This window comes from Pseudomonas medicaginis (assembly GCF_965119365.1).
GTDB lineage: Bacteria > Pseudomonadota > Gammaproteobacteria > Pseudomonadales > Pseudomonadaceae > Aquipseudomonas.
Genome location: NZ_OZ221631.1, coordinates 687,303 through 801,490, shown reverse-complemented (window position 1 = coordinate 801,490; position 114,188 = coordinate 687,303). Strand labels below are relative to the sequence as shown.

Here is a 114,188-nt window from a genome sequence, read left to right as displayed (position 1 = left end):
AAATGAAAGTTTCCACCGATACGCCGAAACGCTCCGCCAACCAGCGAACCTGCCTCAAATTGAGCTGACGCTTGCCGCTCAATACCTCCGATACCACCGACTGGGCGCCTATACCCGGCAGATCGCTCTGGCTCAAACCGTGTTCGCGCATCAGATAACGAAGCGCCTCCACGCCACTTGCCTTGGGCATCGGTCGATGCTGATGATCCCAGGCCTCGATCCATTCACCGATGATGTCCACCAGACTCATCAGCGGATGGGCTTCTTCTTCGCCAACCAATTCCAACAATTCATCGAGCGCAGCGACCAACCGGTCGTAATCCTCTTCACTCCTGGGCTTACGCAGCAGGGGTGACACAAACTCCCAATGGGCGGCGACTTGTTCAATCAGCGCACTCATCCTTTTTCCTCCTTCCACTTGCCTCTGTCGTATTCCTGATGGGCAAGCACGCATTTGATATACAAACGCTGAGCCCGGTATCGAATCACCGCAATCAGCCGCAATTTGTTTCCACCGATGTCAAACACATGCAGCGAACCGACCTTGTCGGTTGCCGGAAATATGGATTTCATCGCCGCGAAATCAGTCGGGCTATTGCGCTTGATCAGCCAATACCATTGATCCAACGCATTCGCTGAATGTGGCCATTTCTCCTTGGCCTCCCAAATGCGTTTCTCAGTGATCACATGCATGCAACGTCCTTATCGCATTTTGCTATGGGAGAGGCTAAACACAAATCTGGCGCATCGCAAATTGCGATAGCGCCAGTTAGACAAACGGTTAGCTATTGCTGGTTTCCAGCCTAGTCGCCAAAAGCTTCAGGTTTCGGTAAGAAACGTGAGCAGATGTGAACCCTAGTCATCCAACCTTATCGTTCCCCTGCTCAGGCGTCTCGATCCCCGGCTCCGCCTCTTCAACCCCCTTCTCCTTGGGGTTGGTCGCTGGTTTTTCCTCGGGATAGCCGGGCATGCCGCGGGCGTCTTCGGGAGTCAGTTCGTCCCGGTCGTGGCGACGGTCGGTGGCGTAGGATGGCGCGGCGTTGGGGTCTTCGTCGCGGCCGGCGGTGCCGAGTACGAAGCCGTCGTCGTTGGGGTTGTCCACTGCTTGGGGAGTGGCTGGGTCTTGAGGATGGCTCATGGGACCTCCTGAGTCTGCAAACAGATACGTGGTGTCTTTTTGAGGCCCTGACAGCTTTTCAGTGCAGCGCACCTGATGAATGGCAGCCCTGATAAACGTCCTTGGAAAAGCCTGGAGTGTGAGTCCCTGTGGGAGCGGGCTTGCTCGCGAATGCGGCGTATCAGAAACATAGATGTTGACTGGCACACCGTCTTCGCGAGCAAGCCCGCTCCCACAAGGAGAATCCGCTGGCATGGCTGCCTCCACGCTACGCCATATCACTCTGGCTGAATTCCTCGGCCAGAAAGTCAATCAGCGTACGCACCGACGGCAGCAACCCGCGTCGTGAGGCAAAGATTGCGTGGACGATCCCGCACTTGGGCGTCCAGCCCGGCACCAGTTCCACCAACCGGCCGGCCGCGATGTCTTCGCGTACCACCACCGTGGGCAGGTGAGCGATACCGATGCCAGCCAGCACGGCGTGACGCAGGGCGAGCAGGTCGTCGGTGACCATGCGCGGCTCATGGCGGATCAGCGCACGGGTGCCGTCCGGGCCGAACAGCTCCCACTGGTATTCGCGCTGCGCCCCACCCCAGTGCACGCTCGGCAAACCATTGAGGTCCGCCGGGGAAGCCGGGGAAGACAAGCGCTCAAGGTAATCCGGGCTGCCTACCAGGCACTGGGTGCTGTTGCTCAGCACTTTCATGACCATGTCGGTGTTTTCCAGCGGCGGAAAGCGCACCCGCAAGGCGATATCGAACCCTTCATGGATCAGGTCGACCCGGCGGTTGGTACTTTCGATGAACAATTCCACACGCGGGTACTTGAGCATGTAGCGGGTCAGCATCGGCCCGACCCAGCTGTTGAGCAGGGCCGTCGGGCAACTGATGCGCACCAGCCCCTGGGGCTCGGATCGGTTGCGCTCGATCACCTCCGCCGCGCTCTCGGCCTCCACCCGCATCGCCAGGCAGCGCTGGTAGTAGGCCTGGCCGATCTCGGTCAACGTGCAGTGGCGACTGGTGCGATGGAGCAAGCGTACCCCGAGTCGCTCCTCCAACTGGGCGATGCGCCGGCTGAGCTTGGACTTTGGCATGTCCAGTGCCCGCCCCGCAGCGGCGAACCCCCGGTGCTCGACCACCTGGGTGAAATAGTAAAGCGTGTTCAGGTCTTCGATGATCGTTCTCCAAATAGAACGCTAAGGCGGATTTTTGCAGTCTAGCGCATCAAAGGTGCCAGTTTTAATCTACACCCATCGAAACGCAACACGGATTGAAGCCGGGCGCTTCGAACGGATGAGTCACTGATCAATCGCTGCACCGACATTAAAAACCTTAACCACGCCGACACCTTCGGCAACCAAAACTTAATGAGGGCTACGCCATGACCACTTCCTACAACCGTCTCGACAAAGATAACGCCGCCGTTCTGCTGGTCGACCACCAAGCCGGCCTGCTGTCCCTGGTACGCGACATCGACCCGGATCGCTTCAAGAACAACGTGCTGGCCCTGGCCGACCTGGCGAAATACTTCCAACTGCCAACCATCCTCACCACCAGCTTCGAAACCGGCCCCAACGGCCCGTTGATGCCCGAGCTCAAGACGCTGTTCCCGGACGCGCCGTACATCGCCCGTCCTGGCCAGATCAACGCCTGGGACAACGAAGATTTCGTCAAGGCGATCAAGGCCACCGGCAAGAAGCAATTGATCATCGCCGGCGTCGTCACCGAAGTCTGCGTGGCCTTCCCGGCACTGTCGGCCCTGGCCGAAGGCTTCGAAGTGTTCGTGGTCACCGATGCCTCCGGCACATTCAACGAACTGACCCGTCAATCGGCCTGGGACCGCATGTCGTCCTCGGGCGCCCAACTGATGACCTGGTTCGGCCTGGCCTGTGAGCTGCACCGCGACTGGCGCAACGACGTGGAAGGTCTGGCGACGCTGTTCTCCAACCACATCCCGGACTACCGCAACCTGATGACCAGCTACAACACGCTGACCAACGCAAAATAACCCGCAACGCTGAACCACCCCTGTGGGAGCGAGCTTGCTCGCGATAGCGGTCTGACAGTCGATGCACTATTGACTGATACACCGCCATCGCGAGCAAGCTCGCTCCCACAGGGGTTTTTGTGGTGGTTTCTATATAGTGTTCAATCTGTGCCCATGATTTTCTGGAGACTGACCTGATGCTGATCCCCTGCCCCCACTGCAACGGGCTCAACCGCATACCCGCCGAACGCCTGGGCGACCAGCCCAAGTGCGGGCGCTGCAAGGCCCCGGTGCTGTCGAGCAAACCGTTCGAACTCAAGCAAGGCGATTACGCCAGCCAGATCAAGGGCGACTTGCCGTTGCTGGTGGATGTGTGGGCCGACTGGTGTGGGCCGTGCAAGGCCTTCGCGCCCGTGTTCGAGCAGGCTGCGGCGCAACTGGCCGGCAAATGTCGGCTGGCCAAGCTCGACAGCGAGGCCAACCAGGCGTTATCGGCGCAGTTGGGGATCCGCTCGATCCCCAGCCTGATCCTGTTCAAGGACGGCCGGGAAGTGGCGCGCCAGAGCGGAGCGCTGCCGTTGCCGCAATTGATGGCCTGGTTGCGCAGCCAGGGGATTTGAATCAAGACACTCATGTGGGAGCGAGCTTGCTCGCGATAGCGGTGTGCCAATCGATACTGCATCGCCTGTCAGACTGCTATCGCGAGCAAGCTCGCTCCCACATTGGTTTTGCACAGGTCAGATTCAGGCGCTTTCCAGCAGGCTATGCAACTCCATGAACTGCTGGGTCAACTTGTGTCGCGGGTCCAGGTGGATCAGCGGCAGGCTGGCCTGGTGGGACTCGCGCATGCGCACCGAACTGCTCAGGTACACCGGCAGCACCGGCAGGCCTTCGGCAATGAGTTCGTCCAGGATCTGCTGGGGTAGGCTGGCGCGGGCCTGGAACTGGTTGACCACGATGCCTTCGACTTCCAGGCCTTCGTTATGGTCGTCCTTGAGTTCTTCGATTTCCGCCAGCAGGCCATACAGTGCCTGACGGGAGAAGCTGTCGCAATCGAAGGGGATCAGCACGCGATCGGCAGCGATCAACGCTGAAACCGCATAGAAATTCAACGCGGGCGGGGTATCCAGGTAAATCCGATCGTAATCCTCTTCCAGTTCTTCAAGCAATTTGCGCAGCTTGTTGATCTTGTGCTTGGCCTCGAGCTTGGGCTGCAGGTCCGTCAACTCTGCCGTGGCGGTAATGACGTGCAGGTTGTCGAACGGCGTTTCGTAGATATCCACCTTGTTCTTTTTCGAGAAAGGCCCGGACGACAGGGTCTGCTTGAAGAAGTCGGCAATGCCCATGGGAATGTCATCGCCGGTCAGGCCAGTCAGGTATTGAGTGGAATTGGCCTGGGCATCCAGGTCCACCAACAGCGTGCGATAGCCCTCGCTGGCGCTCACTGCCGCCAGATTGCAGGCGATGCTGGACTTGCCCACGCCACCTTTCTGATTGAACACCACACGCCGCATGTCAAAACCTCCGTGTATCAAAGATTCCCGAGTGTAGTAGGCCGCGACACCGCTTAGCTACCTTCTGCGTAGAAGGACTACAACAACAGTGGCTTTTCCAACGATTCAGACGTCCATTCGCCCAGATAAAGATAGAAACAACCGACAGACAAACTCGTGACAATCACGACAATGGTCCAAGGCTGGCATTGAGCGGACCAAACCGTACATTTTGCTGGGCAAAATGTAACCAGTATTTGCTACAAGCCAACCGCACCGGGATAATGCGCGCCACTTGGGTCGCAAGGCCATGCAGGGTTGGACGCGGGTCAAACCACTGAACCGTGACAATAAAAGGCCCGCAGGGGTGGGATGAATTTTGTGATCAACTTCAGTATCGCCCAATGGCGCGCATGGGCCCCTGGGCTCGAAAGCGTGGACGACTGGCAGGCCTGGGGCCGACAGCCGACCGTGTTGCCGGCCAGCGATGCCGCCCCTGACGTATCGTTCCTGCCCGCCATGCAACGTCGGCGCCTCAGCCGCCTGGCGCGGATGGCATTCAGTGTCGGCTGGCCACTGGCCGAGGGCCGTCCGGACCTACCGTTGGTCTTTATTTCCCGCCACGGTGAAACCCCGCGCACGTTCGAGATTCTCAAGGACCTGGCGGCCGGACAACCCTTGTCGCCGACCCAGTTCAGCCTGTCGGTGCACAACGCCGTGATCGGCCTGTGGTCGATCATGCGCGGCGAAACCAGTGAAATGACCGCCCTGGCCGCCACCGGCGATGGATTGGAACATGGCGTGCTGGAGGCCGCCGCCTTGTTGAACGAAGGCTCGCCAGCGGTGTTGCTGGTGATCACCGAAGAGCAACCGCCGCAGGTCTACGCCCCCTGGGTAAACGATGTGCCGTTCCCCTATGCCGTGGGCCTGCTGCTGACCCCGGGCGATGATTGGCAACTGGACCTGTCCACACAGGCTGGCCCATCGACTGGTAGCGACTGGCCCCATGCCCTGGATCTGTTGCGTACCCTGCTGAACAACAAAACCACCTGCCAACATGCCTGGAAGAATCGTGTATGGACCTGGCAACGCAACCGGTGACCCATAAACACCGCGACGCCTATTACTGGCGCCTGTTCGCGACCGCCGCAAGCTTCGCCCTGTTCGGGCTGGGCGGGCTGTGCCTGCGCTTGCTGGTTTTTCCGTTGCTGGCCTGGCTACCCGGCGACGCCCAGGCCCACCGACAAAGGGCTCGCCGCACCGTCGGGCGGTTGTTCTGGTTCTTTATCCGGTTCATGGCCCGCACCGGGGTGCTCACCTACCAGATCGATGGCGCCGAACGGCTCGGGCGCCCCGGACAGATGATCATTGCCAATCACCCGTCGCTGATCGACGTGGTGTTCCTGATCGGGCTGGTGCCCGACGCCAACTGCGTGGTCAAGCAAAGCCTGTGGGACAATCCTTTTACCCGTGGCCCACTGCGTTCAACCCAATACATCAGCAATGACGGCAGCATGGACATGCTCGATGCCGCCAGCGACGCCCTGGGAGAGGGCCAGGCGCTGATCGTTTTCCCCGAAGGGACACGCACCCAGCCAGGCCAGGCGCCGGCCTTTCATCGGGGGGCCGCGGCCATTGCCCTGCGGGGTGCGAAAATTCTCACACCTGTCACGATCAAGGTCAGCCCCACGACCCTGACCAAGGCCGAACCCTGGTATCGCATCCCCCGGCGCCGCGTGCACTTCAGTTTTCACGTCGGGGCCGATATAGACCCACAGGCGTTCGCCTCGCTCGGCCCGCCGCCCCAGGCTTCGCGCAGGCTCAACGATTTCTTGCATCACTATTTCATCAAGGAGCTCGCCGAAGATGAGCGATCTGCACCGTGACATCAAACAGCTGATCATCGACGCCCTCGGCCTGGAAGACATCGGCATCGACGACATCGGCGACCACCAGACCCTGTTCGGCGAAGGCCTGGGGCTGGACTCGGTGGATGCCCTGGAGCTAGGCCTGGCGATCCAGAAGCAATACGGCATCAAGATCGACGCCGACGCCAAGGACACCCGTAACCATTTCAGCAATGTGGCAAGCCTTGCGGCCTTCGTCACTGCAAAACGCCCCTGAGACCGGACCATGCAAACTCGTGACGACATTTTCAACACCCTGCGTGATGCCCTGGTGGAGCTTTTCGAGCTGGACCCCGAGCGCGTGACGCTGGAATCGAACCTCTACCAGGACCTGGAGATCGACAGCATCGATGCGGTCGACCTGATCGACCACATCAAGCGCCAGACCGGCAAGAAAATCGCCGCCGAAGAATTCAAGTCGGTGCGCACCGTCAATGACGTGGTCGAGGCGGTCTATCGACTGGTCCAACCGGCCGCATGACCCGGCTGATTGGCCTCGGCCTGCTGCTGGCGGGCCTGCTGTACCCCTTTGCGGTGTATTTCGGCATGGAGCATTTCGCCCCGTGGCAGTTCGGGTTGCTGCTGGGGAGCCTGTGGCTGGCCCGGGCGTGGCTGGGCAAGGGCGGTGCCGGCAGCCGCTGGATGGCGGCCACGGCGATCGTGTTTTGCGTGTTGCTCGCACTGTTCGACAGCCCGCTCCTGCTGCGTTGGTACCCGGTGCTGATCAGCGCGTTCATGCTCGGGCTGTTCGCACTGAGCCTGAAATACGGCCCGCCGATGATCGAACGCCTGGCCCGCCTGCGCGAGCCGCAACTACCAGCCAAGGCGGTGGTGTATACCCGCCAGGTCACGGTGGCCTGGAGCGTGTTTTTCCTGTGTAACGGTTTGCTCGCCGCCGCCCTGACCGTCTGGGCGCCGCTGAGTTGGTGGATGTTGTACACCGGCCTGATTTCCTACGGATTGATGGGGCTGCTGTTTGCCATTGAATGGCTCATACGACAAAGGGTAAGAGGCCGCCCATGAATTGGATAACACTTGAGCAGATGCTGCTCGGGGCCCAGCCGGAACGCGCCGTCGCGGTCGATCCGGCACTGGATCATTCGCAACTGCGGGACGCGGCGTTGCGCCTGGCGGCCGGCCTGCAAGCCCGGGGCGTGCGCCACGTGGCGGTGCACCTGGAAGATGCCGCCGACCTGGCCGTCGCCCTGCTCGGCGCCTGGCGCGCCGGCATACGGGTCCTGCTGCCCGCCGACCTGCAGGCGCAGACCCGCCAGCGCTGGGCGGCAGAGGTGGACCTGTGGCTGACCGACCAGCCCGGCGATACCCATCCCGACGACTTGCAACAGACACCAATGGACGCCGCCGAACTGGACCTCGATCACTGCTGGCTGAGCCTGTGCACTTCGGGCTCCAGCGGCGAGCCCAAGCGCATCGAGAAAACCCTGCGGCAGTTGAGTCACGAGGTCCAGGCCCTGGAACACCTGTGGGGCGCCGACCTGGGCCCGGCCTGCATGATCGGCAGCGTGGCCGCCCAGCACATCTACGGGCTGCTGTTCCGGGTGCTGTGGCCGTTGTGCGCCGGACGCCCGTTCGTGCGTCGGCAATTGGCGTTTCCCGAAGACCTTCAACGTGCCAGCCGCCAGCAGCCGGTGTTCGCCTGGGTAGCCAGCCCGGCGTTGCTCAAGCGCATGGGTGACAACCTCGATTGGCCGGCCCTGAGCAGCGTGCGCCGGGTGTTTTCCTCCGGCGGCGCCTTGCCACCCGAAGCCGCGCAAAGCTTGCAGCGACGCCTGGGACAATGGCCCACGGAAATTTTCGGCAGCTCGGAAACCGGCGGCATCGCCTGGCGCCAGGGTGACGGGTTGTGGCAGCCCTTTGCCGGCGTCGAGCTGAGCCAGGACAGCGACGGCGCCTTGCTGATCGCTTCGCCCTATCTGCCAGTCGGGCATGTGGAACACACCGCCGACGCGGCGCGGATCGCCGAAGACGGCCGTTTCGAGCTGCTCGGGCGACTGGACCGTATCGTCAAGCTCGAAGAGAAACGCATCTCCCTGCCCATGCTGGAACACGCGTTGATGGCCCACGACTGGGTCAGCGAAGCGCGACTGGGCGTGGTGCAGGAGAATCGCGCCTCCCTCGGCGCGCTGCTGGTGTTGAGCGATGCCGGCCTGCGCGCCTTGCGCAACCAGGGTCGACGCGCCGTGACCGAGGGCCTGCGACGGCACCTGAGCGAACATTGCGAAACCCTCGCCCTGCCACGGCGCTGGCGCTGGCTGCGGCAATTGCCGCTCAACGCCCAGGGCAAGCTGCCCCAGGCCGAGGTCGAGGCGTTGCTGATGGCGCCACGCCCCAAAGCCCCCGACGTGTTGGCGCAAGTCGAAAACGACGGTGAATGGAGCCTGCAACTGGTCGTGCCGCCCGATCTGGCGTACTTCAGCGGCCACTTCCCCACCGCGCCGGTTTTGCCGGGCGTGGTGCAGGTCGATTGGGCCTTGAACCTGGGGCGCCAACTGCTGGACCTGCCGCCTCGGTTCGTCGGCATGGAAGTGCTGAAATTCCAGCAACTGGTGCGCCCCGGCGATGACATCCAATTGCACCTGCGCTTCGACCGCGAGCGCGGCAAGCTGTATTTTGCCTACCGCAATGACACCGCGGCGTGCTCCAGCGGGCGGATTGTGTTGGGGGATGGCGAATGATTAATGCTCACACCGCCCTCCTGTGGCGAGGGGATTTATCCCCGCTCGAGTGCCAAGCACTCGCCATCAGACGCTGTCGTTGCGCAGAATTTAGGCTTGCTTCGCAAGCCAGCGGGGATAAATCCCCTCACCACAAGGGAGCGATGCACAGTAGGCCAGTGGCAGGTGCAAACCATGCATAACCCCTGCGCCATCATCCCCGTCTACAACCACGAAACCGCCATCACCGCGGTGGTCCAGGCGTTGCTCGCCCATGGTCTGCCCTGTGTGCTGGTGGATGACGCCAGCAGCCCGGCGTGCGCCGCCGTACTGGAACGACTGGCCGAGGGCGAGCAGGTGCATCTGGTCAGGCTGGCCATCAACCAGGGCAAGGGCGGCGCGGTGATGACCGGCTTGCGGGAAGCGTCGCGCCTGGGCTTCACCCATGCCTTGCAGGTGGACGCCGACGGGCAGCACGATCTTGGCGACGTGAAGACCTTCATCGAGCAATCCCGCGCCCACCCGGACGCTGTGATCTGCGGGTATCCGCGCTACGACGCCAGCGTGCCGAAAGGTCGTCTGTACGCGCGCTACCTGACCCACGTCATGGTCTGGATCAACAGCCTGTCTCTGCAAATCCGCGACTCCATGTGCGGCTTTCGGGTCTATCCCCTGCCACCGGTGCTGGCACTGATCGACTCGGCCAATATCGGCAAACGCATGGATTTCGACTCGGACATCCTGGTACGCCTGGCCTGGCGCAATCAACCGATGCGCTGGCTGCACACCCGGGTCCACTACCCCCAGGACGGGGTTTCGCACTTTCGCCTGTTCCATGACAACGTGTTGATCTCCAGCATGCACACCCGGTTGTTCTTCGGCATGCTGGTGCGTGCGCCCCTGATTCTCTGGCGACGGTGGCGAACATGAGCCCGCAGCCAGACAAGCAACATTGGGCCGACCGCCAGGAGCGCGGCAGCTACTGGCTGATGAAGCTCACCGCGCTCGCCGCCAAGGTGCTCGGTCGGCGCTTGCTGACCCCGGTGCTGTACGGCATCGTCCTGTACTTTTTCATTTTCGGCCGCAGCGCGCGCCAGGCGGCCTGGCAATACCAGCAACGCCTGGCCGACTGGAGTGCACGCCCCGAACTGCGCCCGACCCGCTGGCGGGTGTTCGGCCAGTTCATGGCCTTTGCCGATTCCTTGCTGGACAAGCTCGACGTCTGGAACGGCAAGCTGAGCATCGACCAGATCGAAATCGTCGACCCGGCGCGGCTGCGCAATCACCTGCGCGATGCCCGCGGGCAGATGCTGGTGGGCGCGCACCTGGGCAACCTGGAGATGTGCCGGGCCCTGGCCGAGCTGGGCGAGAAAGTCACCATGAACGTGCTGGTGCACACCAAGCACGCCGAGCAGTTCAATCGCTTGCTGGGCGAAGCCGGCGCCACACACTTGCGCCTGATCCAGGTCAGCGAACTGGACCCGGTGATCATGTTGCAACTGAGCGAGCGCCTGGAACGCGGCGAGTGGCTGGCGATTGCCGGCGACCGCGTACCGCTGCACGGCGGGCGCAGCGTGACCGTGGACTTCATGGGGCATCCTGCGGCATTCCCGCAAGGTCCGTGGCTGCTGGCCGGCCTGCTGAAATGCCCGGTCAACCTGCTGATGTGCCTCAAGCACGAGGGGCGCTACCGCGTCACCCTCGAACCCTTTGCCGATGCCGTGGCGTGGAAACGCAACGAGCGCGAGCACGTGATCGCCCACTGGGCCGCCCGCTACGCCGAGCGCCTGGCGCAGTACTGCCTCCAGGAGCCCCAACAGTGGTTCAACTTTTACCCTTTCTGGAAGACCGATGACGATGCCCACTCTTGAGCCGGTAACTTTCGGCGAACGCCCCCTGCGCATCGAAGATGTGCTGGCCCTGGCCAACCATCAGGCCCCGACGCAGTTGCAGGATGACCCGGCGTTCCGCCAGCGCATCGCCAAGGGTGCGCAATTCCTCGACTCCTTGCTGGACAAGGAAGGCGTGATCTACGGCGTGACCACCGGCTACGGCGACTCCTGCGTGGTGGCCGTGCCGTTGCACCACGTCGAGGCCCTGCCGCGTCATCTGTACACGTTCCACGGCTGCGGCCTGGGCAAGCTGCTCGACGCCCAGGCCACCCGCGCGGTGCTGGCGGCGCGCTTGCAGTCGCTGTGCCACGGCGTGTCGGGGGTGCGGGTGGAACTGCTGGAACGCCTCCAGGCCTTTCTCGAACACGACATCCTGCCGCTGATTCCGGAAGAAGGCTCGGTGGGCGCCAGCGGCGACCTGACGCCGCTGTCCTACGTCGCCGCCACGCTGTCCGGCGAACGGGAAGTGCTGTTCCGTGGCGAACGGCGCCTGGCCGCTGATGTGCACCGCGAACTGGGCTGGACCCCGCTGGTGCTGCGGCCCAAGGAGGCCCTGGCGCTGATGAACGGCACCGCCGTGATGACCGGCCTGGCGTGCCTGGCCTTCGCCCGCGCCGACTACCTGCTGCAACTGGCGACCCGTATCACCGCGTTGAACGTCGTCGCCTTGCAAGGCAACCCGGAACATTTCGACGAGCGCCTGTTCGCCGCCAAGCCACACCCGGGGCAGATGCAAGTCGCCGCGTGGCTGCGCAAGGACCTGGCGATCGACGCGCCGACCGCACCGCTGCATCGCCTGCAGGATCGCTACTCCCTGCGCTGCGCGCCCCATGTACTCGGCGTGCTGGCCGACAGCCTGGGCTGGCTGCGCGCGTTCATCGAGACCGAACTCAACAGCGCCAACGACAACCCGATCATCGACGCCGAAGCCGAGCGTGTGCTGCACGGCGGGCATTTCTACGGCGGGCATATCGCCTTCGCCATGGACAGCCTGAAGAACCTGGTGGCCAACGTCGCCGACTTGCTGGATCGCCAGCTCGCGCTGCTGGTGGACGAGCGTTACAACCACGGCCTGCCGAGCAACCTGTCCGGCGCCAGCGCCGAGCGGGCGATGCTCAACCATGGTTTCAAGGCCGTGCAGATCGGCACCAGTGCCTGGACCGCCGAAGCCCTGAAAAACACCCTGCCGGCCAGCGTGTTCTCGCGCTCCACCGAGTGCCACAACCAGGACAAGGTGAGCATGGGCACCATCGCCGCCCGGGACGCGATCCGCGTGCTGGAATTGACCGAACAAGTCGCCGCCGCCACCTTGCTGGCGGCCAACCAGGGCGTGTGGCTGCGCAGCCGTGCCGAAGACGCACGAGCGCTGCCGCCGGCCCTGGCCGCCATGCACCGGCAACTGGCCGAGGATTTCCCTCCCGTGATCGAAGACCGCGCCCTGGAAGGCGAACTGCGCCTATGCCTGCAACGTATCGCCGAACAACATTGGAGGCTGCATGCGTAGCCAAGGAGTCTTGCACGTCGACACGCACATCGTGGTGCCGTTTTTCGACGTCGATTCGATGAACGTGGTCTGGCACGGTCACTACGTCAAATACCTGGAAGTGGCCCGCTGTGCGCTGCTCGACCTGATCGGCCACAACTACAACGACATGCTCGAATCCGGCCATGCGTGGCCGATCATCGACCTGCAACTGCGCTACGTGCGCAGCGCCGTGTTCGGCCAGGCCCTGACCGTGCGTGCCAGCCTGGTGGAGTGGGAAAACCGGCTGAAGATCAATTACCTGATCAGCGACGCGGCCACGGGGGATCGCTTGACCCGCGCCAGTTCGGTGCAAGTGGCGGTGGACATCGCCAGCCGCGAAATGCTGCTGGCCTCGCCCCGGGTCTTTGTCGAAGCCGTCGAAAGGAAACTGCCATGAAGCGCCTGTCTGCCCGGTTGTTGCTGCGCGGCCTGTTGCTGTGCGGCCTGTTGCTGTGCGGCCTGGCACCTGCGGCCCAGGCGTTCGACTTGCAACAGTTGAGCGACCAACTGGCCCGCCCGGAGGTGATCCACGGCCAGTTCATCCAGGAAAAACACCTGCGCGCCCTGCCTCAGCCCCTCACCAGCAAGGGGCGCTTCGTGCTGGCGAAAAACCACGGCCTGCTGTGGCTGCTGCAGACGCCACTGCAACAGGACTACCGCATCACCGCCAAGGGCATCGCCCGACGGGACGACAATGCCTGGCAGATGCTCCCGGACAAGAGCGCCGGCGCCGAGCAGAACCGCCTGTTCCTGGCGGTATTGCAGGGCGACAGCAGTGGCCTGCAACGGGACTTCGAACTGAGCCTGTCGGGCGAGCCACAGCAATGGACACTCACCCTGACCCCGCGCTCGGTGCTGCTCAAGCAAGTCTTCAACCAGATCAACATCGATGGCGGCGAACTGGTCCGGCGCATCGAACTGCTGGAAACCCAGGGCGACAGCACCGTGCTGCGCATACAGGACAGCACCAGCACGCAACCTTTGAGCGAAGCGGAGCAACATGATTTTGCCGAGTGAACGGATGCTGCCCCGGCTGTTCCTGATCCTGCTGCTGGCGGTGCTCGCCCTCGCCGGCTGGCAATGGCGCAACGGTGCGCCGCTGTCGGCCAATCTCATGGAGCTGGTGCCGGGCACCTCACCCGATGCCCTGGAGCTGATCGCTGAACAGCGCATGCAGGAACCGTTGAATCGCGAGGTGCTGGTGTTGGTCGGTCATGCCGATCGCCAGCAAGCCATCGCCCTGGCGCAAACCCTGGGCACGCAATGGCAGGCCAGCGGCCTGTTCGACAAGGTGCAGTGGACGTTGCAGGCCGACCTGCCGGCGCTGCGCACGCAATTGCTCAACGGGCGGTTGGCGATGCTGTCGGCGGCGGACCGGCAGCAATTGATCGAGCAGCCCCAGGCGTTCATCCAGCAACGGGTGCAGACCCTGTTCGACCCCTTCAGCGGCTTCAGCCTGGTGCCGAACCAGGACGATTGGCTGGGCCTGACCGGGCGCATCCAGAACAGCCAGCCTCAACGTGGCGCGATAAAATTCGACCTCGGCAGCGGTGCGTTGGTCGCCGATGCCGACGGTAAAAGCTGGGTGATGCTGCGGGCCCGCGCCCAGGGCGACGCCTTCGACATGAACCTGCCGCTGCAAGTGGCCGAGCTGCTGCAACGCAGCCGCGACCAGGCGAGCCAGGCCCAAGGGCAACTGCTGGCCGCCAGCGGCCTGCTGTACGCCGCCAGCGGCCAGCAACAGGCGTCGCGGGAAATCACCTGGGTCGGCGGTGGCGCGACCGTCGGCATCCTGCTGCTGCTGTTGCTGGCCTTCCGGCGCCTGCGCGTGTGGCTGGCGTTCGTACCGGTGCTGGTGGGCGTGCTGTTCGGCGCGGTGGCCTGCGTAGCCTTGTTCGGGCGCATGCACGTGATGACCCTGGTATTGGGTTCGAGCCTGATCGGCGTCGCGGTGGACTATCCCCTGCATTACCTGTCCAAGAGCTGGAGCCTCAAGCCGTGGCGCAGCTGGTCGGCCTTGCGCCTGACCCTGCCGGGGCTGAGCCTGAGCCTGGCGACCACCTGCATCGGCTACCTGGCCCTGGCGTGGACGCCGTTCCCGGCCCTGACCCAGATCGCGATATTTTCCACCGCAGGGCTGGTCGGCGCCTACCTGACCGCGGTCTGCCTGTTGCCGGCGCTGCTCACGGGCGCAGATCTGCGTCCGGCCCAGTGGCCGTTGCGGCTGTGCGAATGCCTGCTCCATATCCGCCAGGCCCTGTTGACGCGGGTGCCCACGCCGGTGCTGCTGGTGTTGCTGCTGGGTTTCTGTGGGGGCGGCCTCTGGCACCTGACCACGAAAAACGACATCCGCCAGTGGATCGGCACGCCCCAGCACCTCACCGACGAAGCCCGCGACATCGCACGCATCACCGGCTTCCAGCCCACCAGCCAGTTCTTCCTGATCCGCGCCGACGATCAGCCCCAACTGCTGGAGCGCCAGACCGCCCTCAACGAGCGGTTGGACCAGTTGATCGCCCTGGACAAGCTCCAGGGCTACCTGTCGCTGAACCAACTGGTGAGCCCGCCCGCCGAACAACAGACAGTGCGCGAGGCCCTGGCCCGGTTGCCGGCCTTCTGGCAACCGTTGGTGGACCTGGGCGTACCGGTCGCTGCGCTGCAAGCGGAGCTGGCGCAGTTGCAGGCCTTGCCAGTGGCAGACATCGATGCCGCGCTGGCCGGGCCCCTGGCCGAGCCGTACCGCACACTCTGGCTGGGCCCCACCCCACAAGGCGTGGCCGCCATGATCAGCCTGCAAGGCTTGAACGATGCCGCCTTGCTGCGGGTGCAGGCGGTGGATTTGCCGGGCGTGCAACTGGTGGATCGCCTGGGGGACCTGAACCGGGTCTTCGCCGCCACACAGGTCAGCGCCGCCGAGTTGAAACTGGCCTCCTGCGTGCTGATCGTGCTGGTACTGATCTGGCCGTTCGGTGTCCGCGCGGCCTTGCGCATCGTCGCCCTGCCATTGCTGGCCGCGCTGTGCAGCCTGGCGAGCCTCGGCTGGCTCGGGCAGCCATTGACCCTGTTCAGCCTGTTCGGCCTGCTGCTGGTGACAGCCATCGGCGTCGATTACGCGATCCTGATGCGCGAACAGATCGGCGGTGCCGCCGTGAGCCTGCTGGGCACCCTGCTGGCAGCTATCACCACCTGGCTGTCGTTCGGCCTGCTGGCGTTGTCCAGCACACCGGCGGTGAGTCACTTCGGCCTGGCGGTGAGCCTGGGGCTGGCCTTCAGTTTCATGCTGGCGCCGTGGGCCGGGCGTCAGGAACACCCTACACCTGCTCAAGAAGACCTACGATGACCCAGGATATTCAAGGAACCCCAATGCCTGTCACTGAAACGGAATATCGCCAGGTCGTCGTCATCGGTGCCGGTCCCTCCGGGGCCATCGCCGCCGCACTGCTCAAGCGCAAGGGCCACGACGTGCTGGTTATCGAACGCCAGCATTTCCCACGGTTCTCCATCGGTGAGAGCCTGTTGTCCCATTGCCTGGATTTCGTTGAAGAAGCGGGCATGCTCGACGCGGTGAATGCCGCCGGGTTCCAGCGCAAGAATGGCGCCGCGTTTGCCTGGGGCGAGCGTTACAGCGCCTTCGACTTCGGCGAAACCTTCAGCAACGGCAAGCCCACGACCTTCCAGGTGCAACGCGCCGACTTCGACAAGTTGCTGGCCGACCAGGCCGCCCTGCAAGGCGTGGAGATCCGCTACGGCCAAGCGATTGCCAGTGCCGATTTCACCCTCGCCAGACCCCGGCTGGGCGTGCAGCGCGAAGACGGCAGCGCGTACCGTGTCGAAGCCGACTTCGTGCTCGATGCCAGCGGCTATGGCCGCGTCCTGCCGCGCCTGCTGGACCTCGAGGCGCCGTCGAATTTCCCCCTGCGCCAGGCGGTGTTCACTCACATCGAGGATCGCATCGACGCGCCGGCATTCGACCGGGAAAAAATCCTGATCACCACCCATCCGAGCAAACGTGACGTGTGGTTCTGGACCATTCCGTTCAGCGGCGGGCGCTGCTCGGTGGGCGTGGTCGCGGCGGCGGAACATTTCGCCGGCCGCACCGACGACCTCGATGCCTGCCTGCGGGGTTTCATCGACGAAACCCCCAGCCTGGCGGGCGTGCTGCAGAACGCGGAGTGGGACACCCCGGCGCGGACCATCGGCGGCTACTCGGCCAACGTCAAGAGCCTGCACGGCCCTGGCTTTGCCCTGCTGGGCAACGCTGCGGAATTCCTCGACCCGGTGTTCTCCTCCGGCGTGACCATTGCCATGCGCTCGGCGAGCATGGCCGCCGACGTGCTCCACCGTCAGTTGCAAGGTGAAAGCGTGGATTGGCAAAGCGAGTTTGCCGAGCCGCTCAAGCGCGGCGTCGACACCTTCCGCTGCTATGTCGAGGGCTGGTACGCCGGCACCTTCCAGGACGTGATTTTCTACACCGAAGGCTCGGACGACATCCGCCGCATGATCAGCTCGATCCTGGCCGGCTACGCCTGGGATCAGCGCAACCCGTTCGTCAGTGAACCCAAGCGGCGCCTGCGCATGCTCTCGGAGATCTGCGCGAGCCCGGCGCCGAGTCAGCAGCCATGAGCTACCTGAGCGACAACTACGTCGAAGAAACCCGCTTCGGCTTCTGGTTCCTGCGCAGCCACACTTGGCAGCACCACGTGTTGCGCGTGGCGATCAACGACCTGCGCAGCCTATTCAGTACCGCGCTGCCGGCCAACCCGGTGCTGCTGGACGCCGGCTGCGGCCAGGGCAAATCGTTCCAGTACCTGCGCCAGGTGTTCGCGCCACAACGCCTGCTTGGCGTGGATGCCGACCCCCACAGCCTGGACCTGAGCCGGGAGGAAGCCACGCGCCAAGGCATGGCCGTGGAGCTGATCGGCAGCGACTGCGCAACCTTGACGGTGCCCGACGCCAGCGTCGACCTGCTGTTCTGCCACCAGACGTTCCATCACCTGGTTGAGCAGGAAAAGGCCCTCGCCGAGTTCTACCGTGTACTCAAGCCCGGCGGCTATTTGATGTTCGCCGAGTCCACCGAGGCCTACATCGATACCTGGGTGATCCGCTGGCTGTTCCGCCACCCCATGCACGTGCAGAAAAGTGCCGCGCAGTACCTGCAGATGATCCGCGACCAAGGCTTCCAGTTCGAAGACTGCAACGTGTCCTACCCGTACCTGTGGTGGAGCCGTGCCAAGGATTTCGGCCTGTTGGAGCGCTTTGGCCTGCGCCGCCCCGCTCCCTATGGCGAGCGTGAGGAAACCCTGGTCAACGTGGTGGCCCGCAAGCCTGGCGAAGGGGTTGCCGGATGATCCGTGGCCTGCTGATCGCCTGTCTGTTGCTGCTCGGCGCCTGCGCCAGCCAGGCGCCGCTGCCCGCCCGCACACCGACCCTGGCGCTGCCGATGCAACTGCACATCGAGCGGACACTGGCCGGCCAACGCCAGGACTGGTTGCTGGTGATCCAGCATGAAGACACCGGCCTGCGCTGGTCAATGATGGACCCGCTGGGCATTCCCGTGGCCCGCCAGCGCCTGGTCGACGGCCAGTGGCGAGCCGACGGCCTGCTGCCACCCAATGCCGAGGCACGGGAGTTGTTTGCCGCGCTGTTGTTCGCCCTGACCCCCGAAGCCGAACTGCCGGGCAACTATCCCGCCGCTCGCCAGCACGCATCGCAACGGACCCTCGAGAGTCGGTGGCAGGTGCGTTACACACAGCCGTTGGTTTTTGAAATGAGCCTGCCCCAAGGCCCCCGCTACCGCATCACACCGTTGACCGAGAACGCCCCATGACCGCCTACCTGAATGCCCTCGGGGTGATCTGTGCCCTGGGCCGCGACAAACACACCGTTGCGCACAACCTGTTTGCCGGCGACTGCTCGGGCGTACGCAGCGAGAAGGGCTGGGTGGCCGAACGAGCCTTGCCCGTCGCCGCGGTGCCCGGTGAGCTCGCGCCCATCCCGCCTGCCCTGGCGGCACAACGCAGCCGCAACAATCAGCTGCTGCTGGAGGCGGGGCTGCAGATTCGCGCCGAGATCGACCAGGCCATCCAGGCCTACGGTAGCGCCCGTATCGGCATCGTCCTGGGCACCAGCACGTCGGGCATTGATGAGGCCAGCCAGGGCATCGCCCACTACCTGCGCGAGCAGTGCTTCCCCGATGGCTACGACTACCAGCAACAGGAACTCAGCGCGCCAGCCAACTTTCTTTCCGACTGGCTCGGTTTGAGCGGCCCGTCCTACGTGATTTCCACGGCCTGCACCTCCAGCGCCCGCGCCTTGATGAGCGCCCGGCGCCTGTTGGACCTGGGCCTGTGCGACGCCGTACTGTGCGGTGGCGTGGACAGCCTGTGCCAATTGACCCTCAACGGTTTTTCCGCCCTGGAGGCGGTGTCGAGCGAACGCTGCAATCCGTTCTCGGTGAACCGCAGCGGCATCAACATTGGCGAAGCGGCGGTGCTGTTTCTCATGAGCAAGACGCCTGGCGAGGGCACACCGATTGCCCTGCTCGGCGACGGCGCCAGTTCCGATGCCCATCATATTTCCGCGCCCGAACCCAGCGGTCGCGGCGCGCGCCAGGCCATGGAAAAAGCCCTGCGCTGCGCCGGCCTCGACGCCAGCCAGATCGACTACCTGAACCTGCACGGCACCGCCACGCAACACAACGACGCCATGGAAAGCCAGGCCGTGGCCGGGCTGTTCCCGGCGGGAGTGCCCTGCTCATCCACCAAACCCATGACCGGCCATACCCTCGGCGCGGCCGGCGCGCTGGAAGCGGCATTCTGCTGGCTGGCCCTGAGCGCTGAAAACACCGCCCAGGCCCTGCCGCCGCATGTCTGGGACGGCCAGGCCGACCCGGCGCTGCCGACACTGGACTGGGTCACCGCCAGCACTCGCCTGGCCCCTGCCACTGCACGCCGCCTGATGAGCAATTCATTTGCCTTCGGCGGCAACAACGTCAGCCTGATTATCGGAGACGCCCCATGATTGACTGGCCGCTCGCCGAACTGCTGCCCCATGCCGGCGACATGATTCTCGTCGACCGGATCCTGTCGTTCGATGACGAACAGATCCACACCCAGGCCACCGTCAAGCCCGGCGGTTTGTTCAGCCTCGACGACGGCGCGCTGCCGGCCTGGGTCGGTATCGAGCTGATGGCCCAGAGCGTGGCGGCATTTGCCGGTTGCCACGCACGCCAACGCGGCGATGCCGTAGAGCTGGGCTTTTTGCTCGGCACCCGCAAGTTCGAGTGCAACGTCGAGCGTTTCCCCGCCGGCACCGAACTGACCATCCATGGCGTGCGCTCCCTGGAAGACGACAACGGCATGGGCGTGTTCGAATGCCACATCCACGCGCCCGGCATCCATGCCACGGCCCGGCTCAATGTATTCCGTCCGCCCCAGGCCGCCCAATACCTTCATGAACCGCCCGCAACAGGAAACCCGTCATGACTGAATCCGTACTGGTCACCGGCTCCAGCCGTGGCATCGGCCGCGCCATCGCTCTGCGCCTGGCCCAGGCCGGGCACGACATCGTGCTGCACTGCCGCAGCGGTCGCGCCGAAGCCGAAACGGTCCAGGCACACATCCAGGCCCTGGGCCGCAACGCCCGGGTGCTGCAATTCGACGTGTCCGACCGCGCCGCCTGCAAAGCCATCCTCGAAGCCGACGTCGACACCTACGGCGCCTATTACGGCGTGGTGCTCAATGCCGGCCTGACCCGTGATGGTGCCTTCCCGGCCCTGAGCGAGGACGACTGGGATATGGTGATGCGCACCAACCTCGATGGCTTCTACAACGTGCTGCACCCGGTGATGATGCCGATGATCCGTCGCCGCGCCGCCGGACGGATCGTCTGCATCACCTCGGTATCCGGGCTGATCGGCAATCGCGGCCAGGTCAACTACAGCGCTTCGAAGGCCGGTTTGATCGGCGCGGCCAAGGCGTTGGCAATCGAGCTGGGCAAGCGCAAGATCACCGTCAATTGTGTCGCGCCTGGGTTGATCGACACCGCCATGCTCGATGAAAACGTACCCGTGGAAGAACTGATGAAAATGATCCCCGCCCAGCGCATGGGCACCCCGGAAGAAGTGGCAGGGGCGGTGAACTTCCTGATGTCCGCCGAAGCCGGCTACATCACCCGGCAGGTCCTGGCCGTCAACGGAGGCTTGTGCTGATGAAGCGCGTCGTCGTCACCGGCATGGCCGGCATCACCTCCGTGGGCAGCGACTGGGAAACCATCGCCGCCAACTTCGCCGCCAACCGCAGCGGCATCCGGCGCATGGATGAGTGGGACCGTTTCACCGAACTGAACACCCGCCTGGCAGGCCCCATCGACGACTTCAAGGTCCCGGCTCACTGGACCCGCAAGCAACTGCGCAGCATGGGCCGGGTCTCGCGCCTGGCGGTGGCCGCAGCGGAACAGGCCCTGGCCGACGCCGGCCTGCTGGGCGACGAATCGATCAAGGACGGGCGCATGGGCGTGTCCTGCGGCTCATCCACCGGCAGTACCGACGAGATCAAGGCGTTCGGCAACATGCTGCTCAACAGCGTGGCCGAAGGGCTGAACGCCAACTCCTATGTGCGCATGATGCCCCACACCACGGCGGCCAACATCAGCATCTTCTTCGGACTGACCGGACGCCTGATCCCCACCTCCAGTGCCTGCACCAGCGGCAGCCACGGCATCGGCTATGCCTACGAGGCCATCAAGTTCGGGCGCCTGCCGTTGATGCTCGCTGGCGGTGCGGAAGAACTGTGCCCGACCGAAGCGATGGTCTTCGATGCGCTTTACGCCACCAGCCTGAAAAACGATGCGCCGCAAACCAGCCCGCGCCCCTATGACAAGGACCGCGATGGCCTGGTGATCGGCGAAGGCGCCGGCATGCTGGTGCTCGAAGAACTGGAACATGCCCTGGCGCGCGGTGCGCGGATCCATGCCGAAATTGTCGGCTTTGGCAGCAACGCCGACGGCCAGCATGCCACCCGCCCGGAACTGATCACCATGCGCCGGGCCATGGAGCTGTCTTTGGAAGATGCCGGCCTCGAACCCTCGGCCATCGGCTACGTCAACGGCCACGGCACCGCCACCGAACAGGGCGACATTGCCGAAACCCTGGCCACCAGCAGCCTGTTCGGCGAGCAGATGCCCATCAGCTCGCAGAAGAGTTTCCTCGGCCACACCCTGGGTGCCTGCGGGGCGCTGGAGTCCTGGTTCAGCATCGAAATGATGAACCGCGACCTCTACGTGCACACCTTCAACCTCGATGAGGTCGACCCCCAATGCGGCCAGCTCGATTACCTGCGCAACGAATTCCGGCCGATGAGCCACGAATATGTGATGAACAACAATTTCGCCTTTGGTGGGGTCAACACCTCGCTGATCTTCCGCCGCTGGCGCTGATGACCGCTACCCCCTGGTCAAGGAGACTGATGATGCCATTGAAGAAAATCGCCGTTACCGCCGCCCTGTTGCTCGGCACCCTGCCAAGCCTCAGCCAGGCCCGTGATACCGCGCTGTTCCTGCCGTTCGACAAAGTCGTCGCCGAAGCCATCCGCACCGGCAAGATCGACGGCAGCGTGAAATTCTACCTGGCCGGCAACAAACCGGCGGGCAACGTCACCGTGGTCAGCCCCGGCGCCGTGACCAACAAGAAAACCAACGCCTTCAACAAGTCCGATGAAGTGGCCTGCGAATGGGTGCTGCAATCAGCCCTGATCAGCCTGCACCAGGCCGCCAAGAACGCCGGAGCCAACGCCGTGACCAACATCGTCAGCTTCTACAAGAGCAACGAACGCAAGGACCCCACCACCTACGAATGCCACGCCGGCGCGATCATGGCCGGCGTCGCGTTGAAGGGAGACCTGGCAAAAGTCCAATAAGCCAGCCAAAGCCTCCGCTCCCACCAGGGGATTGCCAGGCGCAATACCCCATCCCCACAAGGGCGGCGCCGAGTGCCCTTGCTACCCTGCCTGTCGCCGCGGCGTGCGGTATCTATCTACCGCCCAGCCGCCACCCCGCTTCAATAGGTTGTTCTTCCGAACATTTTTATCAGGAAGAACACATGCCGGACAAAACCCCCTCGCAGGTCGATAGCCCCACAGACCCAAGCGCCCCGCTGACAGGCCTGCTGGAGGCCTCGCAGCGGCGGATGATCCGCCTGAACGATGCCTTTCCACGCACCTCCAAGGTGCTGGCCCGGCATTTGGATGACGGCTTGCGCAGCGCAATGCCTACGCTGTCCGATCACCTCTCCGCCCAGGACCTGTCCATCAGCAGGCAACAGGACGGGATCAAGACCACTGTCCGCCTCGACACGCTGTTCCAGCGGGCAATCGCCGGGCGGTTGGATGTGCGCACGTTCTTCGATGAGACCAGCGAACTCGATCTGATCATTGATCAGAACCCCACCAGGCCCACACCCAAAGTCCTGGCCGACCTCAAGCGCCTGATCAGCCTCCCCCCCGAGTCGTGCAAGCAACTGTTGACCCAGGCGCTGGACGACTTCTGGGCCAGTCTTGCCGACTTCAGCCAGGGCCTGAGCATCAGCGCCTGGCTGGCCGGTGAGCTGGCCCTGCAACTCAAGGCCCAGGCCGACCTCCACAAGCTGGACGGAGCGATGGGAGCCTTGATGCACAAGACGTTGGCGGAACGCGCCTTGTCGGCACCGGACGCGGCGTCTCGTGCACGGTTGCCGGAGCACCAGCGGCCCGGCGTCCATAGCCTGAGCGTGACCCCATCGGGGTGGGCGGTCAGCGTACCGGTCCCCATGGCCGTGGTGCTGACCCAACATGGCAATCCCAGCGAGTCGGGCAATGCGGTGCTGTACCGCCCGGGCGAGCCGCTGCACATTCACGAAGACCTGACGGCGCTCAAGGCCAGCCTGAGGGAGGACGGCGACCCCGGGGACGAGATCGAAACAACTCCCGTGGCCGAGCACTTCCTGGCCCGCCTGGTCACCGAACTGCGCACGGAGCAGAAGAACGCCGTCGCCAGCGTGTTCCTCAGCGGCCCAGCAGAAGCGGAAGAGATCGACACCTGGCTGGGCAGGCTGGACGCCGCTGCGGAACTGGGCCATCGGCTGGACCTGGCCGCAGCCATGGACGAACGCGAACTGCGGCTGGGGCTGAAAAGACTCGACGACTGGTTGCACGGCAACCCTCACGTCACCGGTAGCGACCGCCTGGCATGGTGGGAGGCGACCCAGGCCTTGCAAACCACGCTGGTGGAAACCGCTCCCGCGCCAGACCCGGTGGCACTGGCCACCCCGGATGCCCTTCGCAGTCGCACCCGCGCCCTGCTGGCAGGTTTCATCCGCGAGAAATACCCGCCGGTCGACCCTGACGAAGTGTCGCTGGGCATTCGTAAGGAAGTGATCGACCCCCACGCCCCCACCGGTGGCTCGCCGTTTGGGTCCGGGGTATCCCAAGGCAGCGTCAGGGGGATCGTCGATGACCGTCGTTCCCTGACGCAATGGGCAATGTCCAACCTGACACTGGAAGAGCGCAACGCCCCCCACACGACCGTGGACGGGCCGCTGACGTTTGCGCAGATTGTCGAGGTCATCGAAAGGGCCAATGTCGGCGCCCGCTTGCCGACCGAACTGCAAGTGGCAGCCCGGCAGACCCAAGCCCCATGGATGGCCCTGAAAACGCAGCAGATGCGGGCGCAACTGTGGGCGGCGCACATTTGCGGCGATCTGCGGGATGACCGCGACAACACCGGGCTGAAGCTGGTGCTGGCGGCGCTGGACAGCCCCACGGCGAAAGACCGCGACAAGGTCGGCGGACACGAGGTGGTGGTTCGTCAGTTGCACTGGGGCGACAGTGTCCTGAAAGAAGTGCTGGCGTTCGGGGTCAAGGCACTCGCCAGCCGCCCTTCGCTGACGCTCTACACCCCGGGCGCCCCCGACGGCAAGGTGTTCAGGGACGTGGACGCGGCGAGCAGCCGGACGCTGGAAGCGACCGTGGTGCAGACCCTCACCGCCACACCGCAGATGACCCGCTGGCTCATTTCGCAGTTGCCGTTACTGGAACAGGCCGAGCAGCTTGCCAGCCTGGTGCCGCTGTCGGAAAACCTGACGTTCGAGCAGAAGATCAAGAGCGTCACGCGCTCCGTCTTCGCCTGGACGAAGGACCGGGCACAGCATGACTTCGCCAAGAAAATCGCCGCGCCGACGGTGGAGGACGACCTGTTCAAGGTGCTGCACGAAACGCAGATCGTCCACGCGGTCAAGACCGCGCAAATGCTGACCGTGACCAATGCCGAGCGCGACAGCGCGTTTACACAGGAGGGACGCCGAAACGCCGTCATGCTGCTGACGGGCGCCATGTCGATGTTCCCGGTGGGACGGCTCGGCGGCCTGTTGGGTCGCGCGATCCTGCCAACCATGGCGGGTGGTGCGGCGGTGTCGGCCATCGATGATGAGAACGGGAGCGTTCACCAATGGACCACTGACTTTATCGGTGGGCTGGGAGAGGTCATCGCCGAAGCTGGACAAGACCTGATCATGGCCCGCGCCGGACGCCGCCGGCAGGCGCGCCCGACCTTGTCGTCCCTGCCGCGCATACCGGATCCCGAGCTGGAGCCCTACCGGCTCAACGGTTTCGACGGGCACGGGCTGATCGCCGAGGGACGCCACCGGTACCGGGGCACCGACGGCCAGGGCTACCTGATGCTGGGGGATGGCTATTACAAAACAGCGATCCAGGCCGGCGAACGGATCATCTATGCGCCGGACAACCGCTCGAATCAGCGCACGGTCGTCTGGGAAAATGACCGCTGGCGCATTGTGGAGCGCGATCGGCTCAGGGGAGGCGGCGCGCTCCTGAGCCTGTTCGGGCGCCCGCCGGAAACACCGCAGCAACGCACGTGCGGCGCCTTGGTGGAGGCCGTACTGGTGATGAATCGCTACCCCTCCCGTGAAGCCGTCAGCACCGCAAAGGCTATTTTCGACTCCATGCCCGAAGCGCTGGCCGAACGCATACTCCGCGAGAGCATGGCGGACGTCGGTACCGCCGACATCAACGCTTACCGCACCCAAATAACCGACTGGACCTGGGGCCGGGGTGATCTGTCCAAACGCAGGGCCAGCCTGCGGGAACTGCTGGACAAGATGAACACCTGGAGCATCGTCGTCCTCAGTTGCGAAAACATCGAGGCAAACGTCTCCAGCATTGCCCTGAGCGAAACCCAGAAAATGAAAATCTACGACACGATACTGGCGCACAAGAATATTTTCTTCACCGAAGACCGGATCCAGATCAACACCACGGTCATCACGGACAACATTACCGGCGCCGTCTTCATGACCTTCACCTCCAAAGGCGGAAAGAAGAAGGCGGCCATGGACAAGATCGCGAACGACACCCGGGACATGTTGCATAGCGTGGAAGCCGAACTGGAGGCCCGGACGCAGGCGCGATTGCCAGGCAATGATCCAGCAGCACGGGCGGCCCGGGACAGCTACAAGACCTCGCCGGAATACTACAACGAGCTGATCGCTGCCCTGCGCGAAGAGAAGCAGCGCAGGCACAAGCCCGGGCTGCTGACGGAGATCCGCAACAATCGAGTGCCCTACATCATCGCCAACAAAGGCCAGACGCAACGCAACGTCATGCTGCTCACCGGGGAAGACATCACCAACTTCAGCCGTACACTGGCCCACTACGAACCGTTCGACATCGAGCTCGTGACCCAGGCTCGAACCCACAAAGTGGAAGGGACGTCGCCCAACGTCGCCCCCGCGGTGTTACCCGCCCCATCGCCGGTACCGGACACATTCACCGTCATGAACAGCCCATTGGCTGAAGCCCAGATGGCGTATTCCACCTTCTCGGAAGCGGCTAAAGCCAGGGTCGACGTCATCACGGAAGATATCCGTGCGGGAAGGATCACCACCAAGAGGATCAACCGGTATTACTGGTACACCATGGCCCAACTGACCCCGGGCGGCGGCAAGGGCGCCTGGCGCGCCGCGTTTGAACGCAAGGGCGATACCTGGACACTCCAGGGGTTCTATGACTACCACGCCAACGGCCCCGCGACGGTCTGGGAAGGTTAAGCACACCTCCTTCGACCCGATAGGGACAACCCTCGCACGGGGCCGTGGGCCTTGTTCAACTACGCTCGCGGGCCTGGCTGTTTTCAGCACCGCCACACAGCAACGCCACAAACGCCCGCGCCATCGGCGAGCGCTGGTCCTTGCGTTGCACCAGCCACACCGCCGACACCGCCGCTGGATCGAGCAGCGGGCGGTAGACGACGCCGTCGATGCGCATGCGCTGGTAGGACGCGGGCAAGACTGAGACGCCCAGCCCCGCTGCCACCAGGCCGATGATGGTCATGGCTTCGCCGGCTTCCTGGGCGAAGTGCGGGCTGAAGCCGGCGTCGCGGGCCAGGCTCAGGAGCTGGGCGTAGAGGCCGCTGCCGTAGCTGCGGGGGAAAAACACGAAGGGTTCCTGGGCCAAGGCCGAGAGGAACAGGCCGTCTTCATTGCCCTGGGCCAGGGGATGCTTGGCGCTGAGGACGGCCACCAGCGGTTCGCGGCTGAGCTCGATTTCGGTCAAGGTGTCGGGCAACGGCAACGGTCGCATGATGCCCACCTCGATCACTTCGTCGAGCAGTGCGTCGGCCACTTGGGTACTGCTCATTTCCCGCAGGTTCAGGTGCACCGCCGGAAAGCGTTGCCGGAATGAAAAAATCGCCTGGGGGATGGTGGAATTGAAAGGCGCCGAGGAAGTGAAGCCGATTTTCAGCTCGCCCAGTTCTCCCAGTTGGGCACGGCGGGCCACGTCGGCAGCCTTGTCGACCTGGGCCAATACCCGTCGCGCCTCCTCAAGGAACAACCGCCCGGCCTCGCTCAATTCGACCCGACGGTTGGTACGCTCGAACAACCGGGCGCCAATCTCCTGCTCCAGCGCCTGGATCTGCTGGCTCAACGGTGGCTGGGAGATGCCCAGGGCCAGGGCCGCACGGCCAAAATGCAGCTCTTCGGCCACAGCGATGAAGTAACGCAGGTGACGCAGTTCCATGGGCCTTCCAATAGGTCGTTAAACGTCTTAAACAGGTCGAACAATATATTGGATAGAAACATTGACCGGCGATATGCTTTTTTCATTGCCTGCCTGATCGTGTCCTTGCGAGGTCCACCGTGAAAACTGCCGTCGCCCCACTGGCCCATGAACTTCCCCCGCGTGTGCAAGACGATGTCGCCGCCGAACTGAAGGACATCTACATCGAGAAAGGCACGCCGATGTTCATGCGCACGGTACTGGCGCTGTTTTGCGGTGGCTTTGCGACGTTTGCCCTGTTGTATTGCGTGCAACCGATGATGCCGCTGCTGTCCAGGGAGTTCTCCATCAACGCGGCCCAGAGCAGCCTGATCCTGTCGGTGGCGACCGGCCTGCTCGCCATCGGCCTGTTGATCACCGGCCCGATTTCCGACCGCATTGGCCGCAAGTCAGTGATGGTCGCGGCGCTGTTCGCCGCGTCGGTGTGCACGATGGCCAGCGCCATGATGCCGACCTGGCAAGGCGTCCTGCTGTTGCGCGCCTTGGTGGGACTGTCGTTGAGCGGGCTGGCAGCGGTCGCGATGACGTATTTGAGCGAGGAAATCCACCCCAGGCACATCGGCCTGGCGATGGGGCTGTATATCGCCGGCAACGCCATCGGCGGCATGTGCGGACGCTTGATCGCCGGGGTCCTGATCGACTTTGTCAGCTGGCACACCGCGATGCTGGTGGTTGGCGGCCTGGCGTTGATCGCGGCGGCAGTGTTCTGGCGGATTCTTCCCGAGTCACGCAATTTCCGTCCTCGGTCGTTGCACCCGCGCAGCCTGCTGGACGGTTTCGTCATGCACTTTCGCGATGCCGGGTTGCCGCTGCTGTTTCTCGAAGCCTTCGTGCTGATGGGCGCGTTCGTGACGCTGTTCAACTACATCGGCTACCGCCTGCTGGCCGAGCCTTATCATCTGGACCAGGCTTTCGTCGGGTTGCTGTCGGTGGTGTACCTGTCGGGTATCTACAGCTCGGCAAAAGTCGGTGCACTGGCAGACAGACTCGGCCGGCGCAAAATGCTCTGGGCAACCATCGCACTGATGCTGGCCGGCCTCTTGCTGACCATGGCCACGCCGCTGTGGCTGGTAATCCTGGGCATGCTGGTGTTCACCTTCGGCTTCTTCGGCGCCCACTCGGTGGCCAGCAGCTGGATCGGCCGCCGCGCCCTCAAGGCCAAGGGCCAGGCCTCGTCGCTTTATCTGTTCAGCTACTACGCCGGATCCAGCGTTGCGGGGACGGCGGGCGGCGTGGCCTGGCACCTGGGCGGCTGGAACGGGATAGGCCTGTTCATCGGTGGCCTACTGGTGATTGCGTTGTGTGTGGCGGTGAAGCTGGCGAAGTTGCCATTGTTGCCGGGGAATGTGCAGGTCTAGCCATCACGGCTTCACCACCCAAAAACCAAGGACAAACAAGCACTTTGTGGCGAGGGGATTTATCCCCGCTGGGTGGCGCAGCCGCCCCAAAAAGGTTGAATGCGATCATCCTGGCTCACCGAGGTGACAGATTGGGGGCTGCTTCGCAGCCCAGCGGGGATAAATCCCCTCGCCACAAGAGCCCATACTCCTGGTCAAGATTGTTGCAGTCGGTCATTGACGCAAAACCACCCGCGCCCCCAGCAAGCCATTCTCAACTTCCAGAGTGAGCGATTGCAGCCCGGCCCCCTCCCGCTCTTGTTGATCCAACCAACCAAGCAACGAATTGGCCTCGCCGCTGACGGCGAGCCGCAACAAATCGCCGTCGACCTCCATTTCCGCTATTTCCAACCCCGCCGCTGTCGCATCCTCGTTGACGCGCACCGACAAGGGCTGGGTGGCGGCCGTCATCTCCCGGGAGGGTTCGGCACGCTGGATCCGTGCGTTCAGTTCGGTCTGTTGGCGATACTGCCGCTCGGTCATCTCCAGCCGTTGCCGGGTGGGTTGCCAGATCGAGACGTAGCACACGCCCGCCAACATCAACCCGGCAAGACCGAGCAACAACCCTCGCTCACGGCATGACAGCCGGCCCCAAGCCTGCTTCAAGCCCTGCACGCCATTGACGTTCATCAACCGTTCTCCAGCGTGAGGATGGCCTGCACGCGGTTGTTCTGTTTGCTCGCGCTGCCCAGGGTGATGGGCAATCCGTTTTGCTGCCCGCGTTCACGCAGTTGTTCAAGCTCGACGAAGCTGTTGGCCGTCAGCTGGATTTTCCAGCCTTCGCCTTCATGAAAATCGATGCGCTGCACCTCGACGTTGCTGGCGCCAATGACCTGCTCGGTCAGACGGGCCAGACGCGTCACCTGAGTATCCTGGCTTTGTCCGCGTCGACTCTGTAATGCCTGGAACTGCGCCGCCAGGTCGACGATCCGCTCCTGTGCGGGGTACAGCGACCTGAATCGCTGTTCACTTTGGGCATACAAACGCCGGGTTTCGCTTTCAAGAAAACGCACGCGGGCTTCGCTGAAGGCCCAGGTGAGCACCAACATGCTCAGCGCCACCACTGAAACACCACGCCATGGCAGCGGTCGACGACGCCGACGAAACTCACCTTGCAACAGGTCGATGGGACGTCCACCCGGGCTCAGCATCCATTCATCGACGCCAGGGCAATCGCGCTCTTCGTCCAGCCAGTGAATGTCCTCGGGCAGACCGGGCTTGAGCGCTGCCAAGGCCCGTGCCGACAACGCCACCCGCGCAGGCAGCCCTGCGCCCAACAACCAACGTCCGAACCAGCGCACGCCCACTGCCTGGTCATCGGCAAGCAGGTCGGCGTCGACATGCACCACTCGCGTATCGATGCCTTGTTCGGCGAGTAGCGCCAACAGCGCCTGGAAGCGGGCCCGTTCCGTCACCATCAGCGAATAGCGGTGCTGGCGGTCGCGCGGGCCGACACTGATGTGCAGCGCCTCCAGGTTTTCGCTCAGTTGCTCCTCGATGGCGAATGCCAGGGCCTGGGGCCGGGGCTGGCGTCGAGAGGGCCACGGATCGCTGCGCAACCAACTGCACATTTCCATCGGCAATAACACGTCGACGGGCCGGCCGCTCAACTCGCCGGCCGCCTCGTGCAACGGCAGGCGACGGCGCTCGCCGGTTAACGACCACACGCAGCACGGCCAGTTGGCGCAAGGCGCCCCCAGGCCTTCGGCCGTCAGGTAAAGCCAGTTTTTCATCGAGGAAGCTCGCTGGAACTGAAGGGTAAGAAACGACGCTGACGAACCGTCCAGCGCCCGCTGACAGAATCGCGCTCGATATCCGAGGCCAGGCGCAGACGGCTGTCGCCATGGCGCACGCTCACGGTGATCCGGAACCAGCGACTGCTCACGCCCAGGCCGTGGCTGCTCAGCCCCACCCCGGACAACGCCGGGTCGTTGGTAAACGCCTGCACGCTGGCGTATGGTGCGTAGCGACGCTGGTTGACCAACGCCGTGGCGGTCCCGGCCTCCATGCCATCGAGGGTCATCAGCACGCGATGCGGGGCAGTATTGATGTTCAATCGCGCGTCCTTGGGCAGCAACACCACCCACGGCTCCAGGCGCCGCAGTGTCTGGCCGTCGATGCCCGGCAGCAGACGCAATTGGCTCAACTCCTGCACCGGGCCGACCTGAGGCAACGACAGCGGCGGCAGATCCAGCAAGGCCAGCAAGCGTGTCCAGCGACCAAGGGTGACCGAGTCGACTTGCCCCAGGGCCAGCAGCGCATTGAGATTCAGGCGTCCGGACAAATCCTCGATATCGATGTACAGCTCGGCGCCGCCCACTTCCAAGACGGGCCCGAGCCGAGCCCAATCCTGGCTCAGGTCAACCGGTCCGGACGGCGTTATCCCACTGTCCTCCAGAACCACCCGCGCCCAGTCCTCACCCGCCAAGCCCAATTGCCGCAAGTGGACCTGTTGCAGTTGCTGGGCGCTGCTGTGCAACAACAGCCGATGACTACGCAACAGGCCACCGACCAACAGCAAGGCCAGGCTCAGCACCAACAGCACGCTGATCAGCGCCACACCACGTTGTCGCTTCATGGCAATGCCTGCGGCAACAGCAGCACTCGGCGTATCTGTTGGAAACGCCCCGCCGACACGATCAATTCCAGCGCCAGCGGCGTGGTGCCGCTCGCGGTTTGGTGATGCCAACCCCGTTGCGAGTCAAACACCCGCCAGTCCAGGCTGCGGACGTCGTCGAGCAATTTCTGCCGCTGCACCAGCGGCGCGCCTTCGCCGACACTCTCGCGCCATAACGCGCTGCCCTTGAGCCGATAGCTCACCGCTTGCCGTTCGCTGCGTGGCTGGTCCAGTGGATTGCGCCAATGGCTGCGCTGCAACTGCAAATGCCCGGGCGCCAGCACGACCGAGTCGACAACCGCCTGCCACACATCCCGTTCAATCACCGCCACCGCGCGCTGCAAGGCCCTGATGTCCCGCTCATGCTGACCGGCTCCCTGCTGGGTCCGCACGACGCCATCGAACAACCGCCAGCTGGCCAGGCCGAGCAAGGCAAAAATGGCGATGGCGATGACCAGTTCCAACAAGGTGAAACCCGATTGCTTATTCATGACGGCGACCGATCCACCCGGTGGTGCGATGCACAACGGCCGCGCCATCGAAGCGACTGACCTGGATCTCGACCTGCAACAGGCGCCCATCACGGGTCGGGGCGATACGCTGCTGCAAGACCCAATCACGACGATCCAAGTGCCGGCTCAGTCGCCCCTGCCCGGGCGGCGTGACAGCTTGCAGGCGCAACTCGCTCAACTGGTTGTCCGCCAACCAGGCCCCGAACAGACGGTCCTCGAGCCCCGCGCTTTGCTTGAGCACGAACTGGCTGGCCGAGAGCACGGCTGCCGCCAGCGTCGCGAAAATCGCCAGGGCGATCATGACTTCCAGCAATGTGAAACCCTGGCAACCGGCGACCTGCCTGCGCGCGCTACTCATCGACCCGCAGCTCCGCCAGGCCATCGCTCGATACCCGGGCAATCGTCTGCCCCGCGACGTTGATGAGCAGCCTGAACGGACTGATCTCGTCACTGCTGAGTATCAGCAACTGCGGTGGGCCTTGAACGTCCTCCAGGCGCAGGACATGGCCCTCCTGCTCCAAGCCAAGCGTCAGGCCCTCCGGCAATCGATGCAGCGCCGACGCTGCCGTCCAGCCCTGGGCTTGAAGTCGCAACGCCTGGTAACCGTCGGGCTGCACGCGCACACCGTATTCCTGTGCGTCCAACACCGCACGCTCACGCAACGGCTCCACCACCGCGACGAAGTCCCGGGCCTGCTGCAGGGCCTCACGCGTCGGGCTCGGCCCCGTGGCGAAGCGGACCATGCCCGCCAGGACACCGATCAAGACGATCACCACCATCAGTTCCAGCAAGGTGAAGCCCCGGCAACGACGCTGCATGTTCACTCGACCCAATTGCCGATGTCGGCCGCCATCCCTTCACCGCCCGGCAAGCCATCGGCGCCCAGGGAATAGAGGTCATAGCTGCCATCGACGGACTTGTATCCGGGATTGAGGTACTGGTAGGGCGTGCCCCAGGGATCCACCGGCAGGCTCTTCAGATAACCCTGGGGGTTCCAGTTCCTGGCCGCGGGTGTGCCGGACGGGCGCTTGCTCAACGCCTCCAGGCCTTGTTGGGTCGAGGGGTACTGAACGTTATCGAGGCGGTACATTTCCAGGGCCGTGGCGATCGCCTGGATATCGGTGCGGGCGGCCGTGACCTTGGCCTGGTCGGGTCGGCTCATGAACTGCGGCACCACGATGGCGCCCAGCACGCCAATGATGACTACCACCACCATGATTTCGATCAGGGTAAAACCGCGTTGAGGGCGTACAGGTCGTTTGCTTTGGCGTTTCATCGGTCAATTCACCCATTGGTTGAGGCTCAGGATCGGTAGGAGGATGGCCATGACGATCAGCAGCACGACGCCGCCCATCAACACCAACATGGCCGGTTCGAAAAGGCTCACCACCAGCGCGATGCGTGCCGCGAGGCTGGCTTCTTGTTGTTCGGCGGCCCGGGCGAGCATGTTGTCGAGTTCGCCGGCCCGTTCGCCGCTGGCGATCATGTGCAGCATCAGCGGCGGGATATCGCCGCCCAACTCCAGGCCACGGGTCAGGGTCCCGCCCTCGCGGACCGAGCGGGCGACGTCGGCCATGCGTGCGCGGATCGTCAGGTTGCCGATCACCTGCGCGGCGATGTGCAGGGCGTCCACCAACGGCACCGCGCTTTTGCTCAGGATCGCCAAGGTGCTGGCGAATCGGGCCGCTTCCATCGCCCGCAGCACGTCGCTCAACAGTGGCAACCGCAACAACAAACGGTGCCAGCGCAGGCGCCAGGCCGGTTGGCGCAAGCTCCAGCGCCACAGCCCCAGCAGGCCTGCCAGCGCACCGAGCAGCAGCAGGCCATGGCGGCGCAAGCCATCGCTCACGGCAATCAGCGCCTGGGTCAGCCAGGGCAACGGCTGGCCGCTGTCGATGAAAATCTTCACCACATCCGGCACCACGTAACCCAGCAGGAAGGCGACAATCGCGATGCAGGCCAGCGTCAGGATCAGCGGGTAGACCAACGCCAGTTGGATGCGCTGGCGCGAGGCCTGGCGCGCCTGGGTGTAGCTCGCCAGCTGTTCCAGCACCTGGCCCAGGTGACCGGATTGTTCGCCCGCCGCGACCGTGGCGCAGAATAGCTCGGGGAACGCCTGGGGAAACGCCCCCAGTGCCGTCGCCAGCGCGTGACCTTCCATCACCCGGCTGCGCACCGCCGCCAGCAGGTGGGCCACGCGCCGCTTCTGGCTCTGTTGCGCCACCGCTCCCAGGGCCTCCTCAAGGGGCAGGCCGGCCTGGATCAAGGTGGACAACTGCAATGTCAGCAACGCCAGATCCGCCGGGCTCAAGCGCCCCCCGGCCGGGCGTCCGCCCAAGGTTCGCTGTTCCTTGGCTTCAGCCAGTTCGCTGGGCAGCAGGCCACGTTCGCGCAGCAACTGGCGTGCATGGCGAGGGCTGTCGGCTTCCACGCGGCCCTTGCAGCGTCGGCCCTGGAGGTCTTCGGCCCGATAGTCGAAGGTCGGCATGGCGCTAATCCTCCTGGGTAATGCGCAGCAATTCGTCGACGCTGGTCAGGCCTTCCAGCACCCGCTGGCGGCCATCCTGGAACAGGCTGCGGGAGGTCTTGCGGGCCTCGGCGGCCAGCGCCTGCTCGGTGGCGCCCTGGTGAATCAGCTGCGACAGGGCGGTGCTGACGTTCACCAGCTCATAGATACCGAAGCGTCCGCGATAGCCCTTCTGACATTGCTCGCAACCCTGGGCCTTGAACAACCGGGGCGCGGCAGTGGCTTGGAGCCCCAAGCGTCGGCACGTGGCGGCGTCGGCCACATACGGCGTCTTGCAGGACGGGCACAGGCAGCGCAATAACCGTTGGGCGACGATGCCGGCCAGGGACGACGCCAGCAGATACGCATCCACCCCCATGTCCACCAGCCGCGTGACCGCGCCGACAGCAGTGTTGGTGTGCAGGGTCGAGAGCACCAGGTGCCCGGTCAGGGACGCCTGGACGGCGATTTCGGCGGTCTCGCGATCACGTATTTCGCCGACCATCACCACGTCCGGGTCCTGGCGCAAAATGGCCCGCAAGCCGCGGGCGAAGGTCATGTCGACTTTCGGGTTGACCGGCATCTGACCGATGCCCGGCAGGTGATATTCGATGGGGTCTTCGACGGTGAGAATGTTGCGGCTCTGATCGTTGATGCTGCTCAACGCCGCGTACAGGCTGGTGGTTTTCCCCGACCCCGTGGGCCCGGTGACCAACACGATGCCGTGGGGCTTGCCGAGCAACTGGCGAAGGCTCGCCAGGGTGTCGTCGGGCAGGCCCAGGCGCTGCAGATCCAAACGCCCGGCCTGCTTGTCGAGCAGGCGCAACACCACCCGTTCGCCATGAGCCGAAGGCAGGGTCGAGACCCGCACATCGACCTCGTGCCCGGCCAGGCGCAACGCCATCCGGCCGTCCTGGGGCACGCGTTTTTCGGCGATGTCCAAGCGCGCCATGACCTTGATCCGCGACACCAGCAGGCTCGCCAGTTCCCGACGCGGGCGCAGCATTTCCCGCAACTGGCCATCGATGCGCATGCGCACCGACAGGTATTGTTCGAACGTTTCCAGGTGCACATCCGAGGCGTGTTCGCGGACTGCCTCGCTGAGCAAGGCATTGATGAGGCGGATGATCGGCGCATCACCCTGCTGCTCCAGCAGGTCGGTGGTCTGCGGCATCTGGTCGGCCAGGCTGAGCAGGTCCAGTTCCTCGTCCAGGCCCTGGGCCACCTGCTCGGCGGCGCTCTGCCCCTGGCGATAGACGCTGGCCAGGCGCGTGGCGAACTGCGCCGGCTCCAGCACCTGGATCGGCAAGTCCCGCCCACACAGGCGTCGTACTTCGGCCAAGGCCGTCAGCGGCGTGTCACGGCGCATGACCAGGCTCAACGTCGGCCCGACGCCTTCCAGCAGCACGCCAAGGCGCCTGGCGAAACCAAAGGGCAACGGGGGCTGCGGCTCAATCACAGAGCACCCGAACGCTGCGGATCGGCCGCCGACGCATCCGTGGATGACTCGAACAACTGGTGGGCATCCCGGGGCAGCAGCAGCGAATTGTTTTCCCGCGAGCCGGGCTTGCTCAGCGCCCGAAGCGCGTCGTAGCGCTGGCGGCTGACTTCGGCCAGGTCTTCGTTGCTGCGCACGATGGTCGGGCGCAGGAACACCATCAGGTTGCTTTTGGTCTGGGTGTCGCGGTTCCAGCGAAACAACGCCCCCAGGTAAGGAATGCTGCGCAGCACCGGCACGCCGCTTTGCTGGGTGCGGACACTGTCGCGGATCAGGCCGCCGATCACGATGATCTCGCCATCGTCCGCCAGGATCGTGCTCTTCAAGGCGCGCTTGTTGGTGATCAGGTCGGAGGAATCCACACCGGAGACCGACGGTGCGATGTCCGACACTTCCTGCTCCACTTCCAGGCGCAAGGTCGAGCCTTCGTTGATGTAGGGTTTGACCTTGAGGCTGATGCCGACGTCCTTGCGCTCCACCGTGGTGAACGGATTGTCCGCGCCGTTGCCGCTGGTGGCGTAGGAACCCGTCTTGAACGGGACGTTCTGGCCCACGATGATTTCCGCTTCCTGGTTGTCCAGGGTCAGCAGGCTGGGGGTGGAAAGCAGGTTGCTGTGGGCGTTGCTCGCCAGCGCCGAAACCAGCGCACCGAAGCGATCCCCCCCCAGCCGCAGGAATGCGCTTTCCTTGGTTTTATCCAGCTTATCGAGGTCCAGCCCGATGATCGGAATGTCGGTTCCCGGGAAGTTGATGGCCCCTGTCGCGCTGCCGCTCTTGAGCCCCCACTGCACCCCCAGCGCTTCGGAGATATCCCCGGTGACCTCGACGATGGCCGCATGGATGAGTACCTGGGCCCGGGGTTGGTCCAACTCACGGACGATGTTTTCAATGGTGCGGACCTGGGCTGGCTCGGCAATCAGCACGAGAGCATTCTGGCTTTCATCGGCCTTGATCATGAATGGGCTGGCGACGGCACTGTCCCGCTGGCCGGACAGGGCCGGCGTGGTTTTCCTGTCCTGCCCGACCGCCTCCAGCACCTCAGCCAGTTGCTTGGCATCGCTATGGCGCAGGCGGATGACCCGGGCGTTGTCCTGGGACGCAGCGGCCGGGACATCCAGGGTCCGCGCCAGCTCGACCAGGCGCTGGCGCACCGTCGGGGTGCCGATGACCACCAGTCGATTGCTGCGGGCGTCGGCGATCACCACGCCCGCCGTATCACCCTCGCGCTTGCCGCCGGAGGCTTCCATCAGGGGCGCGATGTCCCCGGCCAAGGCATGCTGCAACCGCACCACCACATGATTGCGGTTGCGGCCTGAATCCAACTGCCGCACCACCCCGGCGATGCGCTGGACATTGGCCGCGGTGTCGGTGACCACCAGGGCGTTGGACGATACCGAAGGACCGACGTAACCATTGGCCGATACCAGGGGCCGGATCAACCCGGCAACATCGGCCGCGATGCTCGATTGCAGGTCAAGGACCCGGGTGACGAACTGCGATGGCGTGGCGCTTTGTCCGTCGACGACACCGGCCCGCGTCTTGGCATCGCTGACCGGCGTGATCAGTATCCGCTCGCCCTCGTCGATCACGGTGAAGTGATGGGCATCGAGTACCGAATAGAACAACCGGCGCACGCCTTCGCGGTCCAGCGCCTCGCGGGACATGACCGTGATGCGCCCCGATACCCGCGGATCGAGCACCACGGTCTTGCCCAGGATCGCGGAAAACTCCTCGACCACGTCGCGCAGCTCTGCGTTGTTCATCGCCAGTTGCCACTGGGTCTCCTCGGCTTGCGGCGAACCGGAGAACATCAGCGGGCACGACGCGGCGAGGCAGAACAGGACGTGCGAAACACGGCCCCGGATAAAGCTGTTCATGGATTCGATCACTCTGATTGCCCGGCCACCGGGCGTAGGTATTGCGAGGAATGAAGCGCGGCATGACGCCCCTCTTCTGGGCCCAACCGACGCAACAAGGGCTTGGCCGCGGGTTGCAGGGCCAGCCGCTCTTCACGTCCATTGCGCCACAACGTCACATGGCTGGCCTCGACCCGGCGCAGCACGCTGCCACTGGGCAAGCGCTCGCCCACCTGATAAATGCGCGAACCCGCGGCGTCCGCCAGCAATGCCCGCGATAAACCTTGGTCGGCGACAAAACTGGCTTGCAACGTCATCGGTTCTGCGCTCGGCGCCTGGGCACCTTCAGGCGCCAGGCCGAGCACGGTCGCCACCGCTTGGACGTTGGGCACGTCGCGAACCGACGCCACCGGCGAATCGGCCACCACGGGTACGTCACGGCCCAATGCCTGGCGAAAATGCCACTCTTGCCCGGCCAGCAGTACCCCGTAGAGCATCGGCACCAGTACCAGCACCAGCACCCGTTTTGGCAGACGGCTGCCACCCCGGAACGAGCGCCTCACTTTTGCGCTCTCAGGCGTGTGCTTGCAGGCTTGGCGAAGGACATCCGCCGCACCACCCTGCGCCCGGAAAACTCATGCCAGAACACCGCACACAGGTGCAGCGCGACCAGCATCGAAAGCACCACGCAAGACAGGGTGTGAACGGTGTTGGCCAGTTCGATCAATACCGGATCGGCCAAGGGCTGGGGGAATCGAACGAGACCGAAGACACTGATGGTACTTTTCATCATCAGTACGCCTGTCACCAGCACGACGCCGATGACCAGGTAAATCAGCGCATGCACCGCCAAGGCCAGCCTCTTGTCCAATGAAAGCGCTGTCCCACGGGGTTCCAACTCGCAAACAAACAACCAGGCCCGCCATAAGAAAAACGGAATGAACAGCGTGGTCAGCGACACATTGAGCGAGCCGACCCACTGCTCGGTCGAAGCCGACACCGGGTTGAACGCCACATAAAAACCGGACGCCAACGCCCATAAGATAATGACCGCCGACAGCCAGTGCAGCAGCACCCGCCCCCTGGAGTAATGGATAGACATCACGGCGTCCTCGTCTGAAGGCCCCAGGCAACCCGTACGGATCGCCTGGGGCCGTGCCTGTCAGGACTTACAGCTTGTCCCAGGCGCTCTGCCAGGACGCACCGACACCCGGTTCGAAACCGTTCGACGTCGGGCTGTACTGCTTGCAGTAGCCGGACGCCGGGAACGGCTTGCATTCGAAGACTTCGTCAGTCTTGGGCTGCAGCACTTTCGTGCCAGCGGCGTAATCGCTGATGCCTTCAGGGAACACGAAGTCGTACTCGATGCCTGCACCCTCGCCGGTCAGGGTGACCGTCTCGGTCTGCTGGCGCGTGGTGCGCCCATCTTCAGTGGTGCCCACCAGCGTCAGGGTGTGGGCGCCGGGAGCGCTGCGCACGTCCAGGCTCAGGCGGGTACTGCCTTCATCCACGGGCTGGCTCACGGTACCGACCTGCTTGTTGCTCTCATCGAACAGCGTGGCCTGGACGTTCATCCTGCGGTTGGTCTGCGCCGCGAACGTCATGCTGACCCGGCCCTTGTCGAGGACGTATTCCGGCTGCAAGGACGCGATCGCCATGCTCGCGCTGGCGTCTTCCTTCATGTCCAATTGCACTTCATAGCGGCTCACGCCGCTTTCTTTCTGGGCGTACAGCTTGTTGGTGCCCTTGACCGGAGTGATATTGCCTTCGTCGTCGCGGATGCCCGCGCGAACCAGGGCATGGACCTGGTTGATGGCTTCGGCCAGTTTGAACGACCAGTTCTCAGGCTTGCCTTCTTCAGCGTTGTCGATGCTGATCTCCACACTGTACTCGGCATTTTCGCCGGTGGCGGAGAATGCCCGGGCCTTGACCTTGTCACCCGCCAGCAACTGGGTGGATGGCGCAATGCTGCCTACCGGCGACCAGCCGCCCGGCAGAGCGGCTTCGGCGAGGATGTTCACATCCGCCGGGTTGTAGAACGCATTGTCGGTGTCGCCCACTGTCCAGACGGCCAGGATGACGTGATGCCCCGACTTGCTGTCGGGAATCACACAGTTGTGCTGGGCACCGCCCACCGGCACTTGATGACCGCCCTCGATCGTACAGAACGGTGCGCTGTCGAACGATGCGCGCTTGAGTGGCTCGTTCGGGTTCCAACCGTCGCGGGTAATGAAGTATTCGTGTTTGGTCGCCGGGTGCGCGGCGGAGTATTGCCATTGAAAGGTAATGTTGCGATCCCTGATTTCGGTCAGGTGCCAGCGCGAAGACGATTGCGCATCAAGGGCAGAAAAGTTGGCGTTGCCACCGCTGGCGATCTTGCCGTCGATGGGGCCCTGCAGCGGCGCACCACCGGCTCCATTCGGGAAACCCTTGAAGGTTTCGCCGGTACTCTGCGGCTCGTATTGCGCGCCGCCGCAATTCAGGTTGACGCCTTTCTGGCACAACAGTGCACGCGAAGGCGGCACGTCAAGATAGCCGTGGGCGAGTGCACCCTGGGACGCGGCCAGTGCCGACAATAGAACCAATGACGAAGCGCACCCCGTTAATGCGCTGCGCTTGTTGAAGTTGTTTTTCATATAAGTTCCAGACTAGTCATCGAGATTTAAAGACGTAATAACCGTCATCTTGAAAGGCACGCCGGATCGTTTGGCGCCGCACCTTGCAAGCGCCGAACCTTATAGAAAATCGAAACCTCACTATGTAGGGCAAATCTCTCAAGGGAGAAGGAATGATCTCTGAATCGATTTCCCCTTACATGGCAAAAGAAATCTCTTACCGATAGAAACAGTTATCCAACACAAACAAACAGAAACATCGGACGTGAATGAGCTTGATGTTGGTCGGATAAACAGCGGGCATTAAAAAGCCTGTCCGACACAGGTCCGGACAGGCTGGGTGTTACGGGGTGCAATCAGAGGTGGTATTGAGCCGACAACTCATGCACCGCCCGCAGGAAAGCCCCGGCGTGTTCCGGGTCGACTTCCGGGGTAATGCCATGGCCAAGGTTGAACACATGGCCGCTGCCGCTGCCGTAGCTGGCCAGGATGCGCCCGACTTCCGCGCGAATGGCTTCAGGCTTGGCGTAGAGCACGGTGGGGTCCATGTTGCCTTGCAGGGCGACCTTGTGACCGACACGCTCGCGGGCATTGCCAATGTCGCAGGTCCAGTCCAGGCCCAAGGCGTCGGCGCCGGCCTCGGCAATGCTTTCCAGCCACAGGCCACCGTTCTTGGTGAACAGGATCACCGGGACTTTGCGCCCCTCATGTTCGCGGATCAGGCCGCTGACGATCTTGCGCATGTAGGCCAGGGAAAATTCCTGGTACGCCGCCGCCGACAGGTTGCCGCCCCAGGTATCGAAGATCTGCACTGCTTGCGCACCGGCCAGGATCTGGCCGTTGAGGTAGGAGGTGACCGACTGGGCCAGCTTGTCCAGCAACAAGTGCATGGCTTGCGGGTTGTCGTAGAGCATCGCCTTGGTCTTGCGGAAGTCCTTCGACGAGCCGCCTTCGACCATGTAGGTGGCCAGGGTCCAGGGGCTGCCGGAAAAGCCGATCAGCGGTACACGACCGTTGAGTTCACGGCGAATGGTGCTGACCGCGTCCATGACGTAGCCCAGGTCTTTCTGCGGATCGGGAATCGGCAGGGCCTCGATGTCGGCCAGGGTGCTGACGACTTTCTTGAAGCGTGGGCCTTCACCGGTCTCGAAGTACAAACCTTGGCCCATGGCGTCGGGAATGGTGAGGATGTCGGAGAACAGGATGGCCGCGTCCAGCTGCGGATAGCGATCCAGCGGCTGCATCGTGACTTCGCAGGCGAACTGGGGGTTCATGCACAGGCTCATGAAGTCACCGGCCTTGGCGCGGCTGGCGCGGTACTCCGGCAGATAGCGACCGGCCTGGCGCATCATCCACACGGGGGTGACGTCCACGGGTTGCTTGAGCAGGGCGCGAAGGAAACGGTCGTTCTTCAGGGCAGTCATGTCGGCATCCGGAAAAAAAGTGCGGGCATTTTCTCAGAGCGCGACGCAAAAGGCACGGTAAGAGCCGTGCCTTTTATCTATCGGGGCAATTTGTCGCGGTGCCATGCAATGTTCAGCAACACCACAAAACAATTGTGGGAGCGAGCTTGCTCGCGATGAGGGCGTCACATTCAACACGTTCGTCGACTGATCCACCCCTATCGCGAGCAAGCTCGCTCCCACATTTTGATCGCATTCCAACGTTGGGAAGTGATCAGACCCCCAGGTAATCCAGGATCCCTTCCGCCGCATTGCGGCCTTCGAAGATCGCCGTCACCACCAGGTCGGAACCGCGGACCATGTCGCCACCGGCGAAGATCTTCGGGTTGCTGGTCTGGTGCTTGTACTGGCCCTGTTCCGGGGCCACGACGCGGCCCTGGCTGTCGGTCTGGATGCTGAACTGCTCGAACCACGGGGCCGGGCTCGGGCGGAAGCCGAAGGCGATGACCACGGCGTCGGCCGGGATGATCTCTTCGGAACCCGGGATCGGCTCCGGGCTGCGACGGCCGCGGGCATCGGGTTCGCCGAGACGGGTCTCGACCACCTTCACGCCTTCGACCTTGTCTTCACCGACAATGGCGATCGGCTGGCGGTTGTAGAGGAACTTCACGCCTTCTTCCTTGGCGTTCTTCACCTCTTTGCGCGAGCCGGGCATGTTGGCTTCATCGCGACGGTAGGCACAGGTCACCGACTTGGCGCCCTGGCGAATCGACGTGCGATTGCAGTCCATCGCCGTGTCGCCACCGCCAAGCACCACGACCTTCTTGCCTTTCATGTCGACGAAGTCTTCCGGCGACTTTTCAAAGCCCAGGTTGCGATTGACGTTGGCGATCAGGAAGTCGAGTGCGTCGTACACACCCGGCAGGTCCTCGCCGGCAAAGCCGCCCTTCATGTAGGTGTAGGTGCCCATGCCCATGAAGACTGCATCGTATTCTTCGAGCAGTTGCTCCATGGTCACGTCCCTGCCCACCTCGGTGTTCAGGCGGAACTCGATGCCCATGCCGGTGAAGACTTCGCGACGATTGCTCAGCACGGTCTTTTCCAGCTTGAACTCGGGGATGCCGAAGGTCAGCAGGCCACCGATTTCCGGGTTCTTGTCGAACACCACCGGAGTCACGCCACCGCGCACCAGCACGTCGGCACAGCCCAGACCCGCCGGGCCGGCACCGATGATCGCCACGCGCTTGCCGGTCGGCTTGACCTTGGACATGTCCGGACGCCAGCCCATGGCGAACGCGGTGTCGGTGATGTACTTCTCCACCGAACCGATGGTCACCGCGCCAAAACCGTCGTTGAGGGTGCAGGCACCTTCACACAGGCGATCCTGCGGGCACACCCGGCCACAGACTTCCGGCAGGGTGTTGGTCTGGTGAGACAGCTCGGCGGCCTGGAGGATGTTGCCCTCGGCCACCAGTTTCAACCAGTTGGGAATGAAGTTGTGCACCGGGCACTTCCATTCGCAGTACGGGTTACCGCAACCCAGGCAGCGGTGGGCCTGGTCGGCCGACTGCTGGGGTTTGAAAGGCTCGTAGATTTCCACGAACTCTTTCTTGCGTTGACGCAACAGTTTCTTCTTCGGATCCTTGCGCCCGACATCGATGAACTGGAAGTCGTTATTCAGACGTTCAGCCATTGTTAAAACCTCATCAAACTCTTCAGGCGCATATCACTGCGGGTTGGCACGAGTGCTGGAAAGCAACGATTTCAGGTTGGCAGCCTTGGGCTTGACCAGCCAGAAACGACGCACGTAGTCATCGAGGTTCTCGGCGAGCTCACGACCCCACTCGCTGTCGGTTTCCTCGACGTACTCATCCAGTACGCGCTGCAAGTGGCTGCGATAGGCTTCCATCGCCTCGCCGCTGATCCGCTGGATTTCCACCAGTTCGTGGTTGACTCGGTCAACGAAGGTGTTGTCCTGGTCGAGCACGTAGGCGAAACCGCCGGTCATGCCAGAGCCGAAGTTATAACCGGTCTTGCCCAGCACGCAGACAAAACCACCGGTCATGTACTCGCAGCAGTGATCGCCGGTGCCTTCCACCACAGTGTGGGCTCCGGAGTTACGCACGGCAAAACGCTCGCCCGCGGTGCCGGCGGCGAACAGCTTGCCGCCCGTGGCGCCGTAGAGGCAGGTGTTGCCGATGATGGCACTGTCCTGGGTCCTGTAGACGCTGCCCTTGGGCGGGACGATGACCAGCTTGCCGCCGGTCATGCCCTTGCCCACGTAGTCGTTGGCATCGCCCTCCAGGTACATGTTCAGGCCACCGGCGTTCCAGACGCCGAAGCTCTGGCCTGCGGTGCCCTTGAAGCGGAAGGTCACCGGCGCCTTGGCCATGCCTTGGTTGCCGTGCTTACGGGCGATTTCGCCGGAGATCCGCGCACCGATGGAGCGGTCGCAGTTGCAGATATCCAGGTTGAACTCGGCGCCGCTCAGGTCGTTGATTGCCGCAGCGGCCATGTCGACCATCTTCTCGGCCAGCTCCCCCTTGTCGAATGGCGGGTTGCGGTCGACCTGGCAGAACTGTGGCTTGTCGGCCGGGATGAGGTCGCTGCCCAACAAGGGGGTCAGGTCCAGGTGATGCTGCTTGGCGGTCTGGCCTTCGATCACGTCCAGCAGGTCGGTGCGGCCGATCAGTTCTTCCAGCGAGCGCACGCCCAGCTTCGCCAGCCACTCACGGGTCTCTTCGGCCACGTAGGTGAAGAAATTCACCACCATGTCGACAGTGCCTATGTAGTGGTCCTTGCGCAGCTTGTCGTTCTGGGTCGCCACGCCGGTGGCGCAGTTGTTCAGGTGGCAGATACGCAGGTATTTGCAGCCCAGGGCGATCATCGGCGCGGTGCCGAAGCCGAAGCTCTCGGCGCCGAGGATGGCGGCCTTGATCACGTCCAGGCCGGTTTTCAGGCCACCGTCGGTCTGCACCCGGACCTTGCCGCGCAAATCGTTGCCGCGCAGGGTTTGGTGGGTTTCGGCCAGGCCCAGTTCCCACGGCGCGCCAGCGTACTTGATCGAGGTCAGTGGCGATGCACCGGTGCCGCCGTCGTAGCCGGAGATGGTGATCAGGTCGGCATAGGCCTTGGCCACGCCGGCCGCAATGGTGCCGACGCCCGCTTCCGCCACCAGCTTCACCGAGACCAGGGCCTTGGGGTTCACCTGCTTGAGGTCGAAGATCAGTTGTGACAAATCTTCGATCGAGTAGATGTCGTGGTGCGGCGGCGGCGAGATCAGGGTCACGCCGGGGACCGCATAACGCAGCTTGGCGATCAGGCCGTTGACCTTGCCACCGGGCAACTGGCCGCCTTCGCCGGGCTTGGCGCCCTGGGCAACCTTGATCTGCAGCACTTCAGCGTTGACCAGGTATTCCGGCGTCACACCGAAGCGGCCGGTGGCCACCTGCTTGATTTTCGAACTCTTGATGGTGCCGTAGCGCGCCGGGTCTTCGCCGCCTTCGCCGGAGTTGGAACGCGCACCGAGGCGGTTCATGGCTTCGGCCAGGGCTTCGTGGGCTTCCGGGGACAAGGCGCCCAGGGAAATACCGGCCGAATCGAAGCGCTTGAGCACCGACTCCAGCGGTTCCACTTCACTGATGTCCAACGGCGTATCGAGGGTCTTGACCTTGAGCAGGTCGCGGATCATCGACACCGGACGGTTGTCCACCAGCGAGGTGTATTCCTTGAACTTGCCGTAGTCGCCCTGCTGCACGGCCGCTTGCAAGGTGTTGACCACGTCCGGGTTGTAGGCGTGGTATTCACCGCCATGGACGAACTTCAGCAGGCCGCCCTGCTGGATCGGCTTGCGCGGGCTCCAGGCTTCGGCGGCCAGGGCTTTCTGTTCAGCTTCGATGTCGACGAAGCGCGCCCCCTTGATGCGGCTCGGCACGCCACGGAAACTCAGCTCGCAGACTTCTTCCGACAGGCCGATGGCCTCGAACAGTTGCGCGCCGCGGTACGACGCGATGGTCGAGATCCCCATCTTCGACAGGATCTTGAGCAGGCCCTTGGTGATGCCCTTGCGGTAGTTCTTGAACACCTCATAGAGGTCGCCCAGCACTTCGCCGGTGCGGATCAGATCGCCCAGCACTTCATAGGCCAGGAACGGGTAGACCGCCGAAGCACCGAAACCGATCAGCACCGCGAAGTGATGCGGGTCGCGGGCGGTGGCGGTTTCCACCAGGATGTTGGAGTCGCAACGCAGGCCTTTCTCGGTCAGGCGATGGTGCACCGCGCCGGTGGCCAGCGAGGCGTGGATCGGCAGCTTGCCCGGCGCGATGTGACGGTCGCTCAGCACGATCTGGGTACGACCGGCGCGCGCGGCTTCTTCAGCCTGATCGGCCACATTGCGGATCGCCGCTTCCAGGCCGACGCTTTCGTCGTAGTTCAGGTCGATGACCTGGCGTTCGAAGCCCGGGCGGTCGAGGTTGGTCAGCGAACGCCATTTGGCCGGGGAAATGACCGGCGAGCTGAGGATCACCCGCGAGGCGTGTTCCGGCGACTCCTGGAAAATGTTGCGCTCGGCACCGAGGCAGATTTCCAGGGACATCACGATCGCTTCGCGCAGCGGGTCGATCGGCGGGTTGGTCACCTGGGCGAACTGCTGGCGGAAATAGTCGTACGGCGTGCGCACGCGCTGGGACAGCACGGCCATCGGCGTGTCGTCACCCATGGAGCCGACCGCTTCGTAGCCCTGCTCGCCCAACGGACGCAGCACTTGGTCACGCTCTTCGAACGTCACCTGGTACATCTTCATGTACTGCTTGAGCTGGTCGACGTCGTAGAAAGCCGAGCCATGGTCGTTGTCTTCCATGGTCGCCTGGATGCGCAGGGCATTCTTGCGCAGCCATTGCTTGTACGGATGACGGGACTTGAGGCGGTTGTCGATGGCGTCGGTGTCGAGGATCTGGCCGGTCTCGGTGTCCACGGCAAAGATCTGGCCCGGGCCCACGCGCCCCTTGGCGATGACGTCCTCGGGCTGGTAGTTCCAGACACCGATTTCCGAAGCCAGGGTGATGAACCCGTTGGTGGTGGTGACCCAACGCGCCGGACGCAGGCCGTTACGGTCCAGCAGGCACACCGCGTAGCGACCGTCGGTCATGACGATACCGGCCGGGCCGTCCCACGGCTCCATGTGCATGGAGTTGTATTCGTAGAACGCACGCAGGTCCGGGTCCATGGTCTCGACGTTCTGCCACGCCGGCGGCACGAGCATGCGCACGCCACGGAACAGGTCGATGCCGCCGGTGACCATCAGCTCCAGCATGTTGTCCATGCTCGAGGAGTCGGAACCCACGCGGTTGACCAGCGGACCGAGTTCTTCGAGGTCCGGCATCAGGTCGTTGGCGAACTTGGTGCGACGGGCCAGCGCCCAGTTGCGGTTGCCGGTGATGGTGTTGATCTCGCCGTTGTGGGCGAGGAAACGGAATGGCTGGGCCAGCGGCCATTTCGGCAAGGTGTTGGTGGAGAAGCGCTGGTGGAACACGCAGATCGCGGTTTTCAGGCGCTCGTCGCTCAGGTCCGGATAGAAGGCGGTGAGGTCCGCCGGCATCATCAGGCCTTTGTAGATGATGGTCTTGTGGGAAAAGCTGCAGATGTAGTGATCGGTGTCGGCGGCATTGGCCACGGACGAACGACGACGGGAGCTGAACAGCTTGATCGACATGTCCTGGTCGCTCAGGCCATCGCCGGCGATGAACACCTGCTCGATCTGCGGCAGGCGTTCAAGGGCCAGGCGGCCGAGGACGCTGGTGTCGATCGGCACTTTGCGCCAGCCGACCAGTTGCAGGCCGGCGGCCAGGATCTCGCGATTCATGTTTTCGCGAGCCGCCTCAGCCTTCACCGGGTCCTGGTTGAAGAACACCATGCCCACGGCGTATTGCTTGGGCAGGGTCACGCCGAACGTTTCCTGGGCAACGGCACGCAGGAACTCGTCGGGCTTTTGAATCAGCAAGCCACAACCGTCGCCGGTCTTGCCGTCGGCGTTGATCCCACCGCGGTGGGTCATGCAGGTCAGGGCCTCAATGGCCGTGTGCAAAAGGGTATGGCTGGGCTCGCCCTGCATATGGGCTATCAGGCCAAAACCGCAGTTATCCTTGAATTCATCTGGTTGGTACAGACCTGCTTTCATAGACACTTTCTCACCAGGCTGCCTCTTATCGAGGCAAATTTCTTTTCAATTCAACCAGTTGCATACCGCGCCGAACGTACGCCAGCTTTGCGGGGGCAAAAGGGAGGTCATTGTACACACCGACACAGGGGCTCACAAATTTGACGACGAACTGTCGCAAATCCATGTCGCATTTGTGAAAGGTTTAAAGCTATATGCTGTGCTAGTCAAAACTTTTTTGGGTTCCGACCGCGACGACTCAAACGCTACAGTGACGCAGACACCACAAGGCGCGCGGCCTGAAAGGTCGCCCGCCCCTGCGGAAATATTGAGGTTGCCGGGAGAGGCGGCCTGGGTAAGGCCGCCGAATCTTCAGCGAGTTGCTGCCAGCTCCTGTTGGACGCTGGCGACAGTGCGAGGCCAAGGTTTACCAGCCTGAACCTTCGCTGGCAAGGCCTTGATGGCGGAAACGGCTGCATCACGGTTGGCAAAACTGCCATAGGTGATGACATACAGCGGCTTGCCGTTGAGTACTTTCTTGAAGTAACGGTACTCGCCGCCCTGTTCCTTGACGAAATTCTGCGCCGTGGTTTCGGAACTGGTGCCCAGGATCTGTACCACGTAGTTGCCCGGTGCCTGACCTGCGTACCAGCTGCCGCCCGCGGCCTTGGCTGGGGCAGTTGCTGGCTTGGCCGCCGGTGCTGGCGCCGCTGGCTTGGCCGCAGGGGCCGGAGCAGGCTTGGCGGTGGCCACCTGGGTAGGCGCCGGGGTCGGCTTGGCGGCCGGGGCAGGTGTTGGCGCCGGGCCGGCCGGCACGCCCGCGGGCGGTGCGGTGGTGGTCACGGTCGGCGGCGTATCGCTGCTGTCGTCGATCGGTGGCGCTGCGCCGTCGTCGCCTTCAGTGATGCCGCCAGCCGCTTCGGCCAGCGGGCCGCGCATGACCGGCTGCGACTGGCCGACCAGCGGCAGCGGCATTGGCTGGGTGTTGCCGGCGAATTCCACGGCCGGCGCCCCACCGTTGGGTTGCGGCGCCCCCTGGCCAAGGGGCAGTTGTGCCTGTTCGTTGGCAGGGGCGCCCGTGGTGGGTGCCTTGGTGCGACCTGGCATCAGCCAGGCGGCGGCAACCGCGACCACGACGACGGCGGAAATTGCCAATACGTGTTTCTTCGGCATGTTGAACCCCATACTTGGACGCTTCACCGCTGAGCGGCTGGCGATCATGACTTCGATCAGAGCATCGCGGGCAACCTGGTTGATGTTGCCAGGCCAACCGTCGGAGCTTTCGTGAATCTCAGAGATCTGATCCGCGGTAAAAAGTTCGATCCCCCGGCCCGCGCCCTCAAGACGCTGGGCCAGGTATTCACGCGTCTCTTCCTCGGTGTAGGGCGCCAGTTCGATGACGTGGAAGCGCTCTTCCTCGAGGCTCAACTGGTCCAGGTCGGCGATCAGCGACGACTCGCCGAACAGGAACACGTGGGGACGCCCCTCCGGCGCACCGGCCGCCAAGGCCAGCAGGGCCTCGAGGGCCGACTCGTCGAGTTGCTCGGCATCGTCCACCAGCAGATAGACTTCCTGCCCCGTCAGCGCCAGCTGCACGATCTGATCGAGAATTGCACCGATTTCGGCCTGGGCGACGTTCAGCGCCTGGGCCACCTGGCGCAACACACCGGCGGCATCGCCAGCGCCACGGGCCGACACCACCACGCTTTGCACAGACTGTTTGTTGGTGCTGGCCACCAGGGCCTGGCGCAGCAAGGTCTTGCCGCTGCCTTGGGGGCCGGTGACCACCAGGAGCAACTGGCTATAGCGCGCCAGGTGATGCAACTGGCCCAGCACCGGCTTGCGCTGGGCGGGGAAGAACTTGAAGCCCGGGACCCGTGGGGCAAAAGGGTCATGACTCAATTGGAAATGGCCGAGGAAAGCCTCGTCGGCATGCAAACTAGTCATCGGAATCTTATTAACCTTTAAGCTGAGCCAGGGCGCGGTAATCCGCTCCCAGCGTGGCCTGTAGAACTTCTTTCGGATAATCGTCGGTCACCACCGCTTCGCCCATGTGGCGCAGCAGCACCAGGCGCAGACGACCGTCGATCACTTTTTTGTCGATTGCCATGTGTTCAAGAAAATCCGCCTCGCTCATTTCCTCGGGCGGAACCACCGGCAGCCCGGCGCGCTGGAACAGACGAATACCGCGATCGCGCTCCTGCTCGCTGATCCAGCCCAGGCGCGCGGACATCTCCAGGGCCATGACCGTACCGGCCGCAACCGCTTCACCGTGCAGCCAGACACCATAGCCCATGTGGGTTTCGATGGCATGGCCGAAGGTGTGCCCCAGGTTGAGCGTGGCGCGCACCCCCGACTCCCGCTCATCGGCACCGACCACGGCGGCCTTGGCCGCGCAGGAGCGTTCGATGGCGTAGGTCAGCGCCGCTTGATCCAGCGCACGCAGGCGGTCGACGTTCTCCTCGAGCCAGCCCAGGAACGGTTCGTCGCAGATCAGCCCGTACTTGATGACTTCCGCCAGCCCCGCGGACAGTTCGCGGGCCGGCAAGGTGTTGAGGGTGGAGGTGTCGATCAGTACCACGTTGGGCTGATAGAACGCGCCCACCATGTTCTTGCCCAGCGGATGGTTGATCCCGGTCTTGCCGCCCACCGACGAATCGACCTGCGACAGCAGCGTGGTGGGGATCTGGATGAAGTCGACGCCACGCTGGTAGCAGGCCGCGGCAAAACCGGCCATGTCGCCGATCACACCACCGCCCAGGGCAACCACCGTGGTACGGCGATCGTGCCGTGCGGTCAGCAGGCCGTCGAAAATGAGTTGCAGGGTCTCCCAGTTCTTGAAGGCTTCGCCGTCGGGCAATACCACGGAAATGACCGAGAAGGCCGACAGGCTGCGGGTCAGACGTTCCAGATACAGGGGCGCGACGGTTTCATTGGAAATGATCGCCACTTGCCGCCCGGCGATATGCGGCGCCAGCAGTTCGGGCTGGTCCAGCAAGCCTTCGCCAATATGAATCGGGTAGCTGCGCTCGCCCAGGTCGACCTTAAGTGTCTGCATGTGTCCCCACAGTGAAGATGGAATCAGGCGTCCTGCCTGCAATTAACGAAAGTCCACGGTGCTCGATTCGACGCCAGTTAATGGCCATCCGCCACGCTTCGGACGGACCAAAACGGGACGTCGAGGATAGCGCATTTCGCCAGGCGCATTAACGGGGCGGCAGTTGCTGAAGGCGATCGAGAATGTCCAGCACCACCATCCGCGGCGGCCGCTCGTCGGTCTCCACCACCAGGTCGGCGATCTCCCGATACAGCGGATCACGCAGCGCCAGCAAGTCCCGCAGGGTCTTGGCCGGGTCGGCGGTGCGCAACAGCGGACGGTTGCGATCCCGGGCGGTGCGGCCGACCTGCTGCTCGACAGAGGCGTGCAGATAGACCACTCGTCCGCCGGCATGCAGCGCCCGACGATTGGCCTCGCGCATCACCGCGCCGCCCCCGGTGGCCAATACCACGCCATCGAACGCGCACAGCTCGGCGATCATCGCCTGCTCACGGTCACGAAAGCCAGGCTCGCCTTCCTTGTCGAAGATCCATGGGATATTGGCGCCCGTGCGCAATTCAATTTCCTTGTCGGAATCTTTGAACGGCAGGCGCAGCTCTTTGGCCAGCAAACGGCCGATGGTGCTTTTTCCAGCGCCCATCGGCCCAACAAGAATCAAATTTCGCACAGAATCAACGACTCACAGCAATCGCCTGGTTATTCATGATACGCGGAGTGAGGAACACCAGCAGCTCGGATTTTTTCTCCGAGACCACATCACGCCGGAAAAGGCGGCCAAGATACGGCACATCGCCAAGAAATGGCACCTTATCTACGACCTTGCTCTGAGTATTTGAGAAAACACCGCCAATCACAATGGTCTCGCCATCATTGACCAGGACCTTGGCATTGACCTCGTTTTTCTTGATCGGCGGCACATCATTCACCTTGTTCAGGTAGTCCGGCTCATCCTTGGTGACCTTGACCTCCATGATGATACGGTTGTCCGGGGTGATCTGCGGGGTCACCTCCAGCGACAGCGAGGCCTCCTTGAACGACACCGACGTAGCACCGCTGGAGCTGGCTTCCTGATAAGGAATTTCCGTGCCCTTGAGGATCTTTGCCGTCTCCTTGTCGGACGTCACCACCTTGGGCTGGGAGACGATTTCCCCGTTACCGGTTTTCTCCATGGCCGTCAGTTCGAGGTCCAGCAACACATTGTCGGTGATGAACGCAATGCCGATCCCCGAGGTGTTGCCCGAGGCGCCCAGGTCGACGAACGGTTGATTGGTGCCGGTGCTGCCCGGCGTGCCGATGGTCGTGGAGGTGCCGGTGGTCACCCCCGAGGAGTTCCAGTTGCCCTTGTTCTGTATCGACCCACCCCAGCGCACGCCCAGGCTTTTGTCGTAGTCGACGTTAGCCTCGACAATCCGCGCCTCGATCATCACCTGGCGCACCGGAATATCCAGTTGCGCCACGATCCGGCGCAGTTCGTCGAGGCGGTCCTGGGTCTGGTAGGCAATGATGTTGTTGGTTCGCTCATCAACCGTGATCGTGCCGCGCTCATCGGCTTTCGCCTCGGCACTGGTCACCGACTGGAACAGCTTGGCGATGTCCGCTGCCTTCGCATAGTTGACCTGCAACAACTCACGCCGCAGCGGCGCCAGGTCGGCAATCTGCTTCTGCGACTCCAGTTCCTGGCGCTCACGGGCGGCAATTTCATCGGCCGGAGCCACCAACAGCACGTTGCCGACCTTGCGCTTGTCCAGGCCCTTGGTCTTGAGTACCAGGTCCAGTGCCTGGTCCCAAGGCACGTTCTGCAACCGCAGGGTGATGCCACCCTGCACCGTGTCGCTGGCCACCAGGTTCAGGTTGGTGAAGTCGGCAATCAACTGCAGGACCGATCGCACTTCGATGTCCTGGAAGTTGAGCGAGAGCTTCTCGCCGCTGTAGGCGGCGCGGTCGGCATTGCGTTTTTGCAGGTCGTCGACGGTCATGGGCCGGACGCTGACGGTGAGCTTGTTGTCGGTCTGGTAGGTCGAATAATCGAAAGTGCCGCTGGGCTCGATGCTGATGGTCGCCCGATCGCTGCCGGCACTGGCATTGACGAATTGCACCGGGGTGGCGAAGTCCTTGACGTCCAGACGCACCCGCAGTGGCTCCGGCAATTGGGTCCTGGCGAAATTGAGGATGATCTTGCCTTCGCGCTCCTGGATGTCCGGGGCGATGGACGGATCGGACAAATCGATCACCACGTTGCCTTCGCCCTGGGTCCCCCGCTGGAAATCCACCCCACGAATGGCCTTGCCCACCGGCGCGCCGGCCCTCGCGGGCGCAGCGCTGGCCACCGCCGGGCGCGGGGCCTGGGCCGTGCTCTTCGAAGCAGGGCTATTGGAGGTCATGCCCTTGCCAACCACCACGAACAGGTTGTTGCCTTCGATCCGGGTGTCATACGGCGCCAGTTGGGTCAGGCCGATGATCAGGCGGGTGCGATCCCCTGCCTCGACCAGGGTGGCACTGCGTGCATTGCCCCCGCCCAGGTCGTGGCGCCTGCTGGCCAGTTGATTGGTCACGCCCGGCAGGTCCAGCGCAATCCGGGCCGGTTGTTCGGTGGTATAGCCCCGGGGTGTCGGTGGTGGCTCGTCGAAGGTGAGCTTCAGCTCGACACGATCCCCCGGCAACGCCGCCACCGCCAGCGTCTTCAGGCTGGCCCCATGAACCATCGGCGATAACAGCGCTATCCATAGCGAAATACCGAGGGCTGGAAAAATCCTGTTCATTGTTCGAGTTCCACTATGAATGCTCTTTCAAAGGAATGGTCCGTGGTCGCTCCAGCCAGGCGCCCTCGCCATCGGGAACGATTTCGACCACATCGACCTGGGTGGCGCTGATGGCGACGATCCGCCCGTCGTTGCGTCCCAGGTAGTCACCGACCTTGAGCCGATGCACCCCGCCCGCGCCCCGCAGGAGCGCGAAGGAGCCACCGGCGTTGGAGATCGTGCCGACCATCTCAAACTGCTCGATGTTGAAGCCTTCCAGATACTGCTTGGCCCGATTGGGGTCGGGCCGGACGTTGCGCGAACCGCGCTGGCGGTCGGCCTGGTCCACGCGGACCTGCCGGGAAAACGGGCTGCGCAGGTTGGCGGCGCTGTAGGTAAAGGTCTCGTAGGGCCTGAACGTCGGCGTCGGCTCGATCTTGCCGGGCGGGCGCAGGCGCACTTCGTTCATGTAGGCGTCCAGGTCGCCGAACCCGTTGTCGTTGTTGCAGCCCGCCAGCGCGGCCAGGCCTGCCAGGAGGCAGAGGCGCCCCACCACCGACCTCATGGCTGCGCCTCCTGCTCGTTGTAGCGGTAGGTCTTGGCCTGGATGCTCATGCGCAATTTCGCGCCTGCCTCAGGCTCCATCGGGGCGATCTCGAAATCGTGCAGCGTGACGATCCGGGGCAACCCGGCCACCCCACTGACGAACGTCGCCAGGTCGTGGTAGCCGCCGGTCACGGTGATCTGGATCGGCAGCTCGATGTAGAACGGTTGGGTGACTTCCGGCAGCAGCTTGATTTCCTCGAACTCCAGGCCGCTGCCCAGGCCGGTACGGGTAATGTCTTCCAGCAGGCCCGGCACTTCGGTATCGCTGGGCAATTGGCGCAACAGCACGCCAAAAGACGTTTCCATCTGCTTCATCTGCTCGGTGTAGCGTTCCAGGTTCGCGGCCATGTGGGCCTTGCCCGCGAATTGCGCCTTGAGGGTGCTCTCTTCCTCGCGTACCTGCTGCAACTGGTTTTCCAGGTCACTCAAGGCAAAGTTATAGCCCAGCCCCAGCACCACGGCCACCAGCAGGATGCCGGTCAGCCATTTGATCGGTGTCGGCCAGGAGCCGAGGTTATTGGTGTCCAGGTCACTGATGTCGATCTTGCGCAGCGCGTCGAACCACTCCCCAGGCGTCATTGGGCGTCCTCCGCTTCGGCCGGACGGGTCTGGCGAACGGTCAATTGAAAGACATTGGCCTGGTCGAGCTGGCCGGCCGTGGTGGCCTTGACCTCCGTCAAACTGGGGGCATCGAACAGGTCCGACGAGTCCAGGTTGCGCATCAGGTCCGAAACCCGGTTGTTCGATTCCGCGGCGCCCTTGATGAAGAGCGTCCGCTCTTCCATTTTCACTTCAGTGAAATACACGCCGTCCGGCAAAGTCCTCACCAACTGGTCGAAGATGCGCCCGCTGACGGGCCGGTTTCCTTGCAAGTCCTGGATGATGCGCATGCGCTCCAGCAATTGCTGGCGGCGGGCTTTCAATTCGCTGATCTGCTTGATGCGCTCGTCCAGCACGGCGATCTGCTCGGAGAGATGACTGTTGCGAGCGACCTGGTGGTCGATGGCGCCGTCGATATAGCGGACGGCGACCAGCACCACGCCAACCGCACCGACCAGCGCTCCCACTAACGCCAACAGAAAGCGTTTGCGCCGCTCTTCGCGCACCTCCTCACGCCAGGGAAGCAGGTTGATCCGCGCCATCAGTCAAAACTCCTGAGGGCCAGCCCGCAGGCGATCATCAGTGCCGGCGCGTCACTGGCCAGGGCGCCGGCATTGACCTTGCTGCTCAGGGCCATGTTGGTGAACGGGTTGGCCACCTGGGTCGGCGTGCCCAGGCGCTGCTCGATCAGCCGATCCAGGCCGGCCACCGAAGCCGTGCCTCCAGCCAGCAGGATGTGGTCCACCGCGCTGTACTGGCCCGAGGCGAAGAAGAACTGCAGGGACCGCGAGACTTGCTGCACCAGGGCTTCGCGAAAAGGTTGCAGCACTTCGCCGAGATAATCGTCCGGCAGCCCCCCCTGCTTCTTTGCCAGCCCGGCCTGCTCGGGCGTCAGGCCATAGCGGCGCTGAATCTCCTCGGTCAGTTGGCGGCCGCCGAACAATTGTTCACGGGTATAGATGATGCGTCCGCTGTGCAGCACGCTGAGGGTGGTCATGGTGGCGCCGATGTCGATGACCGCCACGGTCAACCGTTCCTGGGACGCGGCCAGTTGCGTGGCGAGCAATCCAAACGCGCGCTCCAGCGCATAAGCCTCCACATCGACCACCCGGGCCGTCAGCCCGGCGAGTGCCAACGCCGCCTCGCGAACCTCGACGTTTTCCTTGCGACAGGCCGCCAGCAGCACTTCGACGCGCTCGGCGCTGCGCGGCGAAACGCCCACCACTTCAAAATCGATGGCCACCTCATCCAGCGGATAGGGAATGTATTGATCGGCCTCGATCTTGAGCTGGTTCTCCATGTCGTCGTCGGACAGGCCGGCGTCCATCTCGATGGTCTTGGTGATCACCGCCGAACCGGCCACGGCCACGGCGACGCTGCGCACGGGGGTCCTGGCCTTGGCCAACACTCGCGACAACGCCTGGCCCACCCCGTCGAGCTCGGCGATATTCTTCTCGATCACGGCATTGGCCGGCAACGGTTCGACCGCGTAGGACTCGACGCGGTAGCGCTCGCCCTGGCGACTCAACTCGAGCAGCTTCACCGACGTCGAACTGATGTCGATCCCCAGAAGCGCGTGGGCTTTTTTATTGAAGAGTCGTAGCACTACCAATTCCCTATGACTATCCGTGAGTTACGGACTCTCTAATACGCATTGCGTTCAATCACGGCCGTCCGACGGACGTCCGGATGGCATTCCCGACGAAAAAAAATGCTTATAATGCCCAGCGTTTTTTTTCGCTTTGTTGCAAGCACGGGTCCATCCCTGCACCTGGCGCCTTTTTCATTCTTTGCCTGGATATCCAAAAGCCTTGATTCGTCTGCTGAAATTTTTCGGATGGTCCATCGTCGCCGTTTTCTGCGGACTGCTCTTGGGCCTGAGTGGCGCCTTTCTTTACCTTAGTCCGGGATTACCGTCCGTGGAGGCACTGAGAAGTATTCAGTTGCAGATTCCTTTGCGGGTGTACAGCAGCGATGACAAGTTGATCGCCGAATTCGGCGAAATGCGCCGCACGCCGATCCGTTTCGCCGACATTCCCCCCAATTTCATCAATGCGTTACTAAGTGCTGAAGACGATAACTTCGCCAATCACTATGGCGTCGACCCCGGCAGCCTGATGCGCGCCGCCAGCCAGTTGGTCAAGAGCGGGCACATCCAGTCCGGCGGCAGCACCATCACCATGCAGGTGGCCAAGAACTTCTTCCTGACCAGCGAGCGCAGCTTCTCGCGCAAGACCACCGAGATCCTCCTGGCCCTGCAGATCGAGCGGCAACTGACCAAGGATGAAATCCTCGAGCTGTACGTGAACAAGATTTACCTGGGTAACCGCGCCTACGGCATCGAGGCGGCGGCACAGGTGTATTACGGCAAATCGATCCGCGACGTGAGCCTGGCGCAGATGGCGATGATCGCCGGCCTGCCCAAGGCACCGTCGCGCTTCAACCCGCTGGCCAACCCGGCACGCAGCAAGGAACGGCGCGACTGGATCCTGGGGCGCATGTACAAGCTGGGCAAGATAACCGAGGCCGACTACACCGCTGCGGTCAATGAGCCGCTGAACGCCAGTTATCACGTTCCGACGCCGGAAGTGAACGCCCCGTACATCGCCGAGATGGCCCGCGCCGAAATGGTCGGGCGCTATGGCAGCGACGCCTACACCGAAGGTTTCCGCGTGACCACCACGGTGCCGAGCGACTTGCAGGAAATGGCCAACACCGCGTTGCATGAGGGCCTGATGACCTACGACCAGCGCCACGGCTACCGCGGACCTGAATCACGCCTGCCGGGCAAGACCAGGGAAGCCTGGGCCCTGGAGCTGACCAAGCAGCGCACCATCAGCAGCCTGGAGCCGGCGATCGTCACCTCGGTGGACAAGGACGGCATCAAGGTGCTGACCCGCAACGGCGAGCAGGAAGAACACGTGGCCTGGGACACCATGAAATGGGCCCGTCCGTTCCTCAACACCAATAGCATGGGCGCCAACCCACGGCAGCCGTCGGACGTTGCCCAGGTGGGTGACCTGGTCCGCGTCCAGCGCCAGGCGGATAACACGCTCAAGTTCAGCCAGCTCCCGGCCGCCCAGGGCGCCCTGGTGTCCCTCGACCCGCAGAACGGCGCCATTCGCTCGCTGGTGGGTGGCTTCGCCTTCGAGCAAAGCAACTACAACCGGGCTTTGCAGGCCAAGCGCCAGCCGGGCTCGAGCTTCAAGCCGTTCGTCTACAGCGCCGCCCTGGACAACGGCTACACCGCCGCCAGCCTGGTGAACGATGCGCCGATCGTGTTCGTCGATGAGTACCTGGACAAGGTCTGGCGACCGAAGAACGACACCAATACGTTCCTGGGCCCGATTCGCCTGCGCGAGGCCCTGTACAAGTCCCGCAACCTGGTCTCGATCCGCCTGCTGCAGGCCCTGGGCGTAGACCGCACCATCGACTACATCAGCAAGTTCGGCTTCAACAAGCAGGACCTGCCGCGCAACCTGTCCCTGGCCCTGGGCACCGCGACCTTGACGCCGATGGAAATCGCCACGGGCTGGAGCACGTTCGCCAACGGCGGCTACAAGATCACCCCGTACCTCATCGACAAGATCGAAAGCCGCAACGGCGAGACCTTGTTCGTCGCCAACCCGCCACGGGTCCCCACGGGCGAGCAGGCCAGCGATGGCCTCGCCGCACCGTCCACCGAGACGTTCACGGTCAATGCGACGCCAGGCGAAGCCACGACGGCCCCAGGCCTGCCGCAAGCGCCCGCCGTCGCAGAACGCATTGTCGATGGCCGTACCACCTACATTCTCAACAGCATGCTGCAGGACGTGATCAAGCTCGGCACCGGCCGACGCGCCCTGGCCCTGGGTCGCACCGACCTGGCGGGCAAGACCGGCACCACCAACGAATCCAAGGACGCTTGGTTCTCCGGCTACAACGCCGATTACGTGACCACGGTCTGGACCGGCTTCGACCAACCCGAAAGCCTGGGGCGCCGTGAGTTCGGCGGCACCGTGGCGCTGCCGATCTGGATGAACTACATGGGCGCCGCCCTCAAGGACAAACCGCCGCACACCCAGCCGGAGCCCGAAGGCATCCTCAGCCTGCGGGTCGACCCGGTCAGCGGCCGCGCGGCCACACCGGGTACTCCGGGTGCGTATTTCGAACTGTTCAAGAGCGAAGACACGCCACCCTCGGTCAATGAGCTGGGCAACGGCATAGCGCCGGGCAGCCCGCTACCGGCCGATGAAGCGGCGCCGATCGATCTGTTCTGACCGGTCTCATTCAAAAGCCCCGCCTTCGCAAGAAGTGCGGGGCTTTTTTATGCCGCGCAAGGCCCCTGTGGCGAGGGGATTCATCCCCGCTGGGCTGCGCAGCAGCCCTAAATCCAGACTGCGCGGAACAATACAGAACCACGCCAGCCAAATTACGACTGCTACGCAGCCGGGCGGGGATGAATCCCCTCACCACAGGTTGTCGGCTGGCCCAGCAAAGGGTTTGCACCCATACATCCAGACAAAAAAAGCCCCGACTCGCAGGAGCCGGGGCTTTTCGTTGAAGCGCTACAACGGCTTAGCCGTTGAACACGTCATCCACGCTCTTGAGCGGGTAGTTCTTTGGATACGGCAGGGTGGCCACGCCCGTCTCGATGGCGGCCTTGGCCACGGCGTCGGAGATCAGGGTGATCAGGCGGGCGTCCATGGGTTTCGGAATGATGTACTCACGGCCGAATTCCAGCTTGATGCCGCCGTAGGCGTCGCACACTTCCTGGGGTACCGGCAGCTTGGCCAGTTCGCGCAGGGCGTTGGCGGCCGCGACTTTCATCTCTTCGTTGATGCGCTTGGCGCGAACGTCCAGGGCACCCCGGAAGATGAACGGGAAGCCCAGTACGTTGTTGACCTGGTTCGGGTAGTCCGAACGGCCGGTGGCCATGATCACGTCGTTGCGAGTCGCGTGAGCCAGTTCCGGGGCGATTTCCGGGTCCGGGTTCGAGCAGGCGAACACGATCGGGTTCGGCGCCATGCGCAGCAGGTTTTCCGGGCTCAGCAGGTTCGGACCCGACAGGCCGACGAACACATCGGCACCGTCCAGCGCGTCCGCCAGGGAGCGCTTGTCGGTCGCGTGAGCGAACACGGCCTTGTACTGGTTCAGGTCGTCACGGCCGGAATGGATCACGCCGGTACGGTCGACCATGAAGATGTTTTCGATCTTGGCGCCCATGCTCACCAGCAACTTCATGCAGGAGATGGCCGCAGCGCCAGCACCCAGGCAGACGATCTTGGCTTCCGGCAGGGTCTTGCCGGCGATTTCCAGGGCGTTGATCATGCCGGCGGCGGTGACGATCGCGGTGCCGTGCTGGTCATCGTGGAACACCGGGATGTCGCACTGTTCGATCAGGGCGCGCTCGATCTCGAAGCACTCAGGTGCCTTGATGTCTTCCAGGTTGATGCCGCCGAAGGTGATGGAGATGCGCTTGACGGTGTCGATGAAGGCTTGCGGGCTCTCGGAGTCGACTTCGATGTCGAATACGTCGATACCGGCAAAGCGCTTGAACAGCACGCCCTTGCCTTCCATGACCGGCTTGGAAGCCAATGGGCCGAGGTTACCCAGGCCGAGAATGGCGGTGCCATCGGAAATGACTGCAACCAGGTTGCCTTTACCGGTGTATTTGTAGGCCAGTTCGGGGTCGCGAGCGATTTCGCGGACTGGCTCGGCTACGCCGGGGCTGTAGGCCAGCGACAAGTCGCGAGCAGTAGCGGTGGCCTTGGTGAGCTCGACACTCAGCTTTCCTGGACGAGGATTAGCGTGATATTCGAGAGCGGCAGTTTTCAGATCAGACATGTGGGCATTCCGCTTTTTACTGTGTTGGACAGACGGACCGCCGAGGATACGCGCCTCGCAAAGTCCCCACAAGACTGACCAGTCACTGCTGTCAAGCGCCCTGCCCTACGACTTTGGGCCAAGAGCCGCGAAACACAAGGGCTACATGCATACAATCCAATAACAAACTGTCTACAATTTTTCTTAAAGGACCGTTTCCATCATGGCCGGGTCGGTCAGCGGCAACATCCATCGAGCCTGCCCGGCTTTGCTCCCGCCACGTCGGGCGCGGTCGACGACCCAGCCACGGGCCTCGATTCTGCGGCCCTTCAGCCGCTCCAGGGCCGAGGCGTCGAAGCGCCTCTGGGCACCGGGCGCAATGTGCAGGACAACCGGCCCCTGCAATTCAATCCAGATGCCACCGCGATTGCGCTGCACGCTTTCTACGCGCCCGCTCATCAGCACGAAACCGGGCGCATTGATCTGCTCCGCCCGTACGATGGGGGATTTTTTCCAGAGACCGGAGCCGGCTTGTCGCGCATGGCGTTCGGCTACTTTCTGGCAACTGACCAGGTCGACGTTCGGCGCGACCGCCACCAGAAACCCCAGCCCCTCGGCAATCAGCCGCTCCTCGAGGTTTTCGCCCCGGGCGTTGTAGACATGGGCCAGGGTGCGACCGTAATCATCGCGGTCGTCCTTGCCGGGCAACACACCCACCCGGCCATTGCTGGCGGCCACCAAGGCTTCGAGTCGCTGGCGAGCCGCCACGGCGAACGGTTCGTCGGCGCGGCCGCGCTTGCCCAGTTCAGGGGTGTTGAGGCCGATCATCCGAATGCGCCGGCCATCCTCCAGGTACAAGGTGTCGCCATCCACCACGCGCTGCACCGCCACCTGGGGCAGGTTGCCCGGCGAAGGACAGGCCGCCTGGGCACCACAGAGCCAAATCGCAGCCACAAAAAAGGCGCCCGCAAGGGACGCCTTCTTTATCAGTCTGGAGCAGTCGAGACGACCATCCAAAATGATCAGCCTCAGGCTTTTGGAGTAACTTTGCCGAAAGCACCGAAACGATCGGCGAACTTCTGAACACGGCCGCCGGTATCCAGAGTCTTTTGCTTACCGGTGTAGAACGGGTGGCACTCGTTGCAAACGTCGATCGCCAGGGCTTTGCCGTAGGTCGAACGCGTTTCGAACTTGTTGCCGCAGCTGCAAGTCACGGCAATTTCTGGGTATTCCGGATGGATATCGGTTTTCATGCTGTTTTCCTCAGGCTAGCGTGCCGCCACCCAACACTATTGTTGAATACCGCACGTAATTAGGCCGCGGATTCTACCAGACATCGTCATTCGCGCAAGCTGTCGCTTATACCAACCGTCTGCTAGGCTCGCGCCCTCAAGCACAATCCCTGTGGGAGCGAGCTTGCTCGCGATAGCGGTGGGTCAGTTGCGGTGATGTTGGCTGTGCCGCCGCTTTCGCGAGCAAGCTCGCTCCCACATCGAATCGTGCCCAGCCTTGCGAACTTGTCCGCTTATCGAGATCCCCCGCGTGCCCGACGCCATCCTGCGCCTCGCCCTGCCTTCGCCCCTGCGCCGCCTGTTCGACTACCGCGCCCCGGCCGGGGTCCTGCGCGCCCAGTTGCAGCCGGGCATGCGCCTGCGGGTGCCGTTCGGCCGGCGGGAAATGATCGGCATCCTGGTGGAAGTCACCGACCACAGCGAGGTCCCGGCCGACAAGCTCAAGCCGGCCCTGGCCCTGCTCGATGCCACGCCGCCACTGCCCCCATCGCTGTTCAAGCTGTGCCTGTGGACGTCCCAGTATTACCAGCACAGCCTGGGCGACACCCTGAGCTGGGCGCTGCCGGTGCTGCTGCGCCAGGGCGAGCTCGCCGAGGCCCGCCAGGAGCGGTTCTGGTCGGTGGCCCCGGGAGCCTCGCTGGATGACCCACGCATCGCCCGCGCCCCGCGCCAGCGTGAAGCCTTGGCGACCCTGGCCCAACACCCCCACGGCGTGGCCCATCAACTGCTGAGCAAACTGATGCTCAGCAAGGACAGCCTCGATCTGTTGCTGGCCAAGGACCTGGTTCAGGTGGAGATCCGTCGGCACGCCCCCGGCGCCCGCCATGAACATTGGCTGGCCCAGCCGGAGCTGCCGCTCAACGCCGAACAGCGAGCCGCTTGCGAAGCGATTCACGCAGGCTTCGACAGTTACCACGCCTTTCTGCTGGCGGGCGTCACCGGCAGCGGCAAGACCGAGGTCTACCTGCAACTGATCCGCCAGACCCTGGAGGCCGGCAAGCAGGCCCTGGTGCTGATTCCGGAAATCAACCTCGGCCCACAAACCCTGGCGCGCTTCGAACAGCGCTTCAACGCGCGGATTGCCCTGGTGCACTCGGCGGTCAACGACCGCGAACGCCTGGAAGCCTGGCTCGCCGCCCGGGACGGCGAGGCCGATATCATCATCGGTACCCGCTCGGCCCTGTTCACGCCGATGAAAAATCCCGGCCTGATCATCATCGACGAAGAGCACGACGGCTCTTATAAGCAGCAGGAAGGCTTGCGCTACCACGCCCGCGACCTGGCGCTGGTGCGCGCCCGCCAGGAAAACATCCCCATTGTCCTCGGCTCGGCCACGCCATCGCTGGAAAGCCTGCACAACGCCTACACCGGTCGCTACGGCCTGTTGCGCCTCAACGAACGGGCCGGCGGCGCCAAGCAACCGCGCTTCCTGCGCCTGGACGTAAAAAGTCGTCCACTGGACAGCGGTATCTCCGGGCCGATGCAGCAAGCCATCGGCCAGACCCTGGCCGCCGGGCAACAGGTCCTGGTGTTCCTCAATCGCCGCGGCTTCGCCCCAACCCTGCTGTGTCACGACTGCGGCTGGATGTCTGGCTGCGAGCGCTGCGACGCGCGGATGACGGTGCATCAACGCCACGGCGAGCTGCGTTGCCACCATTGCGGCCATGTCGAGCGCGTGCCAAGGCATTGCCCACAGTGCGGCAAAGTCGACTTGCGCCCGGTTGGCGCCGGCACCGAACGCGCCGAGGAACGGCTGGGCATTCTGTTTCCGGACTACCCGGTCTTGCGGGTGGATCGCGACAGCACCTCGCGCAAGGACGCGATGAACCAGCTGTTCGCCACCATCCAGAAGGGCCAGCCGTGCATCCTGGTGGGTACGCAGATGCTCGCCAAGGGGCATCACTTCCCCCGTGTCACCCTGGTGTCGATCCTCGACGCCGATGGCGGGCTGTTCTCCGGCGACTTCCGCGCCAGCGAGCGCATGGCGCAGTTGATCGTCCAGGTCGCAGGCCGGGCCGGGCGCGCCGAGGAGCCGGGCAAGGTAATTATCCAGACGCACCTGGCCGATCACCCGCTGTTGATCCAGCTCACCGAGCAAGGTTATTTCGCCTTCGCCGAACAGGCCTTGAGCGAACGCCGCAGCGCCGGCCTGCCACCCTTTGCCCACCTGGCGCTGTTACGGGCCGAAGCCCACAAGCCAGGGCAGGCCGAAGGCTTTCTCGACGAAGCCTGCAGCGAGGCAGAACGCCTGCTGGCGCAACAGAACCTTACCGGAATCGAACTCTTGGGCCCGGTACCGGCTCCGATGGAACGGCGGGCCGGGCGTTTTCGGGCCCAGCTTCTATTGCAGGCCAATGCCCGGGCCCCGCTGCATCGACTGTTGAGCACCTGGCTGCTGGTGCTGGAACAGATGCCCAGTGGGCGGGCGGTGCGCTGGTCGCTGGATGTTGATCCGGTGGATTTGTATTGAATGGACCACAAGCCTGCCCCTGTGGGAGCGAGCTTGCTCGCGATTGCGACGGTACAGTCGACACTAGCGTCACTGACCCACCGCTATCGCGAGCAAGCTCGCTCCCACAGGAGATCGCATACATCCAGGCCAGCAAGAATAGTCACCACACAGCCCCAACCGACCCGCTACAGTTGGCAAGCCAGCCTTCGCCACGGATAATGCCCAGTTTTTCCACCAGCGCCTCGAAGCGCCGCCGCGCCTGCGGTTGAAAGAGAAGACCATGAAAGACACCATTCGCCAGCTCATCCAGCAAGCCATCGCCCAACTCGTCGCTGAAGGTGTGCTGCCAGAAGGCCTGTCGCCGGCGATTCAGGTCGAGAACACCCGCGACAAGACCCACGGCGACTTCGCCAGCAACATCGCGATGATGCTCGCCAAGCCGGCCGGCATGAAGCCGCGGGACCTGGCGGAGAAAATCATCGCCGCGCTGCCGGCCGACGAGAACGTCAGCAAGGCTGACATCGCCGGCCCCGGCTTCATCAATTTCTTCCAGAACACCCAGGCCCTGGCCTCGCGCCTGGACGCGGCCCTGGCCGACGAACGCATTGGCGTGCGCAAGGCCGGCCCGTTGCAGCGCACCGTGGTCGACCTCTCGGCCCCCAACCTCGCCAAGGAAATGCACGTCGGCCATCTGCGCTCGACCATCATCGGCGACGGCGTGGCCCGGGTCCTGGAGTTTCTTGGCGACACCGTAATCCGCCAGAACCATGTTGGTGACTGGGGTACGCAGTTCGGCATGCTGATGGCCTACCTGCAGGAAAACCCCATCACCAGTGACGAACTGTCGGACCTGGAGAACTTCTACCGCGCCGCCAAGCAACGCTTCGACGAGTCGCCCGAGTTCGCCGACCGTGCCCGTGGTCTGGTGGTCAAGTTGCAGGCCGGCGATGCCGAGTGCCTGGCGCTATGGACCAAGTTCAAGGACATCTCCCTGTCCCACTGCCAGAAAATCTACGAGCTGCTGAACGTCAAATTGACCATGGCCGACGTGATGGGCGAAAGCGCCTACAACGACGACCTGGTCAATGTGGTCAACGACCTCAGAGCCAAGGGCATGCTGGTGGAAAGCAACGGCGCCCAGTGCGTGTTCCTCGACCAGTTCAAGACCGCCGACGGCGAGCCGCTGCCGGTGATCATCGTCAAGGCCGACGGCGGCTACCTCTACGCCACCACCGACCTGGCGGCCGTGCGCTACCGCAACAGAGTGCTCAAGGCGGATCGGGTCCTGTATTTCGTCGACCAGCGCCAGGCCCTGCACTTCCAGCAAGTGTTCGAAGTGGCGCGCCTGGCCGGCTTCGTGACCCATCCGATGGACATGGAGCACATGGGCTTCGGCACCATGAACGGCGCCGACGGCCGTCCGTTCAAGACCCGCGACGGCGGCACGGTGAAGCTGATCGACCTGCTGACCGAAGCCCAGGACCGCGCCTACACCCTGGTCAAGGGCAAGAACCCGGACCTGGCCGAGGACGAACTGCGCAAGATCGCCAAGGTCGTGGGCATCGACGCGGTGAAATACGCCGACCTGTCCAAGCACCGCACCAGCGACTACAGCTTCAACTTCGACCTGATGCTCAACTTCGAAGGCAACACCGCGCCGTACCTGCTGTACGCCTACACCCGGGTGGCGGGGGTGTTCCGCAAGCTCGGCAAAGGCTTCAACGAAGTGGACGGCCAGATCGTGCTCCAGGCCCCTCAGGAACAGGAGCTGGCGGCGAAACTGGCGCAGTTCGGCGAGGTGCTGAACAACGTCGCCGACAAGGGCACGCCCCACACCCTGTGCGCCTACCTGTACGATGTCGCCGGCCTGTTCTCCAGCTTCTACGAGAACTGCCCGATCCTCAACGCGCAAACCCCGGAGCAAATGCAGAGCCGCTTGCGCCTCGCCGCGCTGACCGGGCGCACGCTCAAGCAAGGCCTGGAACTGCTGGGCCTGGAAACCCTGGAGCGCATGTAAGTTGGCTGCCAAGAAAAAACCTGCTCCCAAGCGCGGCGCCAGTCGTTACCAGCCCCCAGCCAAGAAGCCGATTCCGGGCTGGTTGTGGATGGCCATCGGCCTGACCGTCGGCGCGTTCATTGTGTTCTTGATGAAGCTGGAACCGGGCCAGGGCGATGACGTCAAGCGCGCCCGGCAGGAGCAGCAGAAAGCCACGCGTATCGCCGAGGCCAACAAGACCCCGCCGAGCCCGACGCAACCGGTGAAGCCCAAGTACGACTTCTATACCCTGCTGCCGGAATCGGAAGTCATCGTGCCGCCCGAAGCCGTGCCGGAGAAAACCCTGCCAACGCCGCAAGTGCCTCAGGTGCCCACCACCCCGGTGACCCCGGCCGAAGCGGCGAAAATCGACACCGCTCGCGCCCAGGCGGCCCTGGCCGGCATCACGCCACCACCGGCTCCGCCGGTGCAGAAGGCCGCGCCGGTGACGAAGTTCTTCTTGCAGGCCGGCTCGTTCCGCAAGGAAGCCGACGCCGACAAGGTTCGCGCGCAGATCATTCTGCTGGGCCAGTCCGTATCGGTGGAGTCCGGCACCGTGAAGGACGAGACCTGGTACCGGGTCCTGGTCGGCCCGTTCAGCAACCGCGAAGAACTGACCAAGGCCCAGAAGCAATTGGCGGGCAGCGGGTTTAGCAATCTGTTGTTACAACAACGCCAGAGCCGCTGAACCAGGCGACACCAACCCTTGTGGTGAGGGGATTTATCCCCGCTGGGCTGCGCAGCAGCCCCAAAAGCTTGAAGCAATTAGCCTGACACTCCGATGACAAGCTTTGGGGCCGCTTCGCGGCCCAACGGGGATAAATCCCCTCGCCACAGGAGCGCTGAGCATCCACCGCACCGCTCATCCCCTCTGCGCCCCCAGAGTTGAAAAAACCCGCGCCACCCCCATATGAGTTCCATCCGGGCATTTTCGCCCCGCTGCGTGGAGACTCTCCCTTGACCACCATCGTTTCAGTCCGCCGTCATGGCAAAGTCGTCATGGGCGGCGACGGCCAGGTTTCACTGGGCAACACCGTGATGAAAGGCAACGCGAAAAAAGTCCGCCGCCTGTATCACGGCGAGGTCATCGCCGGTTTTGCCGGCGCCACCGCCGACGCCTTCACGTTGTTCGAACGTTTCGAAGGCCAGCTTGAAAAACACCAGGGCCACCTGGTCCGCGCCGCCGTGGAACTGGCCAAGGAATGGCGCACCGACCGCTCCCTGAGCCGCCTCGAAGCCATGCTCGCGGTCGCCAACAAGGACGCCTCGTTGATCATCACCGGCAACGGCGACGTCGTGGAGCCCGAGGATGGCCTGATCGCCATGGGTTCCGGTGGCGCCTACGCCCAGGCCGCGGCCAGCGCCCTGCTGAAAAAAACCGACCTGTCGGCCCGTGAGATCGTCGAGACTGCCCTGGGCATCGCCGGCGACATCTGTGTCTTCACCAACCACACCCAGACCATTGAGGAGCAGGACCTCGCCGAATAAGCCTGCCACCCGCGCACCGGCTCATTCTTGCTTGAGGACCGCCAATTATTATGTCCATGACTCCCCGCGAAATCGTCCACGAACTCAACCGCCATATCATCGGCCAGGACGATGCCAAGCGCGCCGTCGCCATCGCCCTGCGTAACCGCTGGCGCCGGATGCAGCTGCCCGAAGAGCTGCGCGTCGAAGTGACCCCCAAGAACATCCTGATGATCGGCCCTACCGGTGTCGGCAAGACCGAAATCGCCCGGCGCCTGGCCAAGCTCGCCAACGCGCCGTTCATCAAGGTCGAGGCCACCAAGTTCACCGAAGTCGGTTATGTCGGCCGCGACGTCGAGTCGATCATCCGTGACCTGGCCGACGCTGCGATCAAGCTGCTGCGCGAGCAGGAGATCACCAAGGTCCGCCACCGCGCCGAAGACGCTGCCGAAGAGCGCATCCTCGACGCCCTGCTGCCACCGGCACGCATGGGTTTCAACGCCGACGCCGCCGCCACCCAGGATTCCAACACCCGCCAGTTGTTCCGCAAGCGCCTGCGCGAAGGCCAGCTGGACGACAAGGAAATCGAGATCGAGGTGGCCGAAATGGCCGGCGTCGACATTTCCGCGCCACCGGGCATGGAAGAAATGACCAACCAGTTGCAGAGCCTGTTCGCCAACATGGGCAAGGGCAAGAAAAAGAGCCGCAAGCTCAAGGTCAAGGAAGCGCTCAAACTGGTACGCGACGAGGAAGCCAGCCGCCTGGTCAACGAAGAAGAGTTGAAGGCCAAGGCGCTGGAAGCGGTCGAGCAGCATGGCATCGTGTTCATCGACGAGATCGACAAGGTGGCCAAGCGCGGCAATGTCGGCGGTGCCGACGTGTCCCGCGAAGGTGTTCAACGCGACCTGCTGCCGCTGATCGAAGGCTGCACGGTCAACACCAAGCTGGGCATGGTCAAGACCGACCACATCCTGTTCATCGCCTCCGGCGCGTTCCACCTGAGCAAGCCGAGCGACCTGGTGCCTGAGTTGCAGGGTCGCCTGCCGATCCGCGTCGAACTCAAGGCGCTGACGCCGGAAGACTTCGAACGCATCCTCAGCGAGCCCCATGCGTCCTTGACCGAACAATACTGCGCACTGCTCAAGACCGAAGGCCTGAACATCGAGTTCACGCCAGAAGGCATCAAGCGCCTGGCCCAGATCGCCTGGCAGGTCAACGAGAAGACCGAGAACATCGGTGCCCGTCGCCTGCACACGCTGCTCGAACGCTTGCTGGAGGAAGTCTCGTTCAGCGCCGGCGACCTGGCCAGCGCCCACGACGAAGCGCCGATCCTCATCGATGCCGAGTACGTCAACAGCCACCTGGGTGAGCTGGCGCAGAACGAAGACCTGTCGCGGTATATTCTGTAACCCACCGACAGGTTTCTCCGGACCTGTGGGAGCGAGCTTGCTCGCGATGGCGGCGCACCATTCAACCGACGTGTTGACTGTCAAACCGCTATCGCGAGCAAGCTCGCTCCCACATTGACCGTGTCGTTTTTGCAGATCAAGGCATTCTTCCGAGACGGACCACAGGCCATGACCAAACTCCCCACCGCCATCAACCTGCACAAAGCCTCCAAGACCCTGACGCTCAAATACGCGCCAGACGAGGAGTACCACCTGCCCGCCGAATTCCTGCGGGTGCACTCGCCTTCCGCCGAGGTCCAGGGCCATGGCAAACCCATCCTGCAATACGGCAAGCTCAACGTTGCCCTGACCAAGGTCGAACCGGCCGGCCAGTACGCACTGAAACTGACCTTCGACGACGGTCACGACAGCGGATTGTTCACCTGGGACTATCTCTACCAGTTGGCGGTGCGCCAGCAAGACCTTTGGAACGATTATCTTGGCGAACTCCAGGCCGCCGGAAAAACCCGCGATCCGGACGCGTCCGTCGTCAAACTGATGCTCTAGCTCAAGGGCTGGCGCTTTAGGGCGATTTTTCTAGACTCATCTGCTTGAATGCCCGCGCAGCAACGTCAATGACTGGCCTGCTTGCGAAAAAAATTAAACTCGGGTAACCAATGGAGCTGGCAAGTTCCCTGCAAAGGAACCGGCGAGTTCCTGGCACACGTTTCCACATTGGCCCTCGATGCGGAATTATTGGTCACCCGAGCAGCGTACCTGGTATCGGCTGTGTGGCTTCATGGCACGATCCGGGTACTCGTCTGAAGGACAATGGAGCGTCGTAGATGAGCAACAAGAACAACGATGACCTGAAGTACCAGGCCTCGGAAAATACCCTGGGGTTGAATCCCGTTGTCGGCTTGCGCAGAAAAGATCTGCTGGCCTCTGCCCGCATGGTGCTGACCCAGGCCATCAAGCAACCGCTGCACAGCGTCAAGCACGTCGCCCATTTCGGCGTCGAACTCAAGAATGTCCTGTTCGGCAAATCCGAGCTGCAACCGGCCGGCGACGACCGTCGCTTCGCCGACCCGGCGTGGAGCCAGAACCCGCTCTACAAACGTTATCTGCAAACCTACCTGGCGTGGCGCAAGGAACTGCATGCCTGGATCGACGACAGCAACCTCTCGCCCCAGGACATCAGCCGCGGCCATTTCGTGATCAACCTGATGACCGAAGCCATGGCCCCGACCAATTCGGCGGCCAACCCCGCGGCGGTCAAGCGCTTCTTCGAAACCGGCGGCAAGAGCCTGCTCGATGGCCTGTCCCACCTGGCCAAGGACCTGGTGCACAACGGCGGGATGCCGAGCCAGGTGAACATGGGCGCGTTCGAGGTCGGCAAGAGCCTGGGCGTGACCGAAGGCGCCGTGGTGTTTCGCAACGACGTGCTGGAGCTGATCCAGTACCGCCCCATCACCGAGCAGGTCCACGAGCGACCGCTGCTGGTGGTGCCGCCACAGATCAACAAGTTCTACGTATTCGACCTGAGCCCGGACAAGAGCCTGGCGCGCTTCTGCCTGCGCAGCAACGTGCAGACCTTCATCGTCAGTTGGCGCAACCCCACCAAGGAACAGCGCGAGTGGGGCCTGTCGACCTACATCGAGGCGCTCAAGGAAGCGGTGGACGTGGTCACGGCCATTACCGGCAGCAAGGACGTGAACATGCTGGGCGCCTGCTCCGGCGGCATCACCTGCACCGCGCTGCTGGGCCATTACGCCGCCCTCGGCCAGAAAAAGGTCAATGCCCTGACCTTGCTGGTGAGCGTGCTCGACACCACCCTGGACACCGACGTGGCGCTGTTCGTCGACGAACAGACCCTCGAAGCGGCCAAGCGCCACTCCTACCAGGCCGGCGTACTCGAAGGCCGTGACATGGCCAAGGTGTTCGCCTGGATGCGCCCCAATGACCTGATCTGGAACTACTGGGTCAACAATTACCTGCTGGGCAACGAACCGCCCGTGTTCGACATCCTGTTCTGGAACAACGACACCACGCGGCTGCCGGCAGCGTTCCACGGCGACCTCATCGAAATGTTCAAGAACAATCCACTGATCCGCCCCAACGCACTGGAAGTGTGCGGCACGCCCATCGACCTCAAGCAGGTCACCGCCGACATCTTCTCCCTGGCTGGCACCAACGACCACATCACGCCATGGAAGTCCTGCTACAAGTCGGCGCAGTTGTTTGGCGGCAAGGTGGAGTTCGTGCTGTCGAGCAGCGGCCACATCCAGAGCATCCTCAACCCGCCAGGCAACCCCAAGGCGCGCTACATGACCGGCGAGGACATGCCGACCAAGGCCGAGGACTGGCAGGAAAACTCCACCAAGCACACCGATTCCTGGTGGTTGCATTGGCAAGCCTGGCAGGCCGAGCGCTCGGGCAAGCTGAAGAAAGCCCCTACAGTACTGGGCAACAAGGCCTACCCGGCCGGTGAAGCGGCGCCCGGCACCTATGTGCATGAGCGGTAATGGATGCAACTCGTCTGGCGCGGGAGTGAGCTTGCTCACGAATACATCCCGCCAGCCGACACTGAATGCAAGGCCCACAGCGCAGGTGAACATGAAACTCATGTTCACCGCAGACTCCATGTGGGAGCGAGCTTGCTCGCGATGACGGCAGCACATTCAACACCTGTATGTGCTGATACATCGCAATCGCGAGCAGGCTCGCTCCCACAGGGGATCGGGGGAAAAATGAAAGACAGCGACCCAACCCACAGGGCTTGAAGCATGCCGCAACCGTACATCTTCCGTACCGTCGATCTGGATGGCCAGACCTTGCGTACCGCGGTACGTCCCGGCAAGCCTCACTTGACGCCACTGCTGATTTTCAACGGCATCGGCGCCAACCTCGAGCTGGTGTTCCCGTTCATCCAGGCCCTGGACCCGGACCTGGAAGTCATCGCCTTTGACGTGCCCGGCGTCGGCGGTTCATCGACGCCCAACCGGCCGTATCGCTTTCCGGGCCTGGCCAAACTCACAGCGCGGATGCTCGATTACCTCGACTACGGGCAGGTCAACGTGATCGGCGTGTCCTGGGGGGGCGCCCTGGCCCAGCAGTTCGCCTACGACTACCCGGAGCGCTGCAAGAAGCTGGTACTGGCGGCCACCGCCGCCGGGGCGGTGATGGTGCCGGGCAAACCGAAGGTGCTGTGGATGATGGCCAGCCCCCGGCGCTACGTGCAACCGTCCCATGTGATGCGTATCGCACCGCTGATCTACGGCGGTTCGTTCCGCCGCGACCCGAGCCTGGCAGCTAGCCACGCGGCCAAGGTTCGTTCGGCGGGCAAGCTCGGTTATTACTGGCAACTGTTCGCCGGCCTCGGCTGGACCAGCATCCACTGGCTGCACAAGATCCACCAGCCGACCCTGGTGCTGGCCGGCGATGACGATCCGCTGATTCCACTGATCAACATGCGCATGCTGGCCTGGCGCATTCCCAACGCCCAACTGCACATCATCGATGACGGCCATCTGTTTCTGATCACCCGGGCCGAGGCGGTGGCGCCAATCATCATGAAGTTCCTGGAGGAAGAACGTCAGCGTGCCGTGATGCACCCGCATCCCTCGCCGCTGGGCGGCGGCTGAAACCGCCCATTAGCGCCTGGCAGGACGCCGGACCGCGCAGCGACCCGAAACAGCGACTATGTTGTCTGGTTCGGTGTGTTTGTTTTTAGCTTGATGACGAAGGAGTTGACTCATGCGCGACAAACCGGCGAAGGGCTCCATGCCCGCCCCTGCCAGCTTCATCAACGCACAAAGTGCGGTCACCGGCCTGCGTGGCAGGGACCTGCTGTCCACCTTGCGCAGCGTTGCCGTACACGGCTTGCGCAACCCGGTGCACAGTGCCCGGCATGCGTTGAAGCTGGGCGGTCAACTGGGCCGGGTGCTGCTGGGGGAGACCCTGCACCCCACCAACCCCAACGACCCGCGTTTCGCCGACCCCACCTGGCAGCTCAATCCGTTCTACCGCCGCAGCCTGCAGGCCTACCTGAGCTGGCAGAAACAGGTGACGAGCTGGATCGACGAAATCGACATGAGCCAGGACGACCGCGCCCGCGCCCACTTCGCCTTCGCCCTGCTCAACGACGCCGTATCGCCGTCCAATACCTTGCTCAATCCACTGGCGGTCAAGGAGCTGTTCAACTCCGGTGGCTCCAGCCTGATCCGAGGCATCAGCCACCTGGTGGACGATCTGCTGCACAACGACGGCTTGCCGCGCCAAACCACGCCCCATGCCTTTGAAGTCGGCAGGACCCTGGCGACCACACCCGGCGCGGTGGTGTTTCGCAACGAATTGCTCGAACTGATCCAGTATCGGCCCATGAGCGAAAAGCAATACGCCAAGCCATTGCTGATCGTGCCGCCGCAAATCAACAAGTTCTACATTTTCGACCTCAGCCCCTCCAACAGCTTCGTCCAGTACGCCCTGAAAAACGGTTTGCAGGTTTTCATCATCAGTTGGCGCAACCCTGACGTACGCCACCGCGAATGGGGCCTGTCCAGCTACGTCGAAGCCGCGGAAGAAGCCATGAACATCTGCCGGGCGATCACCGGTGCGCGCGAGGTCAATCTGATGGGCGCCTGCGCCGGTGGCATGACCATTGCCGCCCTGCAAGGCCACCTGCAGGCCAAGCGCCAACTGCGCCGGGTCGCCAGCGCCACGTACCTGGTGAGCCTGCTGGACAGCCAGATCGACAGCCCGGCCACGCTGTTCATCGACGAGCAGACCCTCGAGGCCGCCAAGCGCCGCTCCTACCAGAAAGGCATCCTCGATGGTCGCGACATGGCACGGGTGTTCGCCTGGATGCGCCCCAATGATCTGATCTGGACCTACTTCATCAACAACTACCTGCTGGGCAAGGAGCCGCCGGCCTTCGACATCCTTTACTGGAACAACGACTGCACCCGGCTGCCGGCGGCTTACCACGGCGACCTGCTGGACTTCTTCAAGCACAACCCACTGACCCATCCCGGCGGCCTGGAAGTGTGCGGCACGCCCATCGACCTGCAGAAAGTGACGGTGGACAGCTTCAGTGTGGGCGGTATCAATGACCACATCACGCCGTGGGACGCGGTGTACCGCTCGACCCTGTTGCTCGGTGGCGAAAAACGCTTCGTGCTCTCCAACAGCGGCCATGTCCAGAGCATCCTCAACCCGCCGGGCAACCCCAAGGCCAACTTCATCGAAAGCGCAAAAATGAGCAGCGACCCACGGGCCTGGTACTACGACGCCAAGCACGTCGAAGGCAGTTGGTGGACCCAATGGCTGGACTGGGTCCAGGCACGCTCCGGCGCGCAACACGAGACCCAGATGACCTTGGGCAACGCGAACTACCCGCCACTGGACGCCGCCCCTGGAACCTATGTTCGCGTACGCTGAAGGCCTCACGCCACGGCCAGGCATCTGGTCGTGGCACGACTTGATCATTAAGAAGACCGGATGAAAACCCGCGACCGCATCCTTGAATGTGCCCTGCAATTATTCAACGAAAAGGGCGAACCGAACGTCTCCACGATGGAAGTTGCCAACGAAATGGGCATCAGCCCGGGCAACCTCTACTACCACTTCCATGGCAAGGAGCCGCTGATCCTCGGATTGTTCGAGCGCTTCCAGAGCGAACTGGCACCGCTGCTCGATCCACCGACGGATGTGCAGTTGGCGCCGGAAGACTACTGGCTGTTCCTGCATTTGATCGTCGAGCGCCTGGCCCAGTACCGGTTTCTGTTCCAGGACCTGTCGAACCTGGCCGGGCGCCTGCCGAAGCTGGCCAAGGGCATCCGTCAGTTGCTCAATGCCCTGAAACGAACCCTCGCCTCCCTGCTGGCACAGCTCAAGGCCCGGGAGTTGCTGGTCAGCGATACCCAGGCCCTGGGGCAATTGGTGGAGCAGATCACCATGACCTTGCTGTTCTCCCTGGACTACCAGCGGATCCTCGACCGCGAGGGCGAGGTTCGACTGGTGGTGTACCAGATCATGATGCTCGTGGCCCCGCACCTGCCGCCCGCGACCAAGGTGGCGACTGAGCAACTGGCGTTGCGCTACCTGGAAGAACACGACTAACCATCGACAGTGACAGATCCATTGTGGGAGCGAGCCTGCTCGCGATAGCGGTGTACCAGTCAAGATCAATACTGCTGACCCACCGCCATCGCGAGCAAGCTCGCTCCCACAGGTTGAACTGCGTACCAACAAAAACGCCCGACCTTCGCAGGCCGGGCGTTTTTGCATGTCCGTAAAAATCAGGACTGGGTGGTAGGCGTCGATGGAGCCGGCGCGGTAGTCGGAGTGGCAGCCGGAGTCGGAGCCGAAGCGGAGTTCGCCGTGCTCGCCGGGGTTGCCGGTTTGGCCGCCGTAGCCAGTGCCCTGGGGGTACCTACTTTCGGCGCGGCCGGTTTTTTCACGGCAGGCTTTTTCGCCGCAGCGGGTTTGGCCGCCGCTTTTGCCGCTGGCTTGGCTGCTGGCTTGGCCGCTGCGGGTTTAGCTGCGGTAGTCTTGGCAGCCGGTTTGGCAGCCGGTTTGGCAGCGGGCTTGGCTGCCGCTTTCGCCGCTACCGGTTTGGCCGCCGCCTTGGCAGCAGGTTTGGCCGCTGCGGTTTTAGCCGCTGGCTTGGCCGCTGCTTTGGCCGCTGGCTTGGCAGCGGGTTTTGCCGCAGCCTTGACCAGTGGCTTGGCTGCCGTTTTCGCGGCCGGCTTGGCCGCCGCAGTCTTGGTCGCCACCGGTGCGACTTTGGCGCCGGTGAGTTTTTCGATCTGCTTGGTCAGTGTGTCGACCTTGCTGTGCAGTGCCTTGACTTCATTACGGCTCGGCACGCCCAGGCGCGAGATCGCACTGTTCAGGCGCTTGTCGAAAGCCCCTTCCAGTTCGTCCCATTTGCCCAGTGCCCGATCCTTCACGCCGCCGATACGCGACTTGGCGGACTCGGCAGAGTCCTTGGCTGCATCGACCTGTTTGCCGACCGCCGTCTTGGTGAGTTTTTCGGCCTTTTCGCCGTCCTTAACCAGGGACTCGAAGAGCTTGCTGCCGTCAGTGTCGATCTTCGAGTACACGCCTAAACCAGCAAGCCAGATTTTGCGGGAGTATTTTTCAATCTTCCCGGCCCACGAGCTGCCCTCTTTTTCTGTGATTTTTTTGCCAGCCATCCCGTTCTCCTTAATGTTTACGCGCGACACGTTCGAGCAATGCTGTCAGCTCATCGAGCTTAGCAGAGAGTGCCTCAACGTCATGTTTAGACGGAATGCCGATACGATTCAAGGCACTTGCAACACGGGCGTCGAATACTTTCTCGACTTTATCGAGTTGTACTTCAACCCGGGCCTTGAAAGTATTGACGTCGCTCTTGGCTTCAATCAATTCGCTGTTGGCCGCTTCAAGTTTCCCGGCAATTTTCTTTTTGCCTTTGGTTTCAATAACTTCGCCAGCCTTTACCAACTCCTGAAAGTACTCGCTGCCTTCCTGGCCGACCTTTGTGTAGGCGCCCAGGCCCGCCAGCCAGATCTTGCGCGCGTACGTTTTCACGTCGCTGAGCGTGGAAGATTCAACGTCGGTTTTTTTCTTCAGAATAACTTTGGCCATGGTGCACCTCACTCGAAAAAAGGTTTGAGGAACTGCCCGCACACGGACGGGCTCAGGCACAAAGTAGTGACAATAATTAGAAACGGCACCCTAACAACTGACACTAAACCTGAGGGCGATGACTTTCCCTGTGGGAGCGAGCTTGCTCGCGATGGCGGAGTGTCAGCCAACCTTGATGCGACTGATACAATGCAATCGCGAGCAAGCTCGCTCCCACAGGGTGGGTAGTGAATCTCAGTTTTGCGTTCACCCTCCTTTCGATCGATCAAGCCAACGCCTTATCCAAGGCCTTTTCGATTTCGCTCTTGATCGTGCCGCTCATGGCCGACATCAACATGCCCAGTTCCACGTCGACGCGGATCGAGTCCTCGCCTACATGCACTTCACCCTTGACCCCGGATCGCTTGAGTTTCAGGGTATCGCCCACCCACTGCGGCTCCAGGCCATAGCTGTCGGACAACTTCTGCGCCAGCTTGTCGGCTTTCTCTCGCGCCGCTTCCTTGCCCAGGCCATGGGCACGCTCAACCGTTATACGGGCCATCGGATGACTCCTGTTTTATCGGGACTTGCCCGAACGTTTCAGACCCTGACTGCGTCAAAACGTCCCGGCGGTGGCCCATCTTACCTTCAGCCTTGCCAAGACAAAGCCCTCCACCGGGATTAGAATGTCCCGCATTCTTTTTTGGTGACCGCGATATGACTGATCAGCGCAAAGGCAGCGATGCCGAACCCACCACTCACTTCGGCTTCAAGAACGTGCCGGAAAGCCAGAAAGCGGAAAAAGTCGCTGAGGTTTTCCACTCCGTAGCCGCCAAGTATGACTTGATGAACGACCTGCTCTCGGGCGGCATGCACCGCCTGTGGAAGCGTTTCGCGATCGAACTGTCGGGCGTGCGCAGTGGTAATCGCGTACTGGACATCGCCGGCGGCACGGGCGACCTGACGAAGAAGTTTTCCCACATCGTCGGGCCGACCGGCCAAGTGGTCCTGGCCGACATCAACGAATCCATGCTCAAGGTCGGTCGCGACCGCCTGCTGGACCTGGGTGTGGCCGGCAACGTCGAGTTCGTCCAGGCCGACGCTGAAAAGCTGCCGTTCCCCGACAACCATTTCGACTGCGTGACTATCGCCTTCGGCCTGCGCAACGTCACCCACAAGGAAGACGCCCTGCGTTCGATGCTGCGCGTGCTCAAGCCCGGCGGCCGCCTGCTGGTGCTGGAGTTCTCCAAGCCGACCAATGCACTGATGTCCAAGGCCTATGACGCCTACTCGTTCGCCTTCATGCCGCTGATGGGCAAGCTGATCACCAATGACTCGGAAAGCTACCGCTACCTGGCCGAATCGATCCGCATGCACCCGAACCAGGAAACCCTGAAGTCAATGATGGTCGAGGCCGGCTTCGACCGCGTGACCTACCACAACATGACCGCAGGCATCGTCGCCCTGCATCGCGGTATCAAACCCTGATGCTGCTCACCGGCCTGCTCGCCAGCGTCGAACTCGGCATCAACCGGGTGTTGCGCCTGGACAGCACGGCGCTCGCGCGCCTGGCGCACTTGAGCGGCAAAGTGATCGCCGTCGATTGCCGCAGCCCGGCGTTGCAGTTGTTCGTCCTGCCCAGCGACGAAGGCCTGATGCTCGCCGCCCACTGGGAAGCCGAAGCGGATTGCACGCTGCGTGCCCCGGCGTCGAGCTTGCTGAACCTGGCCCTGGGCAAGGACAAGAGCGCGGTGCTGCACAGCCCCGACGTCGAGCTCGACGGCGACAGCGGCGTCCTGCTGGAGCTGGCGGCGATTCTCCAGGACCTGGAGCTGGACTGGGAATACGAAGTGTCCCGCTGGATCGGTCCGGTGGCGACCCAGTTGCTCAGCGGCCATTTACGCAGCCGCAGCCGCTGGTATCGCCAGGGCTTCGCCAGTCTGGGACAGAATCTGAGTGAATACCTGGCCGAAGAATCGCGTACTCTCGTAGGCCAACGCGAGGCCCAGGCCCGTTTTGATGAACTGGACCAGGTCAAGCTTGACCTGGAACGACTCGAGGCGCGTTTCGAGCGCCTTTCCCGATCCCTTGAAACCAAGCGATAACGCATGAAGCTGCTTGCCGTCCGCCGTTTGTTGCGCATCCAGCGCGTCGTGATCCGCTACCGCCTCGATGACCTGCTGTTCGCCCTGCCGCTGCCCTGGTTTCTCCTGGCCCTGCGCTTCGTACTGCCGTGGCGCTGGTTTCCCCGGCGAACGCTGGACCTGAGTCGCGGTGCTCGCTTGCGCCTGGCCTTGCAGGACCTGGGGCCGATCTTCATCAAGTTCGGGCAGATCCTTTCGACCCGTCGCGACCTGTTGCCCGAAGACATCGCCGATGAGTTGATGCTGCTGCAGGACCGCGTGCCGCCGTTCGACTCCAAGGTGTCGGTGACACTGATCGAGGAGCAGTTGGGCAAGCAGATCAGCGAAGTCTTCAGCCGTTTCGACGTCGAGCCCCTGGCCTCGGCCTCCGTGGCCCAGGTGCACGCCGCGCAACTCAAGAGCGGCGAAGAGGTGGTGGTCAAGGTCATCCGCCCGGGCCTCAAGCCGATCATCGCCCAGGACCTGGCATGGCTGTTCATCCTCGCCCGGGCCGCCGAGCGGCTGTCGGCCGATGCTCGCCTGCTGCACCCGGTGGACGTGGTCCAGGACTACGAGAAAACCATCTACGACGAACTCGACCTGCTGCGCGAAGCCGCCAACGCCAGCCAGCTGCGCCGCAACTTCGAAGGCTCGCCGCTGCTTTATGTGCCCCAGGTCTATTGGGACTGGTGCCGGCCGAAAGTACTGGTGATGGAGCGCATCTACGGCATCCAGGTCACCGACCTGGCGACCCTCGCCGACCAGCGCACCGACATGAAGATGCTCGCCGAGCGCGGCGTGGAGATCTTCTTCACCCAAGTGTTCCGCGACAGTTTCTTCCACGCCGACATGCACCCGGGCAACATCTTCGTCAGCACGGTGCAACCGTGGAGCCCGCAATACATCGCCATCGACTGCGGCATCGTCGGCAGCCTGACGCCCGAAGACCAGGACTACCTGGCCCGCAACCTGTTCGCCTTCTTCAAGCGTGATTACCGCCGCGTCGCCCAACTGCACATCGATTCGGGCTGGGTGCCAGCCGAGACCAAGCTCAACGAATTCGAAGCGGCGATCCGTACCGTGTGCGAACCGATCTTCGAAAAACCGTTAAAAGATATTTCCTTCGGCCAGGTGCTGATGCGCCTGTTCCAGACTGCGCGACGCTTCAACATGGAGGTTCAGCCACAGTTGGTGCTGTTGCAGAAAACCCTGTTGAACATCGAAGGCCTCGGTCGCCAGTTGTACCCGGACCTCGACTTGTGGAACACCGCCCAACCGTTCCTCGAACGCTGGATGCGCGAGCGTGTCAGCCCGCGGACCTTGCTGGGCAACGTGCAGAGCCAGTTCGAGCAGATTCCGCACCTGGCCAACATGACCCGCGACCTGCTCGAACGCATGTCCCAACCCCACGCCCACGACCCGGCGCCACCGTGGCACCGACGCAAGGACGACTGGCTGTTGCGCCTGTTGGGCGCGGCTCACCTGGGTGGCGGCGCGGTACTGGCGACCGGTGGGCCGCTGAGCCAGCTGGGTCACTGGCCGGCCGGTATCATGATGGTGGTCGGTCTGTATCTGGTCGTTCGCCGATAGCCAGCACCGGTTCACGCTGGCACACTGTTTCAATGCTGGGTCCGCCGACGTCAAGGTGCGCGGCCCATGGTCGGAGTCAACGATGAAAAACTGGCAGGACGAGATCAAGTGGGACGCTGACGGCCTGGTGCCGGCCATCGCCCAGGACCACAAGACCGGGCGCGTATTGATGATGGCCTGGATGAACCGCGAAGCGCTGGCCCTGACCGCCGCCGAGAACCGCGCCATCTATTGGTCACGTTCCCGTGGCAAGCTGTGGCGCAAAGGTGAAGAGTCCGGGCACGTGCAGCACCTGCATGAAATGCGCCTGGACTGCGACGGCGACGTCATCATCCTGATGGTCGAGCAAGTCGGTGAGATTGCCTGCCACACCGGCCGTCAAAGCTGCTTCTATCGCGTCTTCGAGAACGGCGACTGGAAAACCGTCGACCCGGTGCTCAAGGACCCGCACGCCATTTATTCAGGACATACCCATGAGTGACACCCTGACCCGCCTGGCCCAGGTGCTGGAAGAGCGCAAGGGCGCCGCGGCTGACAGCTCCTATGTCGCCAGCCTGTACCACAAGGGCTTGAACAAGATTCTGGAAAAAGTCGGCGAAGAGTCGGTCGAGACCATCATCGCCGCCAAGGACGCCGCCATCAGCGGCGACTGCAGCGACGTGATCTACGAGACCGCCGACCTGTGGTTCCACAGCCTGGTCATGCTGGCCCAACTGGGGCAGCACCCGCAGGCCGTACTGGATGAACTGGACCGTCGATTCGGTCTGTCCGGACACGTCGAGAAAGCCTCGCGCCCGTCCGCCTGATCAATTTTTGAGAGGAGTAGCCACATGGGTATCTTTGACTGGAAACACTGGGTCGTCATCCTGGTCGTCGTGGTGCTGGTGTTCGGTACCAAGAAACTGAAAAACCTCGGCACCGATGTCGGCGAGTCGATCAAGGGTTTTCGCAAGGCCATGAACGACGACGAAAAACCGGCCGACCCGTCGGCGGCTGCTGGCCAACCGGCGCAGCCGAGCCAACCGGTCCCCCCCCAGGCCAGCCAGCCTGTGAATGCGCCGCACACCATCGACGTGCAGGCTCAGAAAGTCGAAGAGCCAATCCGCAAAGACTCGTGAGCACTGACTAATGTTTGGGATCAGCTTCACTGAACTGCTGCTCGTCGGCCTCGTCGCCCTGCTGGTATTGGGTCCCGAGCGCCTGCCGGGGGCTGCGCGCACCGCCGGTCTGTGGATCGGACGCCTGAAGCGCAGCTTCAATGCGATCAAACAGGAAGTTGAACGTGAAATCGGCGCTGACGACATCCGTCGGCAACTTCACAACGAACATATTCTGTCCCTGGAACAGGAAGCACGGAAAATCTTCACGCCGCCCCAGCAGGAACCGACGCCGGTCCAGCCCGTGGCCGAACCGACGATTGCGCCACAGGCGCCGATGGATGGTGCGCAGCCGATGGCTGAACCGGCGCCAGTGACACCGACGGTAGCGGATACAGCGCCCCCTGCTGTTCCTGCGCCTAACGACCCTACTTTGCCGCCGCGAGCCCCATGAGCGATATCCCTGAAAACGACCAGCCGATGCCGCTGGTATCGCACCTCACCGAGTTGCGCACCCGCCTGCTGCGTTGCGTGGCGGCGATTTTCATCATCTTCGCCGGGCTGTTCGCCTTCACCCAGCAGATCTACACCTTCGTCTCCACGCCGCTGCGCCAGTACCTGCCCGTAGGGGCGACGATGATCGCCACCGACGTGTCGTCACCGTTCCTGACGCCATTGAAGCTGACGATGATGGTCTCGTTGTTCCTGGCGATCCCGGTGATCCTGCACCAGATCTGGGGCTTCATTGCACCGGGCCTGTACAAGCATGAAAAACGCATTGCCGTGCCGCTGCTGGTGTCCAGCATCCTGCTGTTCTACACCGGCATGGCCTTCGCCTATTACCTGGTGTTCCCGCTGATCTTCAAGTTCTTCGCCGCCGCCACCCCGGCGGGCGTGGAAATGATGACCGACATCAGCAGCTACCTGGATTTCGTCATGACGCTGTTCTTCGCCTTCGGCGTGGCGTTTGAAATCCCGGTGGCGGTGGTGCTGCTGGTGTGGATCGGCGTGGTCGACGTGGTCTACCTGAAGAAGATCCGTCCCTACGTGATCATTGGCTGCTTCGTGGTCGGCATGATCCTGACCCCGCCGGACATTTTCTCCCAGACCCTGCTGGCAGTACCGATGTGGCTACTGTTCGAGATCGGCATCCTGTTCGGCGCCCTGGTGCGCAAGCGCCGGGAAGAAGAACCCGAGGATCAATCGGTCGATGACCACAACGACCAGCCGCCAGCGACCCAAGCGTGAACCTGCTGCTGCTCGAAGAGGCCGATTTCATCGAGCCTGACCGCGTGATCCTGAGCGATCGCCGGTTGACCCACATGCAGGACGTCCATCGCAGTGCCGTCGGTGACACCCTGCGGGTCGGGCGCATCGGCGGGTTGATGGGCTCGGCTCAGGTGCTGCGCCTGGAAGCTCGCGAAGCCGAACTGCAAGTGACCCTCGACCAGGCACCACCGGCCAAGTTGCCGTTGACCCTGGTACTCGCCCTTCCACGTCCGAAAATGCTCCGACGGGTGTTCCAGACGGTCGCCACCATGGGCGTGCCGCGGGTGGTGCTGGTCAACAGCTATCGCGTGGAAAAGAGCTTTTGGCAGACGCCGTTCCTCGAACCCGAGGCCATCCGCGAGCAACTGATCCTGGGCCTGGAACAGGCCCGGGACAGCGTGCTGCCTGAGGTTGTTATCGAGAAACGCTTCAAGCCCTTCGTCGAAGACCGCCTGCCGGCCATCGCAAGCGGCACCCTCGGACTGGTCGGCCACCCTGGCAACCACCCACCCTGCCCGCGAGCGCTGACGGAACCGGTGACCTTGGCCATCGGCCCCGAAGGCGGTTGGATTCCCTACGAAATCGACCTATTGGGCAAGGCTGGCCTGCAACCGGTGCAGCTTGGCGAACGGATCCTGCGGGTCGAGACCGCGGTTACGGCGCTGCTTGCCCGGTTGTTCTGACCCAGGTAGTACCCATCCCAGACGACGACTGCTTAGCAGTCGAGCGGGAGCAAGTTCCCTCGCTACGAAAAGCCCCTGCGCCTATTTTCTACAGATCCCGCCAAAGCCGCCGATACAGTCCCCATAAAACCAATTCAACGCTCCAAGGGAGTATCAGCATGTTCCGGTGGCTTGCCCAGGGTCTGGGAAATGTAAGCGTTAATCGCAAACTCGGCGCAGGCTTCGGTCTGGTGCTGTTCCTTACTTTGATGATCGCATTCACCGGTTGGTCCGGCCTGGGCAATGTCATCAGCCGGGGCGATAAATTGGGGTTCATTGCCAGTCTCAACGACTTGAGCAAAGACTTGAACCTGGCCAGCATCGACTACAACACCACACGGGGCGAGAAAGGACCGCAACAGGTCAACGATCTGCTTGGCAAGCTCGAAGCCGGACTGAAAACCGCTCGCGAGTTGATCGAACAGCCGGCCGACGTCGCGCTGATCGATCAGCAACTGGCCGCCGTAGCCGAATACAAGAACGCCTTCGCCCAGATGACCAGCGCCACCGTCAGCCGCGAAGACGCCCGCAGCAAACTTGGCGCCAGCGCCGACAACGCTGTAGCCCGCGTCGCCGAAGTGGAAAAGGCGGCACTGCAAAGCGGCGATATCACCCAATTGAACAACGTGGTGGCGCTGAGCAAGGCGATCCAACAGGCGCGTTATCAGGTTCGCGGCTACACCTATAGCGGAAAAAGCGAGGCCCAGCAGCCCGCCATCGATGCCATCACCAATGTCCTGAAACTGCTGGTACGCTTGCCGGCCCAGCTACCCGAGGAACACGCCGATAGCCTGCAACAGGCCAGCGACTCGATGAACCTCTATCGTGCAGCGGTCAGCCAGTTCCGCGATTCCCAGCTCGATAATGGCGCCGCGTTGCAGCGCATGAGTGAGCAAGGCCACGTACTGATCGACTCCAGCCAGAAGCTCACCGTGTCCCAGACTGCCGTGCGCGACCACGATACAGCCCAGGCCAAGACCGTTCTCATCGCAGCGGCTGCACTGGCCCTGCTGCTAGGCGTGATTGCAGCACTGCTCATTACCCGGCAGATCGTCGGCCCGCTCGGCGAGACCTTGAAGGTTGCCGAGCGAGTGGCCGCCGGCGACCTGACCCATAACCTCACTTCTGACCGTCGCGACGAACTCGGCCAACTGCAACGCGCCATGCAAAGCATGACCGTGGGCCTACGGCAATTGATCGGCGGCATCAGCGACGGCGTGACCCAAATCGCCAGCGCCGCCGAACAGCTTTCAGCCGTGACCGAGCAGACCAGCGCCGGGGTCAACAGCCAAAAGGTGGAAACCGATCAGGTCGCCACCGCCATGCACGAAATGACCGCTACCGTGCAGGAAGTCGCACGCAACGCCGAGGAAGCTTCCGAAGCCGCCGTCGCAGCCGATCAGCAGGCCCGCGAGGGTGACAAGGTCGTCGGCGAAGCCATCTCTCAGATCGAACGCCTGGCGCGGGAAGTGGGCAACTCCACCGCCGCCATGGGTGACTTGAAGCGTGAAAGCGACAAGATCGGCAGCGTCCTGGATGTGATCAAGTCCGTGGCCCAGCAAACCAACCTGCTGGCCCTCAACGCCGCCATCGAAGCGGCCCGTGCCGGCGAAGCCGGTCGTGGGTTCGCTGTAGTGGCCGACGAAGTCCGCAGCCTGGCCCAGCGCACCCAGAAGTCGACCGAAGAAATCGAAGAACTGATCGTGGGCTTGCAAAGCGGTACTGAACAGGTCGCGACCATCATGGACAACAGCCGCAGCCTGACCGACAGCAGCGTCGAACTGACCCGCCGCGCCGGGAGCTCGCTGGAGAACATTACCCGTACAGTCTCGGCGATCCAGTCGATGAACCAGCAGATCGCTGCGGCGGCTGAGCAGCAGAGTGCGGTGGCTGAGGAGATCAACCGTAGCGTGCTGAATGTGCGTGATGTGTCGGAGCAGACTGCGTCGTCCAGTGAAGAAACTGCCGCCTCCAGTGCTGAGCTGGCGCGGTTGGGGGTTCATTTGCAGACGTTAGTGGGAAGGTTCCGGGTTTGATGTCTTGCGGTTGCCTTACTTAGATTTGTGTGTATATCCGTTATTTAGGTAACGGCTACTTATGGTTCCGCTCTTACAGCGGGTCACTTTCGAAAAGCCCGGAAGCCGGCCCAGTCGAAAGTAACCAAAGCGCTTTTGCCCCACCACTCGGTGCCTCGCCTAGGCTCGGCATGCCCTCTCTCCGGCATTGCTCCGTGGGCCCGCCGCGAAGGGCCATCCATGGCCCAGCGCGGCTACCTCGGCATCCATGCCGAGGTGCCCACTGCGCAATGCCTACGTTCAGCCATCGTGGTTAACGGGGCGTCCGAGATCAACGTCCACCGCGAGGCGGCCTGGTAGCCGACCTTTCTCTCCGGCCGTACCCCGATTCAAATGTGGGAGCGAGCTTGCTCGCGATGGCGGTGTGTCAGTTTGCGGTGATGTTGGATGTGCCGGCCTCTTCGCGAGCAAGCTCGCTCCCACAGGGGAAACGCGGTCCCCATCACGAACCAGGTCGGCTGTCAGGCCGCCTCGCGAGCAAGCTTTGCTCCCACAGATTGGACAGGTGTACGACCGGAAGAGCCAGGCCGGCTATAAGGCCGCCTTCGCGAGCAAGCCCGCTCCCACAATGGAATTGGCGTACACCTGAGAGAGCCAGGTCGGCTACCAGGCCGCCTCGCGGTGGACGTTGATTTCGGCGCCCCGTTAACCACGCTGGCCGAACGCAGGTATTGTGGAGTGGGCATCCCGGCATGGATGCCGGGATAGCCGCGCTGGGCCATGGATGGCCCTTCGCGGCGGCCCACGGAGCAATGCCTGCGTTCGGGCATGCCGAGCCTAGGCGAGGCACCGAGTGGTGGGGCATGTAGCGTTTTGCTTACTTTTGCGCTTCTCAAAAGTGAGCCGCTGTAAGAGCGGAACCATAAGTAGCCGTTACCTAAATAACGGATATACACACAAAGATCAGCCCTTCAGCACAGAGCTACACCGTCTTGCGCCATTGCCTACAACTACGCCAGAATCCGCCGGCTTGTGCGCCTTGGCCCTGGGCTCTAACGTTTGCAGGTCGCTGTCAGTTCAGCGACCGGGTTTAGCAGCTCGGCACATTATCAAGGCACGCAGGTCCGCTTTATGGCGGCTGCGCGTGGGGCACTTCGGTGCGCCGGGTTCCTTGATTCCTGGTCTGCTAACCCGCGCACAGTCGCCACCCTTTTCGTCTAGCAGCGATGTCTGGCGGCTCCATCAATCAAGGAGCGTCAACCATGCACAAGGTCACACACAACCCACCAGAAGCAGAAACCGACCCCAAGAAACTCCAGGAAGCCACCGACCGCGCACTCGATTACTACCTGAAGTCCAAACAGCCTCAATGACTGAAAGAGCGCCCAACAAAAAGCCCCGCTTCCTTCCAGAAGCGGGGCTTTTTGCGTATCAGGCCAGTTGAGGCTGTACGCTCACCGGCTGTAGCGGCAGCAGCGGTGCATGGGGGTCGGCCTTGACCGACTCACGCCATGCCGCCAGCCACTCGAGATGCCCTTCGCTCCAGACCTGCTCGTGCAGGCGGGACAGGGCTACCGGATCGCTCAGCAGGGCCAGTCGTTCGGCGTTGCCGAGACCGGCAGGGCCGACCTTCAGGGCGTGGCGAACGCGTTCGACACGCAGCCATTCGATCGGCTCGGCCTGACCGTGTCGCGAGGTGGCCAGCGCACACGCCAAGGCGTTCTGTTGTGGATCGACCACCGCCCGGATGAAACCGTCGTTCAGCGCATGCCAACGGTTCTCGTGGGTGTATTGGTCCGTCGACAACAGCTCCTGCGGCGGTGCGTATTCCTCGGGAATCAGGAACAGGCTTTCATCGCGGGACTTCAAGCCCAGGCCCACACGACTGGAAATCACCGATACCGGGATCGACAGGATCAGCGACCCGACGATTGGCACGAGCCACCAGAGGAAGCTTGGGTTCAGCCAGATCACCAGCAAGGCCCAGAAGAAGCCCAACAAGGTTTGCGGACCGTGGCGCTTGACCGCTTCGCTCCATGGCGTGGAGTCATCATCACGTTTGGGCGAGTTCCAGGTCGCGGCCCAGCCCAGGAAAGCGGCCAGGACGAAACGGGTGTGGAAGATCATGCGCACTGGCGCCAGCAGCATGGAGAACAGCATCTCCAGCAACATGGACATGGTCACCTTGAACTTGCCACCGAACGCCTTCGCACCTTTCGCCCAAATCAGCACGATGCTCAAGAGCTTGGGCAGGAACAGCAGCACGATGGTCGTCGAGAACAAGGCAATGGCCTTTTCCGGATGCCATTGCGGCCACAGCGGATAGAGCTGGCGTGGTTCGAGGAAGTACTGCGGCTCCATCAATGTGTTCACCGCCAGCAGCGCGGTGGACAGCACCAGGAAGAAGAACCACAACGGCGCCGACAGGTAGGACATCACGCCGGTCAGGAACACCGCACGGTGCACCGGGTGCATGCCCTTGACCAGGAACAGCCGGAAGTTCATCAGGTTGCCGTGGCACCAGCGACGGTCGCGCTTGAGTTCGTCCAGCAGGTTCGGCGGCAGCTCTTCGTAGCTGCCCGGCAGGTCATAGGCAATCCACACGCCCCAGCCGGCACGGCGCATCAGCGCGGCTTCGACGAAGTCGTGGGAGAGGATCGCGCCCGAGAACGCCCCCTTGCCCGGCAGCGGCGCCAAGGCACAGTGATCGATGAACGGCTTCATGCGGATGATTGCGTTGTGACCCCAGTAATGGGATTCGCCCAACTGCCAGAAGTGCAAACCGGCCGTGAACAACGGACCATATACCCGGGTGGCGAACTGCTGCATGCGCGCATACAGCGTGTCCATGCCCGAGGCCCGTGGCGCGGTCTGGATGATGCCGGCGTCCGGCGTGGCTTCCATCAGGCGCACCAGGCTGGTCAGGCATTCGCCGCTCATCACGGAGTCCGCGTCGAGCACGACCATGTACTTGTAGTCACTGCCCCAACGACGGCAGAAGTCGTCGAGGTTGCCACTCTTGCGTTTCACGCGACGGCGGCGGCGACGGTAGAAGATCTTGCCAAAGCCCCCGGTCTCACGGCAGACATCCAGCCAGGCCTGCTGTTCGGCGACGCAGATATCGGTTTCGTTACTGTCGCTGAGCACGAAGAAGTCGAAGCGATCCAGGTCGCCGGTGGCGGCCACCGACTCGAAGGTCGCGCGCAAACCGGCGAACACCCGCGGCACGTCTTCGTTGCAGATCGGCATCACCAGCGCGGTGCGGGCGTCCTTGGGAATCGGCTCATTGCCGGCGCTGGCGCCGGAGATGCGGTATTTGTCGTGACCGGTGAGCAATTCGAGAAAGCCCATCAGGGCCGTCCAGAAACCCGCCGACACCCAGCAGAACAGGATCCCGAACAGAATCAGGATGCTGGTTTGCAGCGCATACGGCAGTACTTGCGTGGCCGTCTGCAGCAGCGGCTGGTGCAGGACTTCGTCCAGGTCCACCAGCGACCAGCCCTGGTAAGGCATGATGCCTTTCATGTACCAACCGGCAACGATGGTCTGGCCGAGCATCAGGATCAGCAGGATATAGCGGCGGATCGAACCCACGGTGCGCCAGCGTGCATGGGGCAGCACGCGCTCATCCTTGGGCGGCTTCGGCGGGTTGGTACGACCGGTCAGGCGCCGCCAGGCGCGCACCAGGATATTGGTGCGCCACGGCTCCGGCACGACCTTGGTCCGGCGAATCGGCGGCGTCGCCTTCAAGCACACCCGGCCGTTGGCATCGAGGGCGAGCATTTCGGCGTCCTCGAGTTCCTCGGCGGTGCTCAGCGTCAGTCGACGTCCCACCGAGGCTTGCGCCGCGTCGTTGGGTGCATCGAATGTCGAAGAAGCCAGGCGCTTGTGCAATTCGCTGAATGAGGAGCAGCCCGCCAGCTCGGCGCGCTGCTCGTCGGTCATCGGCAAATGGGCCAGATACTCTCTCAGAGACTCTGGTTGTACGGACGTATTACTCATCGGCAGGCAACTGGTAGCTCCAGGTCTCGGTCAGGACTTGTTCAGTCTGTTCCGGTTCCTGAGGGGTTGGGGTCGGCTCGGCGGCGGCGGTAGACGCCTTGACGGCCTTGGCTTCTTTCTGCTCGCCGACTTGCTCGTTGGCTTTCTCTTTCTCGCTCTGCTGCTTGGCGACCTTGTCGGCCTTGGCCAGCGTGGTCACGGAGTGCGCGGTGGCTGGCAGCTCGACAGGGACAAGCGGCCTGACCAATGCGGCACGCATCTCGGTCGCTTTGCTCGGGTCCTTGATCTTCAGGCGCAACGTCAGGCGCCAGCCCTTGGTTTCAGGGTTGTAGCGCACGCTGTTCTCGACGATCTCGCCATTGTCGCCAACGCTCACCTGGCTACGGACCTCGGCGTCTTCAGGCAGCGCTTGCAGGGATGGCCCTTCGAAATCCACCAGGTAGGCCACGCTGCCGTCCGGTTGACGGATCAGGTTGGACTGCTTCACGTCACCGGTGGAACGCAGGGTCTGCTTGACCCAGGCGCTGTCTGGCGAGTGCAGGTTGGCTTCGTCGAGGGTCCAATGCAGGCGGTAGGCGAAGTCCAGTGGCTGGCCTGGCTCAGGCAGTTTTTCCGGGCTCCAGAACGCAACGATGTTGTCGTTGGTTTCGTCGGCGGTCGGGATCTCGACCAGATCGACGGTGCCCTTGCCCCAATCGCCTTTGGGTTCGATCCAGGCGCTTGGACGTTTTTCGTAACGGTCATCGAGGTCTTCATAGTGGCTGAAGTCGCGACCCCGTTGCAGCAGGCCGAAACCACGCGGGTTTTCTACCGAGAAGTTGCTCACGGCCAAGTGTTTCGGGTTGTTCAGCGGACGCCAGATCCACTCGCCGTTGCCGGCATGGATGGACAGGCCGCTGGAGTCGTGGAGTTCACGACGATAGTTCAGCACCTTGGACGGCTGGTTGGCGCCGAACAGGAACATGCTGGTCAGCGGGGCGATGCCCAGTTTGTTGACGCGATCACGCAGGAACACGCGGGATTTCACATCGACAACGGTGTCGGTGCCCGGACGCACGATCAGGCGATAAGCGCCAGTGGCCCGCGGCGAATCCAGCAGGGCGAAGATCACCAGGTGCTTGTCGGTCGGTTTCGGACGCTGGATCCAGAATTCGCGAAAGCGCGGAAACTCTTCACCGGACGGCAACGCGGTGTCGATGGCCATGCCGCGAGCGGACAAACCGTAGACCTGGCCCTTGCCGATGACGCGGAAATAACTCGCGCCCAGCATGGTCATGATTTCGTCTTGCTTGTCGGCCTTGTTGATCGGGTACAACACGCGGAAACCTGCGTAGCCCAGCTGTTCGGTGGCCTTGGGATCGAACTTCACGTCGCCGAAATCGAAACGCGTCGGGTCGTACTTGATCTCGTCGACGGTGGTCGCGGTGATTTCGTTGATCTTCACCGGCGTATCGAAATGCATGCCCTGGTGATAGAAGGACAGACGGAACGGGGTCTTCTGGTCGGCCCATTCAGCTTTTTCGGTGCGGAAACGGATTTTCTGATAATCGGCGAATTTCATTTCGCGGAATTCGTTCGGCAAATTGCTGCGCGGGGCTTCGAACTTCTGCCCGGCCAGCTCTTGTGCCTTCGCCGACACATCATCCAGGCTGAATGCCCACAGCTGACCCGCGCCGAACAGGCACAACAGGGCCGAGCCCGTTACCAGGGCGCTTCTCAACCGTTTGGCCGTCATTTTTGGTGCATTACAGGGACTAACAATCACGAGCAACCCTCGCCGAAAACTGATCAAAAAACCAACGGCCAGATAAAGTATCTGCACGGTAACGGCGCTGAAAAACCGTTCCTGCGGACCACTCTTGCCAAGTTGGCGAGCATTGTTCCGACTCCGACGGGGCAAAATGATTCCCCAAGCGGTCCAGGACAAGTCTCTACCTAAGTCAAATGGACCAGCGAACGCTGATCCCCCGTAGCGCGCGATTATCTAGTAGCCCGCGTGACAACGCATCAGGGGCAGCAAAGTATTTATCGAGAAAACTCACGGTTTGGCCTCGAAACAGAACCGAAAAGATGTTTCAAACGCTTTCAGACCTGTAACAGGAAGGTTACCGGGCCATCATTGACCAGATGAACCTGCATGTCGGCGCCGAATCTACCTGATGCCACAGTGCCATGCATCTGTTTCGCCTGGGTCAGTAAATAGTTGAACAGCTCTTCACCCAGGGCCGGAGGCGCGGCCGTGGAAAAACTGGGGCGCAGACCGCTTTTGGTGTCCGCCGCCAAGGTGAACTGCGACACCAGCAGCAACCCGCCGCCGACATCCCCCAGAGACAGGTTCATCTTGCCCTCGGCGTCGCTGAACACTCGGTAGTTAAGCAGCTTGTGCAGCAGCTTGTCGGCGCTGGCCCGGGTATCCCCGGGCTCGACGGCCACCAGCACCAGCAAGCCCTGGTCCACGGCCCCGACGATCTCGCCTGCCACTTCGACCCGGGCACCGCGCACTCGTTGCAACAGCCCCTTCATGCTTCTTCGGGCGGCAGGTCGAGCAGGCGCCGGGCCATTTGCGCAGCGGCGCGCACCAGCGCGTCGGTAATCCCCGGCTCCGAAGCCGCGTGACCGGCATCGCGGATCACCTGCAACTCGCTGTTGGGCCAGTTCTGGTGCAGCTCCCAGGCATTGTCCAGCGGGCAGATGACGTCGTAGCGTCCGTGCACGATGACGCCCGGCAAATGGGCGATCTTGCCCATGTCGCGAATCAGTTGGTTGGGTTCGAGAAAGGCGTTGTTGGTGAAGTAGTGGCATTCGATCCGGGCAATCGACAGCGCCCGCTGCGGCTCGGAGAAGCGATCGACCACCAACGGGTTCGGACGCAGGGTCGCGGTTCGACCTTCCCAGGTGGACCAGGCCTTGGCCGCGTGCATCTGGGCGATCTGGTCGTTACCGGTCAGGCGCTTGTGGAAAGCGCTGAGCAAGTCGTCGCGCTCGTCCAGCGGGATCGGTGCGATGTAGTCCTGCCAGTAGTCGGGAAACAGGCGACTGGCGCCGGCCTGGTAGAACCATTCGATTTCCTGCGGACGGCACAGAAAGATCCCACGCAGGATCAGGCCATGGACCCGCTCCGGATGGGTCTGGGCGTAGGCCAGGGCCAATGTCGAGCCCCAGGAACCGCCGAACAGCACCCATTTCTCTATGCCCAGGTGCCTGCGAATGCGCTCCAGGTCTTCGACCAGGTCCCAGGTGGTGTTGTTTTCCAGGCTGGCGTGGGGGGTGGAGCGACCGCAACCGCGCTGGTCAAAGGTGACGATGCGGTACAGGTTCGGATCGAAGTAGCGACGGCTCTGCGCATCACAGCCAGCACCCGGGCCGCCGTGAATGAACACCACTGGCAGGCCTTCCGGGGAACCGCTTTCATCGACATAGAGCGTGTGGGTGTCATCGACAGCCAGATCGTGCCGGGCATGGGGTTTGATCTGCGGGTACAAAGTCTGCATTGCGCGCTCCGTAAGGGGTCGAGTCATCCCTGTGGGGACTTCTATTTAGTCTGCCGTCAGGCATCATAAACCCGAATCACCTCAATGAGCATGCCCCTGCACAGTCAAAGCCTGTCAGCCAGGAATGCCAGCAACGTGCGATACAACTGATCGACCTCTGGCACACGGCCCCGGCCACGCAGGCAACCGTGGACCAACCCTTTGCCGACATACAGCACGACATCCACTTCTGCGGCGTCAAGCCGCTCGCTGTAACGAACACCATCGTCACGCAGGGGGTCCCATTGCGCGACGGCGATTAACGTCGCAGGCAAGCCGCCCAGGTCATCGGCGAGCAGCGGCATGGCATAAGGCGAGGGCCGAACGCCTCCCAGGTACAACGCCTCATAACACGCCAGCTCTCGGCGACTCAGAAGTGGGGCATCGAAGCATTCGTGGCGCGAAGGCAGGTCCGCGGGGCCTCCGAGCGCCGGGTAGATCAAGACCTGGGCCCGGGGCAACGGTTGCCCGGCATCGCGCAAGGCCAGGCACAACGCAGCGGCGAGATTGCCGCCGGCACTGTCGCCGACGACCAACTGGCGACGGGGGTCGATGGCAAACGGGGCGTCCGCCAAGTGACGCCACACCGCAAGGCAGTCTGCGAAACCGGCTGGAAACGGATGCTCCGGGGCCAGCCGGTAATCCACGGCCACCACCAACGCGCCAAGCTCAGCCGCCAGTTCCATACAGATGAAGTCATGGGAGTCCAGGTCCCCCACCACCCACCCCCCTCCGTGCAGATAAAGAAGGCATGGCCAGCCGGCGAGCGGCGCCGCACGTCGGGGGTAGTAGGCCCGCACAGCCACGCCGGCCAGTTCGAAATCCTCGATGGCCAGCGTCGGCGGGCATGGCGGAGTGAACGCCCGGCACATCTGGCTGTAGGCCCGGCGCGAACCGTCGAGGCTGTCGTCCGGATGGGTGAAGCTCAGGGTTTTGTCGATGAAGGCTGACATTGCCTGGGAGAGTGGATAAGCCATGTTGGGTAACCACCAAATGTATCCTTGGGTAGCGCGCAAACTGTGGCGAGGGGATTTATCCCCGCTGGGCTGCGAAGCAGCCCTGAATGTCGATGCGGCGGTGCGCCAGGCAGGCCGCGTTCAACCGTTTGGGGGCGCTTCGCACCCCAACGGGGATAAATCCCCTCGCCACAATGATGAGGCATTACGGCTTGAGGCTGGCCTGCACCGCCGCCACGCCATCCTGGCCATTAAAGCTCGTGACGCCAGCCAACCAGCGCTGCAGGTCCTCGGGATGATCGCGCAGCCATTGCCGGGCGACATCCTGGGGTGTCTTGCGCTCCATGATCGGCACCATCAACTGACTCTCCTGGGCCGCAGTGAAGGTGAGGTTTTCCAACAGCCGGTTCACATTCGGGCAACGCTGGGCATAGTCCGGCGCGGTCACGGTGGACACGGTCGCGGCACCTTCGTTCGGACCATAGACGTCCTCGCTGCCGGTCAGGTAGGTGATGTTCATATTGATGTTCATTGGGTGTGGCGTCCAGCCGACGAAGACCACGAACTCCTTGCGATTCACCGCACGCTGCACCGCCGCCAGCATGCCCGCTTCACCGGATTCGATCAGCTTGAAGTCCTTGAGGCCGAAGTGGTTGGTCTCGATCAGGGTCTTGATGGTGGTGTTGGCCCCGCTGCCCGGCTCGATGCCGTAGATCTTGGCGCCAAGCTGATCCTTGAACCGGGCAATGTCGGCAAAGGTCTTGAGCCCCGCCGCCGCCACGTAGTCCGGAACGGCCAGGGTGGCCTGGGCGTCGGCCAGGCTCGGCTTATCCAATACCTTCACCTGGTTGGCCGCCAGGAACGGCGCGATGTTCTTGTCCATCGCCGGCTTCCAATAGCCCAGGAAGATGTCGAGCCGCTTGTCGCGAATGCCAGCGAAGATGATCTGTTGCACGGCGCTGGTCTGCTTGCTTTCGTAACCCAGGCCGGTGAGCAGCACATCGGCCATGCCGCTGGTGGCGATCACGTCGGTCCAGTTGACCACGCCCATGCGCACGGTCTGGCAGGAGGCGGGCTCGGCGGCCATCGCCCCGCTGCTCAATAGAACGGTACCGCAGAGGAACGACAGACAGCGTTTGAACAGTCTTTTCATCGGGGAGGTCTCGTGCGGCAGCGGATTATTGTAGGCCGGTGTCTTGCTGCACCGTGACCGGAACATTACCCAGCGTCGAGAGGGTCAAGATGAACTGTGGCGACTCGGTTTTGCACGGTGGCGACAGCCCCGTACGAGGCTCAAGGACAAACACAATCCTGTGGCGAGGGGATTTATCCCCGTTGGACTGCGCAGCAGTCCCAAAAGCTCTCAGTCCGACCCGTCAGGTCGCTGGAAGACATCCGTTTTGGGGCCGCTTCGCGACCCAGCGGGGATAAATCCCCTCGCCACAGAAGTACCGCGCGGTGTTTATTTCTTATAAGTCTGCCGTCCCCACGCCAGGAAACCTTCCAGCAACGCCCTGAGCACCACCTGGGTCGGAGCCGCCAGATCCGGTCGGTAGTTGAACGGCTCGAATTCTTCCATGTAGGTGCTCTGGCACAGTTCCAGTTGCACCGCATGGATGTGTTCGGCGGGGTTGCCGTAGTAGCGCGTAATGTGTCCGCCCTTGAACCGCCCGTTGAGCACGTGGGTGAATTCACCATGGCGAGCACAGATGGCTTCGAGCTGGCTGGCCAGGGCCGGGTCGCAACTGGCACCGTTAAAGGTGCCGAGGTTGAAGTCCGGCAGCTTGCCGTCGAACAGGTGCGGGATCACCGAACGGATCGAATGGGCATCGAACAGCAACGCATAACCGAACTCGGCCTTGAGCCGCGCCAGTTCCTGCTGCAGCGCCTGGTGGTACGGCATCCAGACCTGTTGCAGATACGTCGCGCGCTCCTCGACCGACGGTTCCAGCCCTTCGCGAAACAACGGCACGCCGTCGAACAGCGTCGCCGGGTACAAACCGGTGGTGGCGCCGACGTACATCGGCGTGTCATCGGAGGGGCGGTTCAGATCGACGACGAACCGCGAGTACTCGGCGGCCAGGGTGCTGGCGCCCAGCTCGGCGGCGAACTCGTAGAGCCTTGGGATGTGCCAGTCAGTGTCCGGCAGGCTTTGAGCCTCGGGGATCAACCCGGCCTGTACCGCCGGGGTCAGGCGCAGGCCGGCATGGGGCATGCTGATCAACAGCGGCACGCGCCCTTGCTTGAAATTCAGGACCTTCTCCATAACCGTTCTCCTCAATCGATTTCCACGCCGTGACGCACGACGCGTTTTTCCAGATCGCCACCGAGCCAGTACGCCAGGTCGGCCGGGCGGTCGATGTGCCAGGCGACAAAGTCCGCGACCTTGCCGGCTTCCAGCGAACCGTGGGTTTGAGCCATGCCCAAGGCCTGGGCCGCATGAATCGTCGCCCCCGCCAGGGCTTCTTCCGGGGTCATCCGGAAACAGGTGCAGGCCATGTTCAACATCAAGCGCAAGGACAACGCCGGCGAGGTGCCAGGGTTGAGGTCGCTGGCCACGGCGATTTTCACACCGTGCTTGCGCAGGGCGTCCATGGGCGGCAGCTGGGTTTCGCGCAGGAAATAAAATGCGCCCGGTAACAGCACCGCCACGGTGCCGGATTCGGCCATGGCCTTGGCGTCGTCCTCGGTCATGAACTCCAGGTGATCGGCCGACAGCGCCTGGTAACGCGCCGCCAGGCTGGAACCGTGCAGCGACGACAACTGCTCGGCGTGCAGCTTCACTGGCAGCCCCAGTTGTTGCGCAGTGATGAACACCCGCTCGACCTGCGCCGGGGAAAACGCCAGGTATTCGCAAAAGGCATCCACCGCATCCACCAGCCCCTCGGCCGCCAGGGCCGGCAGCATCTCGGTGCAGATGTGCTCGATGTAGTCGTCGGCGCGATCCTTGTATTCCGGCGGCAAGGCGTGGGCCGCCAGACAAGTGCTGCGTACGCTGACTGGCAGCTCAGCGCCGAGACGGCGGATGACCCGCAGGATCTTGCGCTCGCTGGCCAGGTCCAGGCCGTAACCGGATTTGATTTCCACCGTGGTCACGCCATCGCGCATCAGGCTTTTCAAACGTTTGGCGGCACTGGCGAACAGCTCATTCTCAGTGGCGGCACGGGTGGCGCGCACGGTGCTGGCGATACCACCGCCGGCCGCGGCGATCTCGGCATAGCTGACGCCTTGCAGGCGTTGTTCGAACTCACCACTGCGGTTGCCGCCAAATACCGTGTGGGTATGGCAGTCGATCAGCCCCGGCGTGACCCAGGCGCCCTTGAGGTCGTTGACCGCCGGGTAGTCACCCGTCGGCAATTCGGCACGCGGGCCGATCCATTGGATGTGCTCACCCTGGGTGACGATGACGGCGTCTTCGATGATCGAGTAGACGCCCTGGGCCATGGTGGCGGCGTGGCAGTTTTGCCAGAGGGTTTTCATCCCGGTTTCCTCGTCGCATTCAAAATCGAATCGCGAGCAAGCTCGCTCTCACAAAGGTCAGGGTGTACCCCAAATGAATGTGGGAGCGAGCTTGCTCGCGATGGCGCCCTTACAGGCTCGGCAACAACTGCGCCGTGACCAGTTCGTTCAAGCACCGACTCGCCAGCAATTCACTGGCTGCATGGATGTCCGGCGCAAAGAAGCGGTCTTTCTCGTAAAACGGCACTTGCGCACGCAACAGACCCCGGGCCCGCTCCAGCTTCGTGGAGGTCTTCAAGCCGCCACGCAGGTCCAGCCCCTGGCAAGCCGCGAGCCATTCCACCGCAAGGATCCCACGGGTGTTCTCGGCCATTTCCCACAGACGCTTGCCGGCAGCCGGCGCCATGGAAACGTGGTCTTCCTGGTTGGCCGACGTCGGCAGGCTGTCCACCGAATGGGGATGGGACAGCGCCTTGTTTTCACTGGCCAGGGCCGCCGCAGTGACCTGGGCGATCATGAAGCCGGAGTTCACCCCGCCATTGGCGACGAGGAACGGCGGCAGTTGCGACATGTGCTTGTCCATCATCAACGAAATGCGCCGCTCGCTCAGGGAGCCAATCTCGGCAATCGCCAAGGCCATGTTGTCGGCCGCCATCGCCACCGGTTCGGCGTGGAAGTTGCCGCCGGAAATCACGTCGCCCTCGGCGGCGAACACCAGCGGGTTGTCCGACACCGCGTTGGCCTCGATCACCAGCACCTCGGCGGCCTGGCGGAACTGAGTCAGGCAGGCGCCCATCACTTGTGGCTGGCAACGCAGGGAGTACGGGTCCTGGACCTTGTCGCAGTTCTGGTGCGAGTCGGAGACTTCGCTGCGCTCGCCCAGCAGATCACGGTACGCCGCGGCGGCGTCGATCTGGCCTTTCTGGCCACGGGCGGCATGGATGCGTGCATCGAATGGCGAACGCGAGCCGAGCACCGCTTCCACGGTCAGGCCGCCCAGGGCCAGGGCACCGGCAAACAGGTCTTCGCCTTCGAACAGGCCACGCAGGGCAAATGCGGTGGACACCTGGGTGCCGTTGAGCAACGCCAGGCCTTCCTTGGCGGCCAGGGTCAGCGGCGTGAGCCCAGCCACTTTCAGCGCGTCGACGGCCGGCAGCCATTCGCCCTTGTAGCGGGCCTTGCCTTCGCCCAGCAGCACCAGGGACATGTGGGCCAGTGGCGCCAGGTCACCGGACGCACCGACCGAACCCTTGAGCGGAATGTGCGGATAAACCTCGGCATTGATCAGCGCAATCAGCGCATCGATCACCTGCCGACGGATACCGGAAAAGCCCCGGCTCAGGCTGTTGACCTTGAGCACCATGACCAGCCGCACCAGCGCATCGCTGATGGGCTCGCCCACGCCGGCGGCATGGGACAGCACCAGGGAACGCTGCAGGTTTTCCAGGTCTTCGCTGGCGATGCGGGTCGAGGCCAGCAGGCCGAAACCGGTGTTGATGCCGTAGGCGGTGCGGTTCTCGGCAAGAATCTGTTCAACGCAGGCGACACTGGCCTCGATCTGCGCCGACGCGCTGGCGTCGAGGCTCAAGGTCACGGGTTGCTGATAGATGTCACGCAATTGAGCCAGGCTCAATTGGCCGGGAATCAGGTTTAAGGCAGTCATGTATTGCTCCTTTTGAGAGTTTTGTTTTTACCCGCCAGTCGCTCCGGAATGTTCCGTTATCCGTCACCTTCGCCTTTTGGGCGATGCTTTGTGGGCAATAGGTGCCTTGGCACGCTGACGCTTTTTTGATCAATTCAAATTCGGTAATACGCTGTGCAGCGCGCTCGGGTCTTTAAGCAGGCCGGCGGCACTGGCGATGTCCGGCGCCAGCCAGCGATCCTGATCGTAGGCCGGCACGCGCTCGCGCAGCAGTTTCCAGGCGATGTCGGTGCCGGTGCCGAAGCGCTGGGCCTTGAGGAATTCAAAGGCCTGGGCCGCCAGCAAGTATTCGATGGCGAGGATCTGCGTGCAGTTTTCCAGCGCCCGGTGCAGTTTCAGGGCCGCATTGGTCCCCATGCTCAGGTGATCTTCCTGCAAACCGGAGGTGACGAAATTGTCGAGCACCGCCGGTTGCGCCAGTTGCTTGTTTTCCGCGCACAGCGACGCGGCGACATATTGCACGATCATCATCCCCGAGTTCACCCCGGGGTTGGCTACCAGGAAGGCCGGCAGGCCGCTGACATGGGGGTTGATCAAGCGGTCGAGGCGACGCTCGGCGATGGAGCCGATCTCGGCCATGGCAATCGCCAGCAAATCCGCCGCCAACGCCACCGACTGGCCGTGGGGATTGGCCTGGGACATGACCCGGAAGTTCTCCGGCGTACCCAGCAGCAGCGGATTATCGGTCACCGCGTTGAGCTCGGTTTCGATCTGTTGCCGGGCGTGGGCCAACTGATCGCGAGCCGCGCCGTGCACCTGGGGAATCGAGCGGATGCTCAAGGCGTCCTGCGTGCGAATGCCCAGGCTTGCGGCGATGACCTCGCTGCCGTCGAGCAGTGCCCGCAAATTCACACCAACCTGCTGCATGCCCGGGTGTGGCTTGAGGGCGATAACGTCGGCATCGAATGCGGCGATCTGGCCGCGCTGGGCCTCGAAACTCATGGCGCCGATCACATCCGCCCATTGCACCAACCGCGTCGCATCGGCCAGGGCCAAGCAGCTCAGACCGGTCATGCACGGCGTGCCATTGACCAGGCACAAACCGTCCTTGGCCCCGAGCTGCACCGGCTGCAAGCCTTCGGCGGCCAGGGCTTGTTGCGCCGGGACGATCTGCCCGCGATAGCTGACCTGGCCGACACCCAGCAGCGCGATGCCTATGTGGGCCATGTGGGTCAGGTAACCCACCGAACCCTGGGATGGCACTTGCGGCGTGATGCCTCGATTGAGCAGCGCCAGCAACGCCTCGACCACCCGGCGATGGATGCCGGACTTGCCTTGGCTGTAGTTGAGAATGGCGGCGCAGATAATCGCCCGGGTCTGTTCATCGGAGAGCGCCGGGCCAACGCCACAGGCGTGGCTGAGCAAGGTGTTGCGCGACAGTTGGCTGAGTTGTTCGTCTTTGAGCGAAACATTGCACAAGGCTCCCAGGCCGGTGTTGACGCCATAGGCGCGCTCGCCACTTTCGACGATGCGCTGGACGATGGCCTGGGCATTGTCGATCCGCGCCCAGGTCTGGGTCGACAGCTCGAGCACAGCGCCGAAGCGAGCGACAGCGACCACGTCCTGCCAACGCAGGGGGGCGTCGGCGATGATGATTTTTTCAGCCTGGGACATCTAAAGCCTCATACACATAAAGTTGCCGATAACATTTGTGGCGAGGGGATTTAGCGAAACGTCGCACCGCCCCGATGGGTCGCGAAGCGGCCCAATATTCCACCCAGTTGTGCCAGGCTAATTCCATTGCCTGGTTTGGGGCTGCTGCGCAGCCCAGCGGGGATAAATCCCCTCGCCACAACTGCGCATGTCTTTAAACCACCGCCGCCCTGCGCTGCACGAACCGATCGACATACTCATCGGCCGGCGAGTGCAGGATTTCCCGGGGCGTGCCGACCTGGATCAGCTTGCCATCCTTGAGGATCGCGATGCGGTTGCCGATGCGCACGGCCTCGTCGAGGTCGTGGGTGATGAAGACGATGGTCTTGTGCAGAGTCTTTTGCAGCTCCAGCAACTGGTCCTGCATTTCCGCGCGGATCAGCGGGTCGAGGGCGCTGAAGGCTTCGTCCATCAGGATGATATCGGTGTCCGCCGCCAAGGCCCGGGCCAGGCCGACGCGCTGGCGCATGCCGCCGGAGAGTTGGTGCGGGTATTTGTTCTCGTAGCCCTTCAGGCCCACGGTGTTGATCCAGTGCAGTGCCCGCTCGGTGCACACCTGCTTGCTTTCGCCACGGACTTTCAAGCCATAGGCGACATTGTCCAGCACGCTCTTGTGGGGCAGCAGGCCGAAGCTCTGGAACACCATGCTGATCTTGTGCCGGCGAAATTCGCGCAGGGCGTCCATGTCCAGTTGCAGGATGTCTTCGCCGTCCACCAGGATCGCGCCGCTGGTGGGGTCGATCAGCCGGTTGAAGTGGCGCACCAGGGTGGACTTGCCGGAGCCGGACAGGCCCATGATCACGAAGATCTCTCCGGTACCGATGCTCAGCGACAGGTCGTTGACCCCGACCACGCAACCGGTTTCGGCCAGCACCTGGTCCTTGGTCTTGTTCTGGCGGATCAGCTCCAGGGCTTCCTTGGAGCGATTGCCGAAAATCTTGAAGACGTTCTTGACTTCGATCTTGCTGATGGCTGCGTTGCTCATTTGCTCACCTCGTGCCGAGGACGACCATAGGCCTGGGTAATGCGGTCGATGACCACGGCGAGAATCACGATGGCCAGCCCGGCTTCCAGGCCGCGTCCGACGTTGAGGGTCTGGATGCCCACCAGCACGTCTTCGCCCAAGCCGCGGGCGCCGATCATCGAGGCGATGACCACCATCGACAGGGCCATCATGGTGGTCTGGTTGATCCCGGCCATGATGCTCGGCAGGGCCAGGGGCAGTTGCACGCCGAACAGCTGTTGCCAGCGGTTGGCGCCAAAGGCGTTGATGGCTTCCATCACTTCACCGTCCACTTGGCGGATGCCCAGGTCGGTCAGGCGGATCAACGGCGGCGCGGCGTAGATCACCGTGGCGAAAATCGCCGGGACCTTGCCCAGGCCGAACAGCATCAACACCGGAATCAGGTACACGAAGCTCGGCATGGTCTGCATGATGTCCAGCAACGGCATCAGCACCGAACGCAGGCGATTGCTGCGCGCCGAGAGGATGCCCAGTGGAATGCCGATCAACACCGAGATCAGCGTCGCCACCAGCATCAGGGCGAGGGTCTGCATCAGCTTGTCCCAGAGGCCCACCGCCCCCACCAGGAACAACAGACCGACAATCACCGCCGTGGCCACGACCTTGCGCGTGGCGTGCCAGGCAATGCCGCCGACGATGGCCAGCATCAGCCACCAGGGCGCCATGCGCAGCAGGCCTTCGAGGTTGACGATGGCCCACAGCAGGGTGTCGGAGATGTGCCGGAACACATCGCCATAGTTGGTCACAAGGGAGTCGACCCAACCGTTGACCCAGTCGGCGATGGAGAAGGTAAAGCTTTCGGGAAACATAAGAGACTCTCGATCAGGTGGATGCGGTGAACGTCCCGGCCAGCCCCACGGTTGGCCGGGAAAGATTCGACCTACAGAGCCGCGTCGATTTTCTTGGCAGCGTCTTCACTGACCCAGGCGTGCCAGACTTCAGGATGTTCCTTCAGGAAGATCTTCGCCAGTTTCGGCGACTCGATCCGCTCTTTGGCCATGCGCCCGAGGTTCTGGTTCAGGATATCGATCGGCAGGTTGACCTTTTCCAGCACAGCCACCAGTTCCGGGGCTTCGTCGTGGAACGTCTTGGACAGGCCGACCTTGATGCTCACGCTCTTGTCCACGCCTGGTTTTTCTTCGAGTTTCACCAGGTCCACCTGGCCCATCAGCGGCGTTGGCGACCAGTAGTAGAACAGGATCGGTTCGCCCCGCTTGTAGCTCGACAACACCGCCGCATCCAGCGCCGGGCCAGTGCCTGGGCGGAAGTTGGTGTAGGATTTTTCCAGGCCGTAGCTCTTGAGCATTTCGCTGTTGTCCAGCTCGCAGGTCCAGCCGGCCGGGCAGTTGTAGAAGCGGCCCTTGGACGGCTCTTCCGGGTCCTTGAACACAGCGGCGTACTGGCCCAGGTCGGCAATGTTCTTCAGGCCTGGCGCCTTGGCTTCGAGCTTGCGCTTGGCGTCGCCTTCGACCACGTAGCGCGGCACGTACCAGCCTTCGATGGCACCCACCACCGGGGCGCCGACGCCGACCACCTTGCCGGCCTTCTCGGCCTTGTTCCAGACTTCACTGCGGCCGACCCATTCTTCGGCGAACACTTGGATGTCATTGCTGCTCAGGGCGTTTTCCATGGTGATGGAGTTGCCTGGCAGGCTGTCGGTCTTGCAGTCGTAGCCTTTTTCCAGCACCACTTGCAGGACGTCGGTCAGCAGCATGCCGCTTTCCCAGTTCAGGCCGGCGAACTTCACCGGTTTGCCCGACTCGCACCAACCCGCCGCTTGCGTGGCGCCGGCGCTGGCCAGCAGGCCCATGGAAAGCAATGCGGTCAGCAGGGTCTTGTTCGACTTCATTATGTGACGCTCCTAATCAGTTGGATTGGCTTACGGCAGTCAATAGGCATCCAGCCCTGTCAACGTCCCATCAGACCGCTTGGATGCGGCCCGCCCTGCTCGGTTGTGCGTCAACCGCGTCCTGCTCGAGCGGCAGGATCAATTGATCGGGTACTGCGCTGTGCCACTGCTTGGCGACGACGTAATACAGCGCCGCCGGAACCACCAGACCGATGATCCAGGAAATATCCACACCGCCCATGGCTTCCACCAGCGGACCGGTATAGAACTTGGTGGCGATGAACGGCAATTGAACCAGTACGCCGAAGACATAGACGCTGATACCCAAGGCGTTCCACCGACCGTAGCGACCCTTCGGGTCGTTCAGCGCCGGCACGTCATAGCGCTCGCGCGTGATGCAGTAATAGTCCACCAGGTTGATCGCGCTCCAAGGTGTGAAGAACGCCAGCAAGAACAAGATGAAGGACTTGAACGCACCGAGGAACGAGTGCTGGCCGAGCAGCGCGATCAGCGTCGCGGCGCCGACGATGACCAGCACGAAGACCAGGCGCTGCAGGCGCGTGACGCTCAGGTGGCCACGGAAACCGCTGATGATGGTCGCGATGCACATGAAGCTGCCGTAGGAGTTCAGCGTGGAAATGGTGACCTTGCCGAACGCGATGCTGAAATACAGCAGCGCAGCGGTGGCGCCGGTCCCGCCCAGGCCCACGATGTAGGCCACTTCGTGCCCCGCGAACTGCCCGTTGGCCGAGGCGGCGGCAAATACACCCAGGATCATCGCCACCTGTGCACCGATGACTGAACCGGCGCCCGCGGCGAAAAAGGTTTTCACCGAGGACGTCTTGCTCGGCAAGTAACGCGAATAGTCCGCCACGTAGGGGCCGAAGGCGATCTGCCAGGAGGCCGCGAGCGACACCGCAAGCAGGAAACTGCTCCAGCTGAAATGACGGATCTGCAGGAGCGCGCCGATGTCCGTCTGGCTGATCAGGCGAGCGAACAGGTAAACAAAGGCAATGACACCGATGATGCTGGCGACACGGCCAATGAAGTGGATCACCCGATAACCCAGCACCGTGACCAGCACGATGACACTGGCGAACATGAGGATGCCGACACTGTCGCTGACGCCAAACAACTGGCCCAGTGCCTGACCGGAAAGCACGGTTCCCGTGGCGGTGAACCCCAGGTACATCAGGCACACCAGCACGATCGGGATCGCCGCGCCGTAAACGCCAAACTGCACCCGGCTGGAGATCATCTGCGGCAGGCCAAGCTTGGGCCCTTGCGCGGCATGCAAGGCCATGACGCCACCGCCGAGCACTTGGCCGATCAGCAAACCGATCAACGACCAGAACACATCACCGCCCAGCACCACCGCCAATGCACCGGTGACAATGGCCGTGATTTGCAGGTTGGCCCCCATCCAAAGGGTGAACTGGCTCAACAATCGGCCGTGTCTCTCCGCTTCCGGGATGTAGTCGATCGAGCGCTTCTCGATCAACGGCTTGCTGCTTGCGCGTGTGCTGGTGACAGCCATGGTTCAACCTCTGTGGATTGTTTTGGGTTCCTGTGGAGCCTGCTTCCTGTGGGAGCGAGCTTGCTCGCGATAGCGGTGTATCAGCCGATGCCGGTGTCGAATCTGATGACGCCATCGCGAGCAAGCTCGCTCCCACAAGGGGGCTGGGGTTATTTGCCGGTGATCATCGGCAAGTTCAGCCCCTGCTCCTTGGCGCAATCGATAGCAATCTGGTAACCGGCATCGGCATGACGCATCACCCCGGTACCCGGATCGTTGTGCAGCACGCGGGCAATCCGCTCGGCGGCTTCGTCGGTACCGTCACAGACAATCACCATGCCCGAGTGCTGGGAGAAGCCCATGCCGACGCCACCACCGTGGTGCAGCGACACCCAGGTCGCGCCGCTGGCGGTGTTGAGCAAGGCGTTGAGCAACGGCCAGTCGGAAACGGCGTCGGAGCCGTCCTGCATGGATTCGGTTTCACGATTGGGGCTGGCCACGGAGCCGGAGTCCAGGTGGTCGCGGCCGATCACGATCGGCGCCGACAACTCGCCGCTGCGCACCATCTCGTTGAACGCCAGGCCCAGCTTGGCGCGCTGGCCCAGGCCGACCCAGCAGATCCGTGCCGGCAAGCCCTGGAAGCTGATGCGCTCGCGGGCCATGTCCAACCAGTTGTGCAGGTGGGCGTCGTCGGGGATCAGTTCCTTGACCTTGGCGTCGGTCTTGTAGATGTCCTGCGGATCACCCGACAGCGCCGCCCAGCGGAACGGGCCGATGCCGCGGCAGAACAGCGGGCGAATATAGGCCGGGACGAAGCCGGGGAAGTCGAAGGCATTTTCGACGCCCTCTTCCTGAGCCATCTGGCGGATGTTGTTGCCGTAGTCGAAGGTCGGCACGCCCATTTTCTGGAAGGCCAGCATGGCTTTGACGTGGACGGCCATCGATTGCTTGGCGGCCTTCACCACGGCGGCAGGTTCGGTCTTGGCGCGGGCACGGTACTCGTCCCAGGTCCAGCCGGCCGGCAGGTAGCCGTTGAGCGGGTCATGGGCGCTGGTCTGGTCGGTGACCATGTCCGGACGCACACCACGACGGACCATTTCCGGCAGGATCTCGGCAGCGTTCCCACACAGTGCGATGGAAATCGCCTTGCCTTCGGCGGTGTATTTCTCGATGCGCGCCAGGGCGTCGTCGAGGTCGGTAGCTTGCTCGTCGACGTAGCGGGTTTTCAGGCGGAAATCGATGCTCACCTGCTGGCACTCGATATTCAGCGAGCACGCACCGGCCAGGGTCGCGGCCAAGGGTTGCGCCCCCCCCATGCCGCCCAGGCCGGCGGTCAGGACCCAGCGGCCCTTGAGATTGGAGTCGTAATGCTGGCGACCGGCCTCGACGAAGGTTTCATAAGTGCCCTGCACGATGCCCTGGCTGCCGATGTAGATCCAGCTACCGGCGGTCATCTGGCCGTACATGGCCAGGCCCTTGGCGTCGAGTTCGTTGAAGTGCTCCCAACTGGCCCAGTGCGGTACCAGGTTGGAGTTGGCGATCAGTACACGAGGAGCGTTGCTGTGGGTCTTGAACACGCCCACCGGCTTGCCGGATTGCACCAGCAGGGTTTCGTCGTCATTCAGGTTGGTCAGGCTTTCGACGATCTTGTCGTAGCACGCCCAGTTGCGTGCCGCGCGGCCGATGCCACCGTAGACCACCAGTTCCTTGGGGTTCTCGGCCACTTCCGGGTCGAGGTTGTTCATCAGCATGCGCAGCGGCGCTTCAGTCAGCCAGCTCTTGGCGGTCAGCGTGTTACCGCGGGGGGCGCGGATTTCAACGTCACGGTATTTTTCGGGTTTGCGGGTAGCGTCGGTCACAGCAAAAACTCCTCAGCGATCAATCCAGACCAGCCCGGGCAGTGGGCAGCGATTCAGCGAACGTTGCGTTGAATATCGTGACTCATACGCAGACGTCTTTACTTGTATGTACAAGCATATGCAATCAAGCGGCCAACTTGTTGGAGGCGGTGTTCAGAAACCGTTGGGGAATTGGCTGAAAGCCTTGTGATTTAAGGACTGCTGAGGGGCATGAAATTTTTCAAGAGGATTTTCGAGGAGGAAATCGGAGGGACAAAAAAACGTGGCTTTGCGCCACGCTGGGGCATTCGGTAACAAATTGGTGCGCAAAGAGGAAACAATGAGTCAGCGTTTTTGTGGTGAGGGGATTCATCCCCGCTGGGCTGCACAGCAGCCCTGTATCCAGACAACTCGGTAGGGGGGTCGCTCCGCGACCCAGCGGGGATAAATCCCCTCGCCACACGGTGAAGCCGGATTTAGCGGGCCGTCAGCTCAATCACGCAGCATTGACCGTGGATCGAGACATCCACCAACCCAGTGTTACCGCTCAGCTGCAAACAATCGTAGAGGCCCAAGTCCACGGCGGACTCACCGATCTTGATAGCCAGTCCCGGAGCGGCACTGAACACCAGCACCGTTTGCGCCTCACTGAAAAACCGCTGTTGACCGCCCAACCACTGCAACCGCGCACGGTAACGCTGCGGCGCATAGATCAGGTTGAAGTCGCGAATCGGTCCGCCCAGCAACGTGCAATAGACATGGCTTTCGCCGCTAAAGGCAAAGGGGTCCAGCGGATGCAGAGCCCGCGTGGCCTGCCCATCGACGTTCAACGTCATGCCGTCACCCTGCAAGACACTGATGATCCGCTCGTAACCGGTGAAACTGGAAAAGCCCCCCGATTCAGCAATATCGGCAATCGACAGGCGCCAACCGAAACCTTCCAGGCCGGCGCCGGCATCGCGGGTGATTTCTTCGGTGCTGCCCCCGCCGTTTTTCCACGGCATGCGGGGGTAATCTACTGCGCGTAAAACCTTCAACTGGCTCATTTATGAAAGCGCCCTTCCAGACTGTGACGGGAACCCGGATGAATCAGGCGTGCGGCGGTCACCGGTTGGCGTCCGGACCAGGTGCGACGGCGGATCAGCAGGCACGGCTCGCCCCTTTCGATCTGCAGCAGCTTGCATTCGCTCGGCTCGGCCAGGATCGCCTCCACCACATGCTCGCCTTCGGTCAGCGGTGCAACCTGGTTCAGGTAGGCGTAGGGGGTTTGCACGGTGAAGTCCTGCTTGAGGTATTCAGGCGCCACCAGTGCGTTGACGAAGCGGTCCTCGATTTGCACGGGGATGTCGTTCTCGAAATGCACGATCAACGAATGGAATACCTTCTGGCCTTCGCGCATATCCAGGGCCAGGGCCCGCTCGGAGCCGGCCGCTTCTTCTTCCAGGGTGATCACCTTGCAACTGTGGCGATGACCGCGGGAGGCAATTTCGTCGGCGATGTTATGCACCTCGAACAACGCGGACTGGCTCTTGGGCTCGGCCACGAAGGTGCCGACCCCCTGCATGCGCACCAACAGGCCGTCGGCGGTCATTTCCCGCAGGGCACGGTTGATGGTCATGCGGCTAAAGCCCAACTGGCTGACCAGCTCGCTTTCCGACGGCACGCGGTAATGCGGCGGCCAGTTCCCACTGTCGATCTGCTGGGTGATCATCTGTTTGACGCGGGCATACAAGGGCGCCGGACTGTCACCCATGTTTGCGGCCAGCGGCGGTTTGGCAGGCGGAGTCGGCACGGCGGTTCCCTGTTCTGCGAATAAGGTTGCTAGCTTGCCGGAGTTTACCGGCCAGGCAAACGTCTGTATATGTATATACAAATTACACACGATGAGGTTGAACCATGTCCGCCTTCTTTGCCGAACGCGCACTGCTGCCTAGTGGATGGGCCCATGATGTACGTCTTGAGGTCGACGCCAACGGCGTCCTGACCCATATCCAGGCCGGTTCCCACGCAGACGGCGCCGAGCGGCTGGGCGGTCCGCTGTTGCCGGGCATGCCGAACCTGCACTCCCATGCCTTTCAACGGGCCATGGCCGGGCTGGCGGAAGTAGTGGGCAATCCCAACGACAGTTTCTGGACCTGGCGTGACTTGATGTACCGCCTCGTCGGAAAAATCAGTCCCGATCAACTTGGCATCATCGCCCGCCAGCTGTACATCGAAATGCTCAAGGCCGGCTACACCTCGGTCGCCGAATTCCACTATGTGCACCACGACACCACCGGTGCGCCCTACGCCGACCCGGCGGAGCTGGCCTTGCGCATCAGCCACGCCGCCAGCGCCGCCGGCATCGGCCTGACACTGCTGCCGGTGCTCTACAGCCACTCAGGCTTCGGCGGCCAGGCCCCCAATGACGGGCAACGCCGTTTCATCAACAGCACCGAAAACTACTTGAAGCTTCAGTCACGCTTGCAGCCCATCCTGGCCGGGCAATCGTCCCAGGCACTGGGCTTGTGCTTCCACTCCCTGCGTGCTGTGACACCCGCGCAGATCCAGGACGTGCTGGCCGCCAGCGACCGTGATTGCCCGGTGCACATCCACATCGCCGAGCAACAGAAGGAAGTCGACGACTGCCTGAGCTGGAGTGGCGCCCGACCACTGCAATGGCTGTACGAAAACACCGAAGTCGACTCGCGTTGGTGCCTGGTTCACGCCACCCACGCCAACGCCCAGGAAGTCAGCCTCATGGCCAAGAGCCGGGCGATTGCCGGCCTGTGCCTGACCACCGAAGCCAACCTGGGGGACGGGATTTTCCCGGCAGTGGACTTCCTCGCCCAAGGCGGGCGCCTGGGGATCGGCTCTGACAGCCATGTATCGCTGAGCGTGGTGGAAGAATTGCGCTGGCTGGAATATGGCCAGCGCCTGCGGGATCAACGGCGCAACCGCTTATATCGAGCGGACCAGCCGATGGTCGGCCGCACCTTGTTTGACGCGGCATTGGAAGGCGGTGCCCAGGCCCTGGGACAACCGGTCGGCGCCCTCGACATCGGCAAGCGCGCCGACTGGCTGGTGCTCGATGGCAACGATCCATACTTGGCCACGGCCCAGGGTGACGGGATCCTCAATCGCTGGTTGTTTGCCGGTGGCGATCGCCAGGTGCGTGATGTGATGGTCGGCGGGAAATGGGTGGTGCGCGATGGCCGGCATGCCGACGAAGAGCAAAGTGCCCGGGCGTTTACCCAGGTTCTTCGCGAACTCCTGGGCTGACACGATCAGCCCTGCGGGAGCGAGCTTGCTCGCGATGGAGTCTTTACCTTCAACATACCTGTTGACTGAAAGTCCGCTATCGCGAGCAAGCTCGCTCCCACATTGGCTATTCGGAGGCAGTTAATCCGAAGTCTTGGCCATCTGCCGATCCGACGCGCGCCAGATCAACCGTGTGGTGTCGTAGCCCTGCTGGCGCGCCGTGCTCAGCAGTTCCTCGCGCACGACGCTATTGACGGTCGGTGTACGGGACAGCAGCCACATGTAGCGACGGCTCGGGTCGCCGACGATGGCGGTCTTGTAGTCATCGCTGACGTACAACACCCAGTACTGCCCTTTCGCCACGCCCGGCACGATCCGGGAAAACCAGTTGTCGAATTCGACCCAGAGCTTATCGGTCTTGCCCGGCACCTGCGGCGTGGCGGTGCCCCTGGCTTCTTCCCACTGCCAGTCCGAGGTCAGGCAGCGATTGAGCACACCCACGTTGCCGTCTGGCTTGAGGGTGTAGTGAGCTTCCGATTGCGCGCAGTTGCGCTGGAAATACATGGGCAGGCGGGCCAACTCATACCAGGTCCCTTGGTAACGCTTGAGATTGACGTTGTTGACCGTCTTGGGTGCCAACGGATCTTCGCCAGAAGTGGCACAGCCAGCCAAAACCAGGCCAGCCAAAAGCACAAACACTAACCGCATCATTATTTTTCTCCCGTGGGCGCTTGGCCCCGGTTTACTTCAGGCCTTGGCCGGAAAACATCAACACTTTGTCACCGGCGTACTGCACGCTGATAAAGCTTTTCTGATCGCCCCAGGTGCAGCTGGACATGCCGAGCGCGCCCGAACAGTCAGTCGGCTTCCCCAGCAACGTTTCGACTTCGGACTTGGGCATGCCAGCCGACAGCTTCGAATAGTTTTCCTGGTTGACCTTGCTGCATGCGGTCAACACGACGCACATAAACAGCAGGGCGATAGATCGCAGCGACATGGTGTAACTCCTGGAACGGAAGGGAGGTGGCAGGGTGCCAACCTGATCCTTAGAAGAGAAAACCCCTATCTGGTTCCCTGACGCGCCCAGTATTTATTGGCTGTGCAGAGGTGTTTCATCGATGAATCAACCGGTTTGTGACGCCGTCGTACCTTTCGTCGGGATCAGGCCCTTGGCGCCTGATGGGCCGGGCTTTTGCGCCGATAAAAAACAACAGCGCAAAATCCTGGGCTACGGCAAATTGACAGCCCTTCCTGACCCGTCCCTCCGCAGTAGTGTTCTTAATGACCAGAAACATGAAATTCAGCCATAAAATCCTGCTGGCTGCCGCCCTCGTGGTGGCCGTTGCATTCGCCTGTTTCATCCTGTTCAACGACTATCGTCAACGCCAGAGCCTACACGCCAGCACCGAGACCTCCATGCAGGAACTTGGCAGCCTGACCAGCCGTAACATCCAGACGTGGGTCGACGGCCGTATCCAATTGCTGCAATCGCTGGCCCAGCAGATCGCCGTGGACGGCAGCAGTGCCGACAGCCTCAAGCGCGCCGTGGGCCTGCCGGCCTACACGGGCAACTTCCAGCTCAGCTATTTCGGCGGCATCGACGGCGTGATGTTTTCGGTACCGGCCGGCAATCGCGCCGCCGACTACGACCCGCGCGCCCGTGGCTGGTACAAGGCCGCCAACAGCGCACAGCAAACCATCGTCACCGAACCCTACATCGCCGCCTCGTCGGGCAAGCTGGTGATCACCGTCGCCACGCCGGTACAGCACCAAAACCAGATGATTGGCGTAGCCGGTGCGGACATCGACCTGTCCAGCGTCAGCGCCATCATCAACTCGCTGAACTTCGGCGGCCACGGCCACGCATTCATCGTCAGCGCCGACGGTAAGATCCTGATCCACCCCGACAGCAAGCGCGTGCTCAAGACCCTGGCCGAGGCCTACCCCAACGGCGCACCGCAGATCAGCCCGGGCGTGAAGGAAGTCGACCTCGACGGCAAGACCCAATTCATCTCCTTCACCCGCGTCAACGGCCTGCCGGGCGCCGACTGGTACGTGGCGCTGGTGCTCGACACGGACACCGCGCTGGCGATGCTCAGTGAGTTCCGTACGTCGGCGCTGATCGCCATGGTCATCGCCGTGGTGTTTATCATCGCCCTGCTCGGCATGTTGATCCGCGTACTGATGCAACCACTGCTGACCATGGGCCGCGCCATGCATGACATCGCCGAAGGCGAAGGCGACCTGACCCGCCGCCTGGTCATCCACGGCCACGACGAATTCGGCGCACTGGGGACTTCGTTCAACCGCTTTGTCGAACGCATTCATACCTCGATCCGTGAAGTGGCCTCGGCCACCGGCCAGGTCAACGAAGTCGCCTTGCGTGTGGTCAGCGCGTCCAACTCATCGATGTTCAACTCCGACCAGCAGGCTTCGCGCACCAGCAGCGTGGCCGCGGCCATCAACCAGCTCGGTGCCGCCGCCCAGGAAATCGCCCAGAACGCTGCCCTCGCCTCGCAACACTCCAGCGAGGCCCGCAACCTGGCCGAAGACGGCCAGCAAGTGGTGGATAAAACCATCGCAGCCATGCAGCAGTTGTCGGCCAAGATCAGCGACTCGTGCGGCAACATCGAAACCCTGAACAGCAACACGGTGAATATCGGCCAGATTCTCGAGGTGATCACCAGCATTTCCCAGCAAACCAACCTGCTCGCCCTCAACGCCGCCATCGAAGCCGCCCGTGCCGGTGAGGCCGGACGCGGCTTCGCGGTGGTGGCCGATGAAGTGCGCAACCTGGCCCACCGTACCCAGGATTCGGCGCAGCAAGTGCAGAAGATGATCGAAGAACTGCAAGTTGGCGCACGGGAAGCGGTACTGACCATGACCGACAGTCAGCGCCAGAGCGAAGGCAGCGTCAGCATCGCCAACCAGGCCGGCGAACGACTGGGCAGCGTGACCCAGCGCATTGGTGAAATCGACGGCATGAACCAATCCGTGGCCACCGCCACTGAAGAACAGACCGCCGTGGTGGAGTCGATCAACGTCGACATCACCGAGATCAACACCCTGAACCAGGAAGGCGTGGAAAACCTGCAAGCGACCCTGCGGGCCTGTGCCGACCTTGAGCAGCAGGCGGCGCGGTTGAAGCAGTTGGTGGGCAGTTTCCGGATCTAGCGCCTGGACAGACCCCATCGCGAGCAAGCTCGCTCCCACATTAATGATTGCGAACGGGGTCAAATGTGGGAGCGAGCTTGCTCGCGATAGCGGCGTCAGCTACACCGAAAGAATCAGAAC

Annotated in this window: 102 protein-coding genes and 1 pseudogene (2 of these 103 cut by a window edge); 47 read left to right on the top strand and 56 right to left on the bottom strand. The window is 62.9% G+C overall.

Annotated elements, in window-relative coordinates:
- From ACMTA2_RS03540 to ACMTA2_RS03525, 4 genes are all read right to left on the bottom strand, one after another.
- Nucleotides 1-400: the 5' portion of a helix-turn-helix domain-containing protein gene (locus ACMTA2_RS03540; RefSeq protein ID WP_413793737.1), read on the bottom strand. The gene continues 2 nt to the left of window position 1, outside the view; the window shows 400 of its 402 coding nt (coding positions 1-400); its start codon is at nucleotides 398-400; its stop codon straddles the left edge of the window (only 1 of its three bases is visible, at nucleotide 1).
- Entirely contained in the window at nucleotides 397-693 is a 297-nt protein-coding gene (locus ACMTA2_RS03535; RefSeq protein WP_413793736.1) for a type II toxin-antitoxin system HigB family toxin, read from the bottom strand. The genes ACMTA2_RS03540 and ACMTA2_RS03535 overlap by 4 nt, the downstream gene beginning before the upstream one ends.
- A gap of 166 nt (nucleotides 694-859) precedes the next feature.
- Nucleotides 860-1,138, bottom strand: a complete 279-nt coding sequence (locus tag ACMTA2_RS03530; protein WP_413793735.1) for a hypothetical protein — start codon at nucleotides 1,136-1,138, stop codon at nucleotides 860-862.
- 247 nt (nucleotides 1,139-1,385) lie between these two features.
- Complete coding sequence (locus tag ACMTA2_RS03525; protein ID WP_413795586.1) at nucleotides 1,386-2,291, bottom strand: LysR family transcriptional regulator; 906 nt, start codon at nucleotides 2,289-2,291, stop codon at nucleotides 1,386-1,388.
- Nucleotides 2,292-2,497: 206 nt separating this feature from the next.
- Between ACMTA2_RS03525 and ycaC the strand changes: the two genes are divergently transcribed.
- Entirely contained in the window at nucleotides 2,498-3,124 is a 627-nt protein-coding gene (ycaC, locus tag ACMTA2_RS03520) for an isochorismate family cysteine hydrolase YcaC (RefSeq protein ID WP_018603387.1), read from the top strand.
- A gap of 176 nt (nucleotides 3,125-3,300) precedes the next feature.
- Nucleotides 3,301-3,723: a thioredoxin TrxC gene (gene trxC / locus ACMTA2_RS03515; protein ID WP_413793734.1), complete on the top strand. Its 423-nt coding sequence runs from the start codon at nucleotides 3,301-3,303 to the stop codon at nucleotides 3,721-3,723.
- Between the two features lie 123 nt (nucleotides 3,724-3,846).
- On the opposite strand, the gene ACMTA2_RS03510 is transcribed toward trxC, so the two are convergent.
- Nucleotides 3,847-4,617, bottom strand: coding sequence for a ParA family protein (locus ACMTA2_RS03510; RefSeq protein ID WP_014336219.1), 771 nt, complete (start codon nucleotides 4,615-4,617; stop codon nucleotides 3,847-3,849).
- Between the two features lie 351 nt (nucleotides 4,618-4,968).
- On the opposite strand from ACMTA2_RS03510, the gene ACMTA2_RS03505 reads away from it, so the two are divergent.
- The 21 genes from ACMTA2_RS03505 (at nucleotide 4,969) to ACMTA2_RS03405 (ending at nucleotide 26,690) form a co-directional block, all read left to right on the top strand.
- Nucleotides 4,969-5,697, top strand: a complete 729-nt coding sequence (locus ACMTA2_RS03505) for a beta-ketoacyl synthase chain length factor (RefSeq protein WP_413793733.1) — start codon at nucleotides 4,969-4,971, stop codon at nucleotides 5,695-5,697.
- Nucleotides 5,673-6,482, top strand: coding sequence for a lysophospholipid acyltransferase family protein (locus ACMTA2_RS03500; protein ID WP_413793732.1), 810 nt, complete (start codon nucleotides 5,673-5,675; stop codon nucleotides 6,480-6,482). Before ACMTA2_RS03505 ends, ACMTA2_RS03500 begins: the two co-directional genes overlap by 25 nt.
- On the top strand, nucleotides 6,463-6,720 hold the full coding sequence (locus ACMTA2_RS03495; RefSeq protein WP_042727925.1) for a phosphopantetheine-binding protein: 258 nt from the start codon (nucleotides 6,463-6,465) through the stop codon (nucleotides 6,718-6,720). Before ACMTA2_RS03500 ends, ACMTA2_RS03495 begins: the two co-directional genes overlap by 20 nt.
- A 9-nt stretch (nucleotides 6,721-6,729) precedes the next feature.
- Nucleotides 6,730-6,984, top strand: coding sequence for an acyl carrier protein (locus tag ACMTA2_RS03490; RefSeq protein WP_030140951.1), 255 nt, complete (start codon nucleotides 6,730-6,732; stop codon nucleotides 6,982-6,984).
- Nucleotides 6,981-7,526 (top strand): COG4648 family protein, encoded by a 546-nt coding sequence (locus ACMTA2_RS03485; RefSeq protein ID WP_413793731.1) that lies wholly within the window; start codon nucleotides 6,981-6,983, stop codon nucleotides 7,524-7,526. Before ACMTA2_RS03490 ends, ACMTA2_RS03485 begins: the two co-directional genes overlap by 4 nt.
- Complete coding sequence (locus tag ACMTA2_RS03480; protein ID WP_413793730.1) at nucleotides 7,523-9,199, top strand: ApeI family dehydratase; 1,677 nt, start codon at nucleotides 7,523-7,525, stop codon at nucleotides 9,197-9,199. The genes ACMTA2_RS03485 and ACMTA2_RS03480 overlap by 4 nt, the downstream gene beginning before the upstream one ends.
- A 174-nt stretch (nucleotides 9,200-9,373) precedes the next feature.
- Entirely contained in the window at nucleotides 9,374-10,108 is a 735-nt protein-coding gene (locus tag ACMTA2_RS03475) for a glycosyltransferase family 2 protein (RefSeq protein WP_413793729.1), read from the top strand.
- Nucleotides 10,105-11,049 carry a lysophospholipid acyltransferase family protein gene (locus ACMTA2_RS03470; protein ID WP_413793728.1) on the top strand — a complete coding sequence of 315 codons (945 nt, stop codon included), beginning with the start codon at nucleotides 10,105-10,107 and terminating at the stop codon, nucleotides 11,047-11,049. Before ACMTA2_RS03475 ends, ACMTA2_RS03470 begins: the two co-directional genes overlap by 4 nt.
- Nucleotides 11,030-12,574, top strand: a complete 1,545-nt coding sequence (locus tag ACMTA2_RS03465; RefSeq protein ID WP_413793727.1) for an HAL/PAL/TAL family ammonia-lyase — start codon at nucleotides 11,030-11,032, stop codon at nucleotides 12,572-12,574. Before ACMTA2_RS03470 ends, ACMTA2_RS03465 begins: the two co-directional genes overlap by 20 nt.
- A complete protein-coding gene (locus ACMTA2_RS03460; RefSeq protein ID WP_413793726.1) occupies nucleotides 12,567-12,992 on the top strand; it encodes an acyl-CoA thioesterase in 426 nt (141 codons plus the stop codon). The genes ACMTA2_RS03465 and ACMTA2_RS03460 overlap by 8 nt, the downstream gene beginning before the upstream one ends.
- The gene (locus ACMTA2_RS03455) at nucleotides 12,989-13,612 is read left to right on the top strand and encodes an outer membrane lipoprotein carrier protein LolA (RefSeq protein ID WP_413793725.1); all 624 of its coding nucleotides are present in this window, start codon (nucleotides 12,989-12,991) and stop codon (nucleotides 13,610-13,612) included. The genes ACMTA2_RS03460 and ACMTA2_RS03455 overlap by 4 nt, the downstream gene beginning before the upstream one ends.
- Entirely contained in the window at nucleotides 13,596-15,935 is a 2,340-nt protein-coding gene (locus ACMTA2_RS03450; RefSeq protein WP_413793724.1) for an MMPL family transporter, read from the top strand. The genes ACMTA2_RS03455 and ACMTA2_RS03450 overlap by 17 nt, the downstream gene beginning before the upstream one ends.
- Nucleotides 15,936-15,958: 23 nt before the next feature.
- Nucleotides 15,959-17,218: an NAD(P)/FAD-dependent oxidoreductase gene (locus ACMTA2_RS03445; protein ID WP_413793723.1), complete on the top strand. Its 1,260-nt coding sequence runs from the start codon at nucleotides 15,959-15,961 to the stop codon at nucleotides 17,216-17,218.
- The gene (locus ACMTA2_RS03440; protein WP_413793722.1) at nucleotides 17,215-17,943 is read left to right on the top strand and encodes a class I SAM-dependent methyltransferase; all 729 of its coding nucleotides are present in this window, start codon (nucleotides 17,215-17,217) and stop codon (nucleotides 17,941-17,943) included. The genes ACMTA2_RS03445 and ACMTA2_RS03440 overlap by 4 nt, the downstream gene beginning before the upstream one ends.
- On the top strand, nucleotides 17,940-18,422 hold the full coding sequence (locus ACMTA2_RS03435) for a hypothetical protein (RefSeq protein ID WP_413793721.1): 483 nt from the start codon (nucleotides 17,940-17,942) through the stop codon (nucleotides 18,420-18,422). Before ACMTA2_RS03440 ends, ACMTA2_RS03435 begins: the two co-directional genes overlap by 4 nt.
- Entirely contained in the window at nucleotides 18,419-19,615 is a 1,197-nt protein-coding gene (locus tag ACMTA2_RS03430) for a beta-ketoacyl-[acyl-carrier-protein] synthase family protein (protein ID WP_413793720.1), read from the top strand. The genes ACMTA2_RS03435 and ACMTA2_RS03430 overlap by 4 nt, the downstream gene beginning before the upstream one ends.
- Nucleotides 19,612-20,079 (top strand): hotdog family protein, encoded by a 468-nt coding sequence (locus ACMTA2_RS03425; protein ID WP_413793719.1) that lies wholly within the window; start codon nucleotides 19,612-19,614, stop codon nucleotides 20,077-20,079. Before ACMTA2_RS03430 ends, ACMTA2_RS03425 begins: the two co-directional genes overlap by 4 nt.
- Complete coding sequence (gene fabG, locus ACMTA2_RS03420) at nucleotides 20,076-20,804, top strand: 3-oxoacyl-ACP reductase FabG (protein ID WP_413793718.1); 729 nt, start codon at nucleotides 20,076-20,078, stop codon at nucleotides 20,802-20,804. The genes ACMTA2_RS03425 and fabG overlap by 4 nt, the downstream gene beginning before the upstream one ends.
- Nucleotides 20,804-22,030: a beta-ketoacyl-ACP synthase gene (locus tag ACMTA2_RS03415; RefSeq protein ID WP_413793717.1), complete on the top strand. Its 1,227-nt coding sequence runs from the start codon at nucleotides 20,804-20,806 to the stop codon at nucleotides 22,028-22,030. Before fabG ends, ACMTA2_RS03415 begins: the two co-directional genes overlap by 1 nt.
- Nucleotides 22,031-22,062: 32 nt before the next feature.
- Nucleotides 22,063-22,509 carry a hypothetical protein gene (locus ACMTA2_RS03410; protein WP_030140968.1) on the top strand — a complete coding sequence of 149 codons (447 nt, stop codon included), beginning with the start codon at nucleotides 22,063-22,065 and terminating at the stop codon, nucleotides 22,507-22,509.
- 182 nt (nucleotides 22,510-22,691) lie between these two features.
- Nucleotides 22,692-26,690, top strand: a complete 3,999-nt coding sequence (locus ACMTA2_RS03405; RefSeq protein WP_413793716.1) for a dermonecrotic toxin domain-containing protein — start codon at nucleotides 22,692-22,694, stop codon at nucleotides 26,688-26,690.
- Between the two features lie 55 nt (nucleotides 26,691-26,745).
- On the opposite strand, the gene ACMTA2_RS03400 is transcribed toward ACMTA2_RS03405, so the two are convergent.
- Nucleotides 26,746-27,660 (bottom strand): LysR family transcriptional regulator, encoded by a 915-nt coding sequence (locus ACMTA2_RS03400; protein WP_413793715.1) that lies wholly within the window; start codon nucleotides 27,658-27,660, stop codon nucleotides 26,746-26,748.
- A 140-nt stretch (nucleotides 27,661-27,800) separates the two neighbouring features.
- Between ACMTA2_RS03400 and ACMTA2_RS03395 the strand changes: the two genes are divergently transcribed.
- Nucleotides 27,801-29,057 (top strand): MFS transporter, encoded by a 1,257-nt coding sequence (locus tag ACMTA2_RS03395; protein WP_413795585.1) that lies wholly within the window; start codon nucleotides 27,801-27,803, stop codon nucleotides 29,055-29,057.
- A 213-nt stretch (nucleotides 29,058-29,270) separates the two neighbouring features.
- On the opposite strand, the gene ACMTA2_RS03390 is transcribed toward ACMTA2_RS03395, so the two are convergent.
- The 24 genes from ACMTA2_RS03390 to ACMTA2_RS03275 all read right to left on the bottom strand — a co-directional run bounded on the left by ACMTA2_RS03390 (nucleotide 29,271) and on the right by ACMTA2_RS03275 (nucleotide 56,865).
- A complete protein-coding gene (locus tag ACMTA2_RS03390; RefSeq protein ID WP_413793714.1) occupies nucleotides 29,271-29,726 on the bottom strand; it encodes a type II secretion system protein M in 456 nt (151 codons plus the stop codon).
- Nucleotides 29,726-30,829, bottom strand: coding sequence for a type II secretion system protein GspL (gene gspL / locus ACMTA2_RS03385; protein ID WP_413793713.1), 1,104 nt, complete (start codon nucleotides 30,827-30,829; stop codon nucleotides 29,726-29,728). Before gspL ends, ACMTA2_RS03390 begins: the two co-directional genes overlap by 1 nt.
- On the bottom strand, nucleotides 30,826-31,674 hold the full coding sequence (locus tag ACMTA2_RS03380) for a type II secretion system protein GspK (RefSeq protein ID WP_413793712.1): 849 nt from the start codon (nucleotides 31,672-31,674) through the stop codon (nucleotides 30,826-30,828). The genes gspL and ACMTA2_RS03380 overlap by 4 nt, the downstream gene beginning before the upstream one ends.
- Nucleotides 31,671-32,204, bottom strand: coding sequence for a type II secretion system protein GspJ (locus tag ACMTA2_RS03375; protein ID WP_413793711.1), 534 nt, complete (start codon nucleotides 32,202-32,204; stop codon nucleotides 31,671-31,673). Before ACMTA2_RS03375 ends, ACMTA2_RS03380 begins: the two co-directional genes overlap by 4 nt.
- The gene (gspI, locus tag ACMTA2_RS03370; RefSeq protein WP_413793710.1) at nucleotides 32,197-32,583 is read right to left on the bottom strand and encodes a type II secretion system minor pseudopilin GspI; all 387 of its coding nucleotides are present in this window, start codon (nucleotides 32,581-32,583) and stop codon (nucleotides 32,197-32,199) included. The genes ACMTA2_RS03375 and gspI overlap by 8 nt, the downstream gene beginning before the upstream one ends.
- Complete coding sequence (gene gspH, locus ACMTA2_RS03365; protein ID WP_413793709.1) at nucleotides 32,576-33,043, bottom strand: type II secretion system minor pseudopilin GspH; 468 nt, start codon at nucleotides 33,041-33,043, stop codon at nucleotides 32,576-32,578. Before gspH ends, gspI begins: the two co-directional genes overlap by 8 nt.
- A gap of 2 nt (nucleotides 33,044-33,045) precedes the next feature.
- On the bottom strand, nucleotides 33,046-33,501 hold the full coding sequence (gspG, locus tag ACMTA2_RS03360) for a type II secretion system major pseudopilin GspG (RefSeq protein ID WP_413793708.1): 456 nt from the start codon (nucleotides 33,499-33,501) through the stop codon (nucleotides 33,046-33,048).
- Between the two features lie 3 nt (nucleotides 33,502-33,504).
- Nucleotides 33,505-34,713 carry a type II secretion system inner membrane protein GspF gene (gspF, locus tag ACMTA2_RS03355; protein ID WP_413793707.1) on the bottom strand — a complete coding sequence of 403 codons (1,209 nt, stop codon included), beginning with the start codon at nucleotides 34,711-34,713 and terminating at the stop codon, nucleotides 33,505-33,507.
- 4 nt (nucleotides 34,714-34,717) lie between these two features.
- Complete coding sequence (gspE, locus tag ACMTA2_RS03350) at nucleotides 34,718-36,190, bottom strand: type II secretion system ATPase GspE (protein ID WP_413793706.1); 1,473 nt, start codon at nucleotides 36,188-36,190, stop codon at nucleotides 34,718-34,720.
- A complete protein-coding gene (gene gspD, locus ACMTA2_RS03345) occupies nucleotides 36,187-38,106 on the bottom strand; it encodes a type II secretion system secretin GspD (RefSeq protein ID WP_413793705.1) in 1,920 nt (639 codons plus the stop codon). Before gspD ends, gspE begins: the two co-directional genes overlap by 4 nt.
- 8 nt (nucleotides 38,107-38,114) lie before the next feature.
- Nucleotides 38,115-38,648, bottom strand: a complete 534-nt coding sequence (locus tag ACMTA2_RS03340; protein ID WP_413793704.1) for a type II secretion system protein N — start codon at nucleotides 38,646-38,648, stop codon at nucleotides 38,115-38,117.
- Nucleotides 38,645-39,187 carry a cytochrome b gene (locus ACMTA2_RS03335; RefSeq protein WP_413793703.1) on the bottom strand — a complete coding sequence of 181 codons (543 nt, stop codon included), beginning with the start codon at nucleotides 39,185-39,187 and terminating at the stop codon, nucleotides 38,645-38,647. Before ACMTA2_RS03335 ends, ACMTA2_RS03340 begins: the two co-directional genes overlap by 4 nt.
- Nucleotides 39,188-39,254: 67 nt before the next feature.
- Nucleotides 39,255-40,721, bottom strand: coding sequence for an N-acetylglucosamine-binding protein GbpA (gbpA, locus tag ACMTA2_RS03330; protein WP_413793702.1), 1,467 nt, complete (start codon nucleotides 40,719-40,721; stop codon nucleotides 39,255-39,257).
- Between the two features lie 335 nt (nucleotides 40,722-41,056).
- Nucleotides 41,057-42,124, bottom strand: a complete 1,068-nt coding sequence (gene hemE / locus ACMTA2_RS03325) for a uroporphyrinogen decarboxylase (protein WP_413793701.1) — start codon at nucleotides 42,122-42,124, stop codon at nucleotides 41,057-41,059.
- 253 nt (nucleotides 42,125-42,377) lie between these two features.
- Nucleotides 42,378-43,796, bottom strand: a complete 1,419-nt coding sequence (locus ACMTA2_RS03320; protein WP_264427064.1) for an FAD-dependent oxidoreductase — start codon at nucleotides 43,794-43,796, stop codon at nucleotides 42,378-42,380.
- A 33-nt stretch (nucleotides 43,797-43,829) separates the two neighbouring features.
- The gene (gltB, locus tag ACMTA2_RS03315) at nucleotides 43,830-48,278 is read right to left on the bottom strand and encodes a glutamate synthase large subunit (protein ID WP_413793700.1); all 4,449 of its coding nucleotides are present in this window, start codon (nucleotides 48,276-48,278) and stop codon (nucleotides 43,830-43,832) included.
- Between the two features lie 351 nt (nucleotides 48,279-48,629).
- Nucleotides 48,630-50,204, bottom strand: coding sequence for an AAA family ATPase (locus tag ACMTA2_RS03310; protein WP_413793699.1), 1,575 nt, complete (start codon nucleotides 50,202-50,204; stop codon nucleotides 48,630-48,632).
- Nucleotides 50,205-50,214: 10 nt separating this feature from the next.
- Nucleotides 50,215-51,315 (bottom strand): 3-dehydroquinate synthase, encoded by a 1,101-nt coding sequence (gene aroB / locus ACMTA2_RS03305; protein WP_413793698.1) that lies wholly within the window; start codon nucleotides 51,313-51,315, stop codon nucleotides 50,215-50,217.
- Between the two features lie 148 nt (nucleotides 51,316-51,463).
- On the bottom strand, nucleotides 51,464-51,982 hold the full coding sequence (gene aroK, locus ACMTA2_RS03300) for a shikimate kinase AroK (protein WP_024616288.1): 519 nt from the start codon (nucleotides 51,980-51,982) through the stop codon (nucleotides 51,464-51,466).
- Between the two features lie 4 nt (nucleotides 51,983-51,986).
- A complete protein-coding gene (locus ACMTA2_RS03295; RefSeq protein WP_413793697.1) occupies nucleotides 51,987-54,074 on the bottom strand; it encodes a type IV pilus secretin PilQ in 2,088 nt (695 codons plus the stop codon).
- 13 nt (nucleotides 54,075-54,087) lie between these two features.
- Nucleotides 54,088-54,618, bottom strand: coding sequence for a pilus assembly protein PilP (locus tag ACMTA2_RS03290; protein ID WP_413793696.1), 531 nt, complete (start codon nucleotides 54,616-54,618; stop codon nucleotides 54,088-54,090).
- Nucleotides 54,615-55,238, bottom strand: a complete 624-nt coding sequence (gene pilO, locus ACMTA2_RS03285) for a type 4a pilus biogenesis protein PilO (RefSeq protein ID WP_413793695.1) — start codon at nucleotides 55,236-55,238, stop codon at nucleotides 54,615-54,617. The genes ACMTA2_RS03290 and pilO overlap by 4 nt, the downstream gene beginning before the upstream one ends.
- Entirely contained in the window at nucleotides 55,235-55,801 is a 567-nt protein-coding gene (locus tag ACMTA2_RS03280; protein ID WP_413793694.1) for a PilN domain-containing protein, read from the bottom strand. The genes pilO and ACMTA2_RS03280 overlap by 4 nt, the downstream gene beginning before the upstream one ends.
- Complete coding sequence (locus tag ACMTA2_RS03275) at nucleotides 55,801-56,865, bottom strand: pilus assembly protein PilM (protein WP_413793693.1); 1,065 nt, start codon at nucleotides 56,863-56,865, stop codon at nucleotides 55,801-55,803. The genes ACMTA2_RS03280 and ACMTA2_RS03275 overlap by 1 nt, the downstream gene beginning before the upstream one ends.
- 208 nt (nucleotides 56,866-57,073) lie before the next feature.
- Between ACMTA2_RS03275 and ACMTA2_RS03270 the strand changes: the two genes are divergently transcribed.
- On the top strand, nucleotides 57,074-59,518 hold the full coding sequence (locus tag ACMTA2_RS03270; RefSeq protein WP_413795584.1) for a penicillin-binding protein 1A: 2,445 nt from the start codon (nucleotides 57,074-57,076) through the stop codon (nucleotides 59,516-59,518).
- Between the two features lie 298 nt (nucleotides 59,519-59,816).
- On the opposite strand, the gene ACMTA2_RS03265 is transcribed toward ACMTA2_RS03270, so the two are convergent.
- The 3 genes from ACMTA2_RS03265 to rpmE all read right to left on the bottom strand — a co-directional run bounded on the left by ACMTA2_RS03265 (nucleotide 59,817) and on the right by rpmE (nucleotide 62,317).
- On the bottom strand, nucleotides 59,817-61,085 hold the full coding sequence (locus ACMTA2_RS03265) for a malic enzyme-like NAD(P)-binding protein (RefSeq protein WP_063323308.1): 1,269 nt from the start codon (nucleotides 61,083-61,085) through the stop codon (nucleotides 59,817-59,819).
- Nucleotides 61,086-61,268: 183 nt separating this feature from the next.
- On the bottom strand, nucleotides 61,269-62,081 hold the full coding sequence (locus ACMTA2_RS03260) for a thermonuclease family protein (protein WP_413793692.1): 813 nt from the start codon (nucleotides 62,079-62,081) through the stop codon (nucleotides 61,269-61,271).
- Between the two features lie 11 nt (nucleotides 62,082-62,092).
- Nucleotides 62,093-62,317, bottom strand: a complete 225-nt coding sequence (gene rpmE / locus ACMTA2_RS03255; RefSeq protein WP_053117645.1) for a 50S ribosomal protein L31 — start codon at nucleotides 62,315-62,317, stop codon at nucleotides 62,093-62,095.
- A gap of 289 nt (nucleotides 62,318-62,606) precedes the next feature.
- On the opposite strand from rpmE, the gene ACMTA2_RS03250 reads away from it, so the two are divergent.
- The 10 genes from ACMTA2_RS03250 to ACMTA2_RS03205 all read left to right on the top strand — a co-directional run bounded on the left by ACMTA2_RS03250 (nucleotide 62,607) and on the right by ACMTA2_RS03205 (nucleotide 75,818).
- Complete coding sequence (locus ACMTA2_RS03250; RefSeq protein ID WP_413793691.1) at nucleotides 62,607-64,826, top strand: primosomal protein N'; 2,220 nt, start codon at nucleotides 62,607-62,609, stop codon at nucleotides 64,824-64,826.
- Nucleotides 64,827-65,088: 262 nt separating this feature from the next.
- Nucleotides 65,089-66,825: an arginine--tRNA ligase gene (argS, locus tag ACMTA2_RS03245; RefSeq protein WP_413793690.1), complete on the top strand. Its 1,737-nt coding sequence runs from the start codon at nucleotides 65,089-65,091 to the stop codon at nucleotides 66,823-66,825.
- A 1-nt stretch (nucleotide 66,826) separates the two neighbouring features.
- Entirely contained in the window at nucleotides 66,827-67,531 is a 705-nt protein-coding gene (locus tag ACMTA2_RS03240; protein WP_413793689.1) for an SPOR domain-containing protein, read from the top strand.
- 269 nt (nucleotides 67,532-67,800) lie between these two features.
- Nucleotides 67,801-68,331, top strand: a complete 531-nt coding sequence (gene hslV / locus ACMTA2_RS03235) for an ATP-dependent protease subunit HslV (RefSeq protein WP_003196958.1) — start codon at nucleotides 67,801-67,803, stop codon at nucleotides 68,329-68,331.
- A gap of 50 nt (nucleotides 68,332-68,381) precedes the next feature.
- A complete protein-coding gene (gene hslU, locus ACMTA2_RS03230; protein WP_413793688.1) occupies nucleotides 68,382-69,719 on the top strand; it encodes an ATP-dependent protease ATPase subunit HslU in 1,338 nt (445 codons plus the stop codon).
- A 168-nt stretch (nucleotides 69,720-69,887) separates the two neighbouring features.
- Nucleotides 69,888-70,265, top strand: a complete 378-nt coding sequence (locus ACMTA2_RS03225; RefSeq protein ID WP_413793687.1) for a gamma-butyrobetaine hydroxylase family protein — start codon at nucleotides 69,888-69,890, stop codon at nucleotides 70,263-70,265.
- A 278-nt stretch (nucleotides 70,266-70,543) separates the two neighbouring features.
- Entirely contained in the window at nucleotides 70,544-72,223 is a 1,680-nt protein-coding gene (gene phaC, locus ACMTA2_RS03220; protein ID WP_413793686.1) for a class II poly(R)-hydroxyalkanoic acid synthase, read from the top strand.
- A gap of 261 nt (nucleotides 72,224-72,484) precedes the next feature.
- Nucleotides 72,485-73,342 (top strand): poly(3-hydroxyalkanoate) depolymerase, encoded by an 858-nt coding sequence (gene phaZ / locus ACMTA2_RS03215; protein WP_003186648.1) that lies wholly within the window; start codon nucleotides 72,485-72,487, stop codon nucleotides 73,340-73,342.
- 112 nt (nucleotides 73,343-73,454) lie between these two features.
- Entirely contained in the window at nucleotides 73,455-75,137 is a 1,683-nt protein-coding gene (gene phaC / locus ACMTA2_RS03210) for a class II poly(R)-hydroxyalkanoic acid synthase (protein ID WP_413793685.1), read from the top strand.
- Between the two features lie 60 nt (nucleotides 75,138-75,197).
- A complete protein-coding gene (locus tag ACMTA2_RS03205) occupies nucleotides 75,198-75,818 on the top strand; it encodes a TetR/AcrR family transcriptional regulator (protein ID WP_413793684.1) in 621 nt (206 codons plus the stop codon).
- 179 nt (nucleotides 75,819-75,997) lie between these two features.
- Here ACMTA2_RS03205 and ACMTA2_RS03200 read toward each other — a convergent pair whose 3' ends face one another.
- The 3 genes from ACMTA2_RS03200 to ACMTA2_RS03190 form a co-directional block, all read right to left on the bottom strand.
- On the bottom strand, nucleotides 75,998-76,897 hold the full coding sequence (locus ACMTA2_RS03200; RefSeq protein ID WP_413795583.1) for a phasin family protein: 900 nt from the start codon (nucleotides 76,895-76,897) through the stop codon (nucleotides 75,998-76,000).
- Between the two features lie 10 nt (nucleotides 76,898-76,907).
- The gene (locus ACMTA2_RS03195) at nucleotides 76,908-77,330 is read right to left on the bottom strand and encodes a phasin family protein (protein WP_413793683.1); all 423 of its coding nucleotides are present in this window, start codon (nucleotides 77,328-77,330) and stop codon (nucleotides 76,908-76,910) included.
- 265 nt (nucleotides 77,331-77,595) lie between these two features.
- Nucleotides 77,596-77,871 (bottom strand): polyhydroxyalkanoic acid system family protein, encoded by a 276-nt coding sequence (locus tag ACMTA2_RS03190; protein ID WP_018611231.1) that lies wholly within the window; start codon nucleotides 77,869-77,871, stop codon nucleotides 77,596-77,598.
- A 155-nt stretch (nucleotides 77,872-78,026) separates the two neighbouring features.
- Here ACMTA2_RS03190 and ubiE point away from each other — a divergent pair, with 155 nt between their 5' ends.
- The 10 genes and pseudogenes from ubiE to ACMTA2_RS03140 all read left to right on the top strand — a co-directional run bounded on the left by ubiE (nucleotide 78,027) and on the right by ACMTA2_RS03140 (nucleotide 86,146).
- Nucleotides 78,027-78,797 carry a bifunctional demethylmenaquinone methyltransferase/2-methoxy-6-polyprenyl-1,4-benzoquinol methylase UbiE gene (ubiE, locus tag ACMTA2_RS03185; RefSeq protein WP_003196937.1) on the top strand — a complete coding sequence of 257 codons (771 nt, stop codon included), beginning with the start codon at nucleotides 78,027-78,029 and terminating at the stop codon, nucleotides 78,795-78,797.
- Nucleotides 78,797-79,421 (top strand): annotated as a pseudogene (locus tag ACMTA2_RS03180) (ubiquinone biosynthesis accessory factor UbiJ). Before ubiE ends, ACMTA2_RS03180 begins: the two are co-directional and overlap by 1 nt.
- Nucleotides 79,418-81,022: a ubiquinone biosynthesis regulatory protein kinase UbiB gene (ubiB, locus tag ACMTA2_RS03175; protein WP_413793682.1), complete on the top strand. Its 1,605-nt coding sequence runs from the start codon at nucleotides 79,418-79,420 to the stop codon at nucleotides 81,020-81,022. The pseudogene ACMTA2_RS03180 and the gene ubiB overlap by 4 nt, the downstream one beginning before the upstream one ends.
- Nucleotides 81,023-81,104: 82 nt before the next feature.
- Nucleotides 81,105-81,503, top strand: coding sequence for a phosphoribosyl-AMP cyclohydrolase (gene hisI, locus ACMTA2_RS03170; RefSeq protein ID WP_003196931.1), 399 nt, complete (start codon nucleotides 81,105-81,107; stop codon nucleotides 81,501-81,503).
- A complete protein-coding gene (locus ACMTA2_RS03165; RefSeq protein ID WP_003186671.1) occupies nucleotides 81,496-81,828 on the top strand; it encodes a phosphoribosyl-ATP diphosphatase in 333 nt (110 codons plus the stop codon). The genes hisI and ACMTA2_RS03165 overlap by 8 nt, the downstream gene beginning before the upstream one ends.
- Nucleotides 81,829-81,852: 24 nt before the next feature.
- Nucleotides 81,853-82,140, top strand: a complete 288-nt coding sequence (locus ACMTA2_RS03160; protein WP_413793681.1) for a twin-arginine translocase TatA/TatE family subunit — start codon at nucleotides 81,853-81,855, stop codon at nucleotides 82,138-82,140.
- 10 nt (nucleotides 82,141-82,150) lie between these two features.
- A complete protein-coding gene (gene tatB / locus ACMTA2_RS03155) occupies nucleotides 82,151-82,573 on the top strand; it encodes a Sec-independent protein translocase protein TatB (RefSeq protein WP_413793680.1) in 423 nt (140 codons plus the stop codon).
- A complete protein-coding gene (tatC, locus tag ACMTA2_RS03150; RefSeq protein ID WP_413793679.1) occupies nucleotides 82,570-83,367 on the top strand; it encodes a twin-arginine translocase subunit TatC in 798 nt (265 codons plus the stop codon). Before tatB ends, tatC begins: the two co-directional genes overlap by 4 nt.
- A complete protein-coding gene (locus ACMTA2_RS03145) occupies nucleotides 83,364-84,071 on the top strand; it encodes a 16S rRNA (uracil(1498)-N(3))-methyltransferase (RefSeq protein ID WP_413793678.1) in 708 nt (235 codons plus the stop codon). Before tatC ends, ACMTA2_RS03145 begins: the two co-directional genes overlap by 4 nt.
- Before the next feature lie 158 nt (nucleotides 84,072-84,229).
- Nucleotides 84,230-86,146, top strand: a complete 1,917-nt coding sequence (locus ACMTA2_RS03140) for a methyl-accepting chemotaxis protein (RefSeq protein WP_413793677.1) — start codon at nucleotides 84,230-84,232, stop codon at nucleotides 86,144-86,146.
- Between the two features lie 1,410 nt (nucleotides 86,147-87,556).
- Here the strand turns inward: ACMTA2_RS03140 and mdoH are convergent.
- The 17 genes from mdoH to hutC all read right to left on the bottom strand — a co-directional run bounded on the left by mdoH (nucleotide 87,557) and on the right by hutC (nucleotide 109,407).
- Nucleotides 87,557-90,127 (bottom strand): glucans biosynthesis glucosyltransferase MdoH, encoded by a 2,571-nt coding sequence (gene mdoH, locus ACMTA2_RS03135; RefSeq protein ID WP_413793676.1) that lies wholly within the window; start codon nucleotides 90,125-90,127, stop codon nucleotides 87,557-87,559.
- The gene (locus tag ACMTA2_RS03130; RefSeq protein WP_413793675.1) at nucleotides 90,120-91,892 is read right to left on the bottom strand and encodes a glucan biosynthesis protein; all 1,773 of its coding nucleotides are present in this window, start codon (nucleotides 91,890-91,892) and stop codon (nucleotides 90,120-90,122) included. Before ACMTA2_RS03130 ends, mdoH begins: the two co-directional genes overlap by 8 nt.
- A gap of 320 nt (nucleotides 91,893-92,212) precedes the next feature.
- Nucleotides 92,213-92,650 carry a D-aminoacyl-tRNA deacylase gene (dtd, locus tag ACMTA2_RS03125; RefSeq protein WP_413793674.1) on the bottom strand — a complete coding sequence of 146 codons (438 nt, stop codon included), beginning with the start codon at nucleotides 92,648-92,650 and terminating at the stop codon, nucleotides 92,213-92,215.
- Complete coding sequence (pip, locus tag ACMTA2_RS03120) at nucleotides 92,647-93,618, bottom strand: prolyl aminopeptidase (protein ID WP_413793673.1); 972 nt, start codon at nucleotides 93,616-93,618, stop codon at nucleotides 92,647-92,649. Before pip ends, dtd begins: the two co-directional genes overlap by 4 nt.
- A gap of 104 nt (nucleotides 93,619-93,722) precedes the next feature.
- Nucleotides 93,723-94,610 carry an alpha/beta hydrolase gene (locus tag ACMTA2_RS03115; RefSeq protein ID WP_413795582.1) on the bottom strand — a complete coding sequence of 296 codons (888 nt, stop codon included), beginning with the start codon at nucleotides 94,608-94,610 and terminating at the stop codon, nucleotides 93,723-93,725.
- 208 nt (nucleotides 94,611-94,818) lie between these two features.
- The gene (locus tag ACMTA2_RS03110) at nucleotides 94,819-95,766 is read right to left on the bottom strand and encodes a choline ABC transporter substrate-binding protein (protein WP_413793672.1); all 948 of its coding nucleotides are present in this window, start codon (nucleotides 95,764-95,766) and stop codon (nucleotides 94,819-94,821) included.
- A 309-nt stretch (nucleotides 95,767-96,075) separates the two neighbouring features.
- Nucleotides 96,076-96,879, bottom strand: a complete 804-nt coding sequence (gene hutG / locus ACMTA2_RS03105; protein ID WP_413793671.1) for an N-formylglutamate deformylase — start codon at nucleotides 96,877-96,879, stop codon at nucleotides 96,076-96,078.
- Between the two features lie 11 nt (nucleotides 96,880-96,890).
- The gene (gene hutI / locus ACMTA2_RS03100; protein ID WP_413793670.1) at nucleotides 96,891-98,093 is read right to left on the bottom strand and encodes an imidazolonepropionase; all 1,203 of its coding nucleotides are present in this window, start codon (nucleotides 98,091-98,093) and stop codon (nucleotides 96,891-96,893) included.
- A gap of 109 nt (nucleotides 98,094-98,202) precedes the next feature.
- Nucleotides 98,203-99,735 carry a histidine ammonia-lyase gene (hutH, locus tag ACMTA2_RS03095; RefSeq protein WP_413793669.1) on the bottom strand — a complete coding sequence of 511 codons (1,533 nt, stop codon included), beginning with the start codon at nucleotides 99,733-99,735 and terminating at the stop codon, nucleotides 98,203-98,205.
- 129 nt (nucleotides 99,736-99,864) lie between these two features.
- On the bottom strand, nucleotides 99,865-101,388 hold the full coding sequence (gene hutH / locus ACMTA2_RS03090; RefSeq protein ID WP_413793668.1) for a histidine ammonia-lyase: 1,524 nt from the start codon (nucleotides 101,386-101,388) through the stop codon (nucleotides 99,865-99,867).
- Between the two features lie 193 nt (nucleotides 101,389-101,581).
- A complete protein-coding gene (locus ACMTA2_RS03085; RefSeq protein WP_413793667.1) occupies nucleotides 101,582-102,412 on the bottom strand; it encodes a quaternary amine ABC transporter ATP-binding protein in 831 nt (276 codons plus the stop codon).
- Nucleotides 102,409-103,260 carry an ABC transporter permease gene (locus ACMTA2_RS03080; RefSeq protein ID WP_003196893.1) on the bottom strand — a complete coding sequence of 284 codons (852 nt, stop codon included), beginning with the start codon at nucleotides 103,258-103,260 and terminating at the stop codon, nucleotides 102,409-102,411. Before ACMTA2_RS03080 ends, ACMTA2_RS03085 begins: the two co-directional genes overlap by 4 nt.
- 71 nt (nucleotides 103,261-103,331) lie before the next feature.
- Nucleotides 103,332-104,300 (bottom strand): ABC transporter substrate-binding protein, encoded by a 969-nt coding sequence (locus tag ACMTA2_RS03075; protein WP_413793666.1) that lies wholly within the window; start codon nucleotides 104,298-104,300, stop codon nucleotides 103,332-103,334.
- A gap of 70 nt (nucleotides 104,301-104,370) precedes the next feature.
- The gene (locus ACMTA2_RS03070; protein WP_413793665.1) at nucleotides 104,371-105,837 is read right to left on the bottom strand and encodes a purine-cytosine permease family protein; all 1,467 of its coding nucleotides are present in this window, start codon (nucleotides 105,835-105,837) and stop codon (nucleotides 104,371-104,373) included.
- A 149-nt stretch (nucleotides 105,838-105,986) separates the two neighbouring features.
- Nucleotides 105,987-107,675, bottom strand: coding sequence for a urocanate hydratase (gene hutU, locus ACMTA2_RS03065; protein ID WP_413793664.1), 1,689 nt, complete (start codon nucleotides 107,673-107,675; stop codon nucleotides 105,987-105,989).
- A 455-nt stretch (nucleotides 107,676-108,130) separates the two neighbouring features.
- Complete coding sequence (locus ACMTA2_RS03060; protein WP_413793663.1) at nucleotides 108,131-108,700, bottom strand: HutD/Ves family protein; 570 nt, start codon at nucleotides 108,698-108,700, stop codon at nucleotides 108,131-108,133.
- Entirely contained in the window at nucleotides 108,697-109,407 is a 711-nt protein-coding gene (gene hutC, locus ACMTA2_RS03055; protein ID WP_014336125.1) for a histidine utilization transcriptional repressor HutC, read from the bottom strand. Before hutC ends, ACMTA2_RS03060 begins: the two co-directional genes overlap by 4 nt.
- Nucleotides 109,408-109,550: 143 nt before the next feature.
- Here hutC and ACMTA2_RS03050 point away from each other — a divergent pair, with 143 nt between their 5' ends.
- The gene (locus ACMTA2_RS03050) at nucleotides 109,551-110,915 is read left to right on the top strand and encodes a formimidoylglutamate deiminase (RefSeq protein ID WP_413793662.1); all 1,365 of its coding nucleotides are present in this window, start codon (nucleotides 109,551-109,553) and stop codon (nucleotides 110,913-110,915) included.
- A gap of 120 nt (nucleotides 110,916-111,035) precedes the next feature.
- Here ACMTA2_RS03050 and ACMTA2_RS03045 read toward each other — a convergent pair whose 3' ends face one another.
- A complete protein-coding gene (locus ACMTA2_RS03045; protein WP_413793661.1) occupies nucleotides 111,036-111,605 on the bottom strand; it encodes a lipocalin family protein in 570 nt (189 codons plus the stop codon).
- A 31-nt stretch (nucleotides 111,606-111,636) separates the two neighbouring features.
- Nucleotides 111,637-111,891 (bottom strand): lipoprotein, encoded by a 255-nt coding sequence (locus ACMTA2_RS03040; RefSeq protein ID WP_018608002.1) that lies wholly within the window; start codon nucleotides 111,889-111,891, stop codon nucleotides 111,637-111,639.
- 284 nt (nucleotides 111,892-112,175) lie between these two features.
- Here ACMTA2_RS03040 and ACMTA2_RS03035 point away from each other — a divergent pair, with 284 nt between their 5' ends.
- Nucleotides 112,176-114,068 carry a methyl-accepting chemotaxis protein gene (locus ACMTA2_RS03035; RefSeq protein ID WP_413793660.1) on the top strand — a complete coding sequence of 631 codons (1,893 nt, stop codon included), beginning with the start codon at nucleotides 112,176-112,178 and terminating at the stop codon, nucleotides 114,066-114,068.
- Nucleotides 114,069-114,181: 113 nt separating this feature from the next.
- On the opposite strand, the gene ACMTA2_RS03030 is transcribed toward ACMTA2_RS03035, so the two are convergent.
- Nucleotides 114,182-114,188, bottom strand: partial view of a DUF924 family protein gene (locus ACMTA2_RS03030; protein ID WP_413793659.1) — the 3' portion only. Its footprint extends 590 nt past the window's final position; only the last 7 of its 597 coding nucleotides appear in the window; its start codon lies off the right edge, out of view — the gene reads right to left on this strand; the stop codon is at nucleotides 114,182-114,184.

What these genes read in the sequence shown, in the direction of transcription:
- ACMTA2_RS03200 (WP_413795583.1), bottom strand. Translation starts at nt 76,897, where the DNA reads ATGGCTGGCAAAAAAATCACAGAAAAAGAGGGCAGCTCGTGGGCCGGG.
- ACMTA2_RS03040 (WP_018608002.1), bottom strand. Translation starts at nt 111,891, where the DNA reads ATGTCGCTGCGATCTATCGCCCTGCTGTTTATGTGCGTCGTGTTGACC.
- ACMTA2_RS03535 (WP_413793736.1), bottom strand. Translation starts at nt 693, where the DNA reads ATGCATGTGATCACTGAGAAACGCATTTGGGAGGCCAAGGAGAAATGG.
- phaZ (WP_003186648.1), top strand. Translation starts at nt 72,485, where the DNA reads ATGCCGCAACCGTACATCTTCCGTACCGTCGATCTGGATGGCCAGACC.
- ACMTA2_RS03505 (WP_413793733.1), top strand. Translation starts at nt 4,969, where the DNA reads ATGAATTTTGTGATCAACTTCAGTATCGCCCAATGGCGCGCATGGGCC.
- ACMTA2_RS03205 (WP_413793684.1), top strand. Translation starts at nt 75,198, where the DNA reads ATGAAAACCCGCGACCGCATCCTTGAATGTGCCCTGCAATTATTCAAC.
- ACMTA2_RS03440 (WP_413793722.1), top strand. Translation starts at nt 17,215, where the DNA reads ATGAGCTACCTGAGCGACAACTACGTCGAAGAAACCCGCTTCGGCTTC.
- ACMTA2_RS03140 (WP_413793677.1), top strand. Translation starts at nt 84,230, where the DNA reads ATGTTCCGGTGGCTTGCCCAGGGTCTGGGAAATGTAAGCGTTAATCGC.
- ACMTA2_RS03080 (WP_003196893.1), bottom strand. Translation starts at nt 103,260, where the DNA reads ATGTTTCCCGAAAGCTTTACCTTCTCCATCGCCGACTGGGTCAACGGT.
- gltB (WP_413793700.1), bottom strand. Translation starts at nt 48,278, where the DNA reads ATGAAAGCAGGTCTGTACCAACCAGATGAATTCAAGGATAACTGCGGT.
- ACMTA2_RS03465 (WP_413793727.1), top strand. Translation starts at nt 11,030, where the DNA reads ATGACGATGCCCACTCTTGAGCCGGTAACTTTCGGCGAACGCCCCCTG.
- gspI (WP_413793710.1), bottom strand. Translation starts at nt 32,583, where the DNA reads ATGAGTAGCGCGCGCAGGCAGGTCGCCGGTTGCCAGGGTTTCACATTG.
- ACMTA2_RS03070 (WP_413793665.1), bottom strand. Translation starts at nt 105,837, where the DNA reads ATGGCTGTCACCAGCACACGCGCAAGCAGCAAGCCGTTGATCGAGAAG.
- ACMTA2_RS03510 (WP_014336219.1), bottom strand. Translation starts at nt 4,617, where the DNA reads ATGCGGCGTGTGGTGTTCAATCAGAAAGGTGGCGTGGGCAAGTCCAGC.
- hutH (WP_413793669.1), bottom strand. Translation starts at nt 99,735, where the DNA reads ATGACTGCCTTAAACCTGATTCCCGGCCAATTGAGCCTGGCTCAATTG.
- ACMTA2_RS03295 (WP_413793697.1), bottom strand. Translation starts at nt 54,074, where the DNA reads ATGAACAGGATTTTTCCAGCCCTCGGTATTTCGCTATGGATAGCGCTG.
- ACMTA2_RS03425 (WP_413793719.1), top strand. Translation starts at nt 19,612, where the DNA reads ATGATTGACTGGCCGCTCGCCGAACTGCTGCCCCATGCCGGCGACATG.
- hemE (WP_413793701.1), bottom strand. Translation starts at nt 42,124, where the DNA reads ATGACTGCCCTGAAGAACGACCGTTTCCTTCGCGCCCTGCTCAAGCAA.
- ACMTA2_RS03280 (WP_413793694.1), bottom strand. Translation starts at nt 55,801, where the DNA reads ATGGCGCGGATCAACCTGCTTCCCTGGCGTGAGGAGGTGCGCGAAGAG.
- ACMTA2_RS03045 (WP_413793661.1), bottom strand. Translation starts at nt 111,605, where the DNA reads ATGATGCGGTTAGTGTTTGTGCTTTTGGCTGGCCTGGTTTTGGCTGGC.
- ACMTA2_RS03435 (WP_413793721.1), top strand. Translation starts at nt 17,940, where the DNA reads ATGATCCGTGGCCTGCTGATCGCCTGTCTGTTGCTGCTCGGCGCCTGC.
- hutC (WP_014336125.1), bottom strand. Translation starts at nt 109,407, where the DNA reads ATGGGTGACAGTCCGGCGCCCTTGTATGCCCGCGTCAAACAGATGATC.
- ACMTA2_RS03380 (WP_413793712.1), bottom strand. Translation starts at nt 31,674, where the DNA reads ATGAAGCGACAACGTGGTGTGGCGCTGATCAGCGTGCTGTTGGTGCTG.
- ACMTA2_RS03335 (WP_413793703.1), bottom strand. Translation starts at nt 39,187, where the DNA reads ATGTCTATCCATTACTCCAGGGGGCGGGTGCTGCTGCACTGGCTGTCG.
- ACMTA2_RS03450 (WP_413793724.1), top strand. Translation starts at nt 13,596, where the DNA reads ATGATTTTGCCGAGTGAACGGATGCTGCCCCGGCTGTTCCTGATCCTG.
- tatC (WP_413793679.1), top strand. Translation starts at nt 82,570, where the DNA reads ATGAGCGATATCCCTGAAAACGACCAGCCGATGCCGCTGGTATCGCAC.
- fabG (WP_413793718.1), top strand. Translation starts at nt 20,076, where the DNA reads ATGACTGAATCCGTACTGGTCACCGGCTCCAGCCGTGGCATCGGCCGC.
- phaC (WP_413793686.1), top strand. Translation starts at nt 70,544, where the DNA reads ATGAGCAACAAGAACAACGATGACCTGAAGTACCAGGCCTCGGAAAAT.
- ACMTA2_RS03390 (WP_413793714.1), bottom strand. Translation starts at nt 29,726, where the DNA reads ATGAACGTCAATGGCGTGCAGGGCTTGAAGCAGGCTTGGGGCCGGCTG.
- ACMTA2_RS03195 (WP_413793683.1), bottom strand. Translation starts at nt 77,330, where the DNA reads ATGGCCAAAGTTATTCTGAAGAAAAAAACCGACGTTGAATCTTCCACG.
- ACMTA2_RS03075 (WP_413793666.1), bottom strand. Translation starts at nt 104,300, where the DNA reads ATGAAGTCGAACAAGACCCTGCTGACCGCATTGCTTTCCATGGGCCTG.
- pilO (WP_413793695.1), bottom strand. Translation starts at nt 55,238, where the DNA reads ATGACGCCTGGGGAGTGGTTCGACGCGCTGCGCAAGATCGACATCAGT.
- mdoH (WP_413793676.1), bottom strand. Translation starts at nt 90,127, where the DNA reads ATGAGTAATACGTCCGTACAACCAGAGTCTCTGAGAGAGTATCTGGCC.
- tatB (WP_413793680.1), top strand. Translation starts at nt 82,151, where the DNA reads ATGTTTGGGATCAGCTTCACTGAACTGCTGCTCGTCGGCCTCGTCGCC.
- ubiE (WP_003196937.1), top strand. Translation starts at nt 78,027, where the DNA reads ATGACTGATCAGCGCAAAGGCAGCGATGCCGAACCCACCACTCACTTC.
- ACMTA2_RS03265 (WP_063323308.1), bottom strand. Translation starts at nt 61,085, where the DNA reads ATGTCTGATCTGAAAACTGCCGCTCTCGAATATCACGCTAATCCTCGT.
- gspL (WP_413793713.1), bottom strand. Translation starts at nt 30,829, where the DNA reads ATGAAAAACTGGCTTTACCTGACGGCCGAAGGCCTGGGGGCGCCTTGC.
- gspH (WP_413793709.1), bottom strand. Translation starts at nt 33,043, where the DNA reads ATGCAGCGTCGTTGCCGGGGCTTCACCTTGCTGGAACTGATGGTGGTG.
- ACMTA2_RS03410 (WP_030140968.1), top strand. Translation starts at nt 22,063, where the DNA reads ATGCCATTGAAGAAAATCGCCGTTACCGCCGCCCTGTTGCTCGGCACC.
- ACMTA2_RS03115 (WP_413795582.1), bottom strand. Translation starts at nt 94,610, where the DNA reads ATGTCAGCCTTCATCGACAAAACCCTGAGCTTCACCCATCCGGACGAC.
- ACMTA2_RS03485 (WP_413793731.1), top strand. Translation starts at nt 6,981, where the DNA reads ATGACCCGGCTGATTGGCCTCGGCCTGCTGCTGGCGGGCCTGCTGTAC.
- ACMTA2_RS03460 (WP_413793726.1), top strand. Translation starts at nt 12,567, where the DNA reads ATGCGTAGCCAAGGAGTCTTGCACGTCGACACGCACATCGTGGTGCCG.
- hisI (WP_003196931.1), top strand. Translation starts at nt 81,105, where the DNA reads ATGAAAAACTGGCAGGACGAGATCAAGTGGGACGCTGACGGCCTGGTG.
- gspF (WP_413793707.1), bottom strand. Translation starts at nt 34,713, where the DNA reads ATGCCGACCTTCGACTATCGGGCCGAAGACCTCCAGGGCCGACGCTGC.
- argS (WP_413793690.1), top strand. Translation starts at nt 65,089, where the DNA reads ATGAAAGACACCATTCGCCAGCTCATCCAGCAAGCCATCGCCCAACTC.
- ACMTA2_RS03225 (WP_413793687.1), top strand. Translation starts at nt 69,888, where the DNA reads ATGACCAAACTCCCCACCGCCATCAACCTGCACAAAGCCTCCAAGACC.
- phaC (WP_413793685.1), top strand. Translation starts at nt 73,455, where the DNA reads ATGCGCGACAAACCGGCGAAGGGCTCCATGCCCGCCCCTGCCAGCTTC.
- ACMTA2_RS03085 (WP_413793667.1), bottom strand. Translation starts at nt 102,412, where the DNA reads ATGAGCAACGCAGCCATCAGCAAGATCGAAGTCAAGAACGTCTTCAAG.
- ACMTA2_RS03035 (WP_413793660.1), top strand. Translation starts at nt 112,176, where the DNA reads ATGACCAGAAACATGAAATTCAGCCATAAAATCCTGCTGGCTGCCGCC.
- ACMTA2_RS03405 (WP_413793716.1), top strand. Translation starts at nt 22,692, where the DNA reads ATGCCGGACAAAACCCCCTCGCAGGTCGATAGCCCCACAGACCCAAGC.
- rpmE (WP_053117645.1), bottom strand. Translation starts at nt 62,317, where the DNA reads ATGAAAACCGATATCCATCCGGAATACCCAGAAATTGCCGTGACTTGC.
- ACMTA2_RS03530 (WP_413793735.1), bottom strand. Translation starts at nt 1,138, where the DNA reads ATGAGCCATCCTCAAGACCCAGCCACTCCCCAAGCAGTGGACAACCCC.
- ACMTA2_RS03455 (WP_413793725.1), top strand. Translation starts at nt 12,989, where the DNA reads ATGAAGCGCCTGTCTGCCCGGTTGTTGCTGCGCGGCCTGTTGCTGTGC.
- ACMTA2_RS03495 (WP_042727925.1), top strand. Translation starts at nt 6,463, where the DNA reads ATGAGCGATCTGCACCGTGACATCAAACAGCTGATCATCGACGCCCTC.
- aroB (WP_413793698.1), bottom strand. Translation starts at nt 51,315, where the DNA reads ATGCAGACACTTAAGGTCGACCTGGGCGAGCGCAGCTACCCGATTCAT.
- ACMTA2_RS03190 (WP_018611231.1), bottom strand. Translation starts at nt 77,871, where the DNA reads ATGGCCCGTATAACGGTTGAGCGTGCCCATGGCCTGGGCAAGGAAGCG.
- ACMTA2_RS03475 (WP_413793729.1), top strand. Translation starts at nt 9,374, where the DNA reads ATGCATAACCCCTGCGCCATCATCCCCGTCTACAACCACGAAACCGCC.
- ycaC (WP_018603387.1), top strand. Translation starts at nt 2,498, where the DNA reads ATGACCACTTCCTACAACCGTCTCGACAAAGATAACGCCGCCGTTCTG.
- gspD (WP_413793705.1), bottom strand. Translation starts at nt 38,106, where the DNA reads ATGAACAGCTTTATCCGGGGCCGTGTTTCGCACGTCCTGTTCTGCCTC.
- ACMTA2_RS03050 (WP_413793662.1), top strand. Translation starts at nt 109,551, where the DNA reads ATGTCCGCCTTCTTTGCCGAACGCGCACTGCTGCCTAGTGGATGGGCC.
- ACMTA2_RS03415 (WP_413793717.1), top strand. Translation starts at nt 20,804, where the DNA reads ATGAAGCGCGTCGTCGTCACCGGCATGGCCGGCATCACCTCCGTGGGC.
- ACMTA2_RS03430 (WP_413793720.1), top strand. Translation starts at nt 18,419, where the DNA reads ATGACCGCCTACCTGAATGCCCTCGGGGTGATCTGTGCCCTGGGCCGC.
- gbpA (WP_413793702.1), bottom strand. Translation starts at nt 40,721, where the DNA reads ATGAAAAACAACTTCAACAAGCGCAGCGCATTAACGGGGTGCGCTTCG.
- ACMTA2_RS03500 (WP_413793732.1), top strand. Translation starts at nt 5,673, where the DNA reads ATGGACCTGGCAACGCAACCGGTGACCCATAAACACCGCGACGCCTAT.
- ACMTA2_RS03490 (WP_030140951.1), top strand. Translation starts at nt 6,730, where the DNA reads ATGCAAACTCGTGACGACATTTTCAACACCCTGCGTGATGCCCTGGTG.
- ACMTA2_RS03320 (WP_264427064.1), bottom strand. Translation starts at nt 43,796, where the DNA reads ATGGCTGAACGTCTGAATAACGACTTCCAGTTCATCGATGTCGGGCGC.
- hutG (WP_413793671.1), bottom strand. Translation starts at nt 96,879, where the DNA reads ATGGAGAAGGTCCTGAATTTCAAGCAAGGGCGCGTGCCGCTGTTGATC.
- ACMTA2_RS03480 (WP_413793730.1), top strand. Translation starts at nt 7,523, where the DNA reads ATGAATTGGATAACACTTGAGCAGATGCTGCTCGGGGCCCAGCCGGAA.
- hutI (WP_413793670.1), bottom strand. Translation starts at nt 98,093, where the DNA reads ATGAAAACCCTCTGGCAAAACTGCCACGCCGCCACCATGGCCCAGGGC.
- ACMTA2_RS03290 (WP_413793696.1), bottom strand. Translation starts at nt 54,618, where the DNA reads ATGAGGTCGGTGGTGGGGCGCCTCTGCCTCCTGGCAGGCCTGGCCGCG.
- ACMTA2_RS03110 (WP_413793672.1), bottom strand. Translation starts at nt 95,766, where the DNA reads ATGAAAAGACTGTTCAAACGCTGTCTGTCGTTCCTCTGCGGTACCGTT.
- dtd (WP_413793674.1), bottom strand. Translation starts at nt 92,650, where the DNA reads ATGAAGGGGCTGTTGCAACGAGTGCGCGGTGCCCGGGTCGAAGTGGCA.
- gspG (WP_413793708.1), bottom strand. Translation starts at nt 33,501, where the DNA reads ATGAAACGCCAAAGCAAACGACCTGTACGCCCTCAACGCGGTTTTACC.
- ACMTA2_RS03400 (WP_413793715.1), bottom strand. Translation starts at nt 27,660, where the DNA reads ATGGAACTGCGTCACCTGCGTTACTTCATCGCTGTGGCCGAAGAGCTG.
- ACMTA2_RS03470 (WP_413793728.1), top strand. Translation starts at nt 10,105, where the DNA reads ATGAGCCCGCAGCCAGACAAGCAACATTGGGCCGACCGCCAGGAGCGC.
- ACMTA2_RS03160 (WP_413793681.1), top strand. Translation starts at nt 81,853, where the DNA reads ATGGGTATCTTTGACTGGAAACACTGGGTCGTCATCCTGGTCGTCGTG.
- ubiB (WP_413793682.1), top strand. Translation starts at nt 79,418, where the DNA reads ATGAAGCTGCTTGCCGTCCGCCGTTTGTTGCGCATCCAGCGCGTCGTG.
- ACMTA2_RS03060 (WP_413793663.1), bottom strand. Translation starts at nt 108,700, where the DNA reads ATGAGCCAGTTGAAGGTTTTACGCGCAGTAGATTACCCCCGCATGCCG.
- ACMTA2_RS03445 (WP_413793723.1), top strand. Translation starts at nt 15,959, where the DNA reads ATGCCTGTCACTGAAACGGAATATCGCCAGGTCGTCGTCATCGGTGCC.
- trxC (WP_413793734.1), top strand. Translation starts at nt 3,301, where the DNA reads ATGCTGATCCCCTGCCCCCACTGCAACGGGCTCAACCGCATACCCGCC.
- ACMTA2_RS03375 (WP_413793711.1), bottom strand. Translation starts at nt 32,204, where the DNA reads ATGAATAAGCAATCGGGTTTCACCTTGTTGGAACTGGTCATCGCCATC.
- ACMTA2_RS03310 (WP_413793699.1), bottom strand. Translation starts at nt 50,204, where the DNA reads ATGACTAGTTTGCATGCCGACGAGGCTTTCCTCGGCCATTTCCAATTG.
- ACMTA2_RS03165 (WP_003186671.1), top strand. Translation starts at nt 81,496, where the DNA reads ATGAGTGACACCCTGACCCGCCTGGCCCAGGTGCTGGAAGAGCGCAAG.
- hutH (WP_413793668.1), bottom strand. Translation starts at nt 101,388, where the DNA reads ATGTCCCAGGCTGAAAAAATCATCATCGCCGACGCCCCCCTGCGTTGG.
- pip (WP_413793673.1), bottom strand. Translation starts at nt 93,618, where the DNA reads ATGCAGACTTTGTACCCGCAGATCAAACCCCATGCCCGGCACGATCTG.
- hslU (WP_413793688.1), top strand. Translation starts at nt 68,382, where the DNA reads ATGTCCATGACTCCCCGCGAAATCGTCCACGAACTCAACCGCCATATC.